Annotated in this window: 114 protein-coding genes, 2 pseudogenes and 1 riboswitch (2 of these 117 running past the window's edge); of the genes and pseudogenes, 52 read left to right on the top strand and 64 right to left on the bottom strand. The window is 69.9% G+C overall.

The window, feature by feature from the left end; all coding sequences use genetic code 11:
• The 4 genes from AFR_RS41185 to AFR_RS41170 all read left to right on the top strand — a co-directional run.
• A protein-coding gene (locus AFR_RS41185; protein WP_023562783.1) for a response regulator transcription factor crosses the window boundary here: on the top strand, nt 1-659 show its 3' portion. The gene continues 28 nt to the left of window position 1, outside the view; only the last 659 of its 687 coding nucleotides appear in the window; its start codon lies beyond the left edge, outside the window; it ends in the stop codon at nt 657-659.
• Nucleotides 656-1,984, top strand: coding sequence for a sensor histidine kinase (locus AFR_RS41180; RefSeq protein ID WP_023562782.1), 1,329 nt, complete (start codon nt 656-658; stop codon nt 1,982-1,984). The genes AFR_RS41185 and AFR_RS41180 overlap by 4 nt, the downstream gene beginning before the upstream one ends.
• A gap of 86 nt (nt 1,985-2,070) precedes the next feature.
• Entirely contained in the window at nt 2,071-2,898 is an 828-nt protein-coding gene (locus AFR_RS41175; RefSeq protein ID WP_193786341.1) for a lytic polysaccharide monooxygenase, read from the top strand.
• On the top strand, nt 2,895-3,473 hold the full coding sequence (locus tag AFR_RS41170) for a DUF305 domain-containing protein (protein ID WP_023562780.1): 579 nt from the start codon (nt 2,895-2,897) through the stop codon (nt 3,471-3,473). Before AFR_RS41175 ends, AFR_RS41170 begins: the two co-directional genes overlap by 4 nt.
• 61 nt (nt 3,474-3,534) lie before the next feature.
• On the opposite strand, the gene AFR_RS41165 is transcribed toward AFR_RS41170, so the two are convergent.
• The 8 genes from AFR_RS41165 to AFR_RS46560 form a co-directional block, all read right to left on the bottom strand.
• A complete protein-coding gene (locus tag AFR_RS41165; RefSeq protein ID WP_023562779.1) occupies nt 3,535-4,236 on the bottom strand; it encodes a WXG100 family type VII secretion target in 702 nt (233 codons plus the stop codon).
• Nucleotides 4,237-4,242: 6 nt separating this feature from the next.
• A complete protein-coding gene (locus AFR_RS41160; RefSeq protein ID WP_023562778.1) occupies nt 4,243-4,563 on the bottom strand; it encodes a type VII secretion target in 321 nt (106 codons plus the stop codon).
• Nucleotides 4,556-4,975: a YbaB/EbfC family nucleoid-associated protein gene (locus AFR_RS41155; protein WP_023562777.1), complete on the bottom strand. Its 420-nt coding sequence runs from the start codon at nt 4,973-4,975 to the stop codon at nt 4,556-4,558. The genes AFR_RS41160 and AFR_RS41155 overlap by 8 nt, the downstream gene beginning before the upstream one ends.
• 22 nt (nt 4,976-4,997) lie before the next feature.
• Nucleotides 4,998-5,471, bottom strand: a complete 474-nt coding sequence (locus AFR_RS41150; protein ID WP_023562776.1) for a SitI3 family protein — start codon at nt 5,469-5,471, stop codon at nt 4,998-5,000.
• A 10-nt stretch (nt 5,472-5,481) separates the two neighbouring features.
• A complete protein-coding gene (locus AFR_RS41145) occupies nt 5,482-6,072 on the bottom strand; it encodes a CdiA C-terminal domain-containing protein (RefSeq protein ID WP_438829918.1) in 591 nt (196 codons plus the stop codon).
• A 179-nt stretch (nt 6,073-6,251) separates the two neighbouring features.
• Nucleotides 6,252-7,106 carry an ABC transporter permease gene (locus AFR_RS41140; RefSeq protein WP_023562774.1) on the bottom strand — a complete coding sequence of 285 codons (855 nt, stop codon included), beginning with the start codon at nt 7,104-7,106 and terminating at the stop codon, nt 6,252-6,254.
• Nucleotides 7,103-9,883: an alpha/beta fold hydrolase gene (locus AFR_RS41135; protein WP_041841546.1), complete on the bottom strand. Its 2,781-nt coding sequence runs from the start codon at nt 9,881-9,883 to the stop codon at nt 7,103-7,105. The genes AFR_RS41140 and AFR_RS41135 overlap by 4 nt, the downstream gene beginning before the upstream one ends.
• Nucleotides 9,884-9,936: 53 nt before the next feature.
• Nucleotides 9,937-10,212, bottom strand: coding sequence for a hypothetical protein (locus AFR_RS46560; protein ID WP_023562772.1), 276 nt, complete (start codon nt 10,210-10,212; stop codon nt 9,937-9,939).
• 78 nt (nt 10,213-10,290) lie between these two features.
• Here AFR_RS46560 and AFR_RS41125 point away from each other — a divergent pair, with 78 nt between their 5' ends.
• Nucleotides 10,291-12,504 (top strand): AAA family ATPase, encoded by a 2,214-nt coding sequence (locus tag AFR_RS41125; RefSeq protein ID WP_023562771.1) that lies wholly within the window; start codon nt 10,291-10,293, stop codon nt 12,502-12,504.
• A gap of 7 nt (nt 12,505-12,511) precedes the next feature.
• Here the strand turns inward: AFR_RS41125 and AFR_RS41120 are convergent.
• From AFR_RS41120 to AFR_RS41110, 3 genes and pseudogenes are all read right to left on the bottom strand, one after another.
• A pseudogene (locus tag AFR_RS41120) lies at nt 12,512-12,736 on the bottom strand (DUF3263 domain-containing protein); the annotation flags it as partial.
• 196 nt (nt 12,737-12,932) lie between these two features.
• Nucleotides 12,933-13,943 (bottom strand): ABC transporter permease subunit, encoded by a 1,011-nt coding sequence (locus AFR_RS41115; RefSeq protein ID WP_023562769.1) that lies wholly within the window; start codon nt 13,941-13,943, stop codon nt 12,933-12,935.
• Complete coding sequence (locus AFR_RS41110) at nt 13,940-14,932, bottom strand: ATP-binding cassette domain-containing protein (RefSeq protein WP_023562768.1); 993 nt, start codon at nt 14,930-14,932, stop codon at nt 13,940-13,942. The genes AFR_RS41115 and AFR_RS41110 overlap by 4 nt, the downstream gene beginning before the upstream one ends.
• Nucleotides 14,933-15,297: 365 nt before the next feature.
• Nucleotides 15,298-15,434, top strand: a riboswitch (SAM riboswitch).
• Here AFR_RS41110 and thrC point away from each other — a divergent pair.
• Both thrC and AFR_RS41100 read left to right on the top strand, forming a co-directional pair.
• Nucleotides 15,428-16,726 carry a threonine synthase gene (gene thrC, locus AFR_RS41105; protein WP_052359587.1) on the top strand — a complete coding sequence of 433 codons (1,299 nt, stop codon included), beginning with the start codon at nt 15,428-15,430 and terminating at the stop codon, nt 16,724-16,726. (Overlaps the previous riboswitch by 7 nt.)
• 271 nt (nt 16,727-16,997) lie before the next feature.
• Nucleotides 16,998-17,954: a GNAT family N-acetyltransferase gene (locus tag AFR_RS41100; protein ID WP_063749566.1), complete on the top strand. Its 957-nt coding sequence runs from the start codon at nt 16,998-17,000 to the stop codon at nt 17,952-17,954.
• On the opposite strand, the gene AFR_RS41095 is transcribed toward AFR_RS41100, so the two are convergent.
• Together AFR_RS41095 and AFR_RS41090 are read right to left on the bottom strand one after the other, a co-directional pair.
• On the bottom strand, nt 17,893-18,378 hold the full coding sequence (locus tag AFR_RS41095; protein ID WP_023562765.1) for a hypothetical protein: 486 nt from the start codon (nt 18,376-18,378) through the stop codon (nt 17,893-17,895). The two genes, AFR_RS41100 and AFR_RS41095, sit on opposite strands and share 62 nt — an antisense overlap.
• Complete coding sequence (locus tag AFR_RS41090) at nt 18,375-18,899, bottom strand: GNAT family N-acetyltransferase (protein WP_023562764.1); 525 nt, start codon at nt 18,897-18,899, stop codon at nt 18,375-18,377. The genes AFR_RS41095 and AFR_RS41090 overlap by 4 nt, the downstream gene beginning before the upstream one ends.
• A gap of 338 nt (nt 18,900-19,237) precedes the next feature.
• Between AFR_RS41090 and groL the strand changes: the two genes are divergently transcribed.
• Nucleotides 19,238-20,860 (top strand): chaperonin GroEL, encoded by a 1,623-nt coding sequence (gene groL, locus AFR_RS41085; RefSeq protein ID WP_023562763.1) that lies wholly within the window; start codon nt 19,238-19,240, stop codon nt 20,858-20,860.
• Between the two features lie 156 nt (nt 20,861-21,016).
• Here groL and AFR_RS41080 read toward each other — a convergent pair whose 3' ends face one another.
• From AFR_RS41080 to AFR_RS41070, 3 genes are all read right to left on the bottom strand, one after another.
• Complete coding sequence (locus AFR_RS41080; RefSeq protein WP_023562762.1) at nt 21,017-26,395, bottom strand: Ig-like domain-containing protein; 5,379 nt, start codon at nt 26,393-26,395, stop codon at nt 21,017-21,019.
• A gap of 107 nt (nt 26,396-26,502) precedes the next feature.
• Complete coding sequence (locus AFR_RS41075; protein ID WP_023562761.1) at nt 26,503-27,504, bottom strand: GNAT family N-acetyltransferase; 1,002 nt, start codon at nt 27,502-27,504, stop codon at nt 26,503-26,505.
• A gap of 11 nt (nt 27,505-27,515) precedes the next feature.
• Entirely contained in the window at nt 27,516-28,772 is a 1,257-nt protein-coding gene (locus AFR_RS41070) for an MFS transporter (RefSeq protein WP_438829963.1), read from the bottom strand.
• 31 nt (nt 28,773-28,803) lie between these two features.
• Here AFR_RS41070 and AFR_RS41065 point away from each other — a divergent pair, with 31 nt between their 5' ends.
• The 3 genes from AFR_RS41065 to AFR_RS41055 all read left to right on the top strand — a co-directional run bounded on the left by AFR_RS41065 (nt 28,804) and on the right by AFR_RS41055 (nt 31,840).
• On the top strand, nt 28,804-29,679 hold the full coding sequence (locus tag AFR_RS41065) for a winged helix-turn-helix transcriptional regulator (RefSeq protein ID WP_041841542.1): 876 nt from the start codon (nt 28,804-28,806) through the stop codon (nt 29,677-29,679).
• Between the two features lie 95 nt (nt 29,680-29,774).
• Entirely contained in the window at nt 29,775-31,574 is a 1,800-nt protein-coding gene (locus AFR_RS41060) for a glycerol-3-phosphate dehydrogenase/oxidase (RefSeq protein ID WP_023562758.1), read from the top strand.
• Nucleotides 31,571-31,840 carry a DUF4031 domain-containing protein gene (locus AFR_RS41055; RefSeq protein ID WP_023562757.1) on the top strand — a complete coding sequence of 90 codons (270 nt, stop codon included), beginning with the start codon at nt 31,571-31,573 and terminating at the stop codon, nt 31,838-31,840. The genes AFR_RS41060 and AFR_RS41055 overlap by 4 nt, the downstream gene beginning before the upstream one ends.
• Here the strand turns inward: AFR_RS41055 and AFR_RS41050 are convergent.
• The gene (locus AFR_RS41050) at nt 31,824-32,471 is read right to left on the bottom strand and encodes an HD domain-containing protein (RefSeq protein ID WP_041841541.1); all 648 of its coding nucleotides are present in this window, start codon (nt 32,469-32,471) and stop codon (nt 31,824-31,826) included. The two genes, AFR_RS41055 and AFR_RS41050, sit on opposite strands and share 17 nt — an antisense overlap.
• Nucleotides 32,472-32,494: 23 nt before the next feature.
• Between AFR_RS41050 and AFR_RS41045 the strand changes: the two genes are divergently transcribed.
• The 3 genes and pseudogenes from AFR_RS41045 (at nt 32,495) to AFR_RS41035 (ending at nt 37,315) form a co-directional block, all read left to right on the top strand.
• Complete coding sequence (locus tag AFR_RS41045) at nt 32,495-33,700, top strand: FUSC family protein (protein ID WP_023562755.1); 1,206 nt, start codon at nt 32,495-32,497, stop codon at nt 33,698-33,700.
• A 76-nt stretch (nt 33,701-33,776) separates the two neighbouring features.
• A pseudogene (locus tag AFR_RS47555) lies at nt 33,777-35,609 on the top strand (PrsW family glutamic-type intramembrane protease); the annotation flags it as partial.
• A 959-nt stretch (nt 35,610-36,568) separates the two neighbouring features.
• A complete protein-coding gene (locus AFR_RS41035; protein WP_023562753.1) occupies nt 36,569-37,315 on the top strand; it encodes an SAM-dependent methyltransferase in 747 nt (248 codons plus the stop codon).
• Here the strand turns inward: AFR_RS41035 and AFR_RS41030 are convergent, their stop codons facing one another.
• Nucleotides 37,316-37,612 (bottom strand): GroES family chaperonin, encoded by a 297-nt coding sequence (locus AFR_RS41030; protein WP_148308351.1) that lies wholly within the window; start codon nt 37,610-37,612, stop codon nt 37,316-37,318.
• Between the two features lie 140 nt (nt 37,613-37,752).
• Here AFR_RS41030 and AFR_RS41025 point away from each other — a divergent pair, with 140 nt between their 5' ends.
• Entirely contained in the window at nt 37,753-39,006 is a 1,254-nt protein-coding gene (locus AFR_RS41025; protein ID WP_023562751.1) for an AI-2E family transporter, read from the top strand.
• Between the two features lie 506 nt (nt 39,007-39,512).
• Here the strand turns inward: AFR_RS41025 and AFR_RS41020 are convergent.
• On the bottom strand, nt 39,513-41,567 hold the full coding sequence (locus AFR_RS41020; protein WP_023562750.1) for an ATP-dependent DNA helicase: 2,055 nt from the start codon (nt 41,565-41,567) through the stop codon (nt 39,513-39,515).
• Between the two features lie 20 nt (nt 41,568-41,587).
• Between AFR_RS41020 and AFR_RS41015 the strand changes: the two genes are divergently transcribed.
• Nucleotides 41,588-42,094, top strand: coding sequence for a ribonuclease FAU-1 family protein (locus AFR_RS41015; protein ID WP_023562749.1), 507 nt, complete (start codon nt 41,588-41,590; stop codon nt 42,092-42,094).
• Here the strand turns inward: AFR_RS41015 and sigJ are convergent.
• Complete coding sequence (gene sigJ / locus AFR_RS41010; RefSeq protein ID WP_023562748.1) at nt 42,077-42,961, bottom strand: RNA polymerase sigma factor SigJ; 885 nt, start codon at nt 42,959-42,961, stop codon at nt 42,077-42,079. The genes AFR_RS41015 and sigJ overlap by 18 nt on opposite strands.
• 110 nt (nt 42,962-43,071) lie before the next feature.
• On the opposite strand from sigJ, the gene AFR_RS41005 reads away from it, so the two are divergent.
• From AFR_RS41005 to AFR_RS40995, 3 genes are all read left to right on the top strand, one after another.
• Nucleotides 43,072-44,043, top strand: a complete 972-nt coding sequence (locus AFR_RS41005; protein ID WP_041841539.1) for a PI-PLC domain-containing protein — start codon at nt 43,072-43,074, stop codon at nt 44,041-44,043.
• Between the two features lie 147 nt (nt 44,044-44,190).
• Entirely contained in the window at nt 44,191-44,817 is a 627-nt protein-coding gene (locus tag AFR_RS41000; RefSeq protein ID WP_023562746.1) for a DUF47 domain-containing protein, read from the top strand.
• A gap of 3 nt (nt 44,818-44,820) precedes the next feature.
• Nucleotides 44,821-45,828 (top strand): inorganic phosphate transporter, encoded by a 1,008-nt coding sequence (locus AFR_RS40995; RefSeq protein ID WP_023562745.1) that lies wholly within the window; start codon nt 44,821-44,823, stop codon nt 45,826-45,828.
• A gap of 1,269 nt (nt 45,829-47,097) precedes the next feature.
• Here the strand turns inward: AFR_RS40995 and AFR_RS40990 are convergent.
• Nucleotides 47,098-48,075 (bottom strand): Gfo/Idh/MocA family protein, encoded by a 978-nt coding sequence (locus tag AFR_RS40990; protein ID WP_041843378.1) that lies wholly within the window; start codon nt 48,073-48,075, stop codon nt 47,098-47,100.
• A 59-nt stretch (nt 48,076-48,134) separates the two neighbouring features.
• Here AFR_RS40990 and AFR_RS40985 point away from each other — a divergent pair, with 59 nt between their 5' ends.
• On the top strand, nt 48,135-48,908 hold the full coding sequence (locus AFR_RS40985) for an NUDIX hydrolase (RefSeq protein ID WP_041843377.1): 774 nt from the start codon (nt 48,135-48,137) through the stop codon (nt 48,906-48,908).
• Here the strand turns inward: AFR_RS40985 and pstB are convergent.
• From pstB to pstS, 4 genes are read right to left on the bottom strand one after another with little or no spacing between them, the layout of a single operon-like run.
• Nucleotides 48,905-49,681: a phosphate ABC transporter ATP-binding protein PstB gene (gene pstB, locus AFR_RS40980; RefSeq protein WP_023562742.1), complete on the bottom strand. Its 777-nt coding sequence runs from the start codon at nt 49,679-49,681 to the stop codon at nt 48,905-48,907. The two genes, AFR_RS40985 and pstB, sit on opposite strands and share 4 nt — an antisense overlap.
• Before the next feature lie 12 nt (nt 49,682-49,693).
• Nucleotides 49,694-50,740, bottom strand: coding sequence for a phosphate ABC transporter permease PstA (gene pstA, locus AFR_RS40975; protein ID WP_023562741.1), 1,047 nt, complete (start codon nt 50,738-50,740; stop codon nt 49,694-49,696).
• Nucleotides 50,741-50,772: 32 nt separating this feature from the next.
• Complete coding sequence (pstC, locus tag AFR_RS40970; protein ID WP_023562740.1) at nt 50,773-51,858, bottom strand: phosphate ABC transporter permease subunit PstC; 1,086 nt, start codon at nt 51,856-51,858, stop codon at nt 50,773-50,775.
• Between the two features lie 40 nt (nt 51,859-51,898).
• Nucleotides 51,899-52,990 (bottom strand): phosphate ABC transporter substrate-binding protein PstS, encoded by a 1,092-nt coding sequence (gene pstS, locus AFR_RS40965; protein WP_023562739.1) that lies wholly within the window; start codon nt 52,988-52,990, stop codon nt 51,899-51,901.
• 321 nt (nt 52,991-53,311) lie between these two features.
• On the opposite strand from pstS, the gene AFR_RS40960 reads away from it, so the two are divergent.
• The gene (locus AFR_RS40960; protein ID WP_041841538.1) at nt 53,312-55,000 is read left to right on the top strand and encodes an MFS transporter; all 1,689 of its coding nucleotides are present in this window, start codon (nt 53,312-53,314) and stop codon (nt 54,998-55,000) included.
• Between the two features lie 2 nt (nt 55,001-55,002).
• Nucleotides 55,003-55,455: a universal stress protein gene (locus AFR_RS40955; protein ID WP_041843376.1), complete on the top strand. Its 453-nt coding sequence runs from the start codon at nt 55,003-55,005 to the stop codon at nt 55,453-55,455.
• A gap of 158 nt (nt 55,456-55,613) precedes the next feature.
• Here the strand turns inward: AFR_RS40955 and mshD are convergent, their stop codons facing one another.
• Nucleotides 55,614-56,477: a mycothiol synthase gene (gene mshD / locus AFR_RS40950; protein WP_023562736.1), complete on the bottom strand. Its 864-nt coding sequence runs from the start codon at nt 56,475-56,477 to the stop codon at nt 55,614-55,616.
• Between the two features lie 11 nt (nt 56,478-56,488).
• Entirely contained in the window at nt 56,489-57,205 is a 717-nt protein-coding gene (locus AFR_RS40945; protein WP_041841537.1) for a winged helix-turn-helix transcriptional regulator, read from the bottom strand.
• A gap of 330 nt (nt 57,206-57,535) precedes the next feature.
• On the opposite strand from AFR_RS40945, the gene AFR_RS40940 reads away from it, so the two are divergent.
• The 6 genes from AFR_RS40940 to AFR_RS40920 all read left to right on the top strand — a co-directional run bounded on the left by AFR_RS40940 (nt 57,536) and on the right by AFR_RS40920 (nt 62,156).
• Complete coding sequence (locus AFR_RS40940) at nt 57,536-58,549, top strand: hypothetical protein (RefSeq protein ID WP_023562734.1); 1,014 nt, start codon at nt 57,536-57,538, stop codon at nt 58,547-58,549.
• 66 nt (nt 58,550-58,615) lie between these two features.
• Complete coding sequence (locus tag AFR_RS40935) at nt 58,616-59,404, top strand: LmeA family phospholipid-binding protein (RefSeq protein ID WP_023562733.1); 789 nt, start codon at nt 58,616-58,618, stop codon at nt 59,402-59,404.
• Nucleotides 59,405-59,422: 18 nt separating this feature from the next.
• Nucleotides 59,423-59,551 (top strand): Ms5788A family Cys-rich leader peptide, encoded by a 129-nt coding sequence (locus AFR_RS48740; protein WP_369076479.1) that lies wholly within the window; start codon nt 59,423-59,425, stop codon nt 59,549-59,551.
• Between the two features lie 163 nt (nt 59,552-59,714).
• Nucleotides 59,715-60,563 (top strand): sulfurtransferase, encoded by an 849-nt coding sequence (locus AFR_RS40930; protein ID WP_023562732.1) that lies wholly within the window; start codon nt 59,715-59,717, stop codon nt 60,561-60,563.
• A gap of 2 nt (nt 60,564-60,565) precedes the next feature.
• Nucleotides 60,566-60,895 (top strand): DUF1416 domain-containing protein, encoded by a 330-nt coding sequence (locus tag AFR_RS40925; RefSeq protein ID WP_041841535.1) that lies wholly within the window; start codon nt 60,566-60,568, stop codon nt 60,893-60,895.
• 433 nt (nt 60,896-61,328) lie between these two features.
• Nucleotides 61,329-62,156, top strand: coding sequence for a hypothetical protein (locus AFR_RS40920; protein ID WP_023562730.1), 828 nt, complete (start codon nt 61,329-61,331; stop codon nt 62,154-62,156).
• An 11-nt stretch (nt 62,157-62,167) separates the two neighbouring features.
• Here the strand turns inward: AFR_RS40920 and AFR_RS40915 are convergent, their stop codons facing one another.
• Genes AFR_RS40915 through AFR_RS40910 form a run of 4 tightly spaced genes read right to left on the bottom strand, consistent with a single transcriptional unit; the run spans nt 62,168 to nt 63,274 of the window.
• Nucleotides 62,168-62,545, bottom strand: a complete 378-nt coding sequence (locus AFR_RS40915) for a hypothetical protein (protein WP_023562729.1) — start codon at nt 62,543-62,545, stop codon at nt 62,168-62,170.
• A gap of 26 nt (nt 62,546-62,571) precedes the next feature.
• Nucleotides 62,572-62,700 (bottom strand): hypothetical protein, encoded by a 129-nt coding sequence (locus AFR_RS48550; protein WP_274519468.1) that lies wholly within the window; start codon nt 62,698-62,700, stop codon nt 62,572-62,574.
• Between the two features lie 25 nt (nt 62,701-62,725).
• Nucleotides 62,726-62,863 (bottom strand): sigma factor, encoded by a 138-nt coding sequence (locus tag AFR_RS45665; protein WP_023562728.1) that lies wholly within the window; start codon nt 62,861-62,863, stop codon nt 62,726-62,728.
• A 36-nt stretch (nt 62,864-62,899) separates the two neighbouring features.
• Nucleotides 62,900-63,274 (bottom strand): DsrE family protein, encoded by a 375-nt coding sequence (locus AFR_RS40910; protein WP_041841534.1) that lies wholly within the window; start codon nt 63,272-63,274, stop codon nt 62,900-62,902.
• A 14-nt stretch (nt 63,275-63,288) separates the two neighbouring features.
• Between AFR_RS40910 and mtfM the strand changes: the two genes are divergently transcribed.
• Both mtfM and AFR_RS40900 read left to right on the top strand, forming a co-directional pair.
• A complete protein-coding gene (mtfM, locus tag AFR_RS48545; protein WP_041841533.1) occupies nt 63,289-63,393 on the top strand; it encodes a small membrane protein MtfM in 105 nt (34 codons plus the stop codon).
• Nucleotides 63,390-63,986: a heme-binding beta-barrel domain-containing protein gene (locus tag AFR_RS40900; RefSeq protein WP_023562726.1), complete on the top strand. Its 597-nt coding sequence runs from the start codon at nt 63,390-63,392 to the stop codon at nt 63,984-63,986. Before mtfM ends, AFR_RS40900 begins: the two co-directional genes overlap by 4 nt.
• A gap of 89 nt (nt 63,987-64,075) precedes the next feature.
• Here AFR_RS40900 and AFR_RS40895 read toward each other — a convergent pair whose 3' ends face one another.
• The gene (locus tag AFR_RS40895) at nt 64,076-64,864 is read right to left on the bottom strand and encodes an aminotransferase class IV (RefSeq protein WP_041841532.1); all 789 of its coding nucleotides are present in this window, start codon (nt 64,862-64,864) and stop codon (nt 64,076-64,078) included.
• A 38-nt stretch (nt 64,865-64,902) separates the two neighbouring features.
• On the opposite strand from AFR_RS40895, the gene AFR_RS40890 reads away from it, so the two are divergent.
• The 8 genes from AFR_RS40890 to AFR_RS40855 all read left to right on the top strand — a co-directional run bounded on the left by AFR_RS40890 (nt 64,903) and on the right by AFR_RS40855 (nt 70,465).
• Nucleotides 64,903-65,328: a Fur family transcriptional regulator gene (locus AFR_RS40890; RefSeq protein WP_023562724.1), complete on the top strand. Its 426-nt coding sequence runs from the start codon at nt 64,903-64,905 to the stop codon at nt 65,326-65,328.
• The gene (gene ygfZ, locus AFR_RS40885; RefSeq protein ID WP_023562723.1) at nt 65,325-66,386 is read left to right on the top strand and encodes a CAF17-like 4Fe-4S cluster assembly/insertion protein YgfZ; all 1,062 of its coding nucleotides are present in this window, start codon (nt 65,325-65,327) and stop codon (nt 66,384-66,386) included. Before AFR_RS40890 ends, ygfZ begins: the two co-directional genes overlap by 4 nt.
• Nucleotides 66,387-66,414: 28 nt before the next feature.
• Entirely contained in the window at nt 66,415-67,248 is an 834-nt protein-coding gene (locus AFR_RS40880) for a beta-keto acid cleavage family enzyme (RefSeq protein WP_023562722.1), read from the top strand.
• Nucleotides 67,245-68,180: an asparaginase gene (locus AFR_RS40875; protein WP_023562721.1), complete on the top strand. Its 936-nt coding sequence runs from the start codon at nt 67,245-67,247 to the stop codon at nt 68,178-68,180. Before AFR_RS40880 ends, AFR_RS40875 begins: the two co-directional genes overlap by 4 nt.
• 69 nt (nt 68,181-68,249) lie before the next feature.
• Entirely contained in the window at nt 68,250-68,732 is a 483-nt protein-coding gene (locus AFR_RS40870) for a helix-turn-helix domain-containing protein (protein ID WP_023562720.1), read from the top strand.
• Nucleotides 68,729-69,184, top strand: a complete 456-nt coding sequence (locus tag AFR_RS40865) for a hypothetical protein (RefSeq protein WP_023562719.1) — start codon at nt 68,729-68,731, stop codon at nt 69,182-69,184. Before AFR_RS40870 ends, AFR_RS40865 begins: the two co-directional genes overlap by 4 nt.
• A gap of 70 nt (nt 69,185-69,254) precedes the next feature.
• The gene (locus AFR_RS40860; protein WP_023562718.1) at nt 69,255-69,578 is read left to right on the top strand and encodes a DUF2516 family protein; all 324 of its coding nucleotides are present in this window, start codon (nt 69,255-69,257) and stop codon (nt 69,576-69,578) included.
• On the top strand, nt 69,575-70,465 hold the full coding sequence (locus AFR_RS40855) for an alpha/beta fold hydrolase (RefSeq protein WP_023562717.1): 891 nt from the start codon (nt 69,575-69,577) through the stop codon (nt 70,463-70,465). Before AFR_RS40860 ends, AFR_RS40855 begins: the two co-directional genes overlap by 4 nt.
• A 36-nt stretch (nt 70,466-70,501) precedes the next feature.
• On the opposite strand, the gene AFR_RS40850 is transcribed toward AFR_RS40855, so the two are convergent.
• Nucleotides 70,502-71,533 (bottom strand): hypothetical protein, encoded by a 1,032-nt coding sequence (locus AFR_RS40850; RefSeq protein WP_023562716.1) that lies wholly within the window; start codon nt 71,531-71,533, stop codon nt 70,502-70,504.
• Nucleotides 71,534-71,663: 130 nt separating this feature from the next.
• Here AFR_RS40850 and AFR_RS47035 point away from each other — a divergent pair, with 130 nt between their 5' ends.
• Genes AFR_RS47035 through AFR_RS40835 form a run of 3 tightly spaced genes read left to right on the top strand, consistent with a single transcriptional unit; the run spans nt 71,664 to nt 73,476 of the window.
• Nucleotides 71,664-72,116 carry a hypothetical protein gene (locus AFR_RS47035; protein WP_162181500.1) on the top strand — a complete coding sequence of 151 codons (453 nt, stop codon included), beginning with the start codon at nt 71,664-71,666 and terminating at the stop codon, nt 72,114-72,116.
• Nucleotides 72,117-72,127: 11 nt separating this feature from the next.
• Entirely contained in the window at nt 72,128-72,940 is an 813-nt protein-coding gene (locus AFR_RS40840; protein ID WP_023562714.1) for an EI24 domain-containing protein, read from the top strand.
• On the top strand, nt 72,940-73,476 hold the full coding sequence (locus AFR_RS40835) for an O-acetyl-ADP-ribose deacetylase (protein ID WP_023562713.1): 537 nt from the start codon (nt 72,940-72,942) through the stop codon (nt 73,474-73,476). The genes AFR_RS40840 and AFR_RS40835 overlap by 1 nt, the downstream gene beginning before the upstream one ends.
• 96 nt (nt 73,477-73,572) lie before the next feature.
• Here the strand turns inward: AFR_RS40835 and AFR_RS40830 are convergent, their stop codons facing one another.
• The 3 genes from AFR_RS40830 to AFR_RS40820 all read right to left on the bottom strand — a co-directional run bounded on the left by AFR_RS40830 (nt 73,573) and on the right by AFR_RS40820 (nt 76,964).
• The gene (locus AFR_RS40830; RefSeq protein WP_023562712.1) at nt 73,573-74,589 is read right to left on the bottom strand and encodes a LacI family DNA-binding transcriptional regulator; all 1,017 of its coding nucleotides are present in this window, start codon (nt 74,587-74,589) and stop codon (nt 73,573-73,575) included.
• 4 nt (nt 74,590-74,593) lie between these two features.
• Nucleotides 74,594-76,021 carry a GH1 family beta-glucosidase gene (locus AFR_RS40825; RefSeq protein WP_023562711.1) on the bottom strand — a complete coding sequence of 476 codons (1,428 nt, stop codon included), beginning with the start codon at nt 76,019-76,021 and terminating at the stop codon, nt 74,594-74,596.
• Nucleotides 76,022-76,202: 181 nt separating this feature from the next.
• Nucleotides 76,203-76,964, bottom strand: a complete 762-nt coding sequence (locus AFR_RS40820) for a maleylpyruvate isomerase family mycothiol-dependent enzyme (protein ID WP_023562710.1) — start codon at nt 76,962-76,964, stop codon at nt 76,203-76,205.
• A 66-nt stretch (nt 76,965-77,030) separates the two neighbouring features.
• Between AFR_RS40820 and AFR_RS40815 the strand changes: the two genes are divergently transcribed.
• A complete protein-coding gene (locus AFR_RS40815; protein WP_148308219.1) occupies nt 77,031-78,119 on the top strand; it encodes a UDP-N-acetylmuramate dehydrogenase in 1,089 nt (362 codons plus the stop codon).
• A gap of 8 nt (nt 78,120-78,127) precedes the next feature.
• On the opposite strand, the gene AFR_RS40810 is transcribed toward AFR_RS40815, so the two are convergent.
• Both AFR_RS40810 and AFR_RS40805 read right to left on the bottom strand, forming a co-directional pair.
• Nucleotides 78,128-78,637 carry a CAP domain-containing protein gene (locus tag AFR_RS40810; RefSeq protein WP_023562708.1) on the bottom strand — a complete coding sequence of 170 codons (510 nt, stop codon included), beginning with the start codon at nt 78,635-78,637 and terminating at the stop codon, nt 78,128-78,130.
• A 114-nt stretch (nt 78,638-78,751) separates the two neighbouring features.
• The gene (locus AFR_RS40805; protein WP_023562707.1) at nt 78,752-79,459 is read right to left on the bottom strand and encodes a sensor histidine kinase; all 708 of its coding nucleotides are present in this window, start codon (nt 79,457-79,459) and stop codon (nt 78,752-78,754) included.
• A 187-nt stretch (nt 79,460-79,646) separates the two neighbouring features.
• Here AFR_RS40805 and AFR_RS40800 point away from each other — a divergent pair, with 187 nt between their 5' ends.
• The 10 genes from AFR_RS40800 (at nt 79,647) to AFR_RS40755 (ending at nt 87,853) form a co-directional block, all read left to right on the top strand.
• Entirely contained in the window at nt 79,647-80,345 is a 699-nt protein-coding gene (locus AFR_RS40800) for a response regulator transcription factor (protein ID WP_023562706.1), read from the top strand.
• Between the two features lie 85 nt (nt 80,346-80,430).
• The gene (locus AFR_RS40795; protein WP_023562705.1) at nt 80,431-82,770 is read left to right on the top strand and encodes a chemotaxis protein CheA; all 2,340 of its coding nucleotides are present in this window, start codon (nt 80,431-80,433) and stop codon (nt 82,768-82,770) included.
• 1 nt (nt 82,771) lies between these two features.
• The gene (locus tag AFR_RS40790) at nt 82,772-83,209 is read left to right on the top strand and encodes a chemotaxis protein CheW (RefSeq protein ID WP_023562704.1); all 438 of its coding nucleotides are present in this window, start codon (nt 82,772-82,774) and stop codon (nt 83,207-83,209) included.
• A complete protein-coding gene (locus AFR_RS40785) occupies nt 83,209-84,081 on the top strand; it encodes a hypothetical protein (RefSeq protein WP_023562703.1) in 873 nt (290 codons plus the stop codon). The genes AFR_RS40790 and AFR_RS40785 overlap by 1 nt, the downstream gene beginning before the upstream one ends.
• Nucleotides 84,082-84,096: 15 nt before the next feature.
• The gene (locus AFR_RS40780) at nt 84,097-85,290 is read left to right on the top strand and encodes a protein-glutamate methylesterase/protein-glutamine glutaminase (protein ID WP_023562702.1); all 1,194 of its coding nucleotides are present in this window, start codon (nt 84,097-84,099) and stop codon (nt 85,288-85,290) included.
• Nucleotides 85,287-86,132 (top strand): CheR family methyltransferase, encoded by an 846-nt coding sequence (locus AFR_RS40775; protein WP_023562701.1) that lies wholly within the window; start codon nt 85,287-85,289, stop codon nt 86,130-86,132. Before AFR_RS40780 ends, AFR_RS40775 begins: the two co-directional genes overlap by 4 nt.
• 15 nt (nt 86,133-86,147) lie before the next feature.
• A complete protein-coding gene (locus AFR_RS40770; RefSeq protein ID WP_221478700.1) occupies nt 86,148-86,525 on the top strand; it encodes a response regulator in 378 nt (125 codons plus the stop codon).
• On the top strand, nt 86,522-87,001 hold the full coding sequence (locus AFR_RS40765) for a chemotaxis protein CheX (RefSeq protein ID WP_023562699.1): 480 nt from the start codon (nt 86,522-86,524) through the stop codon (nt 86,999-87,001). Before AFR_RS40770 ends, AFR_RS40765 begins: the two co-directional genes overlap by 4 nt.
• The gene (locus tag AFR_RS40760; RefSeq protein ID WP_023562698.1) at nt 86,998-87,360 is read left to right on the top strand and encodes a response regulator; all 363 of its coding nucleotides are present in this window, start codon (nt 86,998-87,000) and stop codon (nt 87,358-87,360) included. Before AFR_RS40765 ends, AFR_RS40760 begins: the two co-directional genes overlap by 4 nt.
• Before the next feature lie 7 nt (nt 87,361-87,367).
• Nucleotides 87,368-87,853: a hypothetical protein gene (locus AFR_RS40755; protein ID WP_023562697.1), complete on the top strand. Its 486-nt coding sequence runs from the start codon at nt 87,368-87,370 to the stop codon at nt 87,851-87,853.
• 140 nt (nt 87,854-87,993) lie between these two features.
• Here the strand turns inward: AFR_RS40755 and AFR_RS40750 are convergent, their stop codons facing one another.
• The 26 genes from AFR_RS40750 to AFR_RS40620 all read right to left on the bottom strand — a co-directional run.
• Nucleotides 87,994-89,055: a sulfotransferase family protein gene (locus tag AFR_RS40750; RefSeq protein ID WP_238547196.1), complete on the bottom strand. Its 1,062-nt coding sequence runs from the start codon at nt 89,053-89,055 to the stop codon at nt 87,994-87,996.
• Nucleotides 89,056-89,098: 43 nt separating this feature from the next.
• Nucleotides 89,099-90,193 carry an AI-2E family transporter gene (locus AFR_RS40745; RefSeq protein ID WP_023562695.1) on the bottom strand — a complete coding sequence of 365 codons (1,095 nt, stop codon included), beginning with the start codon at nt 90,191-90,193 and terminating at the stop codon, nt 89,099-89,101.
• Between the two features lie 49 nt (nt 90,194-90,242).
• On the bottom strand, nt 90,243-90,479 hold the full coding sequence (locus AFR_RS40740) for a hypothetical protein (RefSeq protein ID WP_023562694.1): 237 nt from the start codon (nt 90,477-90,479) through the stop codon (nt 90,243-90,245).
• 2 nt (nt 90,480-90,481) lie between these two features.
• Nucleotides 90,482-92,065, bottom strand: a complete 1,584-nt coding sequence (locus AFR_RS40735) for a hypothetical protein (RefSeq protein ID WP_023562693.1) — start codon at nt 92,063-92,065, stop codon at nt 90,482-90,484.
• Nucleotides 92,055-94,097: a flagellar biosynthesis protein FlhA gene (gene flhA, locus AFR_RS40730; protein WP_023562692.1), complete on the bottom strand. Its 2,043-nt coding sequence runs from the start codon at nt 94,095-94,097 to the stop codon at nt 92,055-92,057. The genes AFR_RS40735 and flhA overlap by 11 nt, the downstream gene beginning before the upstream one ends.
• A gap of 69 nt (nt 94,098-94,166) precedes the next feature.
• Nucleotides 94,167-95,258: an EscU/YscU/HrcU family type III secretion system export apparatus switch protein gene (locus AFR_RS40725; RefSeq protein WP_023562691.1), complete on the bottom strand. Its 1,092-nt coding sequence runs from the start codon at nt 95,256-95,258 to the stop codon at nt 94,167-94,169.
• A 3-nt stretch (nt 95,259-95,261) separates the two neighbouring features.
• Complete coding sequence (gene fliR / locus AFR_RS40720; RefSeq protein WP_023562690.1) at nt 95,262-96,026, bottom strand: flagellar biosynthetic protein FliR; 765 nt, start codon at nt 96,024-96,026, stop codon at nt 95,262-95,264.
• A 7-nt stretch (nt 96,027-96,033) separates the two neighbouring features.
• A complete protein-coding gene (gene fliP / locus AFR_RS40715) occupies nt 96,034-96,885 on the bottom strand; it encodes a flagellar type III secretion system pore protein FliP (RefSeq protein ID WP_023562689.1) in 852 nt (283 codons plus the stop codon).
• 1 nt (nt 96,886) lies between these two features.
• On the bottom strand, nt 96,887-97,321 hold the full coding sequence (gene fliO / locus AFR_RS40710) for a flagellar biosynthetic protein FliO (RefSeq protein WP_023562688.1): 435 nt from the start codon (nt 97,319-97,321) through the stop codon (nt 96,887-96,889).
• A gap of 3 nt (nt 97,322-97,324) precedes the next feature.
• Complete coding sequence (gene fliN, locus AFR_RS40705; protein ID WP_023562687.1) at nt 97,325-98,071, bottom strand: flagellar motor switch protein FliN; 747 nt, start codon at nt 98,069-98,071, stop codon at nt 97,325-97,327.
• Nucleotides 98,068-99,003: a flagellar motor switch protein FliM gene (locus AFR_RS40700; RefSeq protein ID WP_023562686.1), complete on the bottom strand. Its 936-nt coding sequence runs from the start codon at nt 99,001-99,003 to the stop codon at nt 98,068-98,070. Before AFR_RS40700 ends, fliN begins: the two co-directional genes overlap by 4 nt.
• Before the next feature lie 115 nt (nt 99,004-99,118).
• On the bottom strand, nt 99,119-99,586 hold the full coding sequence (locus tag AFR_RS40695) for a flagellar basal body-associated FliL family protein (RefSeq protein ID WP_023562685.1): 468 nt from the start codon (nt 99,584-99,586) through the stop codon (nt 99,119-99,121).
• A gap of 20 nt (nt 99,587-99,606) precedes the next feature.
• Nucleotides 99,607-100,629: a flagellar motor protein MotB gene (locus AFR_RS40690; protein ID WP_023562684.1), complete on the bottom strand. Its 1,023-nt coding sequence runs from the start codon at nt 100,627-100,629 to the stop codon at nt 99,607-99,609.
• A gap of 2 nt (nt 100,630-100,631) precedes the next feature.
• On the bottom strand, nt 100,632-101,420 hold the full coding sequence (locus AFR_RS40685; protein WP_023562683.1) for a flagellar motor protein: 789 nt from the start codon (nt 101,418-101,420) through the stop codon (nt 100,632-100,634).
• The gene (locus AFR_RS40680; RefSeq protein WP_023562682.1) at nt 101,420-101,707 is read right to left on the bottom strand and encodes a flagellar FlbD family protein; all 288 of its coding nucleotides are present in this window, start codon (nt 101,705-101,707) and stop codon (nt 101,420-101,422) included. Before AFR_RS40680 ends, AFR_RS40685 begins: the two co-directional genes overlap by 1 nt.
• Before the next feature lie 181 nt (nt 101,708-101,888).
• On the bottom strand, nt 101,889-103,100 hold the full coding sequence (locus AFR_RS40675; protein WP_023562681.1) for a flagellar hook protein FlgE: 1,212 nt from the start codon (nt 103,098-103,100) through the stop codon (nt 101,889-101,891).
• Between the two features lie 3 nt (nt 103,101-103,103).
• Nucleotides 103,104-103,700, bottom strand: coding sequence for a flagellar hook assembly protein FlgD (locus AFR_RS40670; protein ID WP_023562680.1), 597 nt, complete (start codon nt 103,698-103,700; stop codon nt 103,104-103,106).
• Nucleotides 103,701-103,784: 84 nt separating this feature from the next.
• A complete protein-coding gene (locus AFR_RS47350; protein ID WP_023562679.1) occupies nt 103,785-105,758 on the bottom strand; it encodes a flagellar hook-length control protein FliK in 1,974 nt (657 codons plus the stop codon).
• 29 nt (nt 105,759-105,787) lie between these two features.
• Nucleotides 105,788-106,714 (bottom strand): transglycosylase SLT domain-containing protein, encoded by a 927-nt coding sequence (locus AFR_RS48540; protein ID WP_274519467.1) that lies wholly within the window; start codon nt 106,712-106,714, stop codon nt 105,788-105,790.
• 17 nt (nt 106,715-106,731) lie between these two features.
• Nucleotides 106,732-107,412, bottom strand: a complete 681-nt coding sequence (locus AFR_RS48270; protein ID WP_023562677.1) for a flagellar export protein FliJ — start codon at nt 107,410-107,412, stop codon at nt 106,732-106,734.
• Between the two features lie 103 nt (nt 107,413-107,515).
• On the bottom strand, nt 107,516-108,823 hold the full coding sequence (locus AFR_RS40645; protein ID WP_023562676.1) for a FliI/YscN family ATPase: 1,308 nt from the start codon (nt 108,821-108,823) through the stop codon (nt 107,516-107,518).
• Entirely contained in the window at nt 108,820-109,494 is a 675-nt protein-coding gene (locus AFR_RS40640) for a FliH/SctL family protein (protein WP_023562675.1), read from the bottom strand. The genes AFR_RS40645 and AFR_RS40640 overlap by 4 nt, the downstream gene beginning before the upstream one ends.
• Complete coding sequence (gene fliG, locus AFR_RS40635; RefSeq protein WP_023562674.1) at nt 109,478-110,503, bottom strand: flagellar motor switch protein FliG; 1,026 nt, start codon at nt 110,501-110,503, stop codon at nt 109,478-109,480. Before fliG ends, AFR_RS40640 begins: the two co-directional genes overlap by 17 nt.
• 42 nt (nt 110,504-110,545) lie before the next feature.
• Nucleotides 110,546-112,147, bottom strand: coding sequence for a flagellar basal-body MS-ring/collar protein FliF (gene fliF / locus AFR_RS40630; protein ID WP_023562673.1), 1,602 nt, complete (start codon nt 112,145-112,147; stop codon nt 110,546-110,548).
• Nucleotide 112,148: 1 nt separating this feature from the next.
• Complete coding sequence (gene fliE, locus AFR_RS40625) at nt 112,149-112,484, bottom strand: flagellar hook-basal body complex protein FliE (protein WP_023562672.1); 336 nt, start codon at nt 112,482-112,484, stop codon at nt 112,149-112,151.
• 2 nt (nt 112,485-112,486) lie between these two features.
• Nucleotides 112,487-112,800, bottom strand: partial view of a flagellar basal body rod protein FlgC gene (locus tag AFR_RS40620; protein ID WP_023562671.1) — the 3' portion only. The gene runs 82 nt beyond the window's last position; 314 of the gene's 396 nt are visible here — the last part of the coding sequence; the start codon falls outside the window, past its right edge; its stop codon occupies nt 112,487-112,489.

Here is a 112,800-nt window from a genome sequence, read left to right as displayed (position 1 = left end):
ACCGGAACATCACGGCCGCTCTGACGCGGGCGCTGACGGATGCCGGGCACGTCGTGCGGCCCGTCGGGCAGGCCGGTGAGGCACTCAAGATCCTCACCGAGGAACGCCCGGATCTGGTCATCCTCGACCTGGGCCTGCCGGACATAGACGGAACCGACGCGCTGCGCATGATGCGGTCCGTCTCCGAGGTGCCGGTCATCGTCGCCACCGCCCGCCGGGCCGAGGCCGACATCATCACGCTGCTCAGCGCCGGAGCCGACGACTACGTGACCAAACCGTTCTCCGGCGGCCACATCCTCGCCCGGATCTCCGCGGTGCTGCGGCGCACCCGGGTCGCCGCGGACACGACACCGAACACCATCACCGTGGGTGAACTCGTCATCCAGCCCCGCCAGCGCCGCGCCGCGCTGGGTGGCAAGCCGCTGCAGCTCACCCGCCGCGAGTTCGACGTGCTCACCTATCTCGCCGAACGGGTCGGGCAGGTCGTCAGCCGGCGCGAACTGCTGACCGAGGTGTGGAACCAGTCGCGGATCGGCGAGGAGCAGACGATCGACGTGCACATCTCCTGGCTGCGCCGCAAGCTCGGTGAGACGGCCGCCGCGCCACGCTACCTGCACACCGTCCGCGGGGTCGGAGTGATGATGGTCGAACCGCAGTGAGATGGGAACTGAACCGGCTCGCGCTGGCCATCACGTCGATGGTCGCCCTGGCCTTCCTGGTGCCGCTGACCTTCGCGACCCGGCAGATCGCCCACGACCGGGCCATCGGTGACGCCCGCCAGCAGGCCGCGGCCATGGTCGCCGCCCTCGCCGTCGACGCCGATCCACGCCTGCTGACCAGCGCCGTCGCCAGCACGGTCGCCGGCAGCGCGGGACGCCTGGCCATCCACCTGCCCGGCATCAAGCCCGTCGGCACCACCCACGTCACCGACGCCGACGTCGCCTCGGCCACCGGGTACCGCCGGCCGGTCACCGCTCCCGCGGCCGGAGGGATCGCGTACCTGCAACCCAGCGTGCTCAGCGACGGCCGTGCGGTGGTCATCGAGGTCTACGTGACCGACGACGAGATGACCCGCGGCGTCTGGCCGGCCTGGCTGGCCCTCGGCGGTCTCGCCGTGGTCCTGGTCGGCGGATCCGTGCTGGTCGCGGACCGGCTCGGCGGCCGCCTCGTCCGGGCGACCCGCGACCTGGCGGTCTCCAGCCGCCGCCTCGGCGCGGGCGAACTGGCCGTCCGCGTGCAGCCGTCAGGTCCGCCGGAACTCCGCGACGCCGCCCTGGCCTTCAACACGATGGCCGGTGACCTGCGCCGCCTCCTCGACGCCGAACGCGAACTCGCGGCCGACCTGTCCCACCGCCTCCGGACACCGCTGACCGCCCTGCGCCTCGACGCGGAAACGATGCCGCCGGGCGCGATCGCCGACCGGATGCGCCAGGCCTGCGACCTGCTCGACGAGGAACTCGAGGCGATCATCGCGGGCGCCCGGCTCGGTGTGGAGGCCCGCGGCTCGCAACGCTCCGACCTCGTCGAGGTCCTGGCCGAACGCCTCGCCTTCTGGTCGGCCCTGGCCGAGGACCAGCAACGCCCCTGGAAAGTCGTCGGCGGCGAACGTCCCGTGCCCGTGTCCCTTCCGCGCAGCGAGCTGATCCTGGCCGTCGACGCCCTGCTCGGCAACGTTTTTGCCCACACACCCGACGGTGTTGCGTTCCGGGTGACGGTGTCCGAGGCCGGGCTGCTCGTCGACGACGCCGGTCCCGGCATCAGCGACCCGGCGAACGCCGTCCAGCGCGGTGTCAGCGGTGCGGGCTCGTCCGGCCTCGGCCTCGACATCGTGCGCCGGGTCGCCGAGGCGGCCGGTGGACGGCTCACCATCGACCGCAGCCCCCTCGGCGGTGCCAGGATCGCGATGCTGCTGCCCGTACCGAATGATGATCCGGCCCCGGAGAGCGTGCGCGGACCCGGTCGCCGGCGCCGCACAGCTTCATGATCCCTTCTGGCTTATTTAAGGCCCCTTTATGGAACGCGTCGTTACGGTTCCCGCCGTAGACAACCGAACGACGACGTTGGGAGACCGTGACGATGCGCAGGTCCATCGCCTATCCGCTGGTGGCACTGGGAGCGGTAGCCGGCTCGACCCTGGTCGCAGCCTCACCCGCCCTCGCCCACGGGTACGTCTCCGCACCCCCGAGCCGCCAGGCGCTCTGCGCGTCGGGCGCCGTCGCGAACTGCGGCCAGATCCAGTTCGAGCCGCAGAGCGTCGAGGCCCCCAAGGGCCGCAAGTCCTGTGACGGCGGCGTGGCCGGCTTCTCCGTGCTCTCCGACGAGAGCCGCAACTGGCCCGCCAAGGCCGTCGGCAAAACGGTCACCTTCACCTGGGTGATGACGGCCCGCCACCGCACCAGCAACTGGGAATACTTCATCGGCGACAAGAAGGTCGCCACCGTCGACGGCGGCAACGCCCAGCCCGACGCGGTCGTCACCCACAACATCGACCTGAGCGCGTTCCCGGGCAAGCAGAAGGTCCTCGCGGTCTGGAACATCGGCGACACGGTCAACGCCTTCTACAGCTGCATCGACCTGAACGTGGGCGGCGGCGGCTCGGCTCCCGCGCCCGCTCCCACCACGCCTCCTGCTGCTTCGCCGACCACGCCTCCTGTTGCTTCGCCGACCACCGCCGCCCCCACCTCGGCTGTTCCGATCACGGAGGCGCCGCCCGCCGGTGGCTCCTCCGGCTCGCCCGCCGGTGGCTCCTCCGGCTCGGCCTGGGCGCCCGGCGTGACCTACAAGACCGGCGACAAGGTCACCTACAAGGGCGTGACCTACCAGTGCCGCCAGGGCCACTCGGCGATCCGCAGCTGGGAGCCGTCGATCTACACCCTTGCCCTCTGGCTGCCGCTGTGAAGCTCCGCTACGCAACAGTCCTGATCGCCCTCGCCCTCGGCGCCTGCGGCACAGCACCGGACGCCGCGCCCGTCAAAGTCAACGCCGAAGCGGTCGTCCAGGCCGAAGGCGGCTACAACGACACCGACGTCATGTACCTCCAGATGATGGTGGCCCACCACCAGCAGGGCCTCGAAATGGTCGAGCTGGCGGAGAAAAAAGCCAAGAGCGCCGACCTCAAAACGTTGGCCCAGGCCATCGACGTCACCCAGACCGACGAGGTCAAACTCATGACCGGCTGGCTCTCGCAATGGTCAAAACCGACCACTGTGGACCACGCCCCGAGCGCCCACGCGGACCACGGCGGCCTGCCGGCCACCGGGCCGGAGGAAATCGCGGCCCTGAAGAAGGCCAAGGGCAAGACCTTCGAAACGGCCTTCCTTAATTTGTTCGTCGCTCACCAGCACAACGCTGTCGAAATGGCCCACCTCGAGACCACGCAGGGCAAGAACGCGGAGGCCAAAGCCTTCGCCGACCGCGTCCGGCAGTCCCGCGCCGACCAGATCCAGCAGATGCTCAAGCTGATGAACGCCTGACCCGCCCCGGGAGAAGCGGCCCACCGATCCATCCCGGTGGGCCGCTTTCCTGTCTTCTTATCTAACCGTTGAGAAGGCGGGTGAGGTTGGTCAGGCTGGTGATCAGTGCGGTCGTGTAGGTGAGGATCCGAGCGGACCACTTGACGACCGCCGCAACGATCTGTTCGGCGATCAACGGGATGGTCACCACGAAGATGGCCTCGGCCGCCCAGACGATCACGCGGGCCACCAGATCGGCGATCAAATCACGCACGATGTCCCGGGTGAACTGCACCAGGTTGCCGGCCGCCGAGGTCGCCGCAGCCATGGCAGCCGACACCGCAGCCAGACCGCCGATGGCGGCGACGTTGTGGCCCATCATGCCCGCGTACGCCGTGGCGGCGGCTCCCTGCCAGTCGGGCAGGTCGCCGTCGAGCCGCGACCGCAGGTCGGCCGACATGTCATTCAGCTCACCGGCCATATTGTTCCAGGTAGCGGCGTGGGCAGCCACTGCGTCGGGCATGCCGGCGAGTTCGTCCAAGACATGCCGCAGTGGCTCGAAGTACTCCATCGCCCAGCCGAGACCACTGGAGAGCAGCGCACTGAACGGGTCGAGCGCAGTCGCGGCGACATCAATGCCGAGGGATGCTCCGGCAAGGAGGTCGTCGACCCATCCGTCACTCTCGATAGCGGTGAGCAGGCCTTGAAAGTTGTCGGCCAGCGATATCCCGGTCCAGGACTCTCGCGTCGAGGTGACGTCGGCGACCAGCGATGTGTCACTCATGATGGGTCACCGGTCCAGACGCATGCCGGCCTTGCGAACTGCGTCGGCGGCGGCGTTGTCGGTGTCTTCGTAGTCCCCGGCCACCGCGGTCAAGGAGTCCGCGGCAAGGGTGAGGTTCTCCTCGACATAAGCGAGAAGCTCGTCCTGCCGTCGATGCCGCCCCTCCAGCACCGCAGGTAACCAACTGCACAAGAGGCCGTACGCTCCGTCGTCCTGAGAGATAGCAGCGCTGGCGGACTTGACCGCACCGAACCGGCTGCGGACCGCCTCGAGGCCGGCGATGTGACGGCGGATCTGCGCCGCGTCGACCTGAAATCCGTCAGCCATCAGAGTCCTCACCGGTGCGTTGGTCTTGCAGCCGGTGAACGACGCGTTCCGCTATGGCGCGACCTGCTGCCGAGTCGGTACCGACAGTTTCCGAGATGATGTTTTCGGCTCGTTCGGCAATCTGCTGCCGGGCCAGTCGAATCGTGCTCATGACCGTCCGGGCGACCGCATCGGGCTCGATCTGTTGGATTCGCCGCCCGAACCGGATGTCCACCAGCGCGCCCTGGGCGTCAACGGTCACCTGAACAGTCTTGGTGTCATCGGCGGCGGTGACACGCAACTGCGCCAATTGATCACTCATGCTCTTGGTGCTGACGGCCAGTTGGTCCACCCGTCCTTTCCAGGCGGCCAACCGGTCCAGGGCTTCACCCGGCTCCAGTAGGGGATCGCTGTTCCCGGTCCCGGTCTGCATTTCACTCTCCTCTGCGTGAGGGTCAGGCGCCGTCCGGAGAAAGCCCGCTGCTGCTCGGGATCAGATCCGCGGCACCCGGGTAGTTCTCCCACCAGGTGCGACGGTGTTTCACAGGCTTGCCGTCGAACCGCGTCAGCAGCAAGACGTCACCATTCAAGATGAATGCTGCGTCTTCCGATCCGGTGTTCAGGACCCGACGGATCGCTGTGAGCATGTTGATCACCAGTGGTGGCTGGTCGGCGAACTTGTCCATGCGGAACGACAGCGACACATAGGCTTCCGGTTCCCACTCCCAGGAGCCCTCATCGGACTCGACGTCGACATAGCCGTTCCGGCCGGCCCTGACCGCGACACTGAAGCCGTACCGATCGAACAGGTCCGCGGTGAGCAGGGGGATGACGCCGGTCGGAAGTTCCTCGGGATCGGGGAATGCTCGCCCCGCCACCTGCTCGACGGGAGTGTCGCCGGCGAGGACCAGCCGGTATTCAAGCGCCATGTGAAAGCTCTCAATCGTTCCGGTCAGGCGGGATGATCTGCACGACATCGCCGTCGGGGGTGATCGCCTTGACTTCCTTGAGCCGCTCGATCGGCCAGGCATCGAACTGCTCTTGGAGAGCCGACATGTCCCCACGCCATCCCTCCAGGTTCACAACCACCCGCTGAGTCTGATTGTCCTCGACTTTTTCCTGAACCTCGGACCAGATCCCTCGCGCGTTCTTGGTCGGTTTTGTCGGCGAGTAGCAGTCGAAGACACGACCCTCGAGCAGATAGTCGGGTTTCGACCCTGGCCGACCGGAATCGCCGGTGGCCAGCCGTGCCTGGGCAACCTCGTCCTGAGTCGGATTCTGTTTGACCTGGTATCCGTTGCCGGCCAGGGTGGCGGCGGCTGAGTTTTCCATCTCGAGGGAACGGCGCACCCCGTCGTCCTCATTCGCCGAGATCCGGGTGGGATGCCCGTCGGGCATGCCGCCAGGTTCACCGGTCAAATGGGTGACGATGTCTGCCGGCCGTTCACCAGGAGCACCGCCCGAAGCGGGACCGCCGCCGGAACCGCTCTGCCGTCCTTTTTGCGCCGCCCCCGCGGTGAAGTCCTGCACAGCGGCGACGCTGTCCGCGCTGCTCGGTGTCGTCCGGTGCCGGGCCGGTGAGGTCGTGCCGTCCGCGTCGCCATCACTGTGGCCCGGCCCTCTCGGTTTTGCCATGACCGCCTTATCCGTCGCCGGGAACGGAGTGAAGCTTAGTGAGGCAGGTCAATGCGAGCGAGGATCGTCGCGGTTTACGAGGTGATGTCCTTGCGGGTGAAGCGGTAGAAGGCCAGCGACCAGAAGATGGTGGCGTAGGTGACCGCGGAGATCGCGCCCTTCACCACGTCGTCTGTCTGCATCGGGGTGGAGAGCAAGCCCAGCCAGGCGTCGCTGTAGTGGGTGGGGAGGAAGTTGCGGATGGAGCCGAGGGCGGTGATCTGGTCGAGGATGCTCGACAGGATCCAGAGGAGGACCGCGCCGCCGACCGCGCCCAGGGCGGCGTCGGTCAGGACTGACAGGAGGAAGGCCAGGCCGGCTACCACCAGGAGGACCACGGCCAGGTAGCCGAGGATCGCCAGGAGGCGGACGACTCCTTCGCCGGGTGGGATTTCCGCCGCGACCGTGCTGCCCAGGGGGTGCCAGCCGTAGCGGAGCGTGCCGATCAGCAGTGCTGTGCCGGCCAGGGTGAGCAGGGCGAGCAGCGAGTAGCCCAGGGCCACGATGAGTTTGGCGCCGAGGAGCCTGGCCCGGGGGACCGGGATGGCCAGGAGGTAGCGCAGGCTGCCCCAGCTGGCCTCGCTCGCGACGGTGTCGCCGCAGAAGAGGGCGACCACCACGACCAGGAGGAAGCCGGCCGAGACGAAGATGCTGAACAGGGCGAAGTTGAGGCCGCCGGACGTCGCCAGGTCGACCAGGCTGGCGAAGGCGCCGCCGCCGTTGTCGTCGTCGCCGTCACCGCCGAATTCGAAGGCGAGCAGGATGATGACGGGGAGCAGGGCCATGAAAGCCAGGGCCAGTTGGGTACGCCGGCGCGAGGCCTGACGCCGCACCTCGGCCATCAGGGGCAGGGTGGCCGTTGCCCGGTACCCGGTTGCGGCGGCGCTCATCGGTCTCCACTTCCTCGCGAGTTGTCGCCCACCAGGGCCAGGAACGCGTCCTCGAGCCGTCTGCGTGGCACCACCCGGTCGACGCCGATGCCGGCCTGGACCAGGGACGCGACCAGTTCGGTACGCGGGGTGCCGTTCATGTCGACGATCAGGCCGGACGCGCCGTCGGGGGTGACCGAGCGGACGCCCAGCGTGGACAGCACCGTGGAGGCGGCGGCCACGTCGGACACTTCGAGTTGCACCGACGGGGATTCGCCCACGATGTCGTCGACGGGTCCGGATGCCACGATGCGGCCCTTGTTGACGACGACCGCGTGGGTGCAGGTCTGTTCGACCTCGGCGAGGAGGTGGCTGGAGACCAGCACTGCACGACCGTCGGTTGCGTAGCGTTTGAGGACGCGGCGCATCTCGGCGATCTGGGGCGGGTCGAGGCCGTCGGTGGGTTCGTCGAGCACCAGCAACTCGGGCAGGCCGAGCATCGCCTGGGCGATCGCGAGGCGTTGCCGCATGCCGTGGCTGTAGTTCTTCGTGCGGCGGTGCACCGAGTCGCCCAGGCCGGCGATCTCCAGGGCCTCGTCGAAGCGGGCGTCCTCGAGCGGCCGGCCGGTCGCCCGCCAGTACGCCTTCAGGTTGTCCAGGCCGCTGAGGTGCGGCAGGAAGCCAGGGCCTTCGACGAGTGCGCCGACTCGCGACAGTACCGGCGAGCCGGGTTCGAGGCGGTGGCCGAAGACGAGCGCGTCGCCCTCGGTCGGCATGGTCAGGCCCATCAGGACCCGCAGGGTGGTGGTCTTGCCGGCGCCGTTGGGGCCGAGGAGGCCGACGACCTGGCCGCGTTCGACGGAGAAGTCGACACGTTCGACCGCGACGAACCCGTCCCCGTACGCCTTGCGCAGACCGCGGACGACCAGGGGCGTCTCGGCGTACTCGTCGACGGTGGGAGCGTCGTGGCGACGCAGCCGGCGGCGGCTGACGACCAGGACGATCACGAGGCCGACGACGATCACGGCGAGGACGGCGAGGAGGACGTACCGCCAGATGACCTGGGGGTTGGCGATCGGAGTGCCGACGACGGTCGGGAGGGTGACCGCCGGCTCGACCGCAACGGTGTAGGTCGCGGGGTCCGGCGGTGTCAGGAACGCCTGGTCGGAGGTCGCCACCGTGACGCGGACCAGGTGGCCCGCCTCGATCCGGCGCACGATCGCGGGCAGGGTCACGGTGACCGGCTGCGCGGCGCCGATGTCGGCCGGCAGCCCGGTCAGGCGGACCGGCGCGAGGAGACCACCGCTGAGCGTCGCGGTGCCGTTCGGGTCGACGTCGTAGAGCTTCACGAAGACGGTCGCGCTCCCGGTCGGGGAGGCCACCTTCATCCGTACGCTCGGAGCGCCGACCACCTCGACGGAATCCGCGACCGGGGCCGAGTCGAACTCCGCGTGCTGGCCCGCGAGGTCGCCGGCGACGCCACCGATCAGTGAGCTGAGCTGGCCGCCCACACCGGGCAGCGACGAGAGAGCGCCCGGATTGCCGTTCGGCGGGTTGGCGATCTCCTGGGCCTGGCCACTGACGGTGACGTTCGTGGTGCCGGTGCCGCCGAGGCCGGGATAGGTCGGGTCGGAGTACCCGTTGGTCACGAGTCCGCGGTCCAGCGCGCTGAAGCCGGCCACCCGCGAGTAGGTGAAGCTGTTCTCCGGTGCGTCGCCGTCCTTCTTGACGTAGTGGTCGAGCCACTGCGCGGTCAGGAACTTGGTGCGGTCCTGGTCGGTCTGCGGGCCGCTGCCGCCGTCGTGACCACCGGTGAACCAGGCAACCCGGACCGGGGTGCCGGCCGCCGCGATGCCGCGGGCGTTGGCGTCGGCCTCGGACAGCGGGAAGAGCGTGTCGACCGCACCCTGGATCAGCAGCGTCGGCGCCTTGATCTTGTTGAGGACCGGCGCCGGGCTCGACCGTTTCAACAGGGCGGTCGTCGCGGCGTCCGGCGTCCCGGTGGTCGCCATCTTCAGGTACGCCGCACAGACGTCAGCGGCGAACCGTCCGCACGCGGGATTCTCGGGGGTCGGCGCGGGTGCCGCAGCCGCGTTACCGCCGAGGAAGCTGTCGGCGGACGAGGAGCCGCTGCCGAAGAACAGCCCGGCCCAGCTCTTCTTGAACACGCCGGGTGTGGTCACGCCGGAGGCCGACTGCGGGAAGAACGCGGTGCCGAGGTCGTTCCACGTGATCAGCGGGACGATCGCGTCGACCCGCGGGTCCTGGGCCGCGAGCAGCAGGGCCAGCGCACCGCCGTACGAGCCGCCGACCACGCCGACGCGGGGGTCACCGGCCGCGTCCGTCTGCACCTGCGGCTGTGTGGCCAGCCAGTCGAGGAGTCGCTGCGCGTCCTTGACCTCGTAGTCGGGGCTGTCCAGGTGGATCTCGCCGCCGCTGGTGCCGAAACCGCGAGCGGTCCAGGTCAGCACCGCGTAACCACGGTCGGCGAGTGATTCGGCGTCGTCGCTGACGGAGTTCTTCGTACCCCCGAAGCCGTGCCCGAGCAGCACCGCGGGCACCTTGCCGTCGGCGCCGGACGGCAGGTAGAAGCGGGTGTCGAGGTCGACGGGCTCGGTGCCCGAGGGTCCGGAGAGCACGGTGAGCCGCTGGTCGGACGAGGTCCACGACTTCCGCTCGGGCAGCGCGGCCCAGCCCACCAGGGCGGCGACGAGCACGAGGACGACCGAGCCGGTCACCACCCGGCGCCGCGTCGCTCTGGGCAGGGCACGGCGTAGCCGGGACGGCAGGGCTGACATGCGCCCAACGCTAGCGGCGTGCCGCTGAGCGGGAGCTGTGAATGCCTACCTCGTCACCTCGGTGCCACCTCGCGCCCGCCGGCCGGGCCCTGAGCAGCGCCGCTGCCCTTCTTCGGGGGCTTGGCCGAGGACGTGCCCTCGGTCGGCGGTGTCGACGGGGCTGCCGAGGTGGTCGCGCTGGTGGCCGGGGCAGGAGCGGCGTCGGCCGAGGTCACGACGGAGGGAGCCGGAGCCGGAGTGCTCTTCTCCTCCGGGTCGTCACCGCAGGCGGCGACGGTGGCCAGCGTGAGTGCGGCGATGGCCAGAGCGGCGTGACGACGGAGCCTCATGACGGTGGTGCCTTCCCGGGCGGCGTACGGCGGCTAGCGTGTCAACCTAGTCCCCTCGTCAAAACGGAGGCCCCCGCGGTGCCAGACGACCTCACGCTGACCGTCACCCAGCGGACGGCGGCCCTCGACGCGCGCCGCGGCATCGTCCGGCTGCACCCCGAGGTGATGGCCGCGCTCGCCATCAACCCCGGTGATCCGCTGCGCCTGGCCGGGCGCCGGACGACCGCCGGCATCGCCGCGCGGGCCGAGTCCACGGCGAGCCGGGCCCTGCTCTACGCCGACGATCTGATCCTGGGCAATCTCGAGCTGCGCGACGGCGGCCAGGTGACGGTCACGCCCATCCCGGTCGTCGAGGCACGACGGGTCACGCTCTCCGGTCCGGCCGAGATCGTCGCGGTGGTCTCCCCGGAGATGCTGCGGCTGGCCCTGCTCGGCAAGGTCGTCACTGCCGGTGACGACGTCTCGCTGCTGCCGCAGGACGTGCTCCCGAACGCCAGTCACCGGCCGCTGGTCGAGGCCGCCCGGCGCAGCCTGGCGAATCGCGTCGGGTACGCCTGGACCTCCACGCTGCTCAGCGTGATCGAGGTCGAGGGCGCCGACGCCGCCCTGGTCACGATGGACACGGTGGTGGGCTGGCAGGACGGGCAGTTCTCCTCCGTACGCGACCAGGCCGCGCCGGCCACAGCAGCGGCGAGTCAGCCGGCGTCCACCGACCCGGAGACGCCCCCGCCCAGCCTGGACGACCTGCCCGGTCTCAAGATGCAGGCGCAGGAGCTGACCGAGCTGCTCGACCTCGGCTTCCACCACGGCGAGGTCCTGGGCCGGCTCGGTACGACCGTGTCGCTCGGTGTCCTGGTCACCGGTCCGGCCGGCTCGGGCAAGTCCGCGCTGGTCCGCGCGGTGGCCGCCGGTGTCGGCGCGACCGTGCAGTCCGTGTGGGGTCCCGAGCTGGCCGCGCTGACCAACGACTCCGCGGCGACGCGCCTGCGTGGCCTGGCCCGGGACGTCCGCGCGGGTGGCCCGGCCGTCCTGCTGATCGCCGACGTCGAAGCGCTCGCACCTCGCGACGAGCCGGGACCACTGGCGACAGTCTTCCGGCAGGTGCTCGCCGAGCTGCTGAAGTCCGGCGGTGCGGTGGTGTGCACGACCAGCCGCCCCGAGGCCGTCGACCCGGCCCTGCGCGCGCCGGATCTGCTCGCCGTCCAGCTGGCGGTGCCGCTGCCGGACGCGGCCATGCGCCGTGAGCAGCTCCGCGTGCTGACCCGGGGCATGCCGCTGGCCGAGGACGTGCGGCTGGACGACGTGTCCGGGCGTACCCCCGGGTTTGTCGCCGCCGACCTGGGCGCCCTGGCCCGGGAGGCCGGGGTCCGCGCGGCCCTGCGTCAGAAGGACGCCGAATCCCCGACCGTGACCATGGCCGACTTCGAGGCCGCGCTGGACGTCGTGCGGCCGACCTCGATGGCGGACTCGACACTTGAGGTCGCACAGGTGACCCTGGACGACGTCGGCGACATGGTGGAGGTCAAGCAGACCCTGACCGAGTCGGTGCTGTGGCCGCTGACCTACCCGGACACGTTCGCCCGGCTCGGCGTGCAGCCGCCGCGCGGTGTCCTGCTCTACGGCCCGCCCGGCTGCGGCAAGACCTACCTCGTCAAAGCCATCGCCGGTACGGGTAAAGCGAACGTCCTCTCGGTCAAGGGCGCCGAGCTCCTGAGCAAGTGGGTGGGTGACAGCGAGCGCGCTGTACGGGAGCTGTTCCGGCGCGCCCGGGAGGCCGCCCCGACACTGGTCTTCCTGGACGAGGTCGACGCGCTCGCACCGACCCGCGGCCAGTCCACCGACGGCGGCACGACCGACCGGGTGGTCGCCGCGCTGCTGACCGAGCTGGACGGTGTCGAGTCGCTGCGCAACGTCGTGGTGATCGGCGCGACGAACCGCCCCGACCTGATCGACCCAGCCCTGCTGCGCCCCGGCCGGCTGGAGCGGCTCGTCTTCGTGCCGCCACCGGACGGCGAGGCGCGGGCGGCGATCCTGCGCGCGTCGGCCAAGTCGGTGCCGCTGGACATTGCGGTCGACCTGGACGAGCTCGGCGCCTCGCTCGACGGCTTCTCGGCCGCCGACTGCGCTGCGCTGATCCGCGAGGCCGCGCTCTCGGCGATGCGGGAGTCGCTGGATGCCTCCACGGTGACCGCCGCGCACGTGGACACCGCGCGCAAGCGGGTGCGGGCGTCGCTGGACCCGGTGCAGGTGGCCTGGCTGGAGGCCTACGCCTCCACCCACGCGCCCGGCTGACCCGGGTCTAACGGCGGCGGGTGCGGGCCCGGGTCGAGCGCAGGCGGCGCAACCGGCCGATCAGGACCGGGTCGTGCTCCAGCGCTGCGGGGTTGTCCAGCAGACCGTTGAGCAGCTGGTAGTAGCGCGTCGACGAGAGGCTGAACGCGTCGCGGATCGCCTGCTCCTTGGAGCCGGCGTGCTTCCACCACTTGCTCTCGAACGCGAGGATCTGCACCTCACGCTCGGAGAGCCGGGGTGTCTCGGGAGCCTCGATCTCGCCATCGCCGTCACGGGGTGCCGGGACGTGCTGCTGGTTGAGGTCGGCGTCGGGCTGCATGGCGCTCCTGGGCGGTGGGAGAGCACGCACATACGTACGAAGGGATCGTCAGCATAATGCCGGCTGACGATCCCCGCCGTCCGTGTGCGCCTGACGCAGCGAAACTACCTTAAGTAATGTCTCGACTACGGATAGTCCACATGGAAGCCCCCACAACGAGGACGAGGACCAGCGCGAGCACACCGCCGGCCATCGGCCAGGTGATCGTGAAGGTGTCCGGCTCGCAGCCCTGGGTGCTCGAGTAGTTGCAGGACTCCCAGTCGGTCACCACCGCCGACTTGTCCATCCAGGCGCTGGTCCAGACCGGCACCAGGTACGCCTCCACGAACGGCGTCTTCGCCAGGCTCAGCACCGTGGCCAGGCCGAACTGGAACAGGATGACCGCACCGATCGCCGCGCCCAGCGCCATCGCCGTGTGCCGCCCGATCGAGGCCAGCCCGAAACCGAGCGCACCCGCGGCGAGTACCAGCACCAGGCCGCGCAGCTCCATGAGCAGGAAGGACTGCCAGGCCCCCGACGTCATGCCGTCGAGCGAGCCGCGCAGGTTCGCGGTCAGCGCGAACAGCCCGGTCCAGATCGCCGACACGACCACGGTCAGCGCGATCAGGCCCACCAGCAGGGCGCCGAGCTTGGTGCTGAGCACCTTCAGCCGTTGCGGCCGCCACAGCAGGAGGTTCATCATCCCGCCGCTGCTCCACTCGGCACCGACAAAGGTCGCACCGATCACAAAGGCCATCACCGCCAGCAGCGCCGCCAGCGTGGTGACCATGATGCCGAACTGTTCCCGGAAGATGAACGTGGCCGGCATGTACCACTGCGCCTGGTAGTCCTCGGTGGTCGGCTGGTACACCTCGTCGCAGTTCGGCGGGTAGTTCGCGGCCTCCGCCGTACCCTGCGCGGCCTGGCAGCGGGTCTTCTCCTCCGCGGCCGACTGCAGGGCCAGCTGATAGTTCCGATCGGCCTCCGCCTGAGCCTGCGCCTGACGTTCAGGGGTGACCGTCTGGTTCGTGACGAACATGCCGACCACGATCGCGGCCAGCACCAGCAGTGTGCCCAGCACAAAAAACCGCGTGAAACGGCGCTTGGTCAGCCGCCGCGTCTCCGCCCGGAAAAGACTCACAGTCCCCACCCGCCGTTCGGCACAGCCGGCGCCATCGCGGACTGATCCACCTGGCGGTGCGCACCGTCGACCGGCGCGGTGCCCGTCAGCTCCAGGAAGACGCTCTCCAGGTCGACAGCGATCGGCGCCAGCTCACTGACAAAAACACCGCGGGAAGCCAGCGTACGGGTGATCGCACTGGCCTGAGCCACACCGCTGACCATCAGGTGATCGGCCTCCACGACAACCTGCGCACCGATCTCGCGCAGTGCACCCGCCGAGGCGGTGAGGTCAGCGAGCGATTCGACACGCACGCGTACCGACGAAGTCTGATGCTGGGCCAGCACGTCGGCGACACCACCGGCAGCGACCCGGCGCCCGGCTGAGATGATCGTGACGGAGTCGCAGATCAGCTGGATCTCACCCAGGATGTGGCTGGACAGCACCACGGTCATCCCCGACTCGGCCAGCGTGCGCATCAAGGTGCGCATCTCCCGGATGCCGCCCGGGTCGAGACCGTTGGCGGGCTCGTCCAGGATCAGCAGCTTCGGATTCTTGAGCAGCGCGGACGCGACGGCGAGACGCTGCTTCATGCCCAGCGAGTAGGTCTTGACCCGGTCCTTCGAACGGTCTCGCAGCCCGACCAGTTCCAGCACCTCGAAGACCCGGCCCTGATCGACACCGCCCGCATCGGCGAGCAGCGAAAGCGTGTCGTGAGCGGTGAAGTTCCCGAAGAACTGCGGGCTCTCCACGATCGCCCCGACCGAACCGGCCACCTCGGGCAGCGCCTCCGGCACCTCACGCCCGAAGATCGCCATCCGGCCACCGTTCGGCTTGATCAGCCCGAGCAGCGTCCGCAGCGTGGTGGTCTTGCCGGAGCCGTTGGGCCCGAGGAAGCCGTGCACCTGCCCCGCCTCGACAACCATGTCGAACCCGTCGAGAGCCTTCCGCACCCCCTTGCGGCTGCGATAGGTCTTCTGCAGACCTTGTATCTCCAGGACGGCGCTCACGCGCGGACCTCCCAAACCCGGTGGCCATGACCTGCGTCACCCTATGCACACCCCGCCACAAACCACCGCCAGTCGCCCACGACGCCCAGGAACAACCCCCGCGGCGGGGGGTTCGGGGAGCACGGACCTGGCAGGGGGTGGGTGGCTGCTCATGAGCCGCCAGGCGATTGGCCGCCCGCGCCCGGTCTCGGCGTGAGCGACGGTCAGCACCCTGCAACCAGGCACGACAGGCCCTGGAACTTGATCTTCGGGAGGCCTTGACCGAGGTGAGAGACGCTCGTCAGGACAGGACCTCGCTCACACCTCGGGATGGTTGGGAGCGTTCTGCGGCCCGGCGTCGTAAGGTGTTGGAAACATAACTGAATACCTCATCCAGAGGGGCTGAGGGAACGGCCCGATGACGCCCCGGCAACCACCACACATGTCTCGATGGCGAGGCCCCGTGTGGCAGGTGCTAATTCCGTCCCCACGTGCGCTAGCCGGCGCCGGGGAAAGATGAGAAGGAGCCTCGTTGTGACGTCGGCCGTTGATGCCCCCAGTAAGTCCATCAGCCCTGCCCGGGCGCTTGTCTGCCGTGGTTGTGGTGCCGAGTTCCCGCTGGCCGCGCAGCATGCCTGTTATGAGTGTTTCGGGCCACTCGAGGTGGCTTACGACGCTGCCGCGCTGGCTTCGGTCACGCGGGAGCAGATCGAGGCGGGGCCGCAGAACATCTGGCGGTACGCCGCTCTTCTTCCGACCGGGCAGGACCCGGCCACCCGCGTCACGCTCGACCCGGGCCTGACGCCGCTGGTCAGCGCGACCGCCCTCGCCGCCGAGGTGGGGCTGCGGGCGCCGCTCTGGGTCAAGGACGATTCGGCCAACCCGACCCACTCGTTCAAGGACCGTGTTGTCTCCGTCGCGCTGACCGCCGCGCGGGAGCTGGGGTTCACGCGGTTCGCCTGCGCCTCCACCGGCAACCTGGCCAACTCCGTCGCCGCGCACGCGGCGCGGGCGGGTGTGCCGTCGATCGTCTTCATCCCCGGTGACCTCGAGCAGGGCAAGGTCATCACCACGGCCGTGTACGGCGGGGAGCTCGTCGCGATCGACGGGTCCTACGACGACGTGAACCGGCTCTGTGGCGAGCTCGTCGAGACCGACGAGTTCGAGGACACCGCCTTTGTGAACGTCAATGTGCGGCCGTTCTACGCCGAGGGTTCCAAGACGCTGGGTTACGAGGTCGCCGAGCAGCTCGGCTGGCGCATCCCGGCCCAGGTGGTCGTGCCGATGGCCAGTGGTGAGCTGCTGACCAAGATCGACAAGGCGTTCAGCGAGCTGGTGGAGATCGGCCTGGTCGAGGCGCCCGAGGGTGGCTGGACCGTGTTCGGCGCGCAGTCGGCCGGGTGCAACCCCATCGCGACCGCGCTGCACAACGGCACCGACCAGATCATCCCGGTGAAGCCGACCGGCATCGCGAAGTCGCTCAACATCGGCGACCCGGCAGCCGGGTCGTACGCGATCGAGGCCGTGACCCGCACCGGCGGCTGGATGGACTACGCCGACGACGACGAGATCCGTGACGCGATCCAGTTGCTCGCCCGCACCACCGGCGTCTTCGCCGAGACCGCCGGCGGTGTCACCGTCGCCGTGCTCAAGAAGCTCGTCGCCAGCGGGAAGCTCGACCCCGACAAGGAGACCGTCGTCTACAACACCGGCGAGGGCCTCAAGACGCTGGACGCCGTCGCCGGGCAGGTCGGGCCGACCCACCGGATCAAGCCGTCGCTGCGTGGCGCCCGCGACGCCGGCCTCCTGGGCTGACGATCTCCGGAGCTGACGCAGAGTAACCGGGCTCCTGCCCAACGTCGAGAATTCCTTCCCGCGAGGACTTGCGCGGGGATCTCAGGCTCGGCAGGATGCTCTACGCGGGAGGACGCGACGCCGTACGTGGCCCCACCTTCGAGCTTGGCGACAATCTCCTAGGGGCCCAACGACCCAGTGCCGGAGGCGCTGTGCGCGCGTCCTCCCGACCAAACTTCCCACCGCTGTAAATCGGTCGCGGTGCCGGTCGACGAGCGACACGCTGTCGGGCATGTTGCATGTGGAGCCTCTGACCGACAACGTGAAGGCCTTCGAGATCGCGACGGCGGCCTTCGAGGTGGACGCGCCGGGTTTCCCGCTCGACCGCCGTGAAGCATTCGTGGCCCGGATGCAGAATCCGTGGCCGGGAAACACCCTGGAACATCATGCGGCACTGCTCGACGGCGTCACTGTCGGTTACGTGAAGATCGCGATGTCGCAGCTGGACAATCTGACCAGTGTCGACGTCGAGATCACCGTTCACCCGGCGTACCGGCGCCGGGGTGCCGGGCGGGCCCTGCGTGACTTCGCGGTCGCCCGTGCCCGTGAAGAGGGCCGCAAGCACCTCGTCGCCCCGGCGAGCGACGGGCAGCCGTCCGGTGCCGCCTTTGCGACCACTGTGGGCGCCAAGGCCGGGCTGGCCGAGGTTCGCAGCCGGCTGGACGTCGCTGAGGTCACCGGCGAGCCTGGTCCGATCGCGGCCGGCTACCGCCTGGTGCAGTGGGTCAACGTCGCCCCCGAGGAGTTCCTGGACGACATCGGCTACCTCGACGGCCGGATCAACGAGGACGCGCCGAACGGCGACCTGGTCCGGGAGGCGGAGAAGATCGACGCCGCCCGGGTCCGCGCCTCCGAGAAAGCCGTCCGCACCCGGGGCCGCAGCGCGTTCAACACCGGCGCCGTGCACGAGGGCAGTGGCCGGCTGGTCGCCTGGACGATGATCGCGAGCCCGGACGACGCCCACGAACAGGCCTGGCAGAACGCCACGGTCGTCGGCCCGGAGCACCGCGGGCACGGTCTCGGCCTGACCATCAAGCAGGAGAACCTGCGCCTGGCCCGTACCGAGCGGCCCGCGCTCCGCGTTGTCGACACGTTCAACGCCGCGGAGAACGAACACATGATCCGGATCAACCGTCAGCTGGGCTTCCGGCGGATGGAGGCGTGGACCCAGTGGCAGCTGACCTTGTGAACCGCTGCAGCCCCGGCCGCAGCGGCGCCCGCCGGTAACCGCCGCGTTCCAGGCCCGCATGCCGCTCGAAGGCGTTGCGGGTGCCGTACGTGCCGGTCATCGCCCACGAGTAACCCGACGACGCCCAGTACGCGGGCCAGAACAGTGGGCCGAGGACGGCGTACTGCCCGGCGTGGCGGCTCTCGTGCGCGAGCAGCTCGGAGCGGCTCTCGTGCAGCAGCCAGTCGGCTGTCCGCCGGGTGATGATCACCGAGCCGACCGTGAAGCAGGTCGCGGGTGGCATCCGGTGGCGGTAGTTCTCGGCGATCAGGATGCCGCCGGGCGCACGCCGGAGCCGGGCGCCGGAGAGCACGGCCAGGCCGAGGCCGGCCAGCGTGGTGCCGTTGACCGCGGTCAACGCGGTGCGGAACGCCGCCCAGCTCACGACGCGGCCTGCCGGCGCATCTGAAGCTCCTTCAGCCCCGGGACGACGGGGTGCGGCACGCGGATGCCGGTGTCCTGGAAGCCCAGCCGCTCGTACGCCCGGACCGCCCGGTCGTTGCCGACGACCACTTCGAGCATCAGCTCGGGGCGGCCCATGGCGAGTGACCACTCCGCGACCGCGTCGACGAGCCGGCCCAGCACACCCGTGCCGCGCTGCGCTGGTGTGATGTAGACCGCGAAGACCACCGTGGCCCCGGGCTCCTCCGGCAGGACTGTGCCGCCCGCGTGGCCGGTCAGGCGCCCGCCCGGGTCGGCGACGAACTGGGCCAGCTGGCCGCCGGTCGATGCCTGCACGATCCGCCGGCGGTAGTCCGCGTGCGGCCGGGCGGCGGCCTGGGCCAGCGTCTCGAGGAAGGCGAGCGGGCTGTCGGCCAGCATCTCCAGCCGCAGCGCGCGCATCCTGGCCGCGTCCTCGGGGGTGACCCGGTGCACGGTGAGCGGCGGCGCCAGTGTGCTGGTCATGCTGCCCTTGCTACCCGGTCCTCGCGGCAGGGGCAACCAGGATGCCGATATGGGACTTCGCGGGCGGGTCCCGGAGGCGTCCGTTCTGCTTGCACTCGCCCCACCAGAGTGCTAAACAAGGTGTTGGCACTCGCGTCAGGTGAGTGCCAGCAGGTCGGGACGGTGGGGTCACGGCTGCGGCACCGCCATCGGTGCCGGGGTGCGGGACCGGTCGTCGCGGGCTATCCGGCTCGACCTGAGGACGTCACATCGCCAGGTGGTGACGTCCACGGAGTTCAACGTGCGGAATGCGGGCCGGACAGGCCAGGCGCCGCGAATGTCCAGGAGGACACAGCCGTATGGCCAAGATCATCGCATTTGACGAGGAAGCTCGTCGCGGCCTCGAGAGTGGTATGAACCAGCTCGCCGACGCCGTCAAGGTGACGCTCGGCCCCAAGGGCCGCAACGTCGTGCTCGAGAAGAAGTGGGGCGCTCCCACCATCACCAACGATGGTGTGTCGATCGCCAAGGAGATCGAGCTCGAGGGCACCTTCGAGAAGATCGGCGCCGAGCTGGTCAAGGAGGTCGCCAAGAAGACCGACGACGTGGCCGGCGACGGCACGACGACGGCGACCGTGCTGGCCCAGGCGCTGGTCCGTGAGGGCCTGCGCAACGTGGCCGCCGGTGCGAACCCGATGGCGCTCAAGCGGGGCATCGAGGCTGCTGTCGCCTCTGTCTCCGAGGAGCTCACCAAGATCGCGAAGGACGTGGAGACGAAGGAGCAGATCGCCTCCACCGCCTCCATCTCCGCCGGTGACTCCACGGTCGGCGAGATCATCGCTGAGGCCATGGACAAGGTCGGCAAGGAAGGCGTCATCACCGTCGAGGAGAGCAACACCTTCGGTCTCGAGCTCGAGCTCACCGAGGGCATGCGCTTCGACAAGGGCTACATCTCGGCGTACTTCATGACCGACGCCGAGCGTATGGAGGCCGTCTTCGACGACCCCTACATCCTCATCGCGAACAGCAAGATCTCCGCGGTCAAGGACCTGCTCCCCGTCCTCGAGAAGGTCATGCAGGGCGGCAAGCCGCTCATCATCATCGCCGAGGACGTCGAGGGCGAGGCCCTGGCCACCCTGGTCGTCAACAAGGTGCGCGGCACCTTCAAGTCCGTCGCCGTCAAGGCCCCGGGCTTCGGCGACCGCCGCAAGGCCATGCTGGACGACATCGCGATCCTCACCGGTGCGACCGTCGTCAGCGAAGAGGTCGGCCTCAAGCTCGACGCCGCTGACCTGTCCCTGCTGGGCCAGGCGCGCAAGGTTGTCATCACCAAGGACGAGACGACCATCGTCGACGGTGCCGGCAACGCCGAGCAGATCCAGGGCCGGGTCAACCAGATCCGGGCCGAGATCGAGAAGTCGGACTCCGACTACGACCGCGAGAAGCTGCAGGAGCGCCTGGCCAAGCTGGCCGGCGGCGTTGCGGTCATCAAGGTCGGCGCGGCCACCGAGGTCGAGCTCAAGGAGCGCAAGCACCGCATCGAGGACGCCGTCCGCAACGCGAAGGCGGCCGTCGAAGAGGGCATCGTCCCCGGTGGTGGCGTCGCGCTCGTGCAGGCCGGCAAGACCGCGTTCGACAAGCTCGACCTGGTGGGCGACGAGGCCACCGGTGCGAACATCGTCCGCGTCGCGCTGGACGCCCCGCTGCGCCAGATCGCTGTCAACGCCGGCCTCGAGGGTGGCGTCGTCTCCGAGAAGGTGCGCAACCTCGAGCTGGGTCACGGCCTGAACGCCGCGACCGGCGAGTACGTCGACCTCCTGGCCGCGGGCATCATCGACCCGGCCAAGGTCACCCGCTCGGCGCTGCAGAACGCCGCGTCGATCGCCGCTCTGTTCCTCACGACCGAGGCGGTCGTGGCGGACAAGCCGGAGAAGAACCCGGCCCCGGCCGGTGGCCCCGGCGGCGGAGACATGGACTTCTAAGTCCAGCTTTTCAGGAGGGCGGGTTGCTTCGGCAGCCCGCCCTCCTGCATGTCCCGCGCCGGACAGAAGATCAAGATCTGGTTCATGTCGTGCCTGGTTGCATGGTGCTGACCGTCGCTCCCGCCGAGAAAGGGCTGCGTGCTCGCCAGACCGTCCCTACTTGTGCCAGGCGTGTTTGCCTGGGCGGTGGCGGCCCGGGCCGCGGTCGGTGGCGGTGGCTGTGGCCAGGAAGGGTAGGCGGCCGCCGAAGAAGTAGAGGGCGGCGCCCAGGAGGAGGGCTGTGGTGCCGAGGGCGCCTACCGACATGAGGTCGGCGCCGGTTCGGGGGAGTTTGATGATGGTCTGGGTGGCCGGGGTGGGGCCCTCCTGGACCGTGATGGTGACTGTGGCGGTGTCCGTGCCGCCGCGGCCGTCGGAGATCGTGTAGGTGAACGAGTCCGTGCCGCCCTCGTAGGTGTCCGACGGCGCGTAGGTGACCGTGCCGTTCGCGTTCAGGACCGCGGCGCCGTGGCGGGGCTTGCCGACCTTGGTCACCGTCAGCGGGTCCTCGTTCGGGTCCTTGTCGCCGGCCAGCACCGACACGACGACCGAGGCGCCGGCCTTGACCGTGGCACCGTCGTTGCGGGCCACGGGTGCGGCGTTCGGGCCCGCGACCGTCACCTTGATCGTGCCCGTGGCCCGGTTCCCGTTGGGGTCCTCGGCCGAGTACGAGAAGCTGTCCATGCCGGCGAAGCCGAGCACCGGGGTGTAGGTGACTGCGGCGGCGGCCAGTTCGGCCGTACCGTGGCTGGGTTTGCCGACCGCGATGACCGTGACCGGACGCTGGTGTTTGTCGACGGTCGGGAGGCCGATGAGGACCGGGGTGGCCGGGTCGGCCGTGGCCGCCTTGTCCGGCACGGCCGGCGGCGTGCCGACGACCACCGTGACGGTCGACGTCGAGGTGTCCTTGCCGTCGCTGATCGTGTAGGTGAACGCGGCCGTGCCGGAGAAACCGTCCGCCGGCCGGTAGGTGACCGTGGTCGCCGTGAAGGTGACCTTGCCGTCGGCGGGCTGGGTGACCGTGGTGACGGTCAGCCTGTCGCCGTCGGGGTCCAGGTCGTTGCCGAGCACGTCCACCGTGACCGCCCGCTGGTACGGCGTCGCTTTCTCGTCGGGCAGCGCGACCGGTGTGCCGTCGGTGACGGTCACCGAGACGCGGCCGGTGGCGGTGCCGCCCGCGCCGTCGGAAAGGACGTAGTCGAAGCTGTCCGTGCCCAGGTAGCCGGCGTCCGGGGTGTACCGGATGCGGCCGTCCGAGAGGACCGACGTCGTGCCGTGCGCTGCCTTGCCCGCCGACTTCACGGTCAGCCGCTGGCCCGGGTTGACGTCCGAGTCGTTGCCGAGCACGTCGATGTCGACGCGGCCGCCCTTGACCACGGCGGACTGGTCGGCCCGGGCGATCGGCGCGGCGTTGGCCACGGTCACCGAGACCCGTCCCGTGCTGCGGCCACCGGAAGGATCGGTCACGACGTAGGTGAACGTGTCGACACCCGTGAAGCCGGTCGCGGGCGTGTAGCGGACCACGCCGTTCACGATCTTCGCCGTGCCGTTCTCCGGTGCGGACACCGAGACGAGGGTCAGCGCCTCGTTCTCGAAGTCGGTGTCGTTCGCGAGGACCGGGATGATCACGGCTGTGCCCGACGAGGCGGTGGCCTTGTCGGCGGCGGCGATCGGCGCGGAGTTCACGCCGACCGTGACTGTGGTCGTGTCGGTGCCGCCGGCGTCGTCGGTCACCACGTAGTCGAACGTGTCGGTGCCGGAACTGCCCGCCTCGGCCGTGTACGTGATCGTGCCGTCGGGGCGTACGGCGGCGATGCCGTGCACCGGGACCGTGGTCGAGATGATGCGCAGGTGCTGGCCGATGTTCGGGTCGGTGTCGTTGGCCAGGACGGGGATCGGCACGGCGACACCGGGCTGGGCGCGTACGGCGTCGGGCACCGCGATCGGGTTGGCGTTGAGCACGGTGACGGTGACGGTCGTCGTGGAGCTCCCGTGCGCCGCGTCCTCGATCGTGTACGTGAAGGTGTCCGTACCGGCGAAGCCCCGCCCGGGGGAGTAGACCAGCGTGCCGTCCCCGGTCGGCGTGACCGTGCCGTGGCCGCCGTTGGTGTGCCCGGTGATCGTGATCGGGTCGCCGCTGGGGTCGCTGTCGTTGCTGAGCACGGTCAGGCGGATCGGGACGTCGGTCGGGGTGACGTCGGCGTCCGGCGCGGCCACCGGCGGCGAGTTCACCACGGTGACGGTGACGGCCGCGCCCGCGGTGCCACCCTTGCCGTCGGAGATCGTGTAGTGGAAGCCGTCCGGCCCGCGATAGCCGGGCGCCGGCGTGTAGGTCACCGTGCCATCGGCGGCGACCGCGGCCGTGCCGTGCAGGGGCTGCGTGTCGATCGTGACCGTCAGCGGGTCGCCGTTCGGGTCGCTGTCGTCGGCCAGCACCGGTACGACCAGGGGCAGATTGGTCTCGGCGGTCACCGTGTCGGCGCCGGCCACCGGTACGCCGTTGGCGACGGTGAGGCTGACGGTCGCCGTTGCCGTGCCGCCGTTGCCGTCCGAGATCGTGTAGTCGAAGCTGTCCGGACCCGACCAGCGCGCGGCCGGGGTGTAGGTGATCGTGCCGTCCTGGTTGCGGACGACCGTGCCGTGCGCGGCCGCTGTCACACCGCTGACCACGAGGCTGTCGCCGTTCGGGTCGGACGCGGCTGCGACCACGTCCAGGGTCAGGGCCGTGCCGAAGGCGGTCTGCACGGTGCGGTTCGTTGCCACGGGGGCCGCGTTGGCCACGGTGACGGTCACCCGGCCGGTGTCGTCGCCGCCGTTGCCGTCCGAGACCGTGTACGTGAAGGTGTCCGTACCGGAGAAGCCGGCCGCCGGGCGGTAGGTGACCACGCCGGCGGTGAGGTCGACGCTGCCGTGGCCGGGCTGACCGACCGCGGTGACCGTCAGTGTGTCGCCGTTGGGATCGGTGTCCCCGCCGAGCACCGGAACGACCACGTCGGTGCGGTAGTTCGTCGAGATGGCGTCGTCGGCGGCGACCGGTGCAGCGTTGCCGACGGTGACCTTGACGGTTGCGGTGGCCGAGCCGCCCCGGCCGTCCGAGACGGTGTAGGTGAAGGTCGCCGGCCCGGTGAACCCGCTGACCGGGGTGAACGTGAGGTCCTGAGCGCCGAAGGTGACCGTGCCGGACGCCGGCTGGGTGACCGCGGTGATCGTCAGCGGGTCGCCGTTGGGGTCGGAGTCGTTGTCGAGCACGGTGACGGTGACCGCCTGGCCCGCCGCGCCCGCCTGGTCGTCGTGAACCACCGGCGCGGCGTTGTCGACGCCCACCGTCACGGTCGCGGTGCCGGTGCCGCCCTTACCGTCGGCGAGCACGTAGGTGAACGAGTCCGGTCCCGCATATCCGGCGGCCGGCGTGTACGTGATCGTGCCGTCGGCGTTCGCCACGGCCGTGCCGTGCGCCGGGCCGCTGCCGACCGAAACGGTCAGCGGGTCGCCGTCGGCGTCAGTGTCGTTGTCCAGCACCGCGACAACGACCGGCGCGTCGGTCGGGGTGGTGACACCCGGGTCGGCCACCGCCTTCGGGGCGGTGTTCACCGTCAGGGTCCGCACCACGGTGTTGTTGCCGGGTGTGGGGTCGGCGCCGGCTCCGGAGGCCGTGACCGTCGCACCCGCCGTCGCCGCGGCGGTGTCGTCGACAAGCGTGTCGACCAGCACCGTTGCGGTGCTGCCGAGAGCCAGGACCCCGAGCACGCAGGTGACGTCCTGGCCCGTCGCTGTGCAGCCCGCGGGCAGTGTGCCGGGTGTGGCACCGGCCGGCAGGGTCAGCTTCGCGACGGCCCGCGCCTCGCGTTCCGGGCCGTTGTTGGTGACCGAGACCTGGTAGGTGACCGGGTCGGGTGCACCGCCGCGCTGCACGACGCCCGGGACGATGGCCAGGCCGGCGGCGAGGTCCGCGCTCGGCTGCGCCACGGTCACCCCCGAGGCCGTACTCGTGCCGGCGATCTTCCGGCCCGTGTGCTTGCCGGTGTACGCCACGTTCGCCACGTCGACCACCGTGAAGCCCGCCGGGGTGTTCAGATCGACCTTCACGCGGAACGTCACCTTGGTGGTCGCGCTCGGGATCAGCTCGCCGCCGGTCGACGGGGTCGCGCCCGTGCCGATGTTGAAGGTTGTGGTGCCCTGTGCGGAGTCGGTGGCGAAGGACCCCGTGTCGTCGCCCGGCGCGTCGGTCACCGGGGTGCCCGCGACGGCCAGGGAGCCCGGCACGTACGTCGTACCGGCCGGGACCGCGTCCGTCAGCACCGACTCGATCGCCGTGTCGGTGCCGTCGTTGACCACACCGACCGTGTACTCGATCTCGTCGCCGGGCAGCAGGTTGCCGCCGTCGACGTCCTTGCCGGTGAGCGTCGCGGTCAGGTTCGGCGCGTACAGGTCGGTGCTGAAGGTGACCACACCCGGGTAGAACGTCTCGTTCGTCGTGGTCAGCGTCAGGGTCGCGCTGGTCGCGCCGTTGGCCAGCCGCCCGGTCGCGTCGAACTGGTCCACGTCCACGCCGAGCAGGTTCGAACTCGCCGGCGAGCGGTCGGTGACCAGTGCGCCGCCGTCGCTGACCGTGCTGTTGAAGAAGTTGTTCGCCGGGTTCTTCGAGTCGGACACCGCACTGCCGTTGAGCTGCAGCACGTCCCCGGTCTTGCCCAGGTCACCCTCGTAGACCACGGTGCCGATCTTCGTGGTCACCGTGCCGTACTGCGGGGTCTCGAAACCGCTGACCGGGATCGTCACGCTGGTCGAGCCGCTGCTGACCACCCCGAAACCGTCGAAGACGCGCAGGTCGCGCATCGGCAGGGCGGCATTCCGGTACGCGACCACAAGCGCCCAGCCCGCGTACCGGTCGACGCCCGTACCGGCCTGGATGTTGGCCACGGAGTAGGTGCCGTTGCCGCCGCCGGCCACCAGGGTCGTGACGTTGGTGTATCCCTGGTACGCGCTGGTCGACGGGTCGGTGTTGGTCTCGGTCGACACCATGGTCGTGTAACCGCCACCGCCCGGCACCGAGAACTTGACCTTGCCCTTGTCGGCCGCCGTCGGGGCGACCGCACCACTCGTACCCGCCTTGGTGTTGGCACTCCAGTACAGACCCGCGAAGAGCACCGTGCTGCCCGCCGGCAACACCAGCTGGGTGCTGCTGGAGTTGAAGAGGCCGTTGGCCTGGTCGGCGCCCGCGTTCTGCATCACGTAGCCGTTGTTGTTCAGCACCTCGGTCGAGGCCGAGCCGATGCCCTGCAGACCGTCGGTGCAGCCCGTCGCCGCCGGCGGGCAGGTGAGGTTCGTGTTGCCGCGCAGCACGATCGCACCGTTCGCGTTGGCCGAGAACGTGGTGGTGAACGGCGTCGTGATGACCGCCTCCGCCCGGCTCATGTAGAAGGTCAGCGCGACCCCGACGGCGACGACCACGAGCAGGGCGAGCACCCGGTGGGGGGCGGAACGCAGTGCGGGCATGGGGGTCCTCGTCGTTTCCGGCGCGCAGAAAGCCCGGACCTGATGGTCCGGGCTCTCATCACGCTAGAAACGGCCGAGTGCTGTTCAGGTGCAGCTCAGGCGCAGTCTCAGAGCTGCTTGCGGTAGAGCAGGAACACCCGTTCGACGCGGGCGCCGACGGCCTTGGAGTAGAACGGCAGCGGCCCCACCCAGCCGATCTGCACCGTCTCGTGACCGGCGGCCCGCTGGTCGGCGAGGCACCGGCGCAGCAGCAACGCCCCGATGCCCAGCCCCCGGGCGGCGGTCGCGGTGCCCATCGGCCCGAACCAGCTCGGCCGCGACGACCCGTACGCGGCGAAGCCCAGGATCGACCCGTCCTTGGCCAGCGCCAGATGGCAACCGGCCTGGTCCCGGCCGACCGAGTGGGTGATCTCGCCCGCCCAGCCCCCACCGAAGGTCGCCAGCGCGAAGCTGACCAGCGCGGGCACGTCCTCGGCGCCGGCCCGCCGCACGGTGATGCCCTCGCCCGCCAGGCGTTCCTCGTGGTCGGCGGTGGACTCGAGCCCGGCCACGGCGGTGTCGACGGTCATGTTCCACGCGGGCTGGTCCTGCTCGAAGCCGAACGCCATCGCGGCGCAGATCGCCGGGGTGTACCGCACGTCGATGCCGGGCCACGCGTAGTACGGAGCGTTGCCGGCGATGACGATGTCACCGGCACCCAGCCCGGCCAGCGCACCCTCGACCCGGGACACCAGCGCGCGGGCGACACCGCGGCGGCGCTCCCGGGGATCGACGGCCACCAGGTCGACGTGGCCGATCGACCGGTCGCGGTGCGACACCGAGCCCAGCACCACCCCGATGACCCGGCCGCCGGTGACGGACACCGGCTCTCCGGACAGGGCGGCACCGGCCGCGGCGGGACCGGCACCGGCCGACCTGAGCGCGATGAACCCGGCCAGCTTGCGCGGCGTCGCGGACCACCCGGCGGTCCCGGTGGTCTCCCGCAGCCGCAGCACGATCTCCGCTGCCTCGGCGGCGTCCTCCGGCAGATCGAGCGCGGTCCGGCACAGAGCAACCACGGCGGGCACGTCGTCATCGGTCAGTTCGGAGATCCAGAACTCGCTGTCCACAACCGCCGAACCTACCGGGCGGACGCTTCCCGTTCCGGAACGGGCGGAAGGACCAGGTCGCGCTCGCCCCGGACGGGCGAGAAGAAGAGCGCGAGCGGTCCGAGCAGGGCGGCGAACGCGAAGACGAACAGCGTGGCCCTGGCACCGAACGGTCCGGCCAGCGCACCCGCCACGAGCCCGCCGACGGGGATCGCACCCCACGAGACGAAGCGGACCGTCGCCATCACCCGCGACAACAGCTCCGGCGGGCTGGCGATCTGCCGGTACGTCCGGGTGGTCACGCTGAAGATGCAGCTCAGGCACGCGGTGATCAACACACCGGCGGTGAACGCGGCGTAGGCGGCCCAGCCCGTACCGACCGGGATGAGGAACGCGCCGGCCGCCTCCACGAAGCCGAGGATGATCAGTCCGCGGGCCGTACCCAGGGCGTTGGTGACCCGGGTGGTCAGCGCCGCACCGATCAGCGTGCCGAGGCCGTCCATCGCCAGCAGCACACCGACCACACCGGCCGGGGCGTGCAGCTCCCGCACCAGGTAGAGCGCAAAGAGCGCGTGGTACGCGCCGCTGACGAAGTTCATCGCGGTCGCCGCCCACATCGTCGGGCCCATCATCGGGTGCTTGACGACAAACGCCCAGCCCTCGCGGATCATCGCGCCCATCGGCGTGGGCCGGTCGGGCCGGTGGCCGTGCCGGGCCGGCAGGGTGCGGAGCAGGGCGGCCGACACGAGATAGCTGACCGCGTCGACCAGCAGGGTCGGCACCGCGCCGAGGAGCTGCACCGCCAGACCACCGAGCGACGGCCCGGCGAGCTGGGTCGTCGCGTGGGTGCCCGAGGTCAGGCTGTTGCGCGACTGGAGCTGGTCACGGCTGACGATCTCCGGCAGGAACGTGGTGTTCGCGACGAAGAAGATGACGTGCGCGAAGCTGACCACCAGCGCCGCGACGATCAGCTGGGTGACGGTGAGTACGCCGAGCCACCAGGCCACCGGGATCGAGGCCACGGCGGCCGCCCGGATCAGGTCCGCCGCGACCTGCGTGCCGCGCAGGGGCAGCCGCTGCACGATGATCCCGGCGGGCAGGCCGATCACGATCCAGGCCACGTACCCGGCCGCCGCGATCATGCCCATCTCGAACGCTGTCGCATCGAGGACCGTGAGCGCGGTCAGTGGCAGGGCCACTCCACCGACGGCCGAACCCAGATCACTGCTGGTGCCGGCCGCCCACCATCGCCAGAACACGCTCACGGTCCCCGCCCCCGTTCGAGTCAGTTCCATTCTGGAACGGACTATACTGATGAGCGTGCGCAGGGTCGAACTCATTGATGCCGACTGCGGCATCGAGCAGGCCCTCGGCGTGCTCACGGACTGGTGGACCTTCCTGGTGGTCCGCGACATCGCCGGCGGTGTGACCCGCTTCGAGGCTCTGCAGCGCTCGCTGGGCGTGAGCCGCCGTGCTCTGACCGAGCGCCTGGCCGCCCTGGTCTCCCACGGTGTGCTGCGGCGCGAGGCCTACTCGGAGCACCCGCCGCGCTTCGACTACCTGCTCACGGCCAAGGGTGAGGGCCTGCTCCCGGTGCTCATCGCGCTGCAGGACTGGGGCACGCGGCACGTGCTGGGCGACGGTTCCCTGACCGCGACGGCCGCACCGACCTCGGCCGAGGCCCACCGTGTGCACGGCCTGGTCGGCCACCTGGTCCCGGTCGTGCCGATCTCACGCTGGACGGTTCTCTACTTCTTCCCAGGCGCCTATCCGAGTGCCGCTGACTACCCGCCGGGCTGGGGCGACATCCCGGGCGCGGGCGGCTGCACGCTCGAGTCGCTGACCTACGCGTCCCGTGCCGACGATTTTGCGGCCGCCGGGGTGCAGGTCAAGGGCGTGAGCACCCAGCGGCCGGACCAGCTGGAGGCCTTCGCGGCGCACGCCGGGCTGCCGTTCCCGCTGGTCTCCGACCAGGACGCCAAGGTCGCCGCCGGGCTACGCCTGCCGACCTTCCGCGCCTCGGGAGTCGACCGCTTCAAGCGGCTGTCGTTGCTGGTCGACGCCTCTGCGACGATCCGGGCGGTGCAATATCCGATCACCGACCCGGCGGCCTCGGTGACCGAGATGCTGGAGCTCGCGACGGGGTTCGGTCTTGCCCGCACGCAGCCGGCGATCGGCGGGAGCGACGGTCGGTGATCCGCACGGACCTACGACATGATCCTCCTGAACTTGATCTTGATAATCCAGATTTCACCCTCCTGCGTGACACACGGCAGCGCTACCGTGGGGTTGTGCGCTCTCCCTCGGTCTCACGCTATGCAGCCGGCCGGCTCTCCCCGATCCGTCGTGTCTCGGACCTGCGACGGCTCCGGGACGAGCAGTTCGACGTGCTTGTCGTCGGCGGCGGGGTCACCGGCGCCGGAGCCGCTCTCGACGCCGCGTCGCGGGGCCTGAGCGTCGCCCTGGTCGAGGCCCGTGACCTGGCCGCCGGCACCTCCAGCCGGTCCAGCAAGCTGATCCACGGCGGCCTGCGTTATCTCGAGCAGCTCGAGCTCCACCTCGTGCACGAGGCGCTGACCGAGCGTGGCCTGCTGACCAGCCGGCTCGCGCCGCACCTCGTCCGGCCCGTGCCGATCCTGGTGCCGCTCCCGGCCGCCTCGCCGCCCGCGCGGGTCTGGCAGCGGGCCTATTACGGCCTCGGTGTCGCCGCCTACGACGCCTTCGCCGGGATCTTCGGCAGCGGCCGCGGCATGCCGCTGCACCGCCACCTGACCCGCGACGGCGCCCGGCACATGTTCCCCAGCCTGCGCGCCGACAAGATCAGCGGTGCGATCCGCTACTTCGACGGGCAGGTCGACGACGCCCGGCTGGTCGTCAACCTCGCCCGCACCGCTGCCAGCCTCGGTGCCGCGGTGGTCACCAGCGCCCGCGTCACCGGTTTTGTGCGCGAGGCGCGCGAGGTCGTCGGGGTCAAGGTCCGCGACCTCGAGGCGCCCGGCTCACCGGAGTTCGAGGTGCGCGCCCGCACGGTCGTCGCCGCCACCGGTGTGTGGAGCGACGACCTGTCCCGCATGCTCAAGGACGTCGGTGTCCGCCCGGGCCTGCGCGTCCGCGCCTCCAAGGGCGTCCACCTGGTCGTGCCGCGCTCGGCGATCACCGGCGAGGCCGGCCTGATCCTGCGGACACCCACCTCGGTGCTCTTCGTGATCCCGTGGGGCGGCCATTGGATCATCGGTACGACCGACACCGACTGGCAGCTGGACCGGTCACACCCGGCCGCGTCCGCACGGGACATCCGCTATCTGCTCGACCAGGTCAACACCGTGCTCGACCGGCCACTGACCACCGACGACATCGAGGGCGTCTACGCCGGGCTGCGACCGCTGCTCTCCGGCGAGGCCGACTCCACCTCGAAGCTGTCCCGTGAGCACGCCGTTGTCGAGCCGATGCTCGGGCTGCTGCTCGTCGCCGGCGGGAAATACACGACCTACCGCGTGATGGCCGCCGACGTCATCGACCGGGCCGTGCGCCGCCTCGGCGGGCCCGCGCGGCCGTCCCGCACCGACCAGCTCCCGCTGCTCGGCGCCGACGGCTTCTGGGCCGCCTGGCGGGACAGGCAGGACATCGCCCGCCGCCACGGTGTCACGGCCGGCGTGATCGAGCACCTGCTCGAGCGGTACGGCACGCTCACCGTGCACCTGCTCGCGATGATCGAGGCGAACCCCGAGCTGGCGACCCCGCTGTCCGGCGCGCCCGAATACCTGGCGGCCGAGATCGCGTACGCCGCCCAGGCGGAAGGCGCCCTGCACCTCGACGACGTCCTGACCCGCCGGACCCGCATCTCGATCGAGACGTCGCACCGCGGTGCCGAGACCGCCGCGCACGCCGCCGCCGTCATGGGAGACGCCCTGGGCTGGGACAAGGCGGTCCGCGACCGGGAGATCGAGCACTACCTGGCGCGGGTCGAGGCCGAACGGCAGTCGCAGAAGATGCCCGACGACCTCACCGCCGACGCGGCCCGCCTCGGAGTCCCCGACGTCCGGGGTTACGCGGCCGACCGCGGCACGGAACTGCTCGAAGTCGACCTTTGATCCTCGTCGACGAGCCACGCTGGCCGGGCCGGGGCCGCCTCTGGTCCCACCTGGTCAGCGACGTGTCCTACGACGAGCTGCACGTCTTCGCCGAGATGCTGGGCGCGCCGCGGCGGGCGTTCGACCGGGACCACTACGACATCCCGGAAAACCGTTTCCCGATGGCGCTGCTGCTCGGCGCCACCCTGGTCCGGTCCCGGGACCTCTCCGCCCGGCTGCGCGCGGCCGGACTGCGCCGGCCGAAGCACCTCACCCCAAAGTCTTGAGTTCCGCCTCGAGATTGGCCCGAGCCCGGTCCTCCCAGGCCTGCCGCAGCGGCGCGTGGCGATAGATCGACGGCAGCTCGAGCAACGCCTTCAGCACCTGCGTGCGGCCGCCGCGGAAAGCCTCGTCGGGCACGTGGGCGTACTCGCGGCGGATCGCGGCCGTGTAAGCCGCGTAGTCGTCCGGTGTGCTCGCCAGGATCGCCAGGTCGGCGTCGCAGAGCAGCTCACCGTCGGGGTCGTCGTCGTTCGTCGCGTGCCCGGCCGTCAGCCCGACCAGCCGCGCCACCTCAGCGGCCACCTCGTCCGGCGCCCCCAGCGTCGTGAGCAGGCCTTCGGCGAACTCCGCGCTGTCACGCTCGTTGGTGTCGCCCAGCGCCCGCGGGTCGTAGACCGCGTCGTGCAACCAGGCCGCGAGCCGCACCCGGTCCGCGCCCGGTGCCAGCGTGGCGAACTCGTCGATCACGTCCAGGACGGCCGTCAGATGCGCCACGGTGTGGTACTGCCGCTGCGGCTCCGACCAGCGTGCCAACAGGTATTCGCCGGCCGCCGCCAGATCCGCGTCCCCGGCCGTCGCCCCGGCACCCCGCGCCGCCGCAACCCACCGGTCCCCAAGAGATGTCACGGCCGCCATCCTGACACGTAGGGTCTTGAGGCATGACGGACGCCGGGGCGCAGCACAGGCTCGCGTCCGTTCTGGCCGAAGTGCGCGGCCGGTCACGGTCCGGCGCCGGTGCCGGCTGGTCCCGCGTACGCGGTGGTTTCCCGCTCGCGCTGCAGGCCGGACTGGCCGCCGGGCTGGCCTGGTTCATCGCGCACGACGTCATCGGGCGCCCCAGCCCGTTCTTCGCCCCGATCGCCGCCGTCATCACGCTCGCCTCGTCCGTCGGGCAGCGCGCCCGCCGCACGATCGAGCTGGTCGTCGGCGTGGCCATCGGCATCGGCATCGGCGACGCGATCATCCTGCTCATCGGCAGCGGCCCGTGGCAGATCGGCCTGGTCGTCGTCCTGGCCATCGTCGTCGCCGCGGCCGTCGGCGGCGGTACGCCCCTGGTCGTGCAGTCCGCCTCGTCGGCGGTGCTGGTCGCCACGCTGACCTCGGGCACCGGGCTGCCGTACACCCGCTTCTTCGACGCGTTGGTCGGTGGTGCGGTGGGTCTGACGGTGATGACGGTCCTGCTGCCCCTGAACCCCCTGACCGTGGTGCGCCGATCCGCCGACCCCGCGCTGGAGGCCTTCACCGAAGGGCTGCACGCGATCGCGGACGGGCTTTCCGGCCGGGACGCCGACGCCGTGAAGGCCGCGCTCGACCGGCTCCGCAGCGCCGAGGCCAACTTCGCCGCGTTCGACCAGGCGGCCGCCGCGGCCAGCGAGAACGTCGCCTTCGCACCGGCGCGGTGGCGGGCCCGCGGTGCTCTCAGCCAGTACGTCGAAGGCGCCGACCAGCTCACCTACGCCCTGCGGAACGTCCGGGTGCTCGCCCGTCGCGTGATGACGGCACTGCAGGACGACGAACCCGTCCCGGAGTGCCTGCCGACCTCCGTCCGGCTGCTCGGCGACGCCGTCGAACTGCTTCGCGAGGAATGGGCCCGAGGCGTCGAGCCGATCGCCACCCGCGAACGTGCACTGCGGGCTGCCGCCGAGTCCGGCCGCGCGTACGACGAGGGTGTCGGCTTCTCCGGCGGTGTGGTCGTCGCCCAGGTGCGCACGACGGTCTCGGATCTGCTCAGAGCCACCGGCATCGAGTACGCCGAGGCGCCCCGGCTGGTCCGGCGGGCCGTCGGGTGGCACGGGCGGCCGCGTACCGTCCGGAGGAAGCCCGGCCGGTCACGGCCCGGAGCCTCGGGTCGCGGCCCTTCCTGACCGAGTTTCGCGCCCTTGATCCTTTTTCCGCCGCCGCGGGCCCGCCTGGGTGCCGCGAGGTGGCTACGCTGGCGACATGGCCGACGTAGCTCCGGGCGGGTCGCCCGACCCGGCACCGACCTCCCCAGCTCCGGCCTCGCCGGCGCCCGGTTCTGCCACCGCGGCCGCCGAGCAGCTCACAGCGCCGATGAATCCCGACCCGGCACCCGGCCCGCAAGCGAGGGTGTCCGGCCGGCCGAGCGGCTGGCGGCGCTGGCTGCCGCTGGTCGGCGTCATCACGTTCATCGCGGCCTGCGCCGTCGCCATGCTGATCATCCTGGGCTTCAGCAACGGCCCGCAGGGCCTCGCGATCGGCCTGGTCGCCGCGATCCTCCCGGTCCCGGTCCTGGTCGGCTGCTTCCTCTGGCTCGACCGGTACGAACCGGAGCCCACCCGCTACCTGATCTTCTGCTTCGCGTGGGGTTCCGCCGTGGCGACCCTGGTGGCCATCGGCGTCAACTCGTTCGCCTCGTGGGGCTTCGACCGCCTCGGCCTGCCGGACGCCCTGGTGGCGGTGCTCGTGGCCCCCTTCATCGAAGAATCCATGAAGGCCCTCGGCCCGATCCTGCTGCTCTGGCGCCGCCGCCGCGAATGGTCCGGCATCACCGACGGCATCGTCTACTGTGGCCTCTCCGCGCTGGGCTTCGCCATGGTCGAGAACGTCCTCTACCTGGGCGGCCACGGCTACGCGTCCGGCGTCGACCAGTACGGCCCGGCGACCGGCATCCAGAACCTCTTCCTCATCTTCATCGTGCGGATCCTCTTCACCGGCTTCGCCCACCCGCTCTTCACCTCGATGACCGGCATCGGCCTGGGCCTGGCCTCCCGCACCGCCGACCGCCGCATCAAGTGGCTGGCCCCGATCGCCGGCCTGCTCGCCGCGATGATCCTGCACGGGCTCTTCAACCTGCTGCCCACACTCTCCGTGGCCACCGGCGAAACCCTGATCATGCTGTACGGGTACCTGGGCTTCATGGTCCCGTTCTTCTTCCTGGTGGTGGGCTTCGCCATCGCCCTCCGCAGCTGGGAAGGCCGCCTCAGCGAACGTGTCCTGCCGCACTACGTCACCGCCGGCTGGCTCTCCCCACCCGAGGTGGCCACCCTCGGCAGCCTCGGCCGCCGCCACTCGGCCCGCCGCTGGGCCAAACGCGTCTCCGGCGACGCCGGCGTCAAAGCAATGCGCGGCTTCCAATTCGCCTCGACCCAGCTCGCCCTCCTGCGCGACGGCATGCAACGCGGCCTCGACCGCAAACCGGCGGACCTGCAACGCTCGGCCGAAGAGGAATACCGCCTGCTGACGGCCATCTCCGACTACCGCGCCGTCTTCGTGGGCCGCGACCCGCAGATGCCCCAGGCGTTCTGGGACGGCACGAACTACCAGATCGCCTTCCCCGACGGCGTGACCCGCACGGTGAGCCCGCCCGAGGAACCCGTCGTGCCGGTCCCGGTCCGGATTCCCGCCAACCCGTACCCGGCCATGGCCGCTGCTTACAGTCAGGGACCCGGCTACGGCGCCCCGCAGCCCAGCTTCGGCGCGCCGCCGGTTTACGTCCGGCCCGGCCACCAGATCCCACCCGGCTACGGCGCCCAGCCCGGCTACGGTGCCGGCCAGCCCGGTTACGGCCCTCCGCCCGGTTACGGTGCGCAGCCTGGTTATGGTGCCCAGCCTGGCTACGGTGCTCAGCCCGGTTATGGCACACAGCCTGGATATGGCTCGCAGCCTGGTTATGGGACTCCGCCTGGGTATGGCGCTCAGCCTGATTACGGCGTTCAGCCTGGCTATGCCACTCCGCCCGGTTACGGCGGCCAGCCCGGTTACGGCGCTCAGCCCGGCTATGGAGCTCAGCCCGGTTACAACGGCCAGCCGGGTTACGGCGGTCAGCCGGGTTATGGCGCTCAGCCTGGCTATGGTGCTCAGCCCGGCCAGGGCAACCCACCTGGGGAGAGCACTCAAGCCGGTTACAGCCAGCCCGGCTATGCCGGCCAGCCGGGCCACGGCGCTCAGCCTGGTTTTGGTGATCCGTCCGGCTTTGGCGGTCAGCCGGGACACGGCGCTCAGTCGGGCTATGGCGCTCAGCCAAGTTATGGCGCTCAGCCTGGTTCGGGCGATCCGTCCGGCTATGGCGGTCAGCTGGGCTACGGCGCTCAGCCCGCTCATGGTGCGCAGCCTGGTTCTGGCGACCCGTCCAGCTACGGTGGCCAGTCCGGGTATGGCGGTCAGCCGGGTTATGGTACTCAGCCCGGCTACAGCGCCCAGCCCGACGGTGGCGCCCAGGCGAGTCATGGCGACCAAGCTGGTTACGGCGGCCGGCCCAGCGACGGTTCCCAACCCGGCGAGGGCGTCCAGACCAGTCAGTCCAACTCGGCCGTTGAGGGTCAGCAGTCGCAGGGTGCCGGTGGTTACAGCGCGCCTCCGGCTTCACCTGCTTCGCCGGCGGGTGGGGCGTTGCGGTCGGCTGCTCCGCACGGCGGGGATGCGTGGGTCGACTACACCCGCGAGGGTTACGACGCGGCGGCTCAGCCTTCGACGCCCTACGACTACAGCCGCCCCGTACAGGAGCTGCAGGGGGAGAGCCGGACCGCGACGGCGGCCGAGCAGGAAGGGCCGCAAGGTGAGAGCCAGGCGCCTGTGCAGCAGGGGCCGCAAGGTGAGGGCCGGGCGCCCGAGGGGCCGCGGCAGGAGTGACGTCCGCTGTGGACGAGGTGGCCTGATCGTTCCGAAAACGAGTGAAGGGGGTGGATTCGCGATGTCGCGGTTGAGCGCGCCGGTCCGGACCGACCGGTTCGATCCTTTCCACCTTCGGTTCTGGGACTTCAGGAGCATCAGGCATGGATCTTCCGCGTCATCACACGATCCGCGAGGGCGATCTTCGGATCTGTAACCCCTTCACACCCCGGAAGCTGGCCACGCTCGGTCAGGTCATCAAGCTGCGCGCCGGCGACACCCTGCTCGATCTGGCCAGTGGCCGGGGCGAGATGCTCTGCACGTGGTCGCGGGACCACGGCGTCTCCGGCACCGGTGTCGACATCAGCACCGTTTCCACCGACGTGGCCCGGCTGCGCGCCACCGAGTTCGGTGTTGCCGACAAGGTCGAGTTTCTGCACGGCGACGCCGGTGAGTTTGTCGCCGAGACGCCGGTCGACGTTGCTGCGTGCATCGGGGCGACCGGGATCGGCGGGGGTGTGCCCGGCACCGTGCGTCTGCTCGAGCGCAGTCTGCGCCCGGGCGGGATGCTGCTCGTCGGGGAGCCGTTCTGGCGTCGGGAGCCGCCGGACCAGGAGACGATCGAGGCCTGTCACGCCGAGCGGCGGGACGACTGGCGGGACCTGACCGGCCTGGTCACGGTGTTCCACGAGCTCGGCTGGGACCTGGTCGAGATGGTCCTGGCCGACGGTGACGGCTGGGACCGCTACGCGGCGGCGCACTGGCTGAACATCCGCCGCTGGCTCGACGCCAACCCGGACGATGAGCTTGCTCCAGCATTCCGGGAGGAGCTGACCACCGACCCGCTGAGTTACGTGCGGTACCGGCGTAATTTCCTCGGCTGGGGAGTGTTTGCCCTGCTCAAGCGGTAGTCAGAGGTAGAGGCCCGTTCCGTCCGACTCGACGCGGGTCGCCGCCACGGCGTGGACGTCGCGTTCGCGGAGGAGGACGTACTCCTTGCCGTGCAACTCCACCTCGGCGCGGTCGTCCGGGTCGAAGAGGACCCGGTCGCCCACGACGATGGAACGGACGTTCGGGCCCACGCCGACGGCTTTGGCCCAGGACAGGCGTTTGCCCAGGGAGGCGGTGGCGGGAATCACGATGCCGGCGCTGGATCGGCGTTCGCCGTCACCGCCGTCGAGGCGGACCAGGACGCGGTCGTGCAACATCCGGATCGGCAGCCCGGCCTCGGTACGGGTGTCGGTGCTCACGAGAGGACGGTACGCCCGCGCCTGCCGCCCGGGAGAGCGGGTCTCGACTACGGTGGGACCGGCGTGACGACGGACGAGGGGGTCGGCTGTTGAGCCGCTTGCAGCGGGTCCGGAACAATCTGCGCCGGGCATATGACGCGGGCCGCGAGTCCGTGCGGACGGCCCGGGCGCAGCGAGACCGCACCCCGGACGACCCGGAGGTCGACTTCGAGCTCCCAGCGCCGGACCCACCCGTCGATCACCGTTCGACGTCGAGCCGCGACGACGCCGAGGTGCCGCACTCGTTGCGCATCGCCGCGGCCTGGTCCTGGCGGCTGATCATCGTCGGGGTTGTCGGCTGGGTGCTGCTGCGCTTCATCGGCATCATCAGCATCGTGGTGATCCCCCTGGCGATCGCCCTGCTCCTGTCGGCCCTGCTGGCACCGGCCGTGGGCTGGCTGCGCCGCTTCCGGCTCCCACCGTCCCTGGCGACGTTCCTGGTGCTGATCTGCGGCATCGCGGCGGTCGCGGGCACGCTCACGCTGGTCGTCAACCAGTTCGTCGACGGGGTGCCGGAGCTGACGGACAACGCCAGCAAGGGCATCCGCCAGATCCAGGAATGGGCCCGCACGGGCCCTCTCCACCTCTCCGACGACCAGGTCAACCAGGCCATCGACTCCGCCCAGAACTGGATCAACTCCAACACCTCGTCGCTGACGGCAACGGGCGTGGCCACGGCGGCAACACTGTTCGAGGTGCTGACCGGCGCCCTGCTGGTCCTGTTCGCAACGTTCTTCTTCCTGCGCGACGGCCGCAAGATCTGGCGTTTCCTGGTACGCCTGTTCCCGGTGAACGCACGCTGGAGCCTGTCGGACGCCGGCGACGCCTCCTGGTCGACGCTGGGCTCCTACGTCCGGGCGACGGTCCTGGTGGCATTCATCGACGCAACGGGCATCGGCCTGGCCCTGGTGATCCTCAACGTCCCGTTCCCGTTCCCCCTGGCCGCCCTGGTGTTCCTGGGAGCGTTCATCCCGATCGTCGGCGCAAGCGTCTCGGGCGCGGTGGCCGTACTGGTCGCGCTCGTCGACCAGGGCTGGGTGATCGCACTGATCGTGCTGGGCGCGGTGATCCTCGTCCAACAGGTCGAGGGCCACATCCTCCAACCCCTGATCATGGGCAGGGCGGTGGCCATCCACCCGCTGGTCGTCATCATCGGCATCGCGTCCGGGGTTGTGCTGGCCGGAATCATCGGGGCGTTGGTCGCAGTGCCATTGATCGCGGTCCTGAATACGGGCGTAAGAAGGCTGGCCCGCCGCCGCCCAGAAATCCCACCAGACGCAGTAGTGGTAACCACCGGAGAGCAAGCAACCTGAAAAAGCGCTCTAGAGAGTAAGTAAGCACGGACCCCCGCACGGTGGCTACGGAAAGCGCGCACTACGGACGCCCCACAGTGCCATCTCTTGACCTGATCTCAGCGGATTCGGGAGGTGCCAGGGGGCGCTGAGGACGAGTTGCAGCAAGTCCACCCCGCCGCCGGTGCCGGTTGTAACCGCAACGTCCCGCGCGGCCGGCGCGCGGCACCCAAGATCGACGGATTCGGGACCTCGCGGTAAAGGCAAGCAGCGACATCGGCCTACAGTCTTGCTGGACTTGTCGTCGTAACTACCTCGGGGCTTGGCTGTCCGGATTTGGTTGCGCTCGGGAGATGGGCGAGGTTACTGCTAGGCACCGGAGGCGGGGAGGTGTCGGTGCAGCGCCTTCTCCGCCTCCCCTGACACCTTCCGACCCGGCTGAGGTCAGGTCAAAAGATGGCACTGTGGGGCGCCCGTACTGGTTGCTTTCCGTAGCCACCGTGCGGGGGTCCGTGCTTGGTTCTTCTTTAGTTCTTTGACAGTCTTTGCAGGGCTCCGATTGCTACTTCTGGTCTGGTTGTGTACCAGAACGGCGGTAGGGATTTCCTGAGGAAAGGGCCGTAGCCCCGGGCTGTTTCCAGGCGGGAATCCAGGACTGCGACTACCCCTTTGTCGCCGGTTGAGCGGATCAGGCGGCCGACCCCCTGGGCCAGTCTGATGGCGGCGATGGGCACGCTCACCGCTGAGAAACCCGATCCGCCGGTTGCGTCCACCGCAGCTGCCCTTGCTGCGGCCAGGGGTTCGTCGGGGCGCGGGAATGGCAGGCGGTCGATGACGACCAGTTGGCAGGCGTCGCCGGGGACGTCCACGCCTTGCCAGAGGGACATCACGCCGAAGAGGCAGCTTTCTTTTTGTTCGCGGAATTTGCGGACCAGGATCGGCAGGTTTTCTTCGCCTTGGAGCAGCACCGGGAGGTCTGTTCGGGCGCGCAGCAGCTCCGCCGCTTGGGTGGCCGCCTTGCGGGACGAGAACAGGCCCAGTGTGCGGCCGCCCAGGGCTTCCACCAGTTTCAGGAGCTCTTCGCCGGCGGCGTCCGGTAGGCCTGAGGCTGCGGGGCGCGGCAGGTGGGAGGCCACGTAGAGGATGCCCTGGCGGGGGTAGTCGAAGGGGGAGCCGACGTCGAGGGAGCTCCAGCCGTCGCCGGAGATCGGGGGTGCCTCGGCTGAGCGCGCCGCCGGGACCGGGGCGGCGGTGGGCAGGCCCAGGGAGCGCGCCACCGTGTCGAAGCGGCCGCCCAGAGTCAGGGTGGCGGAGGTGGCGACGACTGTGCGTTCGTCGTAGAGGCTCGAGGCCAGCGTGCCTGCCACCGAGAGGGGCGCCACGACCAGGGCGCGGCGGCCGTTGCCGAGGTCGGACTTCTCCACCCAGGCGACGTCGAAGTCGGAGTCCTCGAGCAGGCGCTGGGAGGTTTTCGACAGCTCGTCCAGGGTCGCCTTGGCCTGCTGTTTGCGTACGGGATCGGGGTCGTCGTTCTTGATGTCGCCGATGGCGTCCAGGGCGGAACGGGTGGCCGACTCGATCAGCATGACGGCCTGGTGGATCAGGGGCGGGAGGCCGGTGGTGAGGCGGCCCGCGGGGATGTCGCTGAGGCCGACCGTCAGGGAGTCGGCCGCCTCGGCGAGGGCTTCGGCGGCGGCGGGGGAGACGAGGGGGCGGGCGCGTTTCGAGGCTCGCTCGACGCCCTCGGGGGTGAGCTCGGCCTGGGCCGCGGAGGAAACGCGGTCGGCCAGCTCGTGGGCCTCGTCGACGATGAGGAGCTTGTGCGGGGGCACGATGTTGCGGTCGGCGAGCATGTCGACGGCCAGGAGGCTGTGGTTGGTGACCACGATGTCGGCCTCGCGGGCGCGGACGCGGGACGCCTCGGCGAAACACTCGGCGCCGTACGGGCACTTGGCGACGCCGGGGCAGTCGCGGGCGGGCATGGAGACCTGGCGCCAGGCGGTCTCGTCGACACCGGGGTCGAGCTCGTCGCGGTCGCCGGTCTTTGTCTTCTCGGCCCACTCCTGGACGCGGAGGATCTGCTTGCCGAGGCGGCCCGCCTCGCCCAGCCACTGCGTCGCCCGCGGTGGCGCGTCGTCGAAGAGGGTGTCGGTGGGGGCTTCCTCGTCGGCGTGTTCGAGCTTGGCCACGCAGAGGTAGTGGTGCCGGCCCTTGAGGACCGCGAAGGTCGGGCGACGGCCCAGGACCGGTTCGACGGCGTCCGCGAGGCGGGGCAGGTCGTGCTCGACGAGCTGGTTCTGCAGGGCGAGCGTGGCGGTGGAGACGACCACCGGGCCGTCCACCAGCAGGGACGGTGTCAGGTAGGCCAGGGACTTGCCCGTGCCCGTCCCGGCCTGCACCAACAGGTGCTCACGCTCCTTGACCGCGCGTTCGATGGCCGTGGCCATCTGCTCCTGCCCGGGACGGGACGCGCCACCGGGCACGGCGCCCACGGCTGCGGCGAGGAGCTGGGACGCGGTTGCCTTCTTACGGGTCGCGGCGGTCACGTCGGAGACCGTACCCGCCACCACCGACGAAACCATGTCACCGTTAGGGTCTTGTCATGCCGAGCGAGATGGTCCGGGTCGTCTACACCAAGTACGACGGCACGGCTCACCGCGACTATCCGGCCCGGCGGCTCGCCGAGGACGACCTGGGAATCTGGGTCGGTGTGACACGCGGCACGGCCTCCGTCTACCACGGTCAGCCGTCCGTGGAGCAGATCCCGTTCGTCCTGCTGATCCCGCACCACGCGTGGTGGACCGGCATGTTCAACCCGCCGCCGCGCACCAGCGAGGTCTACTGCGACATCACCACCCCGGCGCGCTGGGAGGGTGACACGGTCCACATCATCGACCTCGACCTCGACGTGTCGCGCCGCCGCGACACCGGGCTGATCGAGCTGCGGGACGAGGACGAGTTCGAGGAACACCGCGTCGCCTTCGGGTACACCGCCGAGATGGTCACCGAGGCGCACGCCGCCGCCCGGCGCCTCTTCGTGGCGCTGGGTGACGGGTCGGAACCGTTTGCTTCCGCGTACCGGAAATGGCTCTCAACCGTCGTTGAGTGACCCGAGCTTGGCCGGGTTGAGCTGGTTGTAGAGGGCCGTGATCCGGCCGTCCGCGACAGCGACGGACAGCACGGAGAGCAACGGGCTTCCGTCCCGGTAGCGGCCGCGGAAGAGGACGCCGGCGTCGCCGTTGACCAGCACCGCGTCGGTCGTCGCACTCTCCAGGTCGCGGCTGCGTCGGCTGAAGAGGGCGGCGTAGAGGCGGACCACCTTGTCGAGGCCGAAGATCGCGTTGCGGCCGGCGTTGACGGCACCACCACCGTCGGCGATCGAGACGACCTCGGGTGCGAGGACGGCCGCGAGGGCGTTCAGGTCGCCGGAGGTGGCCGCCGCGAGGAACGCGTCCAAGACCTTGCGCTGCTCGGCGAGGTCCGCGGTGTGTCGCGCCTCGCCCTCGGAGACGGCCCGGCGACCCCGGGACGCGTGCTGGCGGGCGGCGCTGACGCTGGTGTTGAGCACCGCCGCGACCTCGTCGAACGGCACCGCGAACGCGTCGTGCAGCACGACCGCCACCCGCTGCTCCGGCGTCAGCTTCTCCAGCACGACGAGCAGAGCCAGGCTGACGTCCATCCGCTGCGTCACCTTCTCGGCCGGGTCGTCGAGGAAAGACACGACCGGCTCCGGGAGCCACTGACCCGGGTACGCCTCCCGCCGCACCCGCGCCGACTTGAGCACGTCCAGGCAGAGGCGTCCGGTCACGGTGGTCAGCCAGCCGCGCAGGTCGTGGATCTCCCCGCCGGCCTGCGCCCGGTTGAAGCGCAGCCACGCCTCCTGGACGACGTCCTCGGCCTCGGCGCGGCTGCCGAGCATCCGGTACGCGACGGCCAGCAGGTGCGGGCGTTCAGCTTCGAAAGGGTCCGACGGCATGGGGGAATTCTGCGCGAGATTGCCCTGTCACAGGTGTCACATGTGACACAGTGGTGAGCGCAATAAGCGCATTTAGTCCTATTTCGCGTTCTCGGGAGCGGGGGCAGGCGATGACAACCAACGTGGCGGCCCTCCTGGGCGGTCTGGCCGGGGTCGCCGGGGTGGCCGGTGCGGCAACCCTCGGCTTCGCGGTTGCGCGGCGTCCCCGGGCGTACCTGCCCGCCGGGCACGCGCTCGTCGGACCGCAGATCGCCGACCCACTGCCCGGCGTCCTGCGGCGTGGGCTGGCCGGCATCACCGTGCCGGTCCGGCCGGGGCCGCACGGCGAGTTGTACCTCGGGCCCGGGAACCCGCAGCCCGGGCGTACGCTGCGCCGGCTCGTGCTGTCACCGCTCTTCGCCCGGGCCCACGCGCGGGGTGGCCGGCTCTGCCGCGACCAGCGGGTGCCGTTCCGGCTCGTCGTGGAGTTCACCGGGCCGACGCGGGACGCCGATCTGCTGCTGCGGGCGTACAGGATGCTCGACCAGCAGTTGCGTGACCACGCCCCGCTGCTGAGCCGCTGCGCCGACGGTCAGCTCGACCCGGGTGCGGTCACCGTGTCGATCACCGGCATCGTCGACGTCCGGGACCTCCTGGCCGACCAGCGCCGCCGGTACGCGTTCGCCGACGGCTCGTTCGACGACATCGGCACCGCCTCCGCCCCGCCCGCCCTGGTCCCGATGATCAGTGAGCCGTGGGGGCGCCGCTTCGGCTGGGACGGGCGCGAACCGATCTCCGCCGAGGAACGGCACCTGTTGCACGCGCTGGTCCGCTCCGCGCACGAGGACGGCCGGACCATCCGCATCTCCGGGCTGCCCGAGGGCTCCCGGCGGGCCCGGCGGGCGATCTGGACCGAGCTCGGCGCGGCGGGCGTCGACGTCATCGCCGACTTCGACCAGGTGGGCCTCGCCCGGCATCTGCGCCGGCACCCGGTCGGCCGCCAGGCGGAACCCCGCACGCCGTCCGTGGCGACGCCCGGTCGCCGGGTCACTCCGACGCCGCGAGCCACCAATCCACGACCGGACATCGCCCAGACTGTCTGAAAGATCCGCATTAGCGGGCGTCGAAGGTTAACAGGAAGTGAACGCGCCCTGAACTGCTGCTGAGCAGGGGTAGGCGGGCTCGGCAACCGGGGAGGCGTTACCTAGCATTCCCTCCGTCTCGTCCACTCCTCGATCGAGGTTCGCGCCGTGAAGTTCTCCTTCCGCCCCACCGAGGGCGCCTTCTACGAGTTGTTCACCCGGGCCGCCCAGAACCTCGTACGGGGTACCGAGCTGCTGAACGAGCTCGCCCTGCCCGGTGTGGACGTGCAGTCGGTCAGCGACCGGCTCACGGACGTCGAGCACGACAGCGACGAGATCACACACACGCTCTACAAGAAGATCAACTCCACGTTCATCACGCCGTTCGACCGCGAGGACATCTACTCGCTGGGGTCGCAGCTCGACGACGTCATGGACCACCTGGAGGCGGTCGGCAACCTCCTTTACCTGTACGGCCTGACCGAGCTGCCGTCACTGCCGCGCGAGATGCACGAGCTGGTGAACGTCCTCGACCAGCAAGCCAAGATCACCGCAGACGCGATGCCGCGGCTCAAGACGATGAAAAATCTCGAGGAGTACTGGATCGAGATCAACCGCCTGGAGAACGACGGCGACCGCGCCTACCGCATGCTGCTGGTCCGCCTCTTCTCCGGCGAGTACGACGCACTCACCGTCCTCAAGATGAAGGAGGTCGCCGACGAGCTCGAGGCGGCCTGCGACGCGTTCGAGCACGTGGCGAACACCGTCGAGACCATCACGGTCAAGGAGTCCTAGGCCTTGTCCCCCGAGCTCATAGCGGTCCTCGCGGTCATCCTCGCCGCGATGGCCTTCGACTACACCAACGGCTTCCACGACGCGGCCAACGCGATCGCCACCAGCGTCAGCACCCGCGCCCTGACCCCCCGCGTCGCACTGGCGATGGCCGCGGTCGGCAACTTCGTCGGCGCCCACTTCGGCGCGGAAGTAGCCAAAACCGTCGGCGACGGCCTGGTCAAACTCCCCGTCGGCATCCCCAGCCTCGGCGTCGTCTTCGCCGGCGTTGTCGGCGCCATCGCCTGGAACCTCATCACCTGGTACTTCGGCCTCCCGTCCTCCTCCTCACACGCCCTCTTCGGCGGCCTGGTCGGAGCGACCCTCTTCGCCACCCACGGCACCGTCGAGTGGGACACCATCCTCGTGAAGGTCCTCATCCCGATGGTGGCCTCGCCGTTCGTCGGCTTCCTCCTCGGCTTCGCGGTCATGGTCGGCATCATGTGGGCCTTCCGCCGCGGCCAGCCCGGCAAGCTGAACCGCGGCTTCCGCATCGCCCAGACCATCTCCGCCGCCTTCATGTCGGTGGGCCACGGCATGCAGGACGCCGCGAAAACCATGGGCATCATCGTCCTGGCGCTCTACACCGGCGGCTTCCAGGACAGCGCCACCGACATCCCGTGGTGGGTCTTCTGGACCTCAGCGGCTGTCCTCGCAGCCGGCACCTACGCCGGCGGCTGGCGCATCATCCGCACGCTGGGCCGCAAAATCATCGACCTGGGGCCGGCCGAAGGTTTTGCCGCTGAGATGGTGGCCAGCTCGGTTCTGTTCTTCAACGCGCTGGTGCTCCACGCGCCGATCTCCACCACCCACACGATCACCTCCGCGATCATGGGCGTGGGTGCGACCAAGCGTCTGAGTGCAGTTCGCTGGAACGTCGCCGGCAATATCGTCATCGCCTGGATCACGACGTTCCCGGCCGCGGCGCTGATCGCCTGCATCGTCTACTTCGCGGTCCGTCCGATCTTCGGCTGATCCCGGGCACCATCGAGAGCAGAGTGCTTCTTTGCCGCGGTCCGTGCGTGGCCTGGCGGTGGTCCACATGCTGGTGGGTCGGTGCTTTCCGCGCCTGGACCGGGTGGGCCACTGCTGGCGGTGGTCGGTTGGGGTGCTGGATCGCTCGGTCACGCAGCAAGATCAACGCAAGGTTGCTGAAGTCGGGCCTAAAACGGTGCTGATAGGCCCGACTTCGTGGAAGTTGGGTCTGGGAGGTGCCGGTAGGCCCGACTTCGTTGAAGTTGGGCCTGTGAGGGTGCTGGTAGGCCCGTCTTCGTTGAAGTTGGGCCTTTGAGAGCGCTTAGGCCCGACTTCGTGGAAGTTGGGCCTGTGAGGGTGCTGGTAGGCCCGTCTTCGTTGAAGTTGGGCCTTTGAGAGCGCTTAGGCCCGACTTCGTGGAAGTTGGGCTTGTGGGGGTGCTGGTAGGCCCGACTTCCTTGAAATCGGGCCTACGCGCCAACGCGTTGCTCTGCTTTGGATCCGGACCGAAATCAGGACCGAACCCCTTGCTCCAGGTCCGTGCTTTCCGAGTCGGACCCGACTTGGGGTTGACCCGGTGGCGGCAAACCCTGCCGGGTCGGCGCTTTCCGAACCTGGACCGGATGGGCCAGTGCCGGCGCTGTCGATCGGGGTCACAGGCCCCGGATCACTCGGTCGGGCGACAAGATCAACTCAAGGTTGGTGAAGTCGGGCCTATAAAGGCGCTGGTAGGCCCGACTTCAACGAAGTTGGGCCTTTGAGAGCGCTTAGGCCCAACTTCGTTGAAGTTGGGCTTGTGGGTGGCGGGTAGGCCCGACTTCGTTGAAGTTGGGCCTTTGAGGGCGCTTAGGCCCAACTTCGTTGAAGTTGGGCTTGTGGGGGAGCGGGTAGGCCCGACTTCGTTGAAGTCGGGCCTTTGGGGACGCTTGTAAGCCCGACTTCGTTGAAGTCGGGCTTGTAGGGGAGAGGATTGGGCCGACTTCATTGAAGTTGGGCCTTTGAGGGCGCTCGTAGGCCCGACTTCGTTGAAGTTGGGCCATTGGAGCGCTTGTAGGGCCGACTTCGTTGAAGTTGGGCCATTGGGGGCGCTTGTAGGCCCAACTTCGCCGAAGTTCGGCCGACGCGCCGACCAGTCAGTGCTTCTCGATTCCGGCCGGTAGCCCACGCCCTGCCACCTCTGCACCGTGCCGAGTTCCTGTGCTCCGGACCGGAACCAACCCCGCACCGACCCGGATCCCCGTGATCAAGCCGTGGGCGCTCCGGCAGGAGTCAGTAGGTGACGCCGATCTCGGCGCGGATGCTGTCCATCAGCCCCATGATTTCCAGCGTGGTGGCGTGCGGCATCAGCGGGCTTTCCAGCAGACCCTCGGCAAGGCAGCGCTGCACCTCTCCGGCCTCGTACTGGTAGCCGCTCCCCGGGAACGGCTCGGTGATCTCCTCGGCCGCCCGCCCCGCCCGGTGCAGGACGAACGAGCGCGGGACGAAGAAGCCCTGAGGCAGGTCGATGCGCCCGAGCGTCCCCGTGATCGAGGCCGCGTTGCGGGTTTCGCCGATCAGGCTGCACGTCAGGGAGGCGATTGCGCCTGATTCCCAGCCGAGAAGGATGCCGGTGTTGTCGTCGACGCCTTCGGGGGTGAGGTGGGCCCAGCTGCGGGTCGTGGCCGGCGCTCCGAGGATCAGGTGGGCCAGGTTGAGGGGGTAGACGCCGAGGTCGAGCAGGGCGCCGCCGCCGAGGGCGGGGTCGCGGAGCCGGTGGGTGGCTGCGAACGGGCCCTGCAGGCCGAAGTCCGCCTGGATGTTGGTGATCTCGCCGATCGCGCCGTCCCGGACGAGGGCGACGATGCGCCGGATGGCCGGGTTCATGCGCATCCACATGGCTTCCATCAGGAAGACGCCACGGTTGCGGGCTTCGTCGATCAGCTGCTGTGACCCGGCCACGTCCAGGGTCATCGGCTTTTCGCAGAGGACGGCTTTGCCGCCGGCCAGGCAGGTCATCGCCGCGTCGAGGTGGGCTGCGTGCGGGGTCGCCACGTAGATCACGTCGACGTCGGGGTCTGCGGCCAGCTCGGCCCAGGAGCCGTGGGAGCGGGCGAAGCCGTGCCGGTTCGCGAAGGTGGCCGCGGACTCGGGGGTGCGGGAGCCGACGGCGGCGAGTTCGGCGCCGGGCACGAGCGGGAGGTCGGCGGCGAACGTGGCGGCGATGCCGCCGGTGCCCAGGATGCCCCAGCGGACAGCTTTCTCGGTCATGATCGCCACCGTATCGCCCCGGTCGGGGCGGGTGGGAGGATCGGGCGGTGAGCCAGACGATGCCGCTGCCGGCGGCCATGTTGCAGCGGGCCCGGGACTTCGACGGCGTCCCGGCGCCCGCGCGGCCCGCGGCCACCGTTGTGCTTCTGCGGCCCGAGAGACCCAAATTCCACGTGTACGTTCTCAGGCGCGCAACCACGATGGTCTTCGGCGGCGTCTACGCGTTCCCGGGTGGTGGTGTCGACCCGGACGACCGCCCGCGGACGATCAAGGGGGACTGGCCGGAGCGCCTGGGTGTTCCCGAGGTGGAGGCCAAGGCTGTGGTGGGTGCTGCTGCCCGCGAGTTGTTCGAGGAGGCCGGTGTTCTGCTCGCCGGGCCGGAGGACGACCCGGGTCGTACGGTCGGTGATGTCAGCGGCGCCGACTGGGAAGCCGACCGGGTTGCGGTTCAGCGGCGTGAGCTGACGATGACCGAGCTGCTGAGCCGGCGGAAACTGCTGCTGCGCGACGATCTGCTGTTCCCGTGGGCCCGGTGGGTCACACCGGAGTTCGAGCCCCGGCGTTTCGACACGTGGTTCTTCGTCGCTCTGCTGCCGGAGGCCCAGACGGCCCGTGACGTGTCCGGCGAGGCGGACCGGACCACCTGGATCAGCCCGGAGGACGCCAACGGCCTGGCCATGCTCCCACCTACGCGGGTGATGCTGGACGATCTTGATGCGTACGAGGGGATTGAAGGGGTGGTTGCGGCCTCGGCCGGACGCGACGCCGCCGCCGTGGTCATGCCCCGGGTGGAGCTGACCGACGACGGCGGCGGAGTGCTGCTGATTTACTAGCCGAAGCGGCCGGTGATGTAGTCCTCGGTCTTCTTCTCGGTCGGGTTGCTGAAGATCTTCTGCGTGTCGTCGTACTCGATCAGGCGGCCGGGGTCGCCCGTCTTGTCGATCGAGAAGAAGCCGGTCTTGTCGCTGACCCGCGCGGCCTGCTGCATGTTGTGCGTGACGATGATGATCGTGAACTGGTCCTTCAGCTTGAACATCAGGTCCTCGATCGCCAGCGTCGAGATCGGGTCGAGGGCCGAGCAGGGCTCGTCCATCAACACGACCTGCGGCTGGACCGCGATGGTGCGGGCGATGCAGAGACGCTGCTGCTGACCGCCGGAGAGGCCGGCGCCCGGGCGGGCGAGGCGGTCCTTGACCTCGTCCCACAGGTTCGCGGACTTGAGGGACTTCTCGGCGGCTTCGTCGAGCAGGGACTTCTTCTTGACGCCGTTGAGCTTGAGACCGGCGACGACGTTCTCGTAGATCGACATCGTCGGGAACGGGTTGGGCCGCTGGAAGACCATGCCGATCATGCGGCGCACGGCGGTGACGTCCACGTCGGCGTCGTAGATGTTCTGGTCGTCGATGGTCAGCCGGCCCTCGATGCGGGCGTTCGGGAGGACCTCGTGCATGCGGTTGATGGACCGCAGGAACGTCGACTTGCCGCAGCCGGACGGGCCGATCAGGGCGGTGATCGTCTTGGGCTCGACGGTCATCGAGATGCCGTCGATCGCCTTGAACGAGCCGTAGTAGGACGAGACGTTGCTCGCCTCGATGCGCTTGGCCATGGGGGACACCTCTCAGGACAGCCGGTTGCGGCGGGCGAGCAGCTTCGCCGTGATGGTCAGGACGAGCACCAGGGCGACAAGCGTCAGTGCTGCCGTCCAGGCCCGGTCCGGCGCGTACCGGGACGCGTCGCCGGCCTGCTGGTAGACGTAGAGCGCCAGGGACGACTGGTTGCCCGCGAACGCGTCGAAGTTGATCGCCGCGGCACCACCGGCGACGAGCAGCACCGGGGCGGTCTCGCCGGCCGCGCGGGCGACCGCGAGCATCACGCCGGTGACGATGCCGGGCAGCGCGGTGGGCAGGACGACCTTGAGGATCGTCTTCCACTGCGGTACGCCCAGCGCGTACGCACCCTCACGCAGCGGCCCGGGCACGAGCCGGAGCATCTCCTCGGTGGACCGTACGATCGTCGGCAACATCAGGACCGTCAGCGCCAGTGAGGCGGCGAAGCCCGAGAAGCGCGGCGTCCCGTTGTTGAACCAGGGGCTGACGATCAGCACCCAGAACGCCAGGATGAAGAGGCCGGCGACGATCGACGGGATGCCCGTCATGACGTCGACGAAGAATCGGACCGTCAGCGCGAACTTCCCGCGGCCGTACTCGACCAGGTAGATCGCGCCGAGCACACCGAGCGGCACCGCCATCAGGGTGGCGATGCCGACCTGCTCCAGCGTGCCGATGATCGCGTGGTACGCGCCGCCGTTCGCGTCGCGGGCGCCGATGTTGTTCATCGAGCTGCCGAAGAAGTCCCCGTCGAGGCGGGCGGCACCCTTCGACACCAGCGTCCAGACGACCGAGGCCAGCGGCAGGATCGCCAGGATGCAGGCCGAGTAGATCAGTGTCTTCCAGATGCGGTTGCGGGCCGAGCGGCGACCCTCGACGCGGGTGGCCGCGGCGAAGAGGGCGGCCAGGTAGAGCACCGCGCCGACGAAGACCACGAGGACCCAGTTGCCGAGGCCGAGGCCGAGCACGAGGGCCGCGCTGACCACGAGGGCCGCGACGGCGACACCGAGGTTGACGGCGATCGGCAGCTTCTTGGTCCGGATGTTGTCCGGCGTCATCACGACACCGGCAGCTTCACGCTCTAGGAGGCTCATGCGGCACTGTCCCGGAACTCGCGGCGGCGGTAGATGATCGCCCGCGCAGCCATGTTGACCACCAGCGTGATGGCGAAGAGCACCAGGCCGGAGGCGATGAGGGCGCCGCGACCGGTGGCGTTGGCCTCGCCGAAGGTGTTGGCGATGTTGGCGGCGATGCTGTTGCCGCCGTTCTGGATCAGGTTGAACGAGATGTTGAAGACGATGCCGAGGGTCAGGGCCAGGGCGATCGTCTCGCCGAGCGCGCGGCCCAGGCCGAGCATGACGGCGGCGATGACGCCGGGCTTGCCGTACGGCAGCACCGAGGTGCGGATCATCTCCCACTTGGTGGCACCCAGGGCGAGCGCCGCTTCCTCGTTCATCAGCGGCGTCTGCTGGAAGACCTCGCGGCTCAGCGAGGTCACGATCGGCAGCACCATGATCGCCAGCACCAGGCTGCCGAGCATGATCGAGCGGCCGAACGGCCCGTCGCCACCGAAGATCGGGAGCCAGCTGAAGTACTTGTTCAGCCACACCGAGAAGTCCTGCACCGGCACCAGGAAGACGTCCCGGCCCCAGAGACCGAAGACGACACTGGGCACGGCGGCGAGCAGGTCGATGATGAAGCCCAGCGGCGTGGCGAGCCGCTTGGGCGCGTAGTGCGACAGGAACAGAGCGATGCCCAGCGCGATGGGCACCGCGACGATCAGCGCGATGACCGACGTCAGGACGGTGCCGAAGGCGAGTGCGGCGATACCGAACTTCGGTTCGGAGTCGTTCGGGAACCAGGCCTTGTAGGTCAGGAAGTTCTCGGTGTTCGCCTGCAGGGCGGGCACGGCCTTCGAGACCAGGAAGATCGCGATGGCGACGATGATGACGAGCACCATCGCGCCGGCGGCCGTGCTGAGGGCCCGGAAGCCGGTCTCCATCGAGAACCGGGCCTTCTTGGGCAGGGCGCCCCCACCACCGAGCGGCGGGCGGCTGCCGTCGAGGTCATCGGGAGGGATCGGCGATACGCCGGTGCCGGCGGACCGGGCGTGACGTGCTGTCACACCCGCTCCGCCGGCGTTGGCGTTCACCGAGCGGGAGGGATTGTCACCCATTCGCTCGCTCGCTGTCGTGTAGGAGGGGGGTTTTGGTGGTTCAGGAGATCTTGGCGACCGAGGCCTCGACCTTGGCGCGGACGGCCTCGGGGAGCGGGGCGTAACCCAGCTCGGCGAGAGCCGACTGGCCGCCGGTGCTCGCGGTGTAGGTCAGGAAGCCCTTGATGGCGGCCGCCTTGGCGCTGCCCTTGCTGCAGGCGATCTCGTAGGTCACCAGGACGATCGGGTACGCGCCCGCCTCGGTGGTGGCGTAGTCGATGTCGAGGGCCAGGTCGTCGCCGGTGCCCTTGACCTTGGCGCCCGCGATGGTCTTGCCGGCGCTCTCGGCGCTCAGCTCGGTGTACTCACCGGCACCGTTCTTGATCTTCGCCATCTTCAGGTCGCTGTTCTCCGCGAAGGAGAGCTCGACGTAGGAGATCGCGCCGACCGTGCTCTTGACCAGACCGGCCACACCGTCCGACTTGGCCGCACCGGTGCCGCCCGGGGCCTTCCACGCCTTGGCGTTGCCGAAGGTCCAGTCCGACTCGGCGGTCTTGCTCAGGTACTTGGTGAAGTTGTCGGTCGTGCCCGACTCGTCCGAGCGGTGCACGGCGTTGATGGCCGTGTCCGGCAGCTTCGCGCCGCTGTTCTCGCCGGCGATGGCCGGGTCGTTCCACTTCTTGATCGTGCCGGCGAAGATCTTGGCGATCGTCGCGGACGACAGCTGGAGGCCGTCGACGCCGTCGAGGTTGTAGACGACCGCGACCGGGCCGATGACCATCGGGAGGTTGAGCGCCTGGCCACCGACGCACTTGGCGTCGGCCTGCGGCTGCTCCTCCTCCTTCAGCGCCGAGTCCGAACCGGCGAAGTCGGCGGTCCCGGCGATGAACGCCTGGATGCCCGCGCCGGAGCCGGTGCCCTCGTAGCCGATCTTGGTGTCCGCGCACTGGCCCTGGTAGGCCTTGATCCACTCGTCCATCGCGTTCTTCTGGGCGGACGAGCCCTGGGCGGTGAGCTGACCCGCCGTGCAGCTGCCGGGCGCGATGGAGGCGCCACCGGCGGCAGGCGAGTCGGTGTTGTCAGAGCCGCACGCGGTGAGCGCGAGCGCGGCAGTCAAGGCAATGCCGGCAACGTAGTACCGCTGGAGCTTCACGGGTTTCCCTTCGAGATGAATCAACTCCGGGCTCCGTAGTCCCGGCCGGCCGAACTCTCATCGGCACACCCGGAAAGCTAAGAGTGCGAGGTGACGGGCTCCCCGGCCACAAGTGAACGCAGGGTGAACACGTCCACGCCGGTTCGTAGCCTTTGGCTGAGGAGGGGTTGTCCGTTAAGTGAACCGAGGGCCTGGCGACCGACATGTCCGTTATTTTGTGTTCTCTTTCGCTCTCCGTGACCGGATCGTGACGGGTGGGACCAAGGCCTCTGTGAGCCCGGTTACTGGTCGGATAGAGCCGTATAGATGCATAATGCAGTTATGCAAAGTGCTGTTGCGACAAGCCCGTTCCGGCAGCCCCGCGCCGTCTGGGCGGTGGCGTTCGCCTGTGTCATCTCGTTCATGGGTATCGGGCTCGTCGACCCGATCCTCCCGGCGCTGGCGACCGACCTGCACGCCTCGCCGAGCCAGGTCTCACTGCTCTTCACCAGTTATCTGGTGGTGACCGCGGTCGCGATGCTCGTGGTCGGTGCGGTCGCCAGCCGGATCGGCCCGAAGCGCACCCTGGTGGTCGGCCTGTCGATCATCGTGGTCTTCGCCGCGCTGGCCGGCACCTCCGGCACGGTCGGCCAGATCGTCGGCTTCCGGGCCGGCTGGGGGCTGGGCAACGCGCTGTTCATCGCGACCAGCCTGGCCGTCATCGTCGCGTCGGCGAGCGGCGGCTTCGCGGGCGCGATCATCCTGTACGAGACCGCACTCGGCCTGGGCATCGCCGTCGGACCGCTGCTCGGGGGTGAACTGGGCAGCATCAGCTGGCGGGGCCCGTTCTACGGCGTGGCCGTGCTGATGGCCCTCGCGATGGTCGCCACGATCGTCTTCGTGCCGGCGCTCCCGAAGCCCGAGAAGCCGACGTCGATCACCGCGCCGCTGAAGGCGTTGCGCCACCGCGGGCTGCTGACGATGGGCATCATGGCGCTGCTCTACAACTGGGGCTTCTTCACGATGCTGGGCTACGCGCCGTACCCGATGGAGCTGGACGCCCACAAGCTCGGCCTGGTCTTCACGGCCTGGGGACTGCTGGTCGCCGCGTTCAGTGTCTTCTTCGCGCCACGTCTGCAGGCACGCTTCGGCACCGCCAAGGTCCTCTACGCGAACCTGCTGGCGCTCGCCGTGGTCATGGTGGTCATCGCCGCCGGCGTCTCGACACCGGCGACGGTCATCGCCGCCGTCATCGTCAGCGGCGCCTTCATCGGCATCAACAACACGCTGACCACGCAGGCGGTCATGCTCGTCGCGCCCGTCGAGCGGTCGGTCGCCTCCTCCGCGTACGGGTTCGTGCGCTTCATCGGGGGTGGTCTGGCACCGTTCGTCGCCGGCAAGCTGGCGGACCGGTTCGACCTCAGCGTGCCGTTCTATCTGGGCGGTGTGGCGTTCCTGCTGGCGATCGTGGTGCTGTCGACCGGACACAAGCTGGTCACCGCGGCCGAGCAGGACGAGTCGCCGCTGCAGCCCGTCGGCGCGCTCACGCCGGCGGACGCGAGGCCGGTTGTCGTCGCGGTCGGCGCCGCACCCGACGCCCCGGAGATCGTTGCCGCGGCCGCCGCGATCGCGCGTGCGTCGGGCAGCCCGCTGGAGGTCGTCCGGGTCCGGGAGACCGTGGTGATCGAGGAACTGGCCATCGAACCGGAGGACGAGCAGGACGCGCGGGCGGCCGTCGAGGGGCACCTGCGGCGCCTCGCCGACCACGGCATCGCCGCCACCGGACTGCTGCTGACCAGCGTCGGCGACCATGCGGCGGCCGGACGTGCACTGGCCCGGCACGCCGAGGACGTCCAGGCGCGGACCGTCGCGGTGGGACGCTCGCCGCGAGGGCCCGCGGTGCAGTTCGCGGACGGCAGCTTCACCTCGGCGCTGACCCACAGCACCACGCGTACGGTCGTGCTGGTCACGCCGGACGAGACGCCACACCCGCTGACGGCGGCGACCCTGCACGAGCTCCGCGGGGTGTAGTGGTGTCGCGCTTCGAGCTGGGAACCGACGGTCCGGGCGCGATCATCGTCGGCGTGGACGGCTCGGAAACCTCGCTGCGGGCGGCCGCCTACGCCGCGGGCCTGGCCCGGCGGCAGCACACCAGGGTGATCGTCGTCTACGCCCGCAGTGCGTCGTCGCTGCTCACTCTGGCCGACCACACCGGCCTGGCGACCCGGGCGGCGGTCGAGACCCACGACGCGATCGAGGAACAACTGCGCACCGAGCTGGCCAAACAGGCGCGGATCTGGGGTGTGGACGCCAGCCTCGAGGTACGCCGCGGGGACCCGCTGACCGTGCTGACGGAGGTGGCCCGCGACGTCCGCGCGGATGCCGTCATCGTCGGCTCGTCACAGAGCCGAGGTCACCGCATCGCGGGCTCGCTGGCCGTACGTCTCGTCCGCTGCGGCCGCTGGCCCGTGACCGTGGTGCCGTAGGGGTATCCCGTGGGTCACGACGGCCTGCGCCGGGCCCAGCTTCCGCCTCGCTGCGCGGTCCGAAAGGCCGCATACAACACCGGTATGCGACCTTCCGGCCCACTGGCGACGCGAAACCTGGACCTCGCCGCAGACTCGCCGTGACCCACGGGACACCCCTACCGGCTGTACATCACGTCGGTCGAGTAGATGTCGAAACCGAGGCGGCGGTAGAGCGCGACGGCGGCTTCGTTGGACTCGTCGACGTAGAGCAGGGCGTCGGAGAGGCCCAGGCCCGCGAGGTGCCGCAGGCCGGCGATGCTGAGCGCGGCACCGAGGCCGCGACGGTGACCGCCCGGGTCGACACCGAGCACGTAGATCTCGCCGATCGCGGGCTCGTCACCCTCCGGCGGATGGACCTTGGTCCAGTGGAAACCGAGGAGCCGGTCGTCGGCCGGGTCGACCGCGAGCAGGAAGCCCGCCGGGTCGAACCAGGGCTCGGCGAAGCGCAGACGCAGGTCGTCGGCTGTCCAGCGGCCCTGCTCGGGGTGGTGGGAGAAGGCGCGGGAGTTGACACCGAGCCAGGCCTCGTCGTCGGCGCCGGGCACAAAGGTGCGCACTTTCACGCCGTCGGGCAGGGGAACATCGGGCAGGTCGGCGAGTGGCCGGCGCATCTGCCAGAGGACACGCGAGCGGGTGAAGCCGGCTTTACCGGCGAAGGCGCGGGCGGCTTCCTCGTCGCCGTGCGCCCAGAACTGCCGTGCTGCCGGGCCCGCGGCGGTCAGCAGTGCGGTGCCGACGCCGCGGAGGCGGTGCTTCGGGTGCACGACCAGCTCGCCCGAGTCACCGTCGACATAGGCGTAACCCGCGAGGGAGTCGCCGTCGTAGGCGAGGAGGTGGGTGCGGCCGGTGCCTTTGAGGCCCAGCACGCCGTCCTCGGAGATCGGATAGACGCCGTCGGCCTCGTCCGCCGCGGCGGCCAACGAGAGAACGTCGGCCGCCTCGGCGGGTGAGAGCCGGTCCTGGGACCGGACGTCAGTCATGAACGGAACGCTCAGACCGGCAGCGAGACGGGCTCGTTGTCGGGGAGCTGGCGTCCGCTCGGGGGAACCACGAACTTGTAGCCGACCTGGCGGACCGTGCCGATCATCGACTCGTACTCCGAGCCGAGCTTGGCGCGCAGCCGCCGCACGTGGACGTCGACCGTGCGGGTGCCACCGAAGTAGTCGTAGCCCCAGACCTCACGCAGCAGCTGGTCGCGGGTGAAGACCCGGCCCGGGTGCTGCGCCAGGAACTTCAGCAGCTCGAACTCCTTGTAGGTGAGGTCGAGCGGCCGGCCCTTGAGCTTGGCGGCGTAGGTGTCGGGGTCGATGTTGAGCTCACCGGCGCGGATCGAACCGCCGGCGCCCGCCGTGGCGTTGCTCAGGCGACCGACCGCGAGCCGCAGCCGGGCCTCGACCTCGGCCGGACCGGCGCTGGCCAGGATGACGTCGTCGACACCCCAGTCGGCGTTGAGGGCGATCAGGCCGGCCTCGGTCACCACTGCCATCAGCGGGACACCGATGCCGGTGGCGTGGAGCATGCGGCACGTCGCACGGGCCTCGGAGAGCTCCGAGCGTGCGTCGACGAGCACAGCGTCCGGGCTCGGCCCGGAAACCAGAGTGCGCACATCGCGGGGAGCAGTGCGCACGGAGTGGGGCAGCAGGTCCAGCGCGGGCAACACGGCGGAAGGTTCACCTGCACGTGTTGTCACCAACAGGAGGATTTCCACACTCACCTCGATCCTCGCGGCACGGTGGCCGCTCGGGTGACCCGGTCTGCGCTGCTCATGGCTGCGCCACCGGTAGGACTTGTCCCGGCGTCACCGACGGGTGGGCTGCGAATACCTTAACCGAAACATCAGCCTGAACACCCTGGTCGCACGGCCAAGTGATGTGAACTACGCCCTGTAGGTGGCCGAACGGCCGAATCGTAACCAGCCTTTTACCCGAGGCTCACCCCACAGCGTGGTGGGAGCGCGTCCATGTTGCGAACGGGTGACGACAAGGATGACCCGGCCGCGATGAGCACATCCGGGCCCCGGTCTGGCACGATCGCAGGCGTGCTCCCCTCAGCCCCGCGCGAGAACGACTCCTGGGACGACGACGTCTCCCGGGAGATCGCCCGTTCGGCGCCGGGGCGGTCCTCCTCCGGTTTCTACGCCGGCGCCCCCGAGCCCGCTTCGCGGATCGGCAGCCGTGACGGCGAGGTCGACGAAGAGGAGGAGATCGAGGAAGAGATCCCGGTCGTCCCGGTACGCCGCCAGTTGTCGGTGGCGATCGCCGGGTTCGCGGGGCTCCTCGGCGTCGGCCTGATCCTCGGTGCGCAGACGTCCGGGCCGGACGCGCGCCTCCCGTACGCGATCGTGGTCTTCGGGGTGCAGTTGCTCTACATCCTGGCCTTCACGATGGCGATCCGGCCGCCCGCGGCCGGGACCGTCGCCGGGGTGTGTGTGGCCGCCGCGGCCGTGGCCGACTATCTGGCCGTCAGCCGCGAGCAGGCCGGCATCCTGCCGCTGCTGTTCGTCGCGGCCGGCGGATACGTGCTCGCCGTGGCCGGCCAGCTGATCAGGCCCGACGACCGGCTCCACTTCCGCGACTCCCTGAGCGGCACGCTGCTGATCGTCGTCGGCGTGGTGTCGTTCGCGCAGGTCATCGTGCTCACCCGCCAGCCCGTCGGCACGCAGGCCGTGCTGGTCTGCCTGACCGCTGTGGCCGTCGCGGTGCTGGCCTCCCACCTCATCGACGCGGTCTTCCCCAAGCCGCGGATCGCACCGCAGGTCCCGCGCGGGGCGACCGGCATCATCGTCGGCGCGATGCTCGGCACGCTGGCCGCGGCCACGCTCGGCAGCGTGCTCGTCCTGCCGTTCACACCGGCCAAGGGTGCGGTGCTGGGTTTTGTCGTCGCCGGCATCGCCGAGCTCGTCGACCTGGCGGTGAACTACTCCGAGGTCGGACGCCGGATGGCCGGTTCCACGCCGACGTTCTGGGTCGCGCGGCACATGCAGGGTCCGCTGGGCGCGTTCGCCCTGGCCCTGCCCGGTGCGTACGTGATGACGGCCTTCTTCCTCTCCTAGCGGGTGTCCGGAGAGCTGGCACTGGGCATATACCGTGCCCGATCTCAACGTGACGTGGAGGAACAAGTGGCTGAGGTGTACGGGTCCGCGAGACCACGCAAGCGCTGGGGTCGGCGCCTGCTGATCACCTTTGTCGTCCTGCTCCTGCTGATCCTCGCGGTGCTGGTGGTGGCGGACCGGATGGGTGCGTCGTACGCCGAGCGGGTCATCGGTGACCGGGTGACCGAACAGCTCACCCAGCAGAAGGCCACCTCGGAGAAGCCGAAGGTGAGCATCGAGGGTGTGCCGTTCCTGACCCAGGTCCTCGCCGGGAAGTACCAGGAGATCAAGATCGGGCTGGACAACTTCTCCGGACCCGCCGGTAACGGCAAGGACATCAAGATGCCCCTGCTGGACATCAGCGCCAAGGACGTCGACGCGCCGCTGGACACGGTCCGGACCGGCAACGGCGACATCGTGGCGAGCACGGTCACCGGCGCGGGCACGATCGGCTACGCCAACCTCGCCGAACTGACCGGCCAGCCGGGCCTGAAGCTCAGCGAGCGTGGCGGCAAGCTGGTCGGCGCCGCCCCGATCGAGGCCCTGGGCCAGACCTTCAACGCCAGCGGTACGGCAAACCTCGAGGTCAAGGACGGCGTGGTCAAGGTGACCTTCGCCAACGTGACCGCCGACGGACTGCCCGACATCCCGCTCGTACGGTCGCTGGTGGACACCTACGTGCAGAAGCTGGCCTTCGACCTGAAGGTGCCGGCGCTGCCCCTCGACCTCAAGGTGCAGAAGGTCCAGCCGACCGCCGGCGGCCTCGTGGTCACCGCCGGGGCGAGCAATGTGTCGCTGAGTTCGGGCGGTCTGTGACGGCGGACTCGTTCCCGGATGGTGGTCGACGGTGTTCCGGGGTCTGGAACCGCTGGTAGGGTCGGCGGCATGAGCCTGTTGCTCACCAAAAGGCGCGCGGTCGACCTGTGCCGCGTGGCCGCCTGCCTGTGTCGCCCTGTCATCTGACGGGGCCATTCAAGCTGCGCAGGATCTGATCTTCCGCCCGGCAGTGGCGCCGTCGCACCCAACCCAACGTGATCCGTTTTCCCGGGTCCCGCGCGGGGTGCGACCGAACAATCTCCGCGCGACGACTCACCCCCGATCTCTCACCTGACAAGGGAGCAACCCGATGAGTCGCGACACCGCACTCGTATCTGCCGACTGGGCCGAGAAGAACCTCGAGACACCCGGCGTGGTCTTCGTCGAGGTCGACGAGGACACCTCCGCCTACGACGGTGGCCACATCCCCGGCGCCATCAAGATCGACTGGAAGTCGGACCTGCAGGACCCGGTCCGCCGCGACTTCGTCAACCAGGAGCAGTTCTCCCAGCTCCTCTCCGAGCGCGGCATCAGCAACGACGACACCGTCATCCTGTACGGCGGCAACAACAACTGGTTCGCGGCGTACGCGTACTGGTACTTCAAGCTCTACGGTCACCGCGACGTGAAGCTGATCGACGGCGGCCGCAAGAAGTGGGAGCTCGACGCGCGCCCCTACTCCAAGGACGTCCCGGCCCGCGCCAAGACCCAGTACCAGGCGTCGTCCCCGGACCTGTCGATCCGCGCCTTCCGCGACGAGGTCGTCCAGGCCATCGGCGTGAAGAACCTCGTCGACGTGCGCAGCCCCGACGAGTTCGCCGGCCGCCTCCTCGCCCCGGCGCACCTGCCGCAGGAGCAGTCGCAGCGCGGTGGCCACATCCCGACCGCCCTGAGCGTGCCGTGGAGCAAGGCCGCGAACGAGGACGGCACCTTCAAGTCCGACGACGAGCTCGCCAAGATCTACGGCGACGCCGGCCTCGACGGCAGCAAGGACACCATCGCCTACTGCCGCATCGGCGAGCGCTCCTCGCACACCTGGTTCGTGCTCAAGGAGCTCCTCGGCCACGACAACGTCAAGAACTACGACGGCTCCTGGACCGAGTACGGCTCGCTCATCGGTGTGCCGATCGCCCTCGGCGACGAGCCCGGAAAGGCGTGACCATGACTTCTCCCTCGAACATCGCGGACGGCTGCGCCGCGCCCGACCAGTCGGCTCCCATCCCGGCCAGCGTCGACCTCCAGAAGGAAACCGTCATCACCGGCATCGTGACCAACGCCGAGGGTGAGGCGGTGGGCGGCGCGTACGTCCGCCTCCTCGACTCGACCGGCGAGTTCACGGCCGAGGTCGTCACCTCCCCGGAGGGTGTGTTCCGCTTCTTCGCTGCCCCCGGCAGCTGGACGCTCCGCGCCCTGTCCCGCCACGGCAACGGCGACCTCACGGTCGACGCCACCCGCGGCGTGAACGAGGTCGGCCTCAACGTCGCCGCCTGACCCACGCTCTGCCGACGAAGGGCGGGACCCGATACGGGGTCTCGCCCTTCGTTCTCTGCTTCGGGGGTACAGACACGGGTCCGGTCCGGCGCTAGACTGGTCGCATGACTAGCCCCGAGTCTGACCTTCGGGAAGACATGGACGCCATGTTGGGCGCCGCGGGGATCGCGGTCACGGACGAGGGGTAAGGCGGCAGCGCGTCGCCGCCGCTTGGAGGCGGCTGCCCGCTGGACCCCGGGGAAACGCGCAGAGTTGCGCAAGCAGCTGAGCCTCCCGGCCGACGCGAGGCCGGGGCTCTACGGCGGGGGTCCGATCATCGCGGTCTGAGCAACCGGCGTATCTGTACCGGGCGATCGGCGTTTTTGCTGCGCGTGCGAGCATGGCTGCCGTGAGTTTGCCGCCGCCCGGGTATTACTACCCTCAGCCGCCCGCTGTGCCTGAGCGGCCGAAGCGGCGGCCGTGGCTCATCGCGCTGGTGGTGGTGTGGGCCCTGGTGCTGGCGGGGTTTGCGGTGTGGTCCGTGCGGAACGATCCGCCGACCGTGCCGGAGCAGCGGGACATCGCGCAGGCGTTGCCGGTGTTGCAGCGGGCGGTCGGGGAGATGTTCGCCGCCGCTGACACGCCGGATCGGGTTGTCACGCTGGGCGAGACCGTCTTCGACCGGGACTGCGCGCTGACGCCGGTGCGGGACGGTGTCGAGGCCACCCGGGACGTGACCGTGCGCGTACGCGCCAACGAGGCCTCCGGTGCGCTCGAGGCGATCGCGCGCACTCTGCCGCCGGCTTATGCGGCGGCCATGCGGCACAACACCGTCACCGACAAGTACGCGTTGCGGGCCGACGCCGGGGAGTTCGTCGGCGTGGAGTCTTCTGTCGACGCGGACGGGACGGTTTTTACGCTGCGGGCGTTCACGGGTTGCCGGCCCGTCGCCGCGGGCGTCGACTTCGAACCGGTGGCGCCGGACGCCACCACCACACCGGCTGCTTTCGGCGCCGCGGTGAAGGCGATCCGGGCCACCGATGTGATCGCCACGAGCAGTGAGGTGGCCTGCCCGGCGGGGAGCGCCACCGCGCGGACGATCACCGCGGGTGAGCTGACCGCGCCGGCCGAGCTGGGGCTGGCGCTGCGCGGCATCACCGGTGGGGCGGCGGTCGTGCAGGCCGAGCGGCACGTGTGGGCTTGGCGGGACGGGGACGTCTCCGTCGTCGTGAGTGACTCCGACGGGACGGCGCAGATCACCGCGACCACCGGCTGTCAGTGACAACCCAGCCGTCAGCGGCACTCGGGAGGTCTGGTCGGCTCCACCAGCGCCTGGTTCATCTCGGTGGTGGTCGCCGGCCCGAACGCACCCTGGCCGACGACCAGATCGATGGTGGTGCCGATGCGATCCGGGTCGAACCGCATGTCCACCTCGCCGCTGATGGTCGCTCGTAGCACCGTGGCGGCGCCGACCGCCGCCGGCCCGTAGCGCAGGTAGGTGACCGGCTCGACCGGGACACGCACGGTGCTGCTGTCCAGCACGGTGAACTTCCGCGAACGCGGCTCGGCGAAGAGCTCGGGTGAGCCATCGGTGACCTGCACGGTGACCCGGGAAGGATCGTCGGGCAGCGCCAGATCGAGCAGCGCCGAGCAGGCCGGAGCCGCGGCCACAGTGGCCGGGCCGCCGGTGGTCCGGGTCAGGCCGGCATCGGCCCGATCATCAGGACGGCGGCCGTGGTGGTGCCGACGATGACACGCCTCTGGGTCCGCCGGCGCTGCCCCCGGGCGCGGACCTCCGCCGCCGGTGCGAACCGGAGCTGATCCACGTCGGTCCCGAGTTCGGACAGTCGTTCACGGATGAGAGATGGCGCGGGCGTACGCCTCCTGCGCGAGGTCCTGCGCGTCGCCGAGATCACCGCAGACGGCGTACAGGTAGAGGACGACGCGGCGCACGGTGGCCGTGCAGAACGCGTCGAAGTCGGACGTCATACCGAGCTACACACCACTCGGCCGCGTGCGGTTGCGTCAGTAGACGACTGCTTGCGCGCCGTCCGACATGATCTCCTCGACGAAGACCGCGGCGCCGGCGATGCGGATGCCCGGGAGGACGTCGTCGGGGCCGATGTTGCGGCGGGCCGCGCACTGCGTGCAGGCGGTCACCCGGCCCGAGGTGAGCAGCAGCTCCAGCAGGTCGGGCAGGGGAGCGGCGTGCGGCAGCTCGAACTGCGCCGCCCGGTCCGGCAGGGCGAACCAGGTCGACTCACCGGTGAGCCAGAACGACACGTCCACGCCGGACGCGGCCGCGGTCGACGCCACGGTGAACGCCTGGGAACAACGCTCCGGGGCGTCCGCGCCGGCGGTTGCCTTGACGACGAGCAAACGGGCCATGGCGGTCAGCATAGGATGGCGGGGTCATGGTTACGGAGATCGGGTTCGTGAGTCTGCTGGTCGCCGGGTTCGGCGGGCTGGCAGGCGGTTTGGGCTATCTTGTTATGCGCATCGCAAGGGGACGCTGGTGAGTGACACGGAAAACCCGCTGGGCCCGCCGCCCTGGCTGAACGCGCCGCCCGTCGACGCGTACCCGTTCGAGGACACGCACGACCTGCGGCAAGGACCGGACCTGCACCCGTCGCTGCTCGGCCTGCTGCCGTTCATCGGCCTCTGGCGCGGGCGGGGGCAGGGCGGCTTCCCCGAGGTCGACGACTTCGAGTTCGCGCAGGAGATCCGCATCAGCCACGACGGGCGGCCGTTCCTCAGCTACGAGTCGCGGGCGTGGCTGCTCGACGCCGACTCGAAGCCGGTGCGGATGGCCGGGCGTGAGGTGGGCTGGTGGCGGCCGGTGCTGGTCGACGACCGGCCGGGCGACGAGATGGAAGCCACGATGATGACGCCGACCGGGGTGATGGAGCTCTACCTCGGGCAGCTGTCGGGCACGCGGCTGGAGATGGTGACGGACGCGGTCGTCCGGACTCCGACCGCCAAGGAGGTTGTCGGCGGCCACCGGCTCTTCGGCATCGTCGACCGGGCGCTCCTCTATGCCCACGAAATGTCGGCGATGGGCAAGACGTTGGAGCCGCATCTCTCCGCGAGGCTGCTGCGCATCGGCGGATAAGCACAAAGACCAGGATCAAGATCAGGTTCATGTCGTGCCTGGTTGCATGGTTCTGACCGTCGCTCCCGCCGATTGCGGGCTGCGTGCGTTCAAGAAAATCCGAGAAGTGCCAAGAGGCGCGGCGTCCATTCGGACGCCGCGCGTTTTGTGCCGTCGAGGGTGTGGACCTCGGCCAGGCCGCGCAGGGACGATGCGAGCCAAATGCCGTCGGCGGCAGGCAGATCCGTTGCGGTGATCTTGCGGATGTCCGCGGTCAGGCCCAGGTCGGCTGCATGTTCGAGCAGGTAGGCGGCGGTGGTGCCGGCCAGGATGCCGTCGGGTGGAACCGTGCAGAGGGTGGTGCCGGTGAGCCAGACGAGGTTGGCGGTCGGGGCTTCGAGGGCGTGGCCGTCGGGGGTCAGCCAGAGCAGGTCGTCGGCGCCCTGGCGGATCGCCCAGCGCTTCGCGGCGAGGTTCTCGGCGTACGAGAGGGACTTGGCGGTGACCAGCGACCAGGGTGGCGGGGTCTGGATGCCGCGGTCCGCGGTGATCAGGCGGATGCCCTCGCGGCGCTCGCGGAGCACGGAGCCGGGGATCGGACCGACGGTCGCATAAACAACAGGCGGCGGGCCGGCGGTCACGATCAGGCGCAGCGCTCCCTCGTCGCCCGGCCAGGCGCGGGCGCCCTGAAAAGCGAGTTCGGCCAGGTCGGAGCGGGGTGGGAGCGGGATCTCGAGGAGCGCCGCCGAGCGTTCCAGGCGGTCGAGGTGCTCGTCGAGGAGCCACGGGCCGGACGGGCGCAGGTGCAGCGTTTCGAAGACGCCCTCGCCGTGGAGCAGGCCGCGGTCCACCGGGGTGACCGGGCCTGAGCCTGGAATCACCAGAATGCTGTCGCTCACGCCGCGGACGGTACAGCGGGGCGAACTATGCTCGTAACGTGTCTGCCACATCCCTTGCCGAGATTCTCCGGGAGCGCGGCCTGCGCCTCACGCCGCAGCGCCAGCTGATCCTGGAGGCCGTGCATGAGCTGGGCCACGCGACTCCGGAGCAGATCCACCACACCGTGCGTGAACGCGCCGCCGGCGTCAACATCACCACCGTCTACCGCACCCTCGAGCTGCTCGAGGATCTGACCCTCGTCAGCCACACCCACCTGTCGCACGGTTCGCCGACCTATCACGCCGCGGGGGAGGACCAGCACGTCCACCTCGTCTGCCGCAACTGCGGTTCGATCGACGAGGTCGACCCCTCGGTGATGCAGCCCGTCACCGTGCAGCTCCAGCAGGACCGCGGCTTCCGGGTCGACGTCGGCCACGTCTCGCTCTTCGGCGAGTGCGGCGACTGCAAGGAGACCCCCGCATGAGCACGGTCCTGATCGAAGAGCTCGAGCCCACCTCCGCCGACGCCGGTGTGCCCGCCCATTACGGCGACCCGATGCGCGAGCAGCGCACCCTCGACACCGCCGTGGGCCTGGTCGACCGGTCCAACCGTGACGTCATCGCGGTGCCGGGCGAGGAACGCGCGAGCTGGCTGCACACGCTGACCACCCAGCACCTGACCGACCTGCGCGCGGGCCAGGGCACCGAGCTGCTGGTCCTCTCCCCGAACGGCCACGTCGAGCAGCACGCTCTGGTCGCCGAGGACGGCACGACGGCCTGGCTCGACACCGAGCCCGGTGCGGGCGCGGGCCTGCTCAAATACCTCGAGATGATGCGCTTCTTCACGCGGGTCGAGCCGCGGGACGCCACCGCCGAGCTGGCCGTGCTGTCGCTGGTCGGGCCGCAGGCAGTCGCCGCCGCGAAGACCTACCTGGGTGTCGACCTGGCCGAGCCGCGGATCTTCGAGGTGCCCGGTCCGAAGTTCGCCGCCGGCACGGTGCCGAACGCTCCGACCGCTCTCTACGACGTGCAGCCGTTCGGCGAGGGGGCGCTGGCCCGCCGGGTGCCGCTCGGTGTCGACCTGCTGGTGCCGCGGGTGGCCCTGGAGGACGTGCTGGCCAAGCTGGCCGACGTGCCGAGGGCGGGGCTGTGGGCGTACGAGGCGGTGCGGGTGGCCAACCGCGTGCCGCGACTGGGCTGGGAGACCGACCACCGCTCGATCCCGTCCGAGTCCGGTTTTGTCGCGCCGGCCGTGCACCTCGACAAGGGGTGTTACCGCGGGCAGGAGACGATCGCCCGGGTGCACCACCTGGGCAAGCCGCCGCGTCGCCTGGTGCTGCTGCACCTCGACGGGATCGCCACCGACCAGCCGCCGGTGCAGGGCACCCCGGTGACCCTGGACGGCCGTGCCGTGGGCTTCGTCGGCACCGGGGTCCGCCACCACGAGCTCGGCATGATCGCCCTGGCCGTGGTCAAGCGCAACGTCGCGGACGACGCCGCGCTGCTGGTCGGGGAGTCGGCCGCCGCCATCGACATCTCGTGACCGCGTCCCGCATGGCAGGATCGCGGGCATGACCGGGACCCTCATCACTGTCGCGCCCACCGGCGCCGAGAGCAGCAAGGCAGCCGTACCCGCGCTGCCGGTGACAATCGACGAACTCGTGGCCACCGCCAAGGAGTGCGAGGCGCTCGGCGCCGCGATCGTGCACGTCCACATCCGCGACGAAGCGGCCGAGCCGACCCTGGACCGGGGCCGCCTGCGGGACACCGTGGCCGCCCTGCGGCAGTCGACGGATCTGATCGTCCAGCTGTCCTCGGGTGGCGCGGTGACCGATCCCGAGGGTGACCGGCTGGCCGTGCTCGACGCAGGCCCGGAGATGGCCTCCTGCACCATGGGCACGGTCAACTTCGGCGACGGTGTTTTCCTGAACCGCTGGGAGTTCATCGTCGACCTGCACTCCCGCATGCAGGAGCGCGGCATCGTCCCCGAGTACGAGATCTTCGACCTCGGGCAGCTCACGACGCTGCAGCGCCTGCTCGGCCAGTACGGTCTGCCGGCCGGCGGTCACGTGCACGTCGACCTGGTCATGGGTGTCCCCGGTGGCATGCCCGGCACCGCCGGGGCCCTGGTCGCGTGCGAGCAGGTGATCCGCGACCTGCCCGCGGGCACGACGTTCTCGGCGACCGGCATCGGCCGCAGCACGATCCCCGTCATGCTCGCGTCGCTGTCGGCGGGCGGGCACCTGCGCGTCGGCATGGAGGACACCATCACGTACGCGAAGGGCCGCGCCGTCGAGTCGAACATGCAGCTGGTCGCCCGCGCGGTCGGCTTCGCGCAGCTGGCCCAGCGTCCGCCGCTGACCACCGCCGAGGCCCGTGACCTGCTCGGGGTGCCGGCCCGATGATCCTCGCGGAGGTTGTGCGTTCCGGATTTGCCGAGTCCGTGCACCACGGCTCGGTCGTGGTGCTCGACACCGCCGGCCAGGTTGTCGCCGAGGCCGGCGACGTCACCGGCCCGACGTTCCCCCGGTCCTCGAACAAGCCGTTGCAGACGGTCGGCATGCTGCGCGCCGGGCTGCGGACGGCCGAGCCGGCGGATCTGGCGCTGATCAGTGGCAGCCACTTCGGCGAGCCGTTCCACGTCGCCCGGGTCCGGCAGATCCTGGAGACCGCCGGGCTGGACGAGAGCGCGCTGCGCTGCCCGGCCTCGCTCCCGCTGTCGGAGGACGAGCGGGACATCGTGCTGCGTGACGGTCGTGGCGCCGAGCGGATCCTGATGAACTGCTCCGGCAAGCACGCCGGGATGCTGGCGACCTGCGTGGCGAACGGCTGGCCGCTCGACGACTACCGGGACGTCAAGCACCCGCTGCAGGTGACGCTGGCCGCGACGGTGTCCGAGCTGGTGGGTGAGCCGATCGCCGCGACCGGGATCGACGGCTGCGGTGCGCCGGTCCTCGGCTTCTCCCTGACGGCTCTGGCCCGGGGCTTCCAGCGGCTGGTGCAGGCGCCGCCGCAGTCCTTCGAGCGCCTGGTCGCCGACACGATGCGGGCCGACCCGCAGCTGGTCGCGGGCACCGGCGAGGACGACACACGGCTGATGCAGGGTGTGCCCGGGCTGCTGGCCAAGGGCGGCGCCGAGGGTGTGGTGGCCGTGGCGGTCGAGGGTGCCGGTGCCGTCGCACTCAAGATCGAGGACGGCGCCATGCGCGCGCGGATGCCGGTTCTGGTGTCTGCCCTACGCCGGCTCGGTGTCGACGCCCCCGTGCTGGAAGAGCTGGCCACGGTGCCGATCCTGGGTGGCGGCGTCCGTGTCGGCGAGGTCCGTACGGCCTGGTGACCTGATTCACGCTAGCTGTTGTTAGCGTTTTGCTTGCAACAGCTAGCACCCCGGGCTACCGTCGAATGCATGGCCGCACCCAAGGACCTGCCCCAGGACATCGGCGAATTCATCCGTGACCTGCGGCAGACCGCGAAGATCTCGCTCCGGCAGCTCGCCGACCGGGCGGGCGTGAGCAACCCGTACCTCAGCCAGATCGAGCGTGGCCTGCGCAAGCCCAGCGCCGAGGTGCTGCAGCAACTGGCCAGCGCACTGCGGGTGTCGACGCCCGCGATGTACCTGCGTGCCGGCCTGCTCGACGGCGAGGGCCAGCAGGGCGTGCTGGCCGCCATCGCGGTCGACCCTGAGCTGACGATCGCGCAGAAGCAGTCGCTGTCGCAGATCTACGAGACGTTCCGCAACGAGACCGTGCGCAACGCGCCGAGCGAGTCCGAGTCCGAGGACGTGCCTGACGAGGACGAGGCGCTGCGCGCTGTCATCCGCGACGTGGCCGTTGCCGAGGACGGCGCGGCGCCCGCACCCCAGACCACTCAGCCCGAGGAGAAATCATGACCGAGCAGACCAAGACCCGCTTCCCCGCCCCGCTCTACGCCGCCGCCGGCGCCGGTGACCTGGCCTACCAGCAGCTCCGCAAGCTGCCGGCCGTCCTCACCGACCTCAGCGACCGCGCCGCCGCCTCCCTGAAGACGGCGAACGACACGGCCGGCAGCACCGCCGCCTCGCTCAAGACGACGGCCACCAGCACCGACTTCGACAAGCTGCGCGAGACCGCGACCACCAGCGCCCTGGCGTTCGCCCAGGCCGCGCAGGAGCGTGCCTTCGCCGTCTACACCTCGCTGGTCGCCCACGGCGAGCGGGTCGTCGGCACCGGTGTTGTCGAGGCCGCCGAGGTTGTCAACGCCGACATGGTCACCACCGAGGAGCCGAAGGCCGTCGAGGCCGCCGCCGCTGCCTCCCAGCCGAAGCCGCGCAAGCGCGCGACTCCCCGCCCGTCGGCCAAGTAAGTAAGCGCGAGCGAGTTATTGATCAGCGGGCCCCGGCGTCAGCCGGGGCCCGCGGCATAGACTGGCGGTCATGGCCTACAGCGCGACACCCATCTTCTACGACGACGTCGCGAACCTCATCTCGTTCGCCGTCCTGATCCTGTCGTTGGTCGTGCAGGCTGTCGCGCTCATCCACTGCGTGACCCAGCGCGGCGACGGTTTCCAGGCCATCGGGACCCTCCCCAAGGGCGCCTGGCTGGCCATTCTGGCCGTCTGCATCATCCTGACGCTGCTCGGCGTGGGCGGCGGTGCGACCGGCCTGTTCGGTCTCATCGGTGTTGCCGCCGCACTGATCTACCTGCTCGACGTCCGTCCCGGCCTGCGTGACCTGTCGGACGGCAAGGGCTTCTGGTGAAGGGCCTCCGCTGGCCGCCGCCTCCGGACGGCGGCCCGCGGAATCCCGGCCCGGGGCCGAGCGCGCCGCGGGGCGGCCGTCCCACCCTGCCGCAGCCGCCGACCGAGCTCGTCGCGACCCGCTACGGTGTACGCCTCGAGCAGCTCGTCACCGGCACAGGCGACCCGGTCACCGTGTTTGCGCACGGCCTGGCCGGTGACATCGCCGGCACCCGCCCGCTGGGCAGCGGTGTTCTCGGCCGCCGCGTGTTCTTCCACTTCCGCGGGCACGGCCGCTCGGATGCGCCACCCGGCCCGTGGAGCTTCACCGATCTGGCCGACGACCTGCGCGGCATCGCGGACCGGTCCGGCGCGACGCGGGCGCTCGGCATCAGCATGGGAGCCGGTGCGCTGTGCCGGCTGCTCGCCGACACACCCGACCGGTTCGAGCGGATCGTCCTCTACCTGCCCGCGCCGCTGGACGGCGTACGCCCACCGGTGGCCGAGGCGCGGCTGACCCGGCTGCTCACGGCCGTCGAGTCGGGGGAGGCGGCGCTGGTCGCGGAGGCCGTCGAGCCCGAGCTGCCGCCGTCGGTGCGTAACACCCCGACCGGGTGGAGCTATCTGCGTCAGCGTGTCGAGCAGCTCCTGACCGACGGGCTGGCGCCCGAGCTGGACACGTTGTGGCGGTCCCCGGCGGTGCCCGACGATGCGGTGCTGGGGGCGTACCCGGGTCAGGCGCTGGTGATCGGGTGTGTCGGGGACGATGTTCACCCCGTACCGGTGGCTGAGAGGTTGTCCCGGCTGCTGCCCGGCGCTGAGCTGGTGGTTTATGACCGCCCGGCGGTGCTCTGGACCAAGCGCAAGGAGCTCCGCGAGCGGGTGTCGACGTTCCTGAACGCAAAATAGCCCGGGCCGTGGCCCGGGCTATTTTGCTGGTGACACTCAGCTGGTGAGCTTCTGGACCTTGTACTTCCAGGCGCTGTAGTTGCCGGCGCGGTCCACCGCGGCGTAGTCGACCTCGATGGTGTAACCCTTGGCCATGCCGGAGACGCCCACGGACCAGTTGCCCTTGGAGTCGACCGGGCGCCAGGAGAGGGCGGCGTTCGGAACGGTGGTCGAGTCGGGGTTGAACTTGACCCACTTCTTGGTGGAGAAGTTGTAGTAGTAGTCGCTGCTGCTGGTCCAGCGCCACAGCTGCACGCCGACCGCGTCGATGCCGATCTGCAGGTCCTTGGCGGTGCCCTTGACGGTGCTCCAGGACGAAGCCTTCGACGGGCTGCTGGGCACCGTCAGCGTGGCGGACGGGCTGGACTCGTCGGCCACCGTGGAGTACCAGCCGGCGGCCTTCGGGACCGTCTTGCCCTGAGCGTTCTCCAGGGTGACCGTCGCCGTGTATTGGCCGAACCCGTAGTAGTGGTACGTCGACGTGGTGCTGCGGGTCAGCAGGCTGGTCTCGCCGTCACCCCAGTTGACCCACACGCGGGTCGCGTTGGCGGGGACGCCACTCAGCTCGTACTTGGCGTTGTAGCCGCCGCCGGCCCAGGTCCAGTTCCAGGTCGGGTTGAACTTGTACGTGCCGCCCGCGGTCGCGACCGTGACGGTCGACGTGGCGTTGCTGATGGTGCCGTCCGCGGTGGCGTCGCCGTCCTTCAGCGAGACCTTGACCGCGTAACTGCCGTTCGCCGGGTACTTGTGGACGGCCTTGACCGCGTCGGCGGACAGCGTCTGGACGGTGCCGTCGCCCCAGTCGACCGTGCGCTCGACCGCGGTGTCCGGGGTCTCGTCCTCCAGCGCGGTCTGCGTCAGCGTCACCTGCTGCGCGGTCCAGATGCTGGTGCTGTCGAGGCTGTAAGTGCCGCTCAGCGGGCCTGCGGCCCAGGCGGGTGAGCCCAGGAGGCCCGCACCCGCCACCGTCCCGGCGCCCAGGGCCAGTGTGAGCAGCGCGGCGAGACCGCGCGGTCGAACGGAATCCATTTCTCTCCCCGTGGAAAAGTGTTCGCATTCGATGCGAGCCGATGGACAGTACCGGGCCGTTACGGCGCGGATCAAGCGGGTAGATGGCCGATAGCCGTAACTTTTCGGGCCCTGAACCGGTGTTCCTCACGTGCGGCTATCCCCCAAACCCATCTTTTTCGGCCTGGTTGCCCTCGGCCTGCCGTTTGCCGTCACCGTCGGCTGGACGCTCGGCACTCCGGCGCCCGCCCCGCCCGCGGTCAGCGCGCCCGGTGGTGCCGGCGGCATCGGCATCGCGCCCACCAAGGCCGCGAAGCCGGCCACCGGCACCGTCGTCGACTGGTCACCACCGGCCACACGACCGGTCGCGGTCGAATCGTCGCTGCCTCCCAGCGCGGTGCCCGTGACGGTGCTGCCGAGTGCGGTCACACCGTCCGCTGTGGTCTCCGGCTCGCCGTCGCCGACGTTCACGTTGCTGCCGCCGGTGCCGACGCCGACGGCAGTGGTGACAACACCGCCGAGCCCGTCCCCGACCGGACCGAGCACCAGTGCCGAACCGAGCACGTCCGGCCTCAGCGCAGCACGATTGGTCCGCGGGTCCTAAGCTCCCCGAACGTGGGGGACAACTCGACTCAACTGCTTTCCGCGACCGGCGGCGCCTTCCGCCAGTTCGTCACCGGCGCCGGACTGCTCGCGCGTGGCCTCGGCCTGGTGCTGCGCAACCCCCGGATGCTCGGCCTGGGCCTGCTCCCGGCGCTGATCTCCGGTGTCCTCTACGCCGCCGCCCTGATCGCCCTGATCGCGTTCATCGACGACCTGGCCGCGGCGGTGACCTGGTTCGCCGACGACTGGTCGACAGCCGGCCGTGACGTGATGCGCCTGCTGGCCGGTGCGGCCGTGTTCGGCCTCTGCGGCCTGCTCGGTGTCCTCACCTTCACCGCGGTGACCCTGCTCATCGGCGACCCGTTCTACGAGAAGATCTCCGGGATGGTCGAGCACCGGTTCGGTGGTGTGCGCGACGAGGTCGAGGTCTCGCTGGGCCAGTCCCTCGCCCGCAGCCTGGTCGACTCGCTCCGGCTGATCGGCCTGTCCGTCCTTTTCGGCATCCCGCTGTTCCTGGCCGGCTTCATCCCCGTGGTCGGCCAGACGGTGGTGCCGGTGATCGGCGGTGCGGTCGGCGGCTGGATCCTCGCCGTCGAGCTGACCGGCGTCCCGTTCCAGCGCCGCGGCCGGCGACTCCGGGACCGCCGTGCGGCCCTGCGGGTCAACCGCCCGCTCGCCCTGGGCTTCGGCGTGGCAGTGTTCGCCTGCTTCCTGATCCCGCTGGGCGCGGTGCTGCTGATGCCCGCCGCGGTGGCCGGCGGCACGCTGCTGTCCCGCAAGGCACTGGGCCTGCCCACCGAGATCACCACGGTGGCGTCCCTGTGATGCGCATCGACCTGATCGAGGGTGACATCACCACCCACCGGACCGACGCCATCGTCAACGCCGCCAACTCGTCCCTGCTCGGCGGCGGCGGTGTCGACGGCGCGATCCACCGCAAGGGCGGCCCGGAGATCCTCGCGGAGACGCGGGCCCTGCGCGCGTCCCAATACGGCCGCGGACTGAAAACCGGCCAAGCCGTTGCCACCACAGCCGGGCGGCTGCCGGCCCGCTGGGTGATCCACACGGTCGGCCCGGTGTTCAGCACGACCGAGGACCGCTCGGACCTGCTGCGTTCCTGCTACGAGAACTCGCTGCGGATCGCGGACGAGCTCGGCGCCGAGTCGATCGCCTTCCCGCTGATCTCCGCCGGGATCTACCGCTGGCCGCTCGAGGACGCCGTGAAGCAGGCCCTGGGCGTGCTGCGGGCGGCCGAGCCGGCCAACCTGCGCCTGGCGACGCTGGTGCTCTTCGGCGCCGAGACCGCGGCGACCGCCCGCCGTGTGTCAGCGGAGCTGGGACTCCCAGCCGGCGACAGCTAGGACCTCGGCCTCGGCCGGGAAGGTCCAGGCAGCCCGTCGGACAGCACGGTGAGCCGGAAGTTGAGGTCCGCGGCCTGGCGCCGTGTCGTCAGTGTGTCAGGCGGAGGCGCGGACGACGAGTTCGGTGGGGAGGACCACGGCGTCGGGCTCGGAGGGTCTGTCGTTGACCAGGCCGAGCATCTGGCGGGCCATCGTGCGGCCCATGTCGACGATCGGCTGGCGGACCGTGGTCAGCGGGGGATCACTGAGGCGACTGATCTCGAAGTCGTCGAAGCCGACCACCGCGACGTCGGCCGGGACGCTGCGGCCCGCGTCCTTGAGGGCCTGGAGGGCGCCGTGGGCCATCATGTCCGAGGCCACGAAGACGGCGTCGAGGTCGGGGTCGTCGGCGAGGAGGCGGCGCATCGCGCGGATGCCGGACTCGCGGGTGAAGTCACCGACGGCGATGTGTTCGGTCAGGCCCGCCTCGCGCAGGGCGCGCTGATATCCGGCGAGGCGGTCGATGCCGGCGACCATGTCCTGGGGGCCGGCGATGGTGGCGATGCGCCGGCGGCCACCGGCCAGCAGGTGGCGGACGGCCTGGCCGACACCGCCGACATGGTCCACGTCGACGTACGGGACGGGCAGCTCGGCCGGGGTCATCGGCCGTCCGCTGCACACGACCGGGATGCCGAGCCGGGCGAGCGCCCCCGGCAGCGGGTCGGCGCCGTGCATCGAGGCGAACATGACACCGTCGACGTGGCCGGCCATCGCATAACGCTCGACGCGGTCGTGGCTGGCGGCGGAGCCCGCCATCATCAGCACCAGCTGCTTGTCGGCCGCGTCGAGCTCCATGCTGACTCCGCGGATCACCGCGGGGAAGAACAGGTCGTCGGAGAAGACGCGGTTGGCCGTCTCCGGGAGGATCAGCGCGATCGACTCCGTACGCTGAGTGACCAGGCTGCGTGCGGCCTGGTTGGGCACGTAGCCCAGTTCCTCGACGGCCTGGTTCACCGCGTCCCGGATCGCCACGGCGACCGTGGTCGACCCGTTGACGACGCGGGAGACGGTTGCCCTCGAGACACCGGCGCGCCTGGCCACCGCCTCCAGGGTCGGTCGCTCCCGCGTCACCATCAGCTCACTCCCCGATCCGGCCCTGGTCGGTGAGACCGTTACGCCGGATCACCTCCTGGTACCACCGTGCGCTGTCCTTCGGCACCCGCTGCTGCGTGGTGTAGTCCACGTGCACCAGGCCGAACCGCTTGGCGTACCCCTCGGCCCATTCGAAATTGTCCATCAGAGACCACGCGAAGTATCCCCGAAGGTCAACGCCGTGGGAAATGGCGTCGAGGCAGGCGCGCAGGTGCCCGTCGAGGTACTCGATGCGGTTGGTGTCGTGGATGGCGCCGTCCTCCGAGGGGCCGTCACCGTACGAGGCGCCGTTCTCGGTGATCATCATCGGCGTACCGGGATAGTCCCGGTGGATGCGGTCCAGCAGGCGGGTGAGCGCCGCCGGCTCGATCTGCCAGCCGATGTCGGTGATCGGGCCGACCGGCTCGCGCCAGGCCACACCGTCGGTGCCGGGCGCGTCCGGGGCAGACGGCGTCCCGGGCTTCGCGGAGACGTACGAAGGTGTGTAGTAGTTGACGCCGAGCACGTCGATCGGGGCGTTGATGATCGCCTCGTCGCCGTCCCGGATGAAGGACAGGTCCACGAAGCGGGCCATGTGCTCGCGCATGTCGTCCGGGTACTGCCCGCGGAGCAGCGGGTCCAGGAAGATGCGGTTGTTGAGGCCGTCGACGATCCGGGCGGCCTCCACGTCGGCGGCGTTCTCCGGGTCCAGCGGGAGCACCGAGGCCGGGTTCAGCGTGATGCTGACGCTCTGCGCGCCGGCCGAACGCAGGGCCCGCGCGGCCAGGCCGTGGCCCAGCAGCAGGTGGTGCACGGCCTTGAAGACCGAGGCCGGGTCGGTGACACCCGGTGCGTGCCGGCCGCTGCCGTACCCGAGGTAGGCCGAGCACCACGGCTCGTTCAGCGTGGTCCAGGTGCGGACGCGGTCACCGAGGCGGGCGTGGACGATCTGGGCGTACTCGGCGAAGGCCTCGGCGGTCTCGCGGGAGGCCCAGCCGCCGCGGTCCTCGAGGCTCTGCGGCAGGTCCCAGTGGTAGAGCGTGACGACCGGGTCGATGCCCTTGCCGATCAGCTCGTCCGTCAGCCGGTCGTAGAAGTCCAGCCCGCGGGTGTTGACCGGGCCCGTGCCGTCGGGCTGAATGCGGGGCCAGGCGATCGAGTACCTGTACGAGGCGAGCCCGAGGTCCGCCATCATCGCCACGTCCTCGACGTAGCGGTGGTAGTGGTCGCATGCCACGTCGCCTGTGTGGCCGGCGTGCACGCGCCCCGGCGTCCGGCAGAACGTGTCCCAGATGGACGGCCCCCGGCCGTCCTCGTTCACCGCGCCCTCGATCTGGTACGACGCCGTCGCCGCGCCCCAGACGAAGCCGTCCGGGAACCGCACCCCCGATGCCAGTGGTTCGTCGCTCGACTCCACCGAGACGGTTGCCGTCATCCTTCACCGCTCCCTGCGTGATCCGCCGCTGCCGAGCCGGGCCGCGCCGACCGGCCTGATCAGCGGCGGGACTGTGGGGGCGGCCGGGAAACGACCGCCCTTAACCGGTACAGCGTAGAGCCATTCGCCTTCTCGGGAGCCATCCGAAAGTTGCGGAACACATTCCGGATGCTGGGATGCGTTATCCCGCCTGCAACGCGCTGATCAGGCGCTGATCGCCGATCACGGTCAGATTGTCCGAATCGATGCGTCCCATCAACGCCAGGAGCAGGTCGCTGGCGGTGCCGGAGGCCTCCGCCCGCGGGTGGTGGTCGTCGGAGTCGAGGATCGTCCCGGTGTCGAGCAGGGAGATGCCCGCCCCGCGCAGACGGACGAACCACTCGTAACTCGCATCGGTGGCGACAAGGTGCACCACGCCGTGCAGATCGGTCGGGCCCTTGCGCCGGCCGGCGGGGAGCCAGGTGTCGAGCACCTCGTTCACACCGTCGGCGGCGAGCTTCGTCTCGATCGGGGTGGCCCGGCCGGCGGCGGTCTCGGCGTCCCAGCGGTGCACCGAGATCTCGTGCGCCATCCGGCGCTGCCAGAAACCGGCCTTGCGGGCCTGGGCCGGCCACGTCCAGGACGGGAAGTCGGGGTCGAGCGCGTCGAGGGTCTCGATCGTGCCGGTCATCTCGCGGCGAAGCTGGTCGAGCGCCTCGGGCCACGCGGGCCGGGGCTCGGGAATCACCCGATCGGCGGGCCGGTCGACCACTCCGCGAGGGGTCAGCTCGCGGACCCAGTGCAGGAGTGTGGTGATGTGCTCGGTCAGATCGGCCACCGTCCATCCCGGACAGGACGGCACAGCCGCATCGGGACCTGTCTGGGCGACGGCTTCCTGGAGTGCCGGCCCGTCCGCACGCAGTGCGGCCAGCCAGAAGTCCTTCGTCGCGTGCAGCCTGTTCATCCGCCTTCTCCCGATCGAGGAGGACCACCGGTTACCACCCGGGGCCCGCGGCCTAGGGTGAACGTCGTGCCTGACGTTAGTGCTGACCACCCGATCACCGCATCCGCGGCGCATGCCAGTTCGCTGGGGGCGTACACGACGCTACGCCTCGGCGGCCCGGCAAGCACCCTCACGGTGGTGTCCGAAACGGACGAAGCGGTGGCAACCGTACGGGCTGCTGCCCGTTCGGGGCAACCTGTGCTCGTTCTCGCTGGGGGCAGCAACGTCGTGATCGGCGACGACGGCTTCCCCGGCACGGTGGTGCTGCTGCGTACCCGTGGGGTTCACGTGGCCGACCGGGATGCCCGAGGTGTGCTGTTCCGGGTCGCCGCCGGGGAGCCCTGGGACGATTTTGTGGCGCACACGATCGAGAACGGCTGCTCCGGCCTGGAGGCGCTCTCCGGCATCCCCGGCTCGTCCGGTGCGACCCCGATCCAGAACGTCGGTGCGTACGGCCAGGAGGTCGCGCAGACGATCGAGGCGGTACACGTCTACGACCGCCACGAGGACGAGGTGCGGGTGCTGTCGCTGCCGGAGTGCCGGTTCGCGTACAGGTCGAGCATCTTCAAGAACAACGAGCGCTGGGTGGTGCTCGAGGTCGACTTCCGCCTCACGCTCTCCGCGGACTCCGCGCCGATCCGGTACGCCGAACTGGCCCGCCGGCTGGGCGTGGAGATCGGCGAGCGGGTGCCCGCGAAGCAGGTACGGGAGACCGTTCTGCAGTTGCGGGCGGGCAAGGGCATGGTGCTCGACCCGGCGGACCCGGACACGCAGTCGGTGGGCTCGTTCTTTACCAACCCCGTGCTCTCCGCGCAGGAGTGGGCGGCGGTCCAGGACCGGCTCGTCGACGCCGGGGAGCCGCCGAGCTGGCCGGCGCCGAACGGCACGGTCAAGGTGCCCGCCGCCTGGCTGATCGAGAAGGCCGGCTTCGGCAAGGGGTACGCCGGCGCCGGTGGTGTGGCGATCTCGTCGAAGCACACTCTCGCGCTGACCCATCGGGGTGGCGGCACGACAACCGCGCTGCTCGACCTGGCGCGGGAGATCCGTGACGGCGTACGGGACCGGTTCGGCGTCGTCCTGCATCCCGAACCGGTCCTGGTGAACTGTTCCCTGTAGAGCCGTGGTCAGTGCCAGCCGAAGACCTGGGTCCAGTAGTACGTGCCGTTCGGGGCCTGCTGCACGCCGGCGCCGAGCGCCTTGACGTCGCAGTTCAGGATGTTGCGCCGGTGCGGCGGGCTGGCCATCCAGGCGGCCATGACCTCGGCGGTGGTGTTGAAGCCGTAGGCAACGTTCTCGCCGGCGACGGCCTGGTATCCGGCCGCCCGTGAGCGGGTCTCGAAGGTCGATCCGCGCCAGCCGAAGTGGCCGAAGTCGCCGGTGGCGGCCATGTAGTGGCTCTGCCGCACGGACGCCACGGTCAGTTCCTCGTCCTCCTCGAGCGCGGAGCAGCCGTTACGCACCCGCTCCTCGTTGGTGAGCGCGATGACCTCGTCGCCGAGCACCTGCGACGTGGTCGGCCCGGCCGCCACCGTCGCCGGGACGATGGTCTCGGCGTGCACCGCGGTCGCCGAGAGCCCGAGGAGTGCGGCCGGTGCGGCCGCGACAAGGGCGAGACGTCGGACGGAATCGAACACTTGTTGCCTCCCGATCCACCCCGGGCGCCTGTTCGCCCGGCTTCGTTATCGGATCGGCTTTTCGGCTGTACGTCCCTTCTTTCGCTGTTTCACGGACTTCGTGCGGTGGCTGTGTCAGCCTGAGGGATTGAGGGGGAGGCCGATGACCGCGCCTGCCCCGGTGTCGGGGTCGAAGGTCAGCTCCACGGAACCACCGTGGCGGGTGACGATGGCCTCGGCGATCAGCATCCACACCGCGGTGCTGCGGCGCCGGTGCGGCGGCTCGGGTGTGGCGAGCATGCCGGCCATCAGGTGTTCGTCGGTGAGCTGCTCGGCCTGGCGCGCGGTGACGCTCACGGTCCAGCCGCCGGGGCCGGTCGTGGTGCTGACCGAGGCCGACCGGTCGGCCGCACCGCTGGCCACCGTTCCGATCACGGCGTAGAAGAGGTCGCGCAGCAGTCCGGCGTCGGCCACCAGGGGCGGTCCCGTGATGGCCTGGACGGTCGCCGCCGTGTACGGCTCCCGGCTGGCGAGCAACTCGGCCGCCTCGGCGATCGAAGTTCCCAGGTCCACCCGGCCGGGCTGCAGCTCGAGGTCGCCGGTCTGCAGCCGGGTGACGACCATCAGGTCCTCGACCAGGGTGAGCATCCGGTCGGTGTTCCGGCGTACGGCGGCGAGCGCGAGTGATCGTTCGGTCGGCGCGAGGTCGTCCGTGTCGAGGCTCTCGGTGAACGAGGCGATGGTGGTCAGTGGTGTCCGCAACTCGTGCGAGATCACGGTCAGGAAGCGGGCCTGCATCGCGCCGCCCGAGAGCGTCGACGGTGCGGAAGCGGGGATGCGCACGCTGAACTATAACTTTCCGTATATGAACGGACACGTCACGCTATCGTGGTTTTGGACATTTCATCTTTCGTCGTCCGCGGTCGCGGGGGACGCCAGCAAGACGCTGACCGATGCCGCTCACGTGCCGTGACAGCTGGTCAGCCGTGCGTCTGGGGACGCAGCGTTGGGGGGTCATGGTGATGAGGGCATGAGCAGACTGCTCGTGGTCGAGGACGACCCGGACATCGCGCTGGCTCTGCGGCTGCTGTTCAGCCGGGCCGGCTACGAGGTGGCACACGCCGGCGACGGGCGTACCGGTCTCAAGGAGGCCTACGCCGAACACCCCGATCTGGTGGTGCTCGACGTCGGCCTGCCCGAGATGGACGGCTGGCAGGTGCTCGAACGGCTGCGGGACGTCTCGGACGTGCCCGTGCTGGTGCTCACCGCGCACGGCCAGGAGGCCGAGAAGGTCCGCGGACTGCGCGGCGGGGCCGACGACTACCTGACCAAGCCGTTCGCCAACAACGAGCTGCTCGCCCGGGTCGAGGCGCTGCTGCGCCGCTCGTCCGGCGGGCAGAACAGCTGGGCCAGCCAGATCTACGACGACGGTCTGGTGCACCTCGACCCGACCAAACGGCGCGTCTACGTCAAGGGTGACGAGAAGCGCCTCACGCCGACCGAGTTCCGGCTGCTCAACGCGCTGGTGCGGCACGCGGGTGCGGTGCTGAGCCCGAACCAGCTGCTCACCCAGGCCTGGGACGACCCGACCGGCATCGGCCAGGAACGGGTCAAGTTCGCCGTCCTGCGCCTGCGCCGCAAGCTCGGCTGGTCGGACCCCGAGGAATCACCGATCGAGTCCGTCCGCGGATTCGGCTACCGCTACCGGCGTCCGGGTGGTGACGCTTGAGCCGGAAGAGGTAGCAGTCCGGGTGTCCTCAGGTGAGCACCCGGTAGGTCGATGAGGGCTTTGGGAAACGAGCAGGAGGTAGTCCGTGGAAGACCTTGGTGAGATCGTCGGCGAATTCCTCATGGAGAGCCACGAGAACCTGGATCAGATCGACCGGGATCTTGTCGCCCTCGAGCAGGAGCCGGGATCGCGTGATCTGATCTCACGCATTTTCCGGGCCATCCACACGATCAAGGGCACGAGCGGGTTCCTGGCCTTCTCCAGGCTGGAAACGCTCGCCCACGCCGGTGAGTCGTTGCTGTCGCGTCTGCGGGACGGTGTCCAGCCGGTCACGCCGACGACGATCACGACCTTGCTGGCCACGATCGACGGCGTCCGGTCGCTGCTCGAGGCGATCGAGCAGGACGGCAACGAGGGTGATGTCGACGTCGACAGCATCATCACCGCCGTCCACGCGCAGATGAACGCTCCCGCGGAGACTGCCGCCGCGCCGGCCGCGCCCGCGGAGCCGGCCGAGACGCCGGAACCGCTCGAGGAGAAGGCCGTACGCCCGGCGCCCGAGCCCGTGGAGGGGCAGCGGAAGCCGCTCGGCGAGATGCTCGTCGAGTCCGGTGCGGCCGCGCCCAGCGACGTCGGCTCCGCCCTGCAGCAGCAGCTCGAGGGTGACGAGCGCAAGCTCGGCGCGATCCTGCTGGAGGAGGGCAAGGCGGCCCCCGCGGCGGTCACCGAGGCCCTCCAGGCGCAGACGCCGAAGCGCAGCGTCGCGGACAGTGCGATCCGGGTCGACGTCGACCTGCTAGACGGTCTGATGAACCTCGTCGGTGAGCTGGTCCTGGCCCGCAACCAGCTGGTCCGCGGTGTGATGGAGACCGGCGACTCCGGTCTGGTCCGCAGCGCCCAGCGGCTCGGCATGATCACCAGTGAGCTGCAAGAAGGCATCATGAAAACGCGGATGCAGCCGATCGAGCACATTTGGTCGAAGCTGCCGCGGGTCATCCGGGACCTCAGCCAGTCGCTCGGCAAGAAGGTCGAGCTGGTCATGGAGGGCAAGGAGACCGAGCTCGACCGCAGCCTCCTGGAGGCGGTCAAGGACCCGCTGACCCACCTGGTCCGCAACGCCGTCGACCACGGCATCGAAGAGGCCGACAAGCGGGTCGCCGCCGGCAAGTCGCCGGAGGGCACGCTGACGCTGCGGGCGTACCACGAGGGTGGGCACGTGGCGGTCGACGTGGCCGACGACGGCGCGGGCATGGACGTGAACCGCATCGCCCAGAAGGCGGTCGAGAAGGGCCTGCTCCGGGCCGATCAGGTCGCCGGCATGGACAAGCGCGAGATCATGGCGATGGTCTTCCAGCCCGGCTTCTCCACCGCCGCGAAGGTGACCAACGTGTCCGGCCGCGGTGTCGGCATGGACGTGGTCAAGACCAACATCGAGCGGATCGGCGGCGCGGTCAGCGTCGACTCGACCCTCGGTGAGGGCACCGTCTGGCGCCTCACCATCCCGCTCACCCTGGCGATCATCCAGGCGCTGACGGTCGACTGCGGTGACCAGCGGTACGTGGTGCCGCAGGTCGCGGTCCTGGAACTGGTCTTCATCGACGGCCAGTCCACGAAGATCGAATATGCGTCGGGTGCGCCGGTCTACCGGCTGCGCGGCAAGCTGCTCCCGCTCGTCCGCCTGGACCGGGCCCTCGGGCTCGACGTCGGCGGCGACCAGGGTGTCTACATCATGGTGCTGCACGCCGACGGCCGTCGTTTCGGGCTCGTCGTGGACCGCGTCCTCAACACCGAGGAGGTCGTGGTCAAGGCCCTCAACAGCCGCTTCAAGGACATCGGCCTCTACGCCGGCGCGACGATCCTCGGCGACGGCAAGGTCGGGCTCATCCTCGACGTCTCCTCGCTCGCGCGCCGCTCGCACCTGACGGCCGAGTCGGACCGGGAGAACCTCGTCGCCACCTCACGGGCCGCGGGCGCCGCCGGCACCGGGGAACGACTGCTGGTGACCGCGGTCGGCGAACGCCGCGTCGCGATCCCGCTCGACGCGGTGACACGGCTCGAGGAATTCCCGAGGGACCGCATCGAGCACGCCGGCTCCCGCGAGGTGGTGCAGTACCGCGGGCAGATCCTGCCGCTCGTACGGCTGTCGCACCTGCTGGGGGCGTACAGCGAGGTGGAGGAGAGCGACACCGTGTCCGTGGTCGTCTACAGCGAGGGCGAGCGCAGTGTGGCGCTGGTCGTCGACCGGATCGTCGACATCGCCGAGAACCAGACCACGGCCCGCCGCGAGGCGGAGGAGGACGGCCTGGTCGGCACCGCGGTGATCCAGCAGCGGGTGACCGAGCTGCTCGACGTGCGCCGCGCCATCCTCGCCGCCGATCCGAACTTCTACACCGAGGCGGCCGACGAGATCCTGGTGGAGGCCTGAGATGGCGAGCCGTCAGTTCGCGACCTTCGAGGTCGCCGACCAGCTCTTCGGTGTCGAGGTGCACACGGTCCAGGAAGTGCTCTCCTACAACGAGTACACGCCGGTGCCGCTGGCGCCGCCGGCCGTCGGTGGCCTGTTCAACCTGCGCGGTCAGGTGATCGCGGCCGTGGACCTGCGGGTCCAGCTCGGCCTGGTCCGGCAGGCGATGAAGGGCCCCGTGATGAACGTGATCCTGCGCGGTGACGGCGAACCGGTCAGCCTGCTGGTGGACCGGATCGGCGAGGTCGTCGACCTGGACGACGAGGCCTTCGAGCCGCCGCCGGACACCCTCAGCGGCCCGACGCGGGAGCTGGTGGTCGGCACGTTCAAGCTCGACGGGCGCCTGATGCTCGCCCTCGACGTCAACCAGGCCGTCGACACCTATCGAGCCACCACCTGATGTACAGCCTCGTCAGCGCCCCGGTACTCGGCTTCGACCTGACCCGCCTCGGTGGCGGGTCGGCCACCGCCGAGGTGCTGCTGCGCGCCCTGCGCCTCGGCGTCGGGGACCTGCCCGTGCTCGCCCAGCGGCTGCCCGACGAGGGTGTCCGCGGGCCGCTCTGGGTCGAGGTGGAGAGTGCGGCGCGGCGGATGCCGAGCCTCAAGGGCCTGAAGGCGGACGACCCGGCGAGCCAGCTGGCGCTGGTCGAGCGGGCACCGATCGGCTCGGTCGACGCGCTGCTCACCTGTCTGCGCTACGACGTGATGGCGTGGACGTGGACGGGCAAGGGCCGCGACGCGAAGCAGACCGAGGACGCCGCGTCGGCGACCGCGCTGCTCTGCGACGCCGCCGTGGCCAGCTATCTGCGTGAGGTGCTGGACGACTCGACCCGCCGGATGCTCGGCGCGGGCTGGGTGTCGGCGCTGCGCAAACTGCCCGCGGGCAAGCCGATCGACCTGGGACCGCACCACTACGCGATCTCGGCGCTGCTGGACCGGCTCCGGTCGATCCGGCCCAACGACCTGACCCGGTTGCTGCAGTCGGCCGAGGACGCCCGCCGCAACGCCGGTGGCTGGTCCCCGGCCGTGCACTCGGCCTCGTGGGCGGCGTACCTGTCGGACCGGGTGCGGACCGCCGCTGCCGCACAGATGCTGCTGGTGCAGGCGATCGACACAGCGGCCATTCCGCTGGCCGACCGCGCGGGCGGCGTCTGGAACATGCTCAGCGGTGCGGTCCAGGCGCTGGTCGTCCGCGATCTGCTGGACACCGCCACGGCTCACCGGCTGCTCGCGCCGGTCGTCGCGGCGCTCGGCCCGGCTTGGCTCGGGTGAAGGGCCGGTGAGCTCATGATCAAGGTCCTGGTCGTCGACGACTCCGTGGTCGTTCGCCGGCTCATCGTCGACTCGCTGACCGGCGCGCCGGACATCGAGGTGGTCGGCACCGCCGCGAACGGCCTGCTGGCCCAGGCGAAGATCGATCAGCTGAAGCCGGACGCGGTCACGATGGACATCGAGATGCCGCAGATGAACGGCATCGAGGCGGTCCGCGAGCTCCGCAAGCGCCACAAGCACCTGCCGGTGATCATGTTCAGCACGCTGTCGGCGGCCGGGGCGAGCGCGACGCTGGAAGCGCTGTCCGCCGGTGCCACCGACTACGTGACGAAGCCCAGCAATGTCGGGTCCATCCAGGAGTCGATCGCGGCGGTGCGGGAGCAGCTCGTACCGAAGATCCATGCGCTGGCCGGACGCCGGCGACCGGCCGGACCACCGGCTCGGCCCGGGCCGCCCCCGGGACGGCCCGGTCTGGCACCGCCCGCCGCTGCCCGGCCCGGAGCTCCCGTGCCCGGACGTCCCGGTCTCGCCGCGGCGCGACCCGGCGCACCGGTCGCCGGTGGGCCCGCCCGCCCGGTGCGGCGCGGCGGTCCCCAGGGTCGTGTCGACATCCTCGCCATCGGTTCGTCGACCGGCGGTCCCGACGCGCTCACCAAGGTGCTGCAGGGCCTGCCACCCGATCTGCCGGTGCCGATCGTCGTCACCCAGCACATGCCGCCGGTCTTCACCCGGATGTTCGCCGAGCGCCTCGACCGCAGCACACCGCTGCGGGTCGTGGAGGCCGGCGACGGGATGGAGCTCGCGCCGGGCACCTGTTACATCGCTCCGGGGGACAAGCACCTCGTGCTGCAGCGCCGGAGCACCGCGACGCTGACCCAGCTCAGCGGCGCGCCGCCGGAGAACTCGTGCCGTCCGGCGGTCGACGTGATGTTCCGTTCGGTGGCCTCGCTCTTCGGAGCCGCGGCCTTCGCGACGGTGCTGACAGGCATGGGATACGACGGACGGGGTGGTGCGAAGGTGCTACGTGAGGCCGGAGCCGAGGTCCTGGCGCAGGACGAGGCCAGTTCCGTGGTGTGGGGCATGCCCGGTGCCGTTGTCGGTGCGGGTCTGGCCGACGAGGTGCTTCCGCTGGACCGGATCGCCGCCGCACTCGTCCAGCGTGTCCAGGTGGGACGTGGCGTGGCCCGCCCGGCGGCGGTGACCCGATGACCCTGTCCGCAGCCGACTTCACCTTCGTCTCGACGCTGGTCCGGCGGGAGGCGGCGATCGTGCTCGCCCCCGGCAAGGAATACCTGGTCGAGGCGCGCCTGATCCCGGTCGCCCGGCAGGTGGGCGCGGCCAGCGTCGCGGAGTTCCTGGCCAACCTGCAGCGCCGCCCGAACCCGGCCGATCAGCGGCGGATCATCGACGCGCTGACCACCAACGAGACCTCGTGGTTCCGTGACCGGGAGCCGTTCTCCGCGCTGACCGACGTGGTGCTGCCCGAACTTGTCCGCCGGCCCGGCGCCAACCGCAAGGTACGCATCTGGTCGGCCGCCAGCTCGAGCGGCCAGGAGGCGTACAGCCTGGCGATCACGTTGCAGGAGAACCTGCCGGCGGGCTGGTCGTACGAAATCATGGGCAGTGACATCTCCACCGAGATGATCAAGCGGGCCGAGGCGGCCGAGTACAGCCAGGTCGAGGTCAACCGGGGTCTGCCGGCGGCACAGCTGGTCCAGTACTTCGAGCGGGCCGGCGCGCACTGGCGGATCACCCAGTCGTTGCGGCGCAACGTCTCGTTCAAGCTGATGAACCTGACGGCCCCGCTGCCGCCGATGCCCCCGTTCGACGTGATCTTCCTTCGCAACGTGCTCATCTACTTCGACGTCGCGACGAAGAAGTCGGTGCTGCGCAACGTCGCCCGGCTGTTGCGGCCGGACGGCTGGCTGTTCCTCGGAGCGGCCGAGACGACCATCGGCATCGACGACAACTACGAACGGGTGGCGGCCGGCCGGACCTCTGCCTACCGAGTGCGGAGCGCGGTGCCTGCCGGCGCCGCGAGGAAGGGGTGAGCTGCGGTGCGTGCCATGGTGATCGACGATTCCCGCGCAATGCGCATGATTCTGAAGCGCATCGTCGCCAAGCTGAACTTCGAGGCGATCGAGGCAGGTGACGGCCAGGAGGCCCTCGACCTGCTCGCCACGATGACCGAGGTGCCGGAACTGGCCCTCATCGACTGGAACATGCCGAACATGAACGGCCTCGAGTTCGTGACGAAGGTCCGCGCCGAACCGCGCCTGCGGGAGATGACGCTGGTCATGGTCACGACCGAGAGTGAGCAAAGCCAGATCGTCCGGGCGCTCGCCGCGGGCGCCCACGAATACGTGATCAAGCCCTTCACCGAGGGCGCGATGATCGAAAAGCTGGCCCTCCTGGGCCTCGTCCCGACCGGAGCGAACTCATGAGTGTCGAAGCCTTGGTCAGTGCGGATGATCTCGCCGAGATGGTGGAACAGGTGTGGGTCTCCTACCTGGACCCCGAGGGCGTTGCACCACTGGTACCGAACGGTGAGGTGAAGCAGCCGTCGGAGGTGCACTCGACGGTGTCCATCACCGGCACGTGGCACGGGCACCTCGTGTACGCGTCGTCCCGCGAGGCCGCGAAGAAGGCCGCGGCGGCGTTCCTCGCGATGGAGCCGGACGAGGTCGGCCAGGAGGACATCTCCGACGTCCTCGGCGAGCTGGCGAACATCGTCGGCGGCAACGTCAAGGCGATGCTGCCCGCGGGCTGCTTCCTGTCGCTGCCCACGGTGGTGCTGGCGCCCGACACGGCCTCGTACTACCCGGCGGCCGAACGGATCAGCGGCCTCTACGGCATCTGGGACGGCGAGCCGGTGTCGATCTCGATGTGGCAGAGCACCAACAAGGAGGCGAGCGCATGAAGATCCTGATTGCTGACGACAGCCGGGTGATGCGGCAGATCGTCACCCGGACCCTGCGCCAGGCGGGATTCGGGGACCACGACCTGGTCGAGGCGGCCGACGGCCAGCAGGCGTTCGACAACACGGTCGCCGAGAAACCGGACCTGGTCATCTCCGACTGGAACATGCCGGAGATGACCGGCATCGAGGTGCTGCGCAAGCTGCGGGCGGCCGGCAACGACGTCAAGTTCGGCTTCGTGACGTCGGAGTGCACGGCCGAGATGCAGCAGGCGGCGGAGGCGGCCGGTTCGGCCTTTTTCATCGTCAAGCCCTTCACCGCGGAACGTTTTGACGAGGTCTTCTCACCTATTTTGGGATGATATAGCTATGTCTGACACGTCGGTTATCCCCGTCGCTCTCACCGTCCGCAACCTCTTCGAGGACCTCCTGGGCCGGGACGTCAACGTCTCACCGGGTGATCCCATGACCGCGGCCGACCTGTCCACTGGCGTGATCGCTATCTACACGGATACCTCGCAACAGCTGTATGCGGTGCTCGGCATGCAGCTGACACTGGCGGCCAACGCCGGCGCCGCACTCGGTCTGCTCCCGGCCGGCGCCGCCGAGGACAGCATCGAGGAGAAAAAACTCTTCCCGAACCTGGCCGAGAACGTCTTCGAGCTGTGCAACGTGCTGACCAGCCTGCTCAACCGGGAAGGGGCACCGCACGTCAAGCTCTACCAGGTGATCTACCCGGGCATGGACCTGCCGAACGACGCGCGCGCCCACCTGCTCGCCCTCGGCAAGCGCCTCGACCTCACCGTCGAAGTCGCCCGCTACGGCAAGGGGAAGTTTTCGCTCTCGGTGGCCTGACAAGCATTCCGAGGCAAAATCAAAATCTGAAAAGGCATGTCGTAGGTGGGTGCATGGTTCTGACCGTCGCTCCCGCCGAGAACGGGCGGGGGCCCACCTTACGGTGCCCCCGCCCTGCCATGTCCGTGCTTGGTTGAAGGTCAAGAACCGTTGGACAGGTGCTTCGTCTCGGCGTGGCCGGTCAGTGGGGTGGGGGCTGTGCGCTGGGGGAGGACGACTGTCGGGGCGTAGGCGAGGTCGTCGGTGCGGCGGAGGAGGCCGGCGGCACGGCTGAGGCCGCGGCGGGCCGGGATCAGGCGCTGGGGTGCGGCGGAGATGCCGTAGCGCAGCAGCTGGGCCGGTGCCGGGCGGAGGGTGCCGGACAGCTCGTAACCGCTCGACTCGAGGCGGGACCCCAGGGCCGCCTCGCAGAGCGCGATCTCCTCGGACGTCAGCCGCGTCTGCCAGCTCTGCACCCGCTGCGTGGTCACCGGTGTGTGCGTACGCGCGTGCCAGGTCTTGAAGGACGGGACCGCGACGTCCGCGACGGCTGAGGGTTCCGCCATGGCCGGGTCGTAGTCCTCGCCGAGGTAGGCGCAGAGTTCGCCGAGTTTGCCGTGCGGGTCGGCGACCAGGTCCTCGTAGCGGAGCTCGTGCCACTGCGAAGGGCCGAGCTGCCGGGCGGCCCGGCGGGCGTCGTCGACGGCGCGGGCCCAGGCGGCCACGGTCGCGTAGATGTCCTTGCGGTGCCAGGACATCTCCTTGAGCGAGGCGACGCAGTCCCGGCCGTCCCGCACGATGTTGATGAACTGGGCGTCCGGGAAGAGCCGCAGCAGGATGTCGATGTTGTGCAGGTACGCGGGCCGTTTGTCGCCCCACCGCGGTTTGTCGAAACGGGCGGCGTACTGCTGGAAGATCGTGCCGAGGGCGGAGCCGAGCGTGCCCGGCCCGGCGGTGATCCGTTCGACGATGTCCTCGGCGTCGAGGCCGAGGTCGCAGAAGCGGGTCTCGCGGCGGTCGACGATCCGGCGGGCCAGCGCTCGGCGGTTGGACGCCACGCTCAGGTCGCCGAAGTCACGCCGTTCCCAGTACGCGGTGAGCATGAACCGGGTCTCGGGCGGGATGGCGATCCGTGGGTGGGCGTGGAGCATGAGTTGCAGCATCGTGGTGCCCGATCGCGGGCAGCCGACAACAATGATCGGACGGTCTGAGCTGTAGCGCACCAGGCCTAACGTATGCCAACAAAACGGAAATATTAACGACCTGTCAAGGCGTGTCGCGAATCGTCTCAGAACCGCTCGAATCAGACATAGGGAGAGCGGGCTCCGGACGGCCGTGCCGACTGTCCCAGATGTCGCGGGCGATGATCTGGATGATGCCGGCGACCGGGATGGCCAGCAGCGCGCCGAGGATGCCGGTGAGCTCCACGCCGATCAGGATCGCGAGCAGCACGGTCAGCGGGTTGAGCCGCACGGTGCGCGAGAAGATCAGCGGCTGCAGCAGGTGGTTCTCCAGCTGCTGGTAGATCACGAAGAACACCAGCACGACGACACCGGCGGTGACCGAGTCGGTGAACGCCGCGAGCACGCCGACCACCGCACCCAGGGTGGCTCCGACCAGTGGGATCAGGTCGGCCAGCCCCACGAAGAGCGCGATCAGGCCGGCGAACGGGACGCCCAGGATCGCCAGCACCGCGTACGTGAGCAGGCCGCAGATGAGACTGATCAGCAGGTTGCCGGTGATGTACCCGGTGATGGTCCGCGCGCAGGCGTGGCCGACCCGCCGGATCCGCTCGGCCCGCCGCTCGCTGAAGAGCCCCAGGAAGCCGTCGACGACCTTAGGCGCCTCGAGCACCATCAGGTAGGACAGCACGAAGATCGTCACCGCGCCGGCAACACCGGTGGCCGCACCGCGCAGCACTGTCAGCGTCGACGCGCCGAGCCCCGAGAGGTAGCCGCGGATCTGCCCCGCGTGACTCTCCGCGTAGTCGAGCACGTGGAAGCGTTCGGCCAGACTGCCGACCGGTCCGCGGCCGGCGCGGACGTCGGCGATGATCTTCGGCAGCTGGTCGGCCAGCTGGGTGCCCTCACGGACCAGCGGGACGACAAAAACCGCGATGAGCCCGCCGATGACCGCGACCGCGACCAGGTAGACGACGAGCGTCGCCAGCCAGCGGCGCATCCAGCCGATCTTGCGGTCGAGCCAGGAGACCGCCGGATGCAGCGCCACCGCGAAGAACACCGCGATCACGATCCAGGTCAGAACCTGACGGGTCTCGTACGCGAGCAGGAGCAGCAGCAGCGTCGCCAGCACCAGGCCGATGACAACCATCGTGTACCGCGCGACGGTTCGATTGTCCACAGGGGTCACCCGCGGGGCCTACCCCGGCTTTCACCTGCGCAAACGGGAATCATGAGGAACCGGGCCCCGGCTCGCCCGGCGTGGGCGTGGCGGGGGTTCCCGGCTCCTCCGTCCGGCCGTACCCGGCGGTGATGAACCGCATGCCGGCGAGCAGGACCGCGGCGATCGGCACGGCGATGAGGAAACGGATCAGCACCTGGCTGATGTCGACCTCGTCGGTGACGTAGCGGTACAGCGCCGGCGCGCTCATCAGCAGCGCGAACAGCAGGACGGAGGGCCGGATCACGCCTACCTGCCCCGGGCGGGCCGCCGCGGGAGGGCGGCCATCGGCACTACGTCCGCGGCGATCCGGGCGCACAGCATCGCGGCCCAGGCGTGCGGGGTGGCGGGCTTGCCGTCCAGCGAGACGATCGGCAGGTCCAGGCCGAGCACCGTGGCCGGGTCGGCCGTGATGTCCACGCTGTGCACCACGAGCGCCTCGATGTCGCCGAGCGTCCGCAGGTGCCGGGCCGTGTCGGCCGTCTTGCGGGTGGCGTCGACGACCGCCCAGACCGCGGTGGCGCCGATCGCGTCGCACATGTCGCTGACCCAGATCGGATCGGTGCCGCCGACCTTCGCGTCGACCACGACGATCCAGGCGTGGTCGGCGTTCTGGAGGCGTTCCGCCTTGGTCGCCGCAGCCGTCGGGTCACCGAGGACGCGGGACGAGTGCATGCCCGTACCGGCCGCTGTCGGGCCGCCGAGCAGCAGGTGGGCCTGGTCGATGCCCGACTGCTCGCAGAGCTTCTTGCCGATCGGCAGCGCGTGGTCCAGGTCGCCGCAGAGCACCAGGATCTCGCCGGGTGCGTCCGGGACGCCCGGCGCCGCCGGACGGGAGGCCAGCACGCTGAGCACACCGGCGTACGTGTCACCGCCGACGATCTGCGCCGCCATCTCCGCCGGCATGCCGACCATCATCAGGTTCTGCTGCACCGGATCCGCGTGCATCGGCCGCAGTGTGGCCGGTGGCTGGGCGGTGGTCGTGGTCGCGTGCAGCGGCGTCTGCGCCTGCGGGGCGCCGAGGCCCAGCCCGGCCAGCGTCTCGGCCAGGCCGTTGCCGGCCGGCGCGGGTGAGGTCGGCGCCAGCCCGTACGCCGCGGCCGGTGTGCGCGGCGGCGCCGGGTTCTGCGCGGCCCGGGTCGCGGCGGCGTTAGTCGGGAAGGCCGGACCGTCACTCACCCCGAGACCGCCCATCAGCTCCGCGAGCGACGGTACGGGTGGCAGCGGCCGGACACTCGGCCCGGAGTGCGAACCACCGTTGACCGGCGACCCGGTGGCCTGTGCCGGGCGGAACGGCCGCACGCTCGGGTTCTCCGGGCGTTCCGGCTCCGCGTCGGCGTGGGGCCGTGGCGCCGGGCGGGCCCAGGCGTTGGTGTCGGCCTTGTCGAGACCGGCCATCAGCTCCGCGAACGCGGCACCCGGGTCGGCGAGCGCACGGCCGGCGCCGCCGCCGAGGTTCGGGCCGGCACCTCCGCCACCCAGGCTGGGACGGCCCACGGCGGCGTCCGCGTCGCCCATCCCGGCGTCGCGGCCGGTCCGGCGGTCACCTCCGGCCGGGTTGTCGTCCGGAGCGATGCGGTCCCGGGACTCGGCCCGGGCCAGCAGTTGCTCCAGTGTCTGTGGCGGCTCCTCGGCCGCCGGCTGCCGGCGTTGCGGTTCGTTGCGTTCCTCCGGGTCCGGAACCTCGACCGACAGCTCGTAGTGCTGCTTGGCGAAAAAACCGCCGAAGCCACCGCTACGGACCTTGTCGGCCGAGATGATCCGGACGGAGGAGCCGTACTCGTCGCGCACCTGCGCCAGCAACGGCTCGATGGCCGGCCCCTCAAGCAGCACCCGCGTAGGCACCGTTCACCACCCCCATGGTCTCGATCTGTGCGGTGGAACCAGAAATCTCGGAATAGGACAGCACCTGAACGCGGCGTGAGCCGGCGCGCAGGAGACGCATCAGTGGCAGCCGCAGCTGCGGTGAGCAGGCCAGCACCGGGGTGATGCCCTGCTGTTCGGCGGCCTCGACGAGCCGGCCGGCCTCGGTGACCATCGCCTCGGCCCGCATCCCGTCGATGGCCATGAACGCACCGGTCTCGCTCGGCCGCAGCGACTCGAGCAGGTTCTGCTCGAGCATCGGTTCGAGCGTGATGACGGTCAGGCGGCCGCCGGACGCGTACTGGGCGGCGATGGCCGGTCCCAGCGCGGCCCGGGCCGCCTCGACGAGTCCGTCGTGGTCGACGGAGATCTTGGCCCGCAACGACAGCGACTCGAAGATCCGGACCAGGTCGCGGATCGGTACGCCCTCGTCGAGCAGCGCCTGGAGCACCCGCTGGATCTGGCCCAGGCTGAGCAGCGACGGTGTCAGCTCCTCGACGACCACGGGGTGCGTGCGCTTGACCATCTCGGTCAGCGACCGCACGTCCTCGCGGCCGAGCAGGCGGCTGGCGTTCTGCCGGACGATCTCGGCGAGGTGCGTGATGATGACGGACGCCCGGTCGACGACCGTCGCGCCGGAGAGTTCGGCCTGGTAGTGCAGCTCGGCGGGCACCCACTTGCCGGCCAGTCCGAAGACGGGCTCGACGCCCGCGCGGCCGGGCAGCGCCTGCAGTCCGTCACCGATCGCCAGCACCGTGCCCGGCGGGGCCTGGCCGCTGCCTGCGTCGACCCCGCTGATCCGGATCGCGTACGAGGACAGCGGCAGGTCGAGGTCGTCCCGGGTGCGGACGGGCGGCATGACCATGCCCAGCTCCAGCGCCATCTTGCGGCGCAGGGCGCGGACCCGGTCGAGCAGGTCTCCGCCGTTGGTGTCGACGAGGTCGACGAGGTCGGGGGAGAGCGCCAGTTCGAGCGGGTCGACGCGCATCTCGCCGAGCAGTGATTCGGGCGAGTCCGGCGAGGGCCGTTCGATCTCGGCCGCGGGTGTGCCCTCGGTCTCGGGTTCCGGGTCCTTGATCCGCTGGGCGATCAGCAGCACCGAGGCGCCGATCAGCAGGAACGGGATCTTGGGCAGACCGGGGATGACGCAGAGGCCGAGCGCGGCGCCACCGGCGATGCGCATCGCCAGTTTGTTCTGGCTCAGCTGGGCGGTGACGCTCGAGCCCATGTCGCCCGAGGTCGCCGAGCGGGTGGTGATCAGACCGGTGGCCACGGACAGCAGCAGCGCCGGGATCTGGGAGACCAGGCCGTCGCCGATGGTCAGCAGGCTGTAGTGGTTCATCGCGTCGGCCGGCGACATGCCCTCCTGGAGCATGCCGATCGCAAAACCGCCGACCAGGTTGATGATCGTGATGATGATGGCCGCGATGGCGTCGCCCTTGACGAACTTTGAGCCACCGTCCATCGCACCGTAGAAGTCGGCCTCGGCGGAGACGTCGGCACGCCGTTTCTTGGCCGTCGCCTCGTCGATGAGGCCGGCGTTGAGGTCGGCGTCGATCGCCATCTGCTTGCCGGGCATGGCGTCCAGGGTGAACCGGGCGCCGACCTCGGCCACCCGCTCGGCACCCTTGGTGACCACGACGATCTGCACGATGATCAGGATCAGGAAGATCACCAGGCCGATGACCAGCGAGCCACCGACCACAAAACTGCCGAACGCATGGATGACCTTGCCGGCGTCGCCGTCGCGCAGCACGAGACGGGTGGCGCTGATGTTGAGCGCGAGCCGGAACAGCGTCGCCACCAGCAGCAGTGCCGGGAAAACGGAGAAATCCAGAGGCCGCTGGACGAACATGGCAACCAGCAGGATCAACAGGGCGCCCGTGATGTTCAGCGCGATCAACAGGTCGAGCAGGAACGTCGGCAGGGGCACGACCATCATGACGATGATGCCGATGACCCCGATGGGTACGGCGAACTTGCTGAGGTTGCGGTTCTTCACAGCACCCCCTCCACCTGCTGATACTCCCGCAGTGGGGCGCGTGATGTGAGGAAATCTCCCAGATTGTTCCTATGCCACCGCCGGGGTCGGGTTCGGGTTGCGATGGACCCCGGCCGCCGACCCCTTCGTCTTCAGGCTCATCACGAACGCCAGCACCTTGGCCACCGTGCCGTAGAACTCGGCCGGGATCTCCATCCCCACCTCGACGCTCTTCTCCAGTGCCCGGGCCAGTGCCTTGTCCTGCACCATCGGGATGCGGTTCTCGGTGGCCAGCTCGCGGATCTTCTGCGCGATGGCACCCTGCCCCTTGGCGATCACGCGTGGCGCACCCTTCTCCGGGTCGTACCGCAGCGCCACGGCGACATGCGTCGGGTTGACCAGCACGACGTCGGCGGTCGGCACGTCGGCCATCTGCCGGTTGCGGGCCATGGCCATCTGCCGGGCGCGGATCTGTCCCTTGACGTGCGGGTCACCCTCGGTGTTCTTGTGCTCCTGCTTGACCTCTTCCTTGCTCATCCGCAGCTGCTTGTTGGTGCGCCGGCGGACCACGAAGTAGTCGGCCGCGGCCATCACGATGCCGGCCACGGACGCGGCCCGGATCAGGGACAGCACGGCGTCGTTGATCACGCCGAGCAGCGAGACGACCTGCAGCCGCCCGGCGGTCATCAGCAGCGGGACGATGTCCTTCATCGTCATGTAGAGCACGCCGGCCAGCACCCCGGTCTTGATCAGGGCCTTCGAGCCCTCCCAGAGGGCCTGCGGTCCCAGCATCTTCTTGATGCCGGGCAGGGGATTGAGGCGGCTGAACTTCGGGATGAACAGCTTGGTGGCGACCCGGATGCCGCCCTGCGCGCCGGCCGCGGCGATGCCCACGGCCATCATCGTCAGCGCCAGCGGCAGCACCGCCCAGCCGGCGCTCATCATGCCGTCCTTGAGGATGCCGAGCGCGACCTGCGGGTCGGGGTCGGCGATGATGTCGGGCACCTTCTCCATCAGCTCGCGGGAGTGGTCCATCGCGGCGCCGAGGGTGCGCGGCAGCATGATGCTGGCGGCCAGCATGCCGACCCAGGCGCCGATGTCCTGGCTGCGCCCGATCTGGCCTTCCTTCTTGGCCTTCTTCAGTTTTTGCGCTGTGGGCTGTTCGGTCTTCTCCCCGGACACGGATCACCCCCCGCTGAGCCGGACGACCGCAACGACCGCCTTGTCGATGAGCCCGTCCAGGGCCCGGGGAAGGATCGCGATCGCCGTACCGGAGAGGGTCAGCACCAGGAAGATCTTCGCCGGGAAACCCAGCTGGAACGCGTTGAGCGCGGGCGCGACCCGGTTGAGCAGACCGAACGCGACGTCGGTGAGGAACAGTACGGCGATCAGCGGACCGGCGATCTGCACCGCGGCCACGAACATCTCGCCGATGCCGTCGGTGAGCAGGCGGTTGAACGTCTCCATGGAAAAGCTCGTGTCCAGCGGCAATGTCTTGTACGACTGCAGGAACCCGCGGAGCACGAGCTGGTGCCCGTCACTGGCGAAGAGCAGGGTCACGGCGACCAGGTTGTAGAACCGCCCGAAGATCGAGCTCTGGTTCTGCGACAGCGGGTCGTACGCCGCGGCCAGGGTGAAACCGCCGAAGACGTCGATCAGGTCGCCGGCCGCCTGGATCGCCGCGAAGAAGAGGTAGGTCAGGAAGCCCAGCGCCGCACCCACGAAGACCTGCAGTGCGGCGCTGAAGATGATCGCCGACGTCTCGATCGAGGGCATCGTCGCGGTCAGGTAGGGCGCCATCGGCAGCGCCAGCCCGATCGAGAGCAGCACCTTGACCTGCGACGGGATCAGCCGGGAGTTGAACGGCGGGCACAGCATCAGCCAGGCGCCACAACGGGCCGCGCCGAGCATGACGGCGACGAGTTGTCCGATGGGCAGGTCGAAGTTCATCGGTGCCTCATGCGTACGACCCGACCAGCGCCGTGATGATCAGCCCCCACCCGTTGATCAGCACGAAGAGCAGCAGCTTGAACGGCATCGCCACGGTCACCGGTGGCAACATCATCATGCCCAGGGACATCAGTGACGCGGAGACGACCATGTCGATGATGAGGAAGGGGATGAAGATGACAAAGCCGATGATGAACGCGGCCCGCAGCTCGGACAGCACAAACGCGGGGATCAGCGTGGTCAGCTCGACGTCGTCCGCGTTGGCCGGCTTCTCCTGCCCGGACACCTTGACCAGCAGCGCCAGCTCGTCCTCGCGGGTGCTCTTGAGCATGAACTCGCGCAGCGGCTGGACGCCGTCCTTGAACGCCTGAGACTGCGTCTTGTCGCCGGCCAGGTAGGGCTGCACCCCCTGCTCGTTCACCTGCGACAGGACCGGGCTCATGATGAAGAGGCTGATGAACAGGGCCAGCCCGGCCAGGACCTGGTTGGGCGGCATGCTGACCAGGCCCATCGCGTTGCGGGTGATGCCGAGGACCATGAAGACCTTGGTGAAACACGTGCACAGCAACAGCACCGCCGGCGCGACCGAGAGCAGCGTCAGACCCAGCACGATCACCAGGGACGTGGCCGGTTTGCTGCCGTCGGGGTTCGTACCGTTGATGTTGAAGTTGATGTTGCCGCCGCTCGGGCTCACGGTCGGCGCGACCGGTGCGGTCGGGCCGGGAGCCTGCGGAAGCTCGTAGTGGACAGCCACGGCCGCGGGCTGCGGCATCGGCTGCGGGGGAGCGGCCTGCGCCGCCGCGGCGGGCACGAGCGCCGCCAGCGCGAAGAGCAGGATCAACAGGGTCCGCCGCCACATGTCAGCGCCTCGTCGTCCGGTCTCGGAGGAAGTCCAGGGTCGAGCTCCAGGTCCGCGGGGACAGGATCGACCCGTCGAGCTTGCCGCTGTGATGCGGCAGCACCGTCGGGATCGCCGGCGGGAGCACGTCGTCGGCGCCAGGAGCCAGGGTGTCCCGCTTGGCCGGCGCCGGGTGCGCACCGGCCCCGAACGCGTCGAGGTCGGTCTCACCGAGCAGGCTGACCTGCGTGTCGGTGACCCCGAGGATCAGCGCGCGGTCCGCCACCTGGACGACCGCCACCGACGAGCCACGGCTCAGCGACTGCCGGTTGAGCACCGAGAGGCTGCCCGACCCGCGCCGGCCCACGCCGCCGCGGCGGGCCACCTTGGCCAGTCCCCACATCAGGCCGAAGACGACCAGCAGCGAGAAGCCGATGCGCAGGACGAGTTCGAACAAGGGTTACTCCCCGCTGCCGGGAGAGATGATCTCGGTGATCCGGATGCCGAAGTTCTCGTCGATGACCACGACCTCGCCGCGAGCGATCAACCGGCCGTTGACCAGCAGGTCCGCGGGGCTGCCGGCGGCACGGTCGAGCTCGACGATGGCGCCCGGGGTCAGCGAGAGCAGCTCCCGCACACTCATGCGGGTCCGGCCCAGCTCGGCCGACACCTCCATCTCGACGTCGTGCAGCATGTCGAGACCGCCGCGCATCGGACCCGCCGAGTCACCGCGGCGGGCGACCCCGGCGGGCGCGCCGTCGGACGGCCACGGGCTCAGCGCCATCGCGAGCACCGCGCGGATGTCGCCGCCGTCGAGCAGCGGCACGGCAACCGCGCCGTCCTTGGCGGCGATGGCGCTCAACGCGACGCCGGGCTCCATGAGCTGCCCCGGGTCGAGGACAACAGGTCCGAACGCGCGGGCGGCGGCCTCCAGGGCCGGGCGTACGGCGGCGGTCAGGTCGAGCTCGCCGAGCGGGCTCTCCTTCAGCGCGTCCGCCAGGTCCTGGCCCACCACGACGACAACCTCGCCGGTGGCGGCACCGCTGAACTTCGCGGTGATGGCCTGCCCGGTGGTCAGCATGTCGGCGGTCGCCGCCACGGGCGCACCGACGAGGAGTTCCCGGCTCGTCGGCAGTACGGCCAGGGCCGCCTCGGCGGCGGTCCGGACCTGCGCGAGCTGCGGATCGGTGATGGTGGGCGCGGTCATCGGCGCTCTTCCTCCTTGGGTGACGGCACGACCAGACAGGCGAGCCGGGCACCCTGGTTACCGGGAACTGCGTGTGCAAAAACGGTCTCGTTGACGGTCACCTCGAGCGGCACGCTGGTCGGATGCCCCAGCGGCACGACGTCACCGGGCCGCAGATCCACGATGTCATCGGTACGCATGCGGATGGGCTGGAATCGGACAGCTACGTCAATCGGCGCCGCGGAAAGTCCAGCTGTCAGGTTGCGGAAGGAGGTGTCGCGTACCATCCGCTCGGCCGCGGTGAGCTCGATCGTCTCCTGCTTCTCGAGCACCGGCAGGATCGTGCTGAACGGCAGGCAGATGCTGGCCACGCACTCCTCGGTACCGATCTTCATCTCGAACGAGGCGATCACCACAGCGTCGCCGGGCTGGTGTGCCCGCAGGAACTGCGCGTTGTACTCGATGTCCTTGAGCTTCGGGGAGATGTCGACCAGCGTCTCGAAGCCGTACCGGAGCTCGCCGAGCATCCGCTCCAGCAGGCCGCGCAGCAGGGGCATCTCGACCTCGGTGAGCGGGCGCTCCGGCTGGGCGCCGCCGGGTCCACCGAGCATGTGGTCGATAGCGGTCATCACCGCCGAGGAGGCCATCTCCACCAGCACGGTGCCGGGCAGCGGGTCGATGGACACCACCGCAAGGACCGTGGGATTGGAGAGCGAGGCGACGTACTCGTCGTAGTTCAGCTGCTCGATCGAGACGAGGGAGACGCTGCTGACCACACGCAGGCGGGTGGTGAACAGGGTGCCGCAGCTGCGCGCGTACGTCTCGAAGGCGATCTGCAGCGTGCGGATGTGCTCCCGGGACAACTTGATCGGCCGGCGGAAGTCGTACGCCGTGGGGCCGGTGTTGCCGCGCCGGGACATCTTTCCGGGGGAACGGGTCGGAGAGGTGGTCACGTCGTCCTCATCGGCTCGGTTCCGCAACCGCTGAGCCGTCGGGCCTGGTTCGTACCCTGATTGACCGAAATGGGCAGGTCCGCGTGGTGCGGACCTGCCCGACGGAGCCTGTTGGTTACTGGGTGACGAAGGAGGTGAAGTAGATACCCATCACCAGGTGCTTGTCCTCGACGTTGTACGCCTTCTCGATCTTCTCGAGCAGCTCCGCCTTGGACGCCTCGCGGCCCTTCAGCGTCTCCAGCTCGCCGATCTTCGCACCGGTGTACTGGTCGATGGCCAGGTCGATCGCCTCGGAGGTGTCGATCTCCTCCTCGCCGGCCTCCTCGGTCATCTGGAGGGCGAAGCCGAGCTTCAGGTAGTGGGCGTCCGCCAGGTTGATCGTCATGGTCTCCTCGATCGCCACGACCGCACCCTTGACCGGCTCCGGCTCCTTCGCCTCGGCCGCGTCGCCCTTGAGGAAGAAGAACCAGGCACCTGCGCCACCGCCGCCGAGCAGCACCACGGCCAGGACAATGATCATCAGCATCTTCTTGGACTTCTTCGGCGCTTCCGCCGTAGCGTCCTTGGTTTCTTCCTTGCTCATCGGAACTCCTCCTGTCGTGGTCAGTCGTGCGTGGTGGTCGGTGACTCGGTGTTTGATTCGGTCGTGCCGGTCCCGGCTTTAGCCTCGGCCTCGGCCTGTGCGGTTGTAGTTCCGGTGTGAAGCTTGGCGTCGTCACCGGCGGCAGCCGGCAGCAGCGCGGCCTCGTCGGCCTTGAGCTGCGTGAGGACAACAACGTCCACGCGGCGGTTCATGGTGACCGCGCGCTTGTCCTTCGGGTCGATCAACGGCTTGGTGTCCGAGAAGCCGACCGCGCTCATCCGTCCCTTGGCCAGGCCGTGGTCGATGAGGTAGCGCACCGTCGTGGACGCCCGGGCCGCGGAGAGCTCCCAGCCGCTCGGGTAGAACGACGTGGTCGCCTTGAGCTGGTTGGTGTTGCCGTCGACCTCGATGTTGTTCGGCAGCTTCTTCAGCGCCGGCGCGATCGCGTCGAGGATCTTCTTGCCACCGGGTTTCAGGTCGGCGCGGTTGCCCGCGAAGACCACCTCGTTGGTCACGACGGTGACCACCAGCCCCCGCTGGTCGATGGTGAACTTGACCTGGTTGAGCAGCTTGGCCGCCTGCAGCGCGTCGGCGATCTTCTTCTCGACCTCCTTGAGGTTCTCCGCCTCCTTGGTGGCCGCCTGCGCGTTCGCCGAAGCTTCCTTGCGGCTGGCGGCCCGCAGCGCGCGGTCCACCGCCTCCTTCTGCTCCTTGGTCATGCCCTCCGTGCCGGTCCCGCCGTCACCGGGGTTGGTCCCCGGATCGATCGGTACGACCTGGGTGGACTGGCCGGCACCCTCGAGGTTCGAGACGTTGCCGGTCATGGCCACGCTGGACGCGCCGAAACCCTCGGAGAGGCCGGCCGCCAGCTCGGCGAACTTCTTCTGGTCGACGCTGCTCATCGAGAACAGCACCACGAACAGGACGAACAGCAGCGTGAGCATGTCGGCGTACGACACGAGCCAGCGCTCGTGATTGACGTGCTCCTCGTGCTCCTCGTGCCCACCCTTCTTCTTGCGCGCGCCGCCGCCGCCCGAACTCATGGTTAGGCGGCCTTCTTCGACGCAGCGGCCTCGGCGGCCTTGGCGGCGTCCGGCGGCAGCAAGCTACGGAGCTTCTGGGCGACCAGACGCGGGTTCGAGCCGGCCTGGATCGCCAGCACACCGTCGATGACCAGCTCCATCTCCTCGGCCTCGATGCCGGAGAGCCGGTCCAGGCGCGCCGCCATCGGCAGGAAGATCAGGTTGGCGCTGAGCACACCCCAGAGGGTCGCGACGAACGCGGCGGCGATGGAGTGACCCAGCGTCTCCGGCTTGTCGAGGTTCTCGAGCACGTGCACCAGGCCCATGACCGTGCCGATGATGCCGACGGTCGGGGCGTAACCACCCATGTTCTCGAAGATCTTCTTGCCGGCCTTGTCGGCCTTCTTCTTGGCGCCGACCTCCGCGTGGAGGATGTCGTGCAGCTCCTCCGGGTCCGTACCGTCGATGGCCAGCTGCAGGCCACGCTTCAGGAACGGGTGCTCGACGGTCTTGACCGCGTCCTCGAGGGCCAGGAGGCCCTCACGGCGGGCCCGCTCGGCGAGCTTGACGATGTCGTCGACCAGCTCGTTCGGCGGCGTGACCTTCGGCAGGAAGCCCTTCTTGAGCGACGCGCCGACGCCGAGGGCGTCCTTGAGGATGCCGCCGGCCATGGCGGCACAGAACGCGCCGCCGAACACCAGCAGCATCGACGGGATCAGGATGATCGACGCCGGGCTGCCGCCCTCGAGGATCTGAACGGTGAAGACGATGATCAGTGCGATGACTACACCAAGGATGGTGGCGAGGTCCATCAGCGGTCCTTTCGGTGCAGCTGCAGCACATTCGTCGCAGCGTTCTCGTCGTCGGAGGGCGCGGGCTCGGCCAGCAGGGCCGGCTCGGCCTCGATGCGACTCGCCTGGGCGATCAGCGAGGCGCGGTAATGGCGCACCGAGTCGATGAACTCGGGCACGGACTCGGCAATGACGTACTTGGTGCCGTCCACCAGCGTGATGACCGTGTCGGGCGTGCAGTCGGCACGCTCGACCAGGTCGGGGTTGAGGGCGAACACGGCTCCGTTGAGGCGGGTTACAAGAATCACGACATCCGTCCTTGGGGCGTCTTGGCTGGTGGGGCCGTCCGTGGCCCGTCATATGTCAGTTCGGCGTACTACCGGTTGCTGATGAGCGCGAGCCGGTCTCTTTACGGGTGCGGGCCGGCCTGGAAAGAGCGAAGCCGGGGCGGGCTGTCAGGCCCGTCCCGGCTCCACACCGGTGCTGCTACTAGCGCTTGAGGTTCACGAGCTCCTGGAGGATCTCGTCGGAGGTGGTGATGATGCGGCTGTTGGCCTGGAAACCGCGCTGGGCGATGACCAGGTTGGTGAACTCCTGCGCCAGGTCGACGTTCGACATCTCCAGGGCGCCGCTGGTGATCAGGCCGAGACCCGCGGAGCCGGCCGAGCCGACCTGGGCCAGGCCCGAGTTCACGGTGCTGCGGAACATCGAGTCGCCGATCTTCTCGAGACCGTTGACGTTGTTGAAGTTGGCCAGGGCCAGCTGGCCCAGGCTCTGCTTCAGGCCGTTGGAGAAGACACCGACGATCTGACCGGTGTTCGACACGGTGTACGAGCTCAGGATGCCGGCGCCGGAACCGTCCGACGCGCTGACCCGGGCCTCGGTGTTACCGCTGTACTGCGTGATGTCGCTGATGTCGACGTCGAGACCGTCCAGCGTGATGTTGGTCAGCGGTGTGACACCGTCGGCCTGCATCGGCTTGCCGTTCACGAACGAGATGGCCACGGACGAGCTGCCCGGCGCGGGTGTCGTCGCGGTCCACTCGTTGGCGCCCGTCTTGGTCATCGTGACGTTCAGCGCGCTGGAGGCGCCGTTGATGTCGATGACGGGGATCGGGATCACCTTGGAACTGCCCGGGAGTGCACCGGTCGAGTCCACCGGCGCCTCGAACGACAGGTTGCCGGTCAGCGTGAACTTGGAGGTGGCCTGGGGTGCCAGGCTGATGCCGATCGGCAGCTGGATGTTGCCCGGTGCGCCGGCGGTGTTGACCGTGCCCTTGGTGTCGGCGGACCAGCCCTGGACGATCTGGCCGTTCGGGGTGGTCAGCGAGCCGTTGGCGTCGAAGGTGAACGAGCCGGCGCGGGTGTAGACCGACTCGCCGCCGCTCTTGACGACGAAGAAGCCGTCACCCTGGATCATCATGTCGCCGGACTTGCCGGTGGTCTGTGCGGCGCCCTGGTTGAAGTTCGCGTTGATGCTGGCCGTCCGCACACCCAGGCCGACCTGGGCGGGGTTCGTACCGCCGGAGCCGTTCTGCGGGGCGCCGGCCGCGTTGACCATCTGCGACAGCGTGTCCTGGAAGACCGTCTGGCTCGACTTGTAACCAGTGGTGTTGACGTTGGCGATGTTGTTGCCCGTGACGTCCATCATCTGCTGGTGCGCGCGGAGGCCACTGATGCCGGAGAAGAGGGAACGCAGCATAGGTCAGTTGTCCTTCGTGGTAGCGGAATCATCGGAGGTGGTGGCGGGCTCCGCCGGCTCCGCGGGCTTGGTCGCCGCGGGTGCCGGCGTGGTCGCCGGCGGTGCCGCCGGGGTGGCCGGCGTCGTCGCCGTCTGCCCGGTTGTCGCTGGTCCGGTTGTTGCTTGCTGGACTTCCGTGACCTTGGACAGCTGCACATCCGTGTTCCCGACCACGAGCGTCGGTTCGCTGTCTCCGTTGAGCTTCGTCTTGGTGACGACGCCCGTCTGTGTCGTCCCGTTCGCATCCTGGAACGTGACCGTGCGGCCCACCAGCGCGCTCGCGCCGATCAGTTGCTGGGCCTGCATCATCTCGGCGATCTGCCCGAGCTTCTCGACCTGCGTGAACTGGGCCGTCTGGGCCAGGAACTGCGTCGAGTCGGCCGGGTTGCTGGGGTCCTGGTACTTGAGCTGAGCCACCAGCAACTTCAGGAACGTGTCCTGATCGGCGACCGACTTGCTGGCACCGGAGTCCGTGGTCGTCCTGTTCGTGTACATCGACGTCGCGGACACGTTCTTGGCGTCGAATTCCTTGCTGACGTTTCCGCCGATCGGTGACGTCATGAGCAAGTCCTCCCGAGTTCGAGTTGGTGGCCCTCGCACTCAGTTTCGGCCGGTCCGCCGATTCACTTAGCCCTAGATTTCAGCTCACGCCTGGATGTCGAGGCGGCTGTTCCCATCGGTACGCGAGGGACTCGGCGGAGCGGGCGCCTCGGGCTCCGGCTCGGCGCCGCGGCCGCGGTTCCCGCCCCGGGTGCCGTTGTTCTCACCCATGAACGCGAACTGCTGGCGCGCCTGCTCCTGCTGACTGCCCTGACGCAGGTCGAGCGACGTGTTGGAGAACCCGGACTGCTCGAGCTCGCGCCGCAGGTCGTCCATGGCGTTGCGCAGCGAGTCGTGGCCGGCGTCGGTCGAGCTGGACAGCTGCACGTTGATCTCGCCGTTGCGGATCTCGGCGACGACCTGGACCGGGCCGAGGTCGACCGGGTGCAGGTTGATGGTGAGCCGGTGCACGCCGTCCGCGTCGAGCCGCAGCGGCGTGATCCGGGTGGCGACCTGGGCCGCGACCGGGCCCGGGGTCGGCGGCGCCGGCGGTGCGGTGTCGGCAACCGGGGCTGCCGGTGCGGTCGGCGCTGTGGCTGCGACGCCACCGACCTGCGGCACGCCGCCCGGGAACTCGGTTCCCGGTGTTGCCGCTGCGGTGGCCGGCGCGACAAACGTGCCGGGCTGCCCGTTCGAGCTCTGCTGGTCGGTCTGCTGCCCGCCGGTACCCGTCTCGCCCTCGGTCCCGCTAGTGGTCGTCGGCGGCTGATCGGCCGTGGGTGCCGGTTCGGCGGTGGTCTCGGTCTGCCCGGTCGTGGGGACGGCAGTGAGGTCCGCCGCGGCGGTGGCCGCCACGTCGGCGGTGGGCGCTGCGGCCGGTGCGGCCGGTGTGGCCTGTGCCGTCGGGGCCGCTGCGGTCGTCGGGGCCGCTGCGGCTGTGGGGGCTGCTGCGGTCGCCGTGGCCGCTGGGGCACCGAGTCCGTCGGCCACCGCCTCGGCGATGTCCGGCGGCATGGCGGATGTGGCGGCCGGGGCGGCGGCCTGCGGCGCGGCCGGTGCTGCGGCATTCTGCGGAGCAGCCGTCGCCTGGGGAGCTGCCTGCATGACCGCTGCCTGCGAGACGGCATCTGCCTGAGTGACAGCCGTCTGCGCCGCGCTGCTCGGTGCCAGCGACATGCCGGCTTCTCCCGTCCGGGCGGCGGCCTGAGCTTCCGCCTGCGCCCACGCGGCAGCCTGGGACGCACCGGCATTGGTGATCGGCCCGGCCGGAGCCTCCGGGGTGGCTGCGGGAGGCGCCGGTGTCGTTGGCGGGGCCGGTGCCGTGACGGATGTCGTAGCAGCCGGTGGTGCTTCACCGTCGGGAACCTCGGTGGTCGCCGCCAGTGCGGCCTGGAACGGCAGGGCGACGACCGGGACAGCGGTCGCTTCCGCCTTTTCCGGAGTGGTGGGCTCGTCGGTAGCGGTCGCGGAGTCAGCTTCCGCTGCAGGCTCCGAGGACACGGTGGTCTCGGCCTGCTTCACCTCGGCGCCGGTGCTGGGCTTGTCGGAGCGCGACGTCTCGGGACGCCGGGTCTCGGGCGCCCCGGTCTCACGCGGAGAGCCGGGATCCTCCGAGGGGCGCTCGGAGGCATCAGGACGCTCGGAGGCCTCAGAGCGCTGCGAGGGCTCTGGGCGCTTCGAGGCCTCGGGGCGCTGCGGGGAATCAGCACGTTGCGGGGCATCGGGACGTTGGGGCGCATCCGGGCGCTCCGGGGCGTCGGGCCGTTGCGCGGTCGTGCGCTGGGCGGCCGCCCGGGCCTGCGACAAACGTTGCTGCGCGGCGATCTGGTTGCGCGTCGCCGCCGAGCGCTGCAGGCGGGCGTCCGCGGCCCGGTTCTCGGCCTGGAGCCGGTCCTGCGCGGCCCGACCCGCCACGGCACGGTCCTGGGCCTTGCGGTCGGCCTGGTCGGCGGGCTTGCGGTCCAGCTCGGCGGAGAGCGCCGACCCGAAGGCCTCGGCACCCTCGCCCGGCTTGCCCGGTCCCCGGCGGGCGGTGTCGACCGCCGGCTTCCGGTCCGGTCCGGTGACGGAGCTCGTCATGCGGCGGTTCCCCTCGTCGGTAACGGTGCTCAGCCGAGCGCGGCCAGTGCCTTCTGGACCTTGGGCACGTACGCCTGCGTCTCGGAGAACGGCGGGATGCCGCCGTACTTGTGCACGTTGCCGCCACCCGCGTTGTAGGCCGCCAGGGCCAGCGGGAGCGACTTGAACTCCTTCAGGTGGCTGGAGAGCAGCTTCGCCGCGCCGTTGATCGCCTGCTGCGGGTCGAAGGAGTTGTGCACTCCGAGCCCGCGGGCGGTCGCGGGCATCAGCTGCATCAGCCCCTGGGCGCCGGCCGGGCTCACGGCCTTCGGGTTGTAACCCGACTCGACCTTTGCGACGGCGGCGAGCAGCTTCGGCGACACGTCGTACTTCGCGCCGGCCTTGAGGAACATGTCGGCGTACGGGACGCCGGCGAGCGAGGTCGAATTCTGGAGGCTGGCCGGGCGCACCGCGGCCGGTGCGATCGAGGCGCTGATGCCACCCGCGGCCTCGGTGCCGACCACGCGGCGGATGTGCGTCGGGGTCTCGTACACCGACTGGATCTTGACGTGGTCGCCCGGCTTGGGCGCGGCGATCATCTTGTTGTCGCCGAGGTAGATCGCGACGTGGTCGACCGGCGAATCGAAGGCCAGGATGTCGCCCGGCTTCGCGTTCTTCAACCCGTCGACCTTGGTCCCGGCCCGGGCCTGCTCCTGCGATGTGCGCGGCAGATCAACACCCAGATCCTTGTACGCCCGCTGCACCAGCGCCGAGCAGTCGAGCCCCTTGGCCGGATCGGTGCTGCCGAAGACGTACGGGGTACCGAGGTACTTCTTGGCCGCGTCGACGACGGACCGGCCGGTGACACCGCTGGTGGCGGTCTTGCCGGTGGCCTCGGTCAGCGCACCGGCAAACGCGGCGTTGGGTGCGGGCGGTGTGATCCCGAGCTGGGCCTTGAGCTCGGAGATACGGGACATGACTCCCTGGACACCGATCATTCGCGGCTCCCCTCGTCCTCGGCGACGTTCCCCTCGTCTTCGAGTTCGGCGGGATCGGCGGGGCGCTTAGCGGCAACGGAAAGTGCGGACCGGGCGGCGTCGATCGCCTGCCGTGCGTTGGCGAGGTCGATGTTGGGGCGCCGGGCCGCAACCGTGTTGGCGGTTTCACGGGCGGCGTCCTCGCGGTCCGCGGCGGTGCCGTTGCCGTGCCGCAGGATGTTCGCGCGTTCCTCGCTGGTCGCGTCGATGCCCCGGGCGGCGTTGCGGGCCTTGGCCGTCACCGCCATCTCGTCGATGGCGTCCTGCTCGGTCTTGAGGTCGTGGGCCTTCACCGTCGCGGCGTGCCGTTCGGCCATCATCTCGACTGCCCGGCGCCTCTTGGCGGCGTCGGAGAGCTCGGCCTGCTTCTCGCGGGCGATCTCCTCGGCGTCGGTGACCATCCGGTGCGCGCCGGACAGCGTGGCAGCCATCGACTGCCGGGCCACCATCGAGGCAACCATGGCGCGGGCGGTGCCCTCGGTCGGCGCGTCGGCACCGGTCAGCTCCAGCTGGCGGCGCTTGACCAGCGCCTGCGCCTCGCGGATCTCCTGGCGGGACTGGATGACGGCGCCGCGGGCGGCGTCCTCCTGAGCCTTGCGTGCACGCAGAACTGGCCCGAGCCGGAACAGGCGATTCACAAGACCTCCCGAGAACGTCGAGGTGGCTCCCTCACCAGACCCGGTCGGCGCGCGTCGGCAACCGCTGAGCGCCTGCACCCGATCTGCACCCGACGGCGAGCGCTCAGGACGCGGCGATCAGCTGCCGCAGCGCCTGCCAGGCCTCGGCCGCGCTGACCTTCTCGTCGAGGCCCTGGCGCAGGAAGGAGGTGATCTGGGGCCAGATCGCGGTGGCGCGGTCGGCCTCCGGGTTGGTGCCGGGCACGTACGCGCCGATCTCGACCAGCTCGCGGACGTCGCGGTGCGCGGCCATCATCCGGCGCAGCTCGGTGGCGTCGTTCCGCTGCTCCGGCGTCGTGATCCGGTTGGCCACCCGGGAGATCGAGTCGAGGGCCTGGATGCTGGGGAAGTGGCCGGCGGTGGCGAGCTTGCGGTCGAGCACGATGTGCCCGTCCAGGATCGAGCGGGCCGCGTCGGCGATGGGCTCGTTGTGGTCGTCACCCTCGACCAGCACCGTGTAAAGGCCGGTGATGCTGCCGCGGGCGCCGGGACCGGCGCGTTCCAGCAGCGACGCGAGCATGGCGAAGACCGACGGCGGATAACCACGGGTCGCCGGCGGCTCGCCGACCGACAGGCCGACCTCCCGCTGGGCCATGGCCGCACGGGTGACGCTGTCCATCATCATCAGCACGTCGCCGCCCTGGTCGCGGAAGTACTCCGCGATCCTGGTGGCGACCGAGCCCGCGCGGAGGCGTACCAGGGGAGGGGTGTCCGAAGTGGCGATGACCACGACGGAGCGGGCCAGGCCCTCGGGCCCCAGGTCGTGCTCGATGAACTCGCGGACCTCGCGGCCACGCTCGCCGACCAGGGCGACGACGTTGAGCTCCGCGGTGGTGCCCCGGGTGATCATCGACATCAGCGTGCTTTTTCCGACGCCGGAGCCGGCGAAGATGCCGATGCGCTGACCCCGGCCGCACGGCACGAGGGTGTCGAGCACACGCACACCCAGGGGCATCGGCGCGTCGACCAGCTGGCGTTCCATCGCCGAGGGCGGTGCGGCCTCGATGCTGACCATCTCGCCCTTGAGCGGCGGGCCGCCGTCCATCGGGCGGCCGAGACCGTCCAGGATGCGTCCCCGCAGGTCGGGGCCGACCGCGACCCGCAGGGGACCGCCGGTCGACACCACCGGGCTGCCCGTGCTCATGCCGGCGATGGGGCCGAGCGGCAGGCAGGAGAGGCGTTCGCCGTCGATCGCGGCGACCTCCGCGAGCACCGCCTCGTCACCCTCGCCGATCTGCAGCAGCTCGCCGACCCGTGCCTCCAGACCGCTCACGGTGACCCGGAGGCCGACCGCACCGGTGACCTTGCCCCGGCTCAGCGGCTGGGCCGCGCTCAGGGCGGCGTTGATGCGATTACGGAAGACGTCGGTCACAGTCTCAGGGCCTCTTTGGCTCGCGCTACGGCGGTGGCGATGGAGGCGTCCACGGTGGTGGTCCCGGTCTCGGCGACCGCGTCACCGGGACGCAGCGCCGGTTCGGGCCGCAGGTGCACCGGCCGGCCCTCGTAGTTGTAGTCGGCGTCGGTTGCCGTACCGACCAGATTGCGGAAATCGTCGGGATGCAGGCTCACCACGATCTCGCCCTGGTCGGGCGCGGCGTTCATGGCGCGGCGCAGCGCCGACACGGCCCGGCCCTCCGGGTCGTCCAGGGACCGGCCGACGATGGCCTCGGCCAGCTCGAACGCGTGCGCCAGCACCGCCTCCTGCAGCTCGTGCAGGGTCGGCATCATCTGCGTCTCCAAGCCGGTGACGGCCCGGCCCAGGGCGTTGATCGCCTGGGCCAGAGCGGCCGCCCGGCGCTGGTCGTGCGCCTGCTCCACGGCCCGCGCCCGCTCGGCGGCCGCCTCGGCCTCGAGCGCCGCGGCCCGCTGGCCCTGCGCCCAGCCCTCGGCATAACCCGCCGTCCGGGCCTGCTGCTTGGCCCGCTCGACCGGGGCACTGTCCTCCGGTACGCCACGACGCAGGTCCACGCCGAACCGGGCGGCCGTGGCGGACTCCGCCACGGTCCCGCGCAGGATCGGCGCGTCGTCAGGCGATGAGCTCATCGGCCTCGCCACCACGCTGGATCTCGATCTGGCCGGAGTCCTCGAGCGAACGGATCACCGAGACGATCTTCTGCTGGGCCTCCTCGACCATCTTGACCTTGACCGGGCCCATCAGGTCCATCTCCTCGAGCAGGTTCTCCCGGCCGCGTTCCGACAGGTTGCGGGTGACCTTGTCCCGGACGTCCTCGCCGACACCCTTGAGGGCGGTGGCGAGGTCGGCCGGCTCGACCTGGCGCAGCACGAGCTGGATCGAACGGTCGTCGAGACTGACGATGTCCTCGAACATGAACATCCGCCGGCGGATCTCCTCGGCGATCTCCGGGTTGCGGGCCTCCAGAGCCTCCAGGATGAGCCGCTCGGTGGTGCGGTCGGCGCGGTTGATGATGTCGACCAGCGGGTCGAGACCACCGACCGTCGACAACTCGTCCGGCTGCAGCACCGTGGAGAGCTTGCGTTGCAGGGCCAGCTCGACCTGCCGGATGACGTCCGGCGAGGTGCGGTCCATCACGGCGATGCGGTGCGCGACGTCCGACTGCACCTCGGGTGCCAGCCCGGACAGGATCGAGCTCGCCAGCGCCGACGGGATGTGGGCCAGCACCAGCGCGATCGTCTGCGGGTGCTCGTACTGCACGTACGAGAGCAGCTGGCGGGGATCGGCGTGGCTGAGGAAGTTGAACGGCATGTCGGTCATCGACGCCTGCAGCCGGTCGAGGATCAGCTGCGCGCGTTCGGTGCCCAGGGACGCCTCGAGGAGCTCACGGGCGTACGCCATGCCGCCGGCACCGGCGTGCTTGGTCGTCGCCATCGCGTAGAACTCGTCGATCACGTCGCCGACGACGTCGGGTTCGAGCTTGCCGAGGCGGGCGATCTCGGCGGAGAGCTCCTCGACCTCGTTCTCGTTCATCGAGGCGAGCACCCGGGTGGAGTACTCCTTGCCCATCCGGACGAGCAGGATGGCTGCTTTGCGCAGGCCGGTCATCGACGTCGTGCTCAGCGCCGGTGTGGTCAACGCGGTTCCTCCTTGAACCAGGGGGGTGGTGCACTTACCGGATCAGCGACCGGCGCCGAGCCAGCCACGCAACAGGGCGGCCATCTCCTCCGGCTGGTCCTCGACCATCTGTTCGATCTCCCGCTGCCGCTCGTCGAGGGCCTCGAAGTTGGCGTTCGCGGCCTCGATCGCCGGCGACGGGATCGCGGCGTTCAGCTCGGCCAGGCGCTGCTGCTCGAGCGCCGCCTGCATGTCCTCGAGGTGCTTGAGCTCGGCCGGCGTCAGGGCCTTGCGCTTCTTGGCCCGCCGGCTGGCCCGCCAGGCCAGGAAGATCAGGAAGAGCACGACCAGTGCCATCGCGCCGGTCTTGATCAGCGAGGTCTGCTTCGCCGACTGCTCGGCGGCCGCGGAGGCGGCCAGGGCGTCCTTCGCGGCGGTGGCGGCACTCGTGTCGAACGGCATCGCGCTCACCGCGATGGTGTCGCCGCGGGTCGCGTCGATACCGGCGGCGGCGCTGACCAGCGACTGCACGTCCGCGGAGTTCACGGCACCGGCGGTGGTGCTGTCCAGCAGGACGGCCACGTTCAGCTTCTTGATGCTGCCCGGTGCGCTGCGACGCGCCTCGGTCGTCTTGTTGACCGCGTTGTTGCGCACGGTGTTGCTGTTCTCGTACTGGCCCGTGCCGCTGCTGCTGGTCGTGCCGTTCGGCACCTGGATGTTGTCCGGGCCGAGGACGCCGCCCTGGCCGGTGCCGTTGCCGTTGTAGGCCTCGCGGCTGATGCTCTCGGAGAGCGCGGCGACGGACGGGTCCGAGGTGTACGACTCGGTGGTCGTCTCGGTCTGGTCGTAGTCCAGCTCCGCGGTGGTCGTCACCACGGCGTGGCCGGGTCCGACGACGCTGTCGAGCATGTTCTGCAACGAGGCGTTGAGGCGGTTCTGGAACGCGACCGTCTGCCCGTCGGAACCGCTGTCGCCACCCGCGGCCACCGCGGCACCGCCACCGGCGGACAGGATCTTGCCGTCGGCGCCGGCCACGGTGACCTGCTCGGGATCCAGGCCCTCGACACTCGAGGCCACGAGATGCACGATCGCCTGCACCTGCTGGTTGGAGAGCGGCTCGTTGGCGCTCGACTGCACCAGCACGGAGGCGGTGGTCTTGTCCTGGTCGTCGGCGAAGACGTCCTTCTGCGGCATCACGAGGTGCACGGTGGCGGCCTCGACGCCGTCGATCGACTTGATGGTGCTCGCCAGCTCGCCTTCCAGCGCCCGCTGGTAGTTGGTGTGCTGCATGAAGTCGCTGGTGGTGATGCCCTGCTGGTCCAGCAGCGCGTACCCGGTCTCCGACTCGCCGGGCAGGCCCTCGCCGGACAGCTGCAGCCGCAGGTCGTAGACCTGGTCCTGGGGCACCATGATCGTGCTGCCGCCGTTGGCCAGCTCGTACGACGTGCCGGACTTCTGCAGCGACTCGACGATCGCGCCGGCGTCCTTGCTCGACAGGTTGCTGAACAGGGCGGAGTAGGACGGCTTGGCGGCCCAGGTGGCGAAGAAGTAGCCGCCGATCACGAGGGCGAGCACGGCGGCGATGGTGACCGCCTTCTGTCCCGGGGTGAAGGACTTGAAGCTGTCACCGACCTTGCGTACGGGCGCGGGGAGTCGGTCGGTCATGTCAGGCCTGCATCCTCATGATCTCCTGGAAAGCCTCCACGGCCTTGTTGCGGATCGCCATGGTGAGCTGCAGACCGAGCGCAGCCTCGGTGGAGGCCATCGTGTACTGCGCGGGGTCCTGCAGCGTGCCGTTGGCGACCTGCACAGACAGGTCGGCGGCGTTCGCCTGGGACGACTGCACACTTTCCAGGCCCTTGGAGAGCATGCCGGCGAAGTCCGTGTTGGGCCCGGTGACGGACTGGGTGCCACTCGCACCGGCCAGACCGTCGACGCCGGAGATGCCACTGACGCCCGACAGGCCGCTGACGGCGCCGAGCGCACTGATCGGAGAAGTCATGATCAGCCCTTCCCGAGCTGGATGGCGGCCTGGTAGGAGTCCCGGGCCCGGTCCACGACCGAGAGGTTCGCCTGGTAGGCGCGCTGGGCCATCATCATCTGGGCCATCTGGCTGCCGAGGTCGATGTCCGGCCGGCGGACGTAACCCTCGGTGTCGGCCAGCGGGTTGTCCGGCTCGTAGGAGAGCGTGCCCTCGGCGCTGCCGTAGGCGATGCCACCCACCTGCGCGCCGTTGCCGTCCTGCGCCTCCTGGGCGACGACGTAGCGGGCCTGGAAGGCGTTCTCGGACGTCTTGCTGACGTTGTCCATGTTGGCGA

It is taken from the genome of Amorphoplanes friuliensis DSM 7358, assembly GCF_000494755.1.
Classification (GTDB): Bacteria; Actinomycetota; Actinomycetes; order Mycobacteriales; family Micromonosporaceae; genus Actinoplanes; species Actinoplanes friuliensis.
Note: the sequence above shows the minus strand (reverse complement) of the source record. Positions and strands in the feature narration are given on the sequence as shown.

Excerpts from the sequence above, each read along its gene's own strand:
- AFR_RS41165 (WP_023562779.1), bottom strand. The coding sequence starts at position 4,236 with ATGAGTGACACATCGCTGGTCGCCGACGTCACCTCGACGCGAGAGTCC.
- AFR_RS41160 (WP_023562778.1), bottom strand. The coding sequence starts at position 4,563 with ATGGCTGACGGATTTCAGGTCGACGCGGCGCAGATCCGCCGTCACATC.
- AFR_RS41155 (WP_023562777.1), bottom strand. The coding sequence starts at position 4,975 with ATGCAGACCGGGACCGGGAACAGCGATCCCCTACTGGAGCCGGGTGAA.
- AFR_RS41150 (WP_023562776.1), bottom strand. The coding sequence starts at position 5,471 with ATGGCGCTTGAATACCGGCTGGTCCTCGCCGGCGACACTCCCGTCGAG.
- AFR_RS41140 (WP_023562774.1), bottom strand. The coding sequence starts at position 7,106 with ATGAGCGCCGCCGCAACCGGGTACCGGGCAACGGCCACCCTGCCCCTG.
- AFR_RS41135 (WP_041841546.1), bottom strand. The coding sequence starts at position 9,883 with ATGTCAGCCCTGCCGTCCCGGCTACGCCGTGCCCTGCCCAGAGCGACG.
- AFR_RS46560 (WP_023562772.1), bottom strand. The coding sequence starts at position 10,212 with ATGAGGCTCCGTCGTCACGCCGCTCTGGCCATCGCCGCACTCACGCTG.
- thrC (WP_052359587.1), top strand. The coding sequence starts at position 15,428 with ATGAGAAGGAGCCTCGTTGTGACGTCGGCCGTTGATGCCCCCAGTAAG.
- AFR_RS41100 (WP_063749566.1), top strand. The coding sequence starts at position 16,998 with ATGTTGCATGTGGAGCCTCTGACCGACAACGTGAAGGCCTTCGAGATC.
- AFR_RS41090 (WP_023562764.1), bottom strand. The coding sequence starts at position 18,899 with ATGACCAGCACACTGGCGCCGCCGCTCACCGTGCACCGGGTCACCCCC.
- groL (WP_023562763.1), top strand. The coding sequence starts at position 19,238 with ATGGCCAAGATCATCGCATTTGACGAGGAAGCTCGTCGCGGCCTCGAG.
- AFR_RS41080 (WP_023562762.1), bottom strand. The coding sequence starts at position 26,395 with ATGCCCGCACTGCGTTCCGCCCCCCACCGGGTGCTCGCCCTGCTCGTG.
- AFR_RS41050 (WP_041841541.1), bottom strand. The coding sequence starts at position 32,471 with ATGGCGGCCGTGACATCTCTTGGGGACCGGTGGGTTGCGGCGGCGCGG.
- AFR_RS41045 (WP_023562755.1), top strand. The coding sequence starts at position 32,495 with ATGACGGACGCCGGGGCGCAGCACAGGCTCGCGTCCGTTCTGGCCGAA.
- AFR_RS41035 (WP_023562753.1), top strand. The coding sequence starts at position 36,569 with ATGGATCTTCCGCGTCATCACACGATCCGCGAGGGCGATCTTCGGATC.
- AFR_RS41030 (WP_148308351.1), bottom strand. The coding sequence starts at position 37,612 with ATGTTGCACGACCGCGTCCTGGTCCGCCTCGACGGCGGTGACGGCGAA.
- AFR_RS41020 (WP_023562750.1), bottom strand. The coding sequence starts at position 41,567 with ATGGTTTCGTCGGTGGTGGCGGGTACGGTCTCCGACGTGACCGCCGCG.
- AFR_RS41015 (WP_023562749.1), top strand. The coding sequence starts at position 41,588 with ATGCCGAGCGAGATGGTCCGGGTCGTCTACACCAAGTACGACGGCACG.
- sigJ (WP_023562748.1), bottom strand. The coding sequence starts at position 42,961 with ATGCCGTCGGACCCTTTCGAAGCTGAACGCCCGCACCTGCTGGCCGTC.
- AFR_RS41005 (WP_041841539.1), top strand. The coding sequence starts at position 43,072 with ATGACAACCAACGTGGCGGCCCTCCTGGGCGGTCTGGCCGGGGTCGCC.
- AFR_RS40990 (WP_041843378.1), bottom strand. The coding sequence starts at position 48,075 with ATGACCGAGAAAGCTGTCCGCTGGGGCATCCTGGGCACCGGCGGCATC.
- AFR_RS40985 (WP_041843377.1), top strand. The coding sequence starts at position 48,135 with ATGCCGCTGCCGGCGGCCATGTTGCAGCGGGCCCGGGACTTCGACGGC.
- pstB (WP_023562742.1), bottom strand. The coding sequence starts at position 49,681 with ATGGCCAAGCGCATCGAGGCGAGCAACGTCTCGTCCTACTACGGCTCG.
- pstA (WP_023562741.1), bottom strand. The coding sequence starts at position 50,740 with ATGACGCCGGACAACATCCGGACCAAGAAGCTGCCGATCGCCGTCAAC.
- pstC (WP_023562740.1), bottom strand. The coding sequence starts at position 51,858 with ATGGGTGACAATCCCTCCCGCTCGGTGAACGCCAACGCCGGCGGAGCG.
- AFR_RS40960 (WP_041841538.1), top strand. The coding sequence starts at position 53,312 with ATGCAAAGTGCTGTTGCGACAAGCCCGTTCCGGCAGCCCCGCGCCGTC.
- mshD (WP_023562736.1), bottom strand. The coding sequence starts at position 56,477 with ATGACTGACGTCCGGTCCCAGGACCGGCTCTCACCCGCCGAGGCGGCC.
- AFR_RS48740 (WP_369076479.1), top strand. The coding sequence starts at position 59,423 with ATGGTGGTCGACGGTGTTCCGGGGTCTGGAACCGCTGGTAGGGTCGGC.
- AFR_RS40930 (WP_023562732.1), top strand. The coding sequence starts at position 59,715 with ATGAGTCGCGACACCGCACTCGTATCTGCCGACTGGGCCGAGAAGAAC.
- AFR_RS40925 (WP_041841535.1), top strand. The coding sequence starts at position 60,566 with ATGACTTCTCCCTCGAACATCGCGGACGGCTGCGCCGCGCCCGACCAG.
- AFR_RS45665 (WP_023562728.1), bottom strand. The coding sequence starts at position 62,863 with ATGACGTCCGACTTCGACGCGTTCTGCACGGCCACCGTGCGCCGCGTC.
- AFR_RS40910 (WP_041841534.1), bottom strand. The coding sequence starts at position 63,274 with ATGCTGACCGCCATGGCCCGTTTGCTCGTCGTCAAGGCAACCGCCGGC.
- mtfM (WP_041841533.1), top strand. The coding sequence starts at position 63,289 with ATGGTTACGGAGATCGGGTTCGTGAGTCTGCTGGTCGCCGGGTTCGGC.
- ygfZ (WP_023562723.1), top strand. The coding sequence starts at position 65,325 with ATGAGCACGGTCCTGATCGAAGAGCTCGAGCCCACCTCCGCCGACGCC.
- AFR_RS40880 (WP_023562722.1), top strand. The coding sequence starts at position 66,415 with ATGACCGGGACCCTCATCACTGTCGCGCCCACCGGCGCCGAGAGCAGC.
- AFR_RS40875 (WP_023562721.1), top strand. The coding sequence starts at position 67,245 with ATGATCCTCGCGGAGGTTGTGCGTTCCGGATTTGCCGAGTCCGTGCAC.
- AFR_RS40870 (WP_023562720.1), top strand. The coding sequence starts at position 68,250 with ATGGCCGCACCCAAGGACCTGCCCCAGGACATCGGCGAATTCATCCGT.
- AFR_RS40865 (WP_023562719.1), top strand. The coding sequence starts at position 68,729 with ATGACCGAGCAGACCAAGACCCGCTTCCCCGCCCCGCTCTACGCCGCC.
- AFR_RS40860 (WP_023562718.1), top strand. The coding sequence starts at position 69,255 with ATGGCCTACAGCGCGACACCCATCTTCTACGACGACGTCGCGAACCTC.
- AFR_RS40850 (WP_023562716.1), bottom strand. The coding sequence starts at position 71,533 with ATGGATTCCGTTCGACCGCGCGGTCTCGCCGCGCTGCTCACACTGGCC.
- AFR_RS40835 (WP_023562713.1), top strand. The coding sequence starts at position 72,940 with ATGCGCATCGACCTGATCGAGGGTGACATCACCACCCACCGGACCGAC.
- AFR_RS40830 (WP_023562712.1), bottom strand. The coding sequence starts at position 74,589 with ATGGTGACGCGGGAGCGACCGACCCTGGAGGCGGTGGCCAGGCGCGCC.
- AFR_RS40825 (WP_023562711.1), bottom strand. The coding sequence starts at position 76,021 with ATGACGGCAACCGTCTCGGTGGAGTCGAGCGACGAACCACTGGCATCG.
- AFR_RS40820 (WP_023562710.1), bottom strand. The coding sequence starts at position 76,964 with ATGAACAGGCTGCACGCGACGAAGGACTTCTGGCTGGCCGCACTGCGT.
- AFR_RS40800 (WP_023562706.1), top strand. The coding sequence starts at position 79,647 with ATGAGCAGACTGCTCGTGGTCGAGGACGACCCGGACATCGCGCTGGCT.
- AFR_RS40790 (WP_023562704.1), top strand. The coding sequence starts at position 82,772 with ATGGCGAGCCGTCAGTTCGCGACCTTCGAGGTCGCCGACCAGCTCTTC.
- AFR_RS40785 (WP_023562703.1), top strand. The coding sequence starts at position 83,209 with ATGTACAGCCTCGTCAGCGCCCCGGTACTCGGCTTCGACCTGACCCGC.
- AFR_RS40780 (WP_023562702.1), top strand. The coding sequence starts at position 84,097 with ATGATCAAGGTCCTGGTCGTCGACGACTCCGTGGTCGTTCGCCGGCTC.
- AFR_RS40775 (WP_023562701.1), top strand. The coding sequence starts at position 85,287 with ATGACCCTGTCCGCAGCCGACTTCACCTTCGTCTCGACGCTGGTCCGG.
- AFR_RS40770 (WP_221478700.1), top strand. The coding sequence starts at position 86,148 with ATGGTGATCGACGATTCCCGCGCAATGCGCATGATTCTGAAGCGCATC.
- AFR_RS40765 (WP_023562699.1), top strand. The coding sequence starts at position 86,522 with ATGAGTGTCGAAGCCTTGGTCAGTGCGGATGATCTCGCCGAGATGGTG.
- AFR_RS40760 (WP_023562698.1), top strand. The coding sequence starts at position 86,998 with ATGAAGATCCTGATTGCTGACGACAGCCGGGTGATGCGGCAGATCGTC.
- AFR_RS40755 (WP_023562697.1), top strand. The coding sequence starts at position 87,368 with ATGTCTGACACGTCGGTTATCCCCGTCGCTCTCACCGTCCGCAACCTC.
- fliR (WP_023562690.1), bottom strand. The coding sequence starts at position 96,026 with ATGAACTTCGACCTGCCCATCGGACAACTCGTCGCCGTCATGCTCGGC.
- fliP (WP_023562689.1), bottom strand. The coding sequence starts at position 96,885 with ATGTGGCGGCGGACCCTGTTGATCCTGCTCTTCGCGCTGGCGGCGCTC.
- fliN (WP_023562687.1), bottom strand. The coding sequence starts at position 98,071 with ATGACCGCGCCCACCATCACCGATCCGCAGCTCGCGCAGGTCCGGACC.
- AFR_RS40695 (WP_023562685.1), bottom strand. The coding sequence starts at position 99,586 with ATGAGCAAGGAAGAAACCAAGGACGCTACGGCGGAAGCGCCGAAGAAG.
- AFR_RS40690 (WP_023562684.1), bottom strand. The coding sequence starts at position 100,629 with ATGAGTTCGGGCGGCGGCGGCGCGCGCAAGAAGAAGGGTGGGCACGAG.
- AFR_RS40685 (WP_023562683.1), bottom strand. The coding sequence starts at position 101,420 with ATGGACCTCGCCACCATCCTTGGTGTAGTCATCGCACTGATCATCGTC.
- AFR_RS40675 (WP_023562681.1), bottom strand. The coding sequence starts at position 103,100 with ATGCTGCGTTCCCTCTTCTCCGGCATCAGTGGCCTCCGCGCGCACCAG.
- AFR_RS40670 (WP_023562680.1), bottom strand. The coding sequence starts at position 103,700 with ATGACGTCACCGATCGGCGGAAACGTCAGCAAGGAATTCGACGCCAAG.
- AFR_RS47350 (WP_023562679.1), bottom strand. The coding sequence starts at position 105,758 with ATGACGAGCTCCGTCACCGGACCGGACCGGAAGCCGGCGGTCGACACC.
- AFR_RS48540 (WP_274519467.1), bottom strand. The coding sequence starts at position 106,714 with ATGTCCCGTATCTCCGAGCTCAAGGCCCAGCTCGGGATCACACCGCCC.
- AFR_RS40640 (WP_023562675.1), bottom strand. The coding sequence starts at position 109,494 with ATGAGCTCATCGCCTGACGACGCGCCGATCCTGCGCGGGACCGTGGCG.
- fliF (WP_023562673.1), bottom strand. The coding sequence starts at position 112,147 with ATGACCGACCGACTCCCCGCGCCCGTACGCAAGGTCGGTGACAGCTTC.
- fliE (WP_023562672.1), bottom strand. The coding sequence starts at position 112,484 with ATGACTTCTCCGATCAGTGCGCTCGGCGCCGTCAGCGGCCTGTCGGGC.